The 115343-nt window shown below is 51.6% G+C and carries 74 protein-coding genes, 3 tRNA genes and 1 pseudogene (1 of these 78 running past the window's edge); 40 read left to right on the plus strand and 38 right to left on the minus strand.

What is annotated here, in order from left to right; translation table 11 throughout:
* The 14 genes from IAD09_04925 to IAD09_04990 all read right to left on the minus strand — a co-directional run.
* On the minus strand, positions 1 to 332 hold a 332-nt coding region (locus IAD09_04925), incomplete at its 3' end, for a hypothetical protein (GenBank protein HIT81564.1).
* Positions 333 to 796: 464 nt separating this feature from the next.
* Positions 797 to 910 (minus strand) — tRNA-Lys (locus IAD09_04930).
* Between the two features lie 442 nt (positions 911 to 1352).
* Complete coding sequence (locus tag IAD09_04935) at positions 1353 to 2141, minus strand: ADP-ribosylglycohydrolase family protein (GenBank protein ID HIT81565.1); 789 nt, start codon at positions 2139 to 2141, stop codon at positions 1353 to 1355.
* 365 nt (positions 2142 to 2506) lie between these two features.
* Positions 2507 to 2908, minus strand: coding sequence for a hypothetical protein (locus tag IAD09_04940; GenBank protein ID HIT81566.1), 402 nt, complete (start codon positions 2906 to 2908; stop codon positions 2507 to 2509).
* A gap of 95 nt (positions 2909 to 3003) precedes the next feature.
* A complete protein-coding gene (locus tag IAD09_04945; protein HIT81567.1) occupies positions 3004 to 3615 on the minus strand; it encodes a hypothetical protein in 612 nt (203 codons plus the stop codon).
* 124 nt (positions 3616 to 3739) lie between these two features.
* Positions 3740 to 3961 (minus strand): hypothetical protein, encoded by a 222-nt coding sequence (locus IAD09_04950; GenBank protein ID HIT81568.1) that lies wholly within the window; start codon positions 3959 to 3961, stop codon positions 3740 to 3742.
* Between the two features lie 422 nt (positions 3962 to 4383).
* The gene (locus IAD09_04955) at positions 4384 to 5238 is read right to left on the minus strand and encodes a hypothetical protein (protein ID HIT81569.1); all 855 of its coding nucleotides are present in this window, start codon (positions 5236 to 5238) and stop codon (positions 4384 to 4386) included.
* A gap of 377 nt (positions 5239 to 5615) precedes the next feature.
* A complete protein-coding gene (locus IAD09_04960; GenBank protein ID HIT81570.1) occupies positions 5616 to 6224 on the minus strand; it encodes a hypothetical protein in 609 nt (202 codons plus the stop codon).
* Positions 6225 to 6982: 758 nt separating this feature from the next.
* Entirely contained in the window at positions 6983 to 8008 is a 1026-nt protein-coding gene (locus IAD09_04965; GenBank protein ID HIT81571.1) for a DUF3871 family protein, read from the minus strand.
* A 529-nt stretch (positions 8009 to 8537) separates the two neighbouring features.
* Entirely contained in the window at positions 8538 to 10343 is a 1806-nt protein-coding gene (locus IAD09_04970) for a hypothetical protein (GenBank protein ID HIT81572.1), read from the minus strand.
* Positions 10344 to 10411: 68 nt separating this feature from the next.
* Positions 10412 to 10903, minus strand: a complete 492-nt coding sequence (locus IAD09_04975) for a hypothetical protein (protein HIT81573.1) — start codon at positions 10901 to 10903, stop codon at positions 10412 to 10414.
* A gap of 216 nt (positions 10904 to 11119) precedes the next feature.
* Positions 11120 to 12115 carry a hypothetical protein gene (locus tag IAD09_04980; protein ID HIT81574.1) on the minus strand — a complete coding sequence of 332 codons (996 nt, stop codon included), beginning with the start codon at positions 12113 to 12115 and terminating at the stop codon, positions 11120 to 11122.
* Between the two features lie 74 nt (positions 12116 to 12189).
* The gene (locus IAD09_04985) at positions 12190 to 13392 is read right to left on the minus strand and encodes a site-specific integrase (protein ID HIT81575.1); all 1203 of its coding nucleotides are present in this window, start codon (positions 13390 to 13392) and stop codon (positions 12190 to 12192) included.
* A gap of 107 nt (positions 13393 to 13499) precedes the next feature.
* Positions 13500 to 13572: transfer RNA gene (locus tag IAD09_04990), tRNA-Lys, on the minus strand.
* A 513-nt stretch (positions 13573 to 14085) separates the two neighbouring features.
* Here IAD09_04990 and IAD09_04995 point away from each other — a divergent pair.
* The 9 genes from IAD09_04995 (at position 14086) to IAD09_05035 (ending at position 29930) form a co-directional block, all read left to right on the plus strand.
* On the plus strand, positions 14086 to 16599 hold the full coding sequence (locus IAD09_04995; GenBank protein HIT81576.1) for a glycoside hydrolase family 95 protein: 2514 nt from the start codon (positions 14086 to 14088) through the stop codon (positions 16597 to 16599).
* A 13-nt stretch (positions 16600 to 16612) separates the two neighbouring features.
* Positions 16613 to 19033: a DUF4982 domain-containing protein gene (locus IAD09_05000; protein HIT81577.1), complete on the plus strand. Its 2421-nt coding sequence runs from the start codon at positions 16613 to 16615 to the stop codon at positions 19031 to 19033.
* Between the two features lie 25 nt (positions 19034 to 19058).
* On the plus strand, positions 19059 to 19826 hold the full coding sequence (locus IAD09_05005) for a lipolytic protein G-D-S-L family (protein HIT81578.1): 768 nt from the start codon (positions 19059 to 19061) through the stop codon (positions 19824 to 19826).
* 198 nt (positions 19827 to 20024) lie between these two features.
* Positions 20025 to 21014 carry a glycoside hydrolase family 43 protein gene (locus IAD09_05010; GenBank protein ID HIT81579.1) on the plus strand — a complete coding sequence of 330 codons (990 nt, stop codon included), beginning with the start codon at positions 20025 to 20027 and terminating at the stop codon, positions 21012 to 21014.
* A 48-nt stretch (positions 21015 to 21062) separates the two neighbouring features.
* Positions 21063 to 23015, plus strand: a complete 1953-nt coding sequence (locus tag IAD09_05015; protein ID HIT81580.1) for a carbohydrate binding domain-containing protein — start codon at positions 21063 to 21065, stop codon at positions 23013 to 23015.
* Between the two features lie 13 nt (positions 23016 to 23028).
* Positions 23029 to 24561 carry an alpha-N-arabinofuranosidase gene (locus IAD09_05020; GenBank protein HIT81581.1) on the plus strand — a complete coding sequence of 511 codons (1533 nt, stop codon included), beginning with the start codon at positions 23029 to 23031 and terminating at the stop codon, positions 24559 to 24561.
* Between the two features lie 254 nt (positions 24562 to 24815).
* Entirely contained in the window at positions 24816 to 26243 is a 1428-nt protein-coding gene (locus IAD09_05025; protein HIT81582.1) for a sialate O-acetylesterase, read from the plus strand.
* Between the two features lie 21 nt (positions 26244 to 26264).
* The gene (locus IAD09_05030; GenBank protein HIT81583.1) at positions 26265 to 27464 is read left to right on the plus strand and encodes a glycoside hydrolase family 88 protein; all 1200 of its coding nucleotides are present in this window, start codon (positions 26265 to 26267) and stop codon (positions 27462 to 27464) included.
* Positions 27465 to 27638: 174 nt separating this feature from the next.
* A complete protein-coding gene (locus IAD09_05035; GenBank protein ID HIT81584.1) occupies positions 27639 to 29930 on the plus strand; it encodes a T9SS type A sorting domain-containing protein in 2292 nt (763 codons plus the stop codon).
* Between the two features lie 12 nt (positions 29931 to 29942).
* Here IAD09_05035 and IAD09_05040 read toward each other — a convergent pair whose 3' ends face one another.
* Positions 29943 to 30299 (minus strand): hypothetical protein, encoded by a 357-nt coding sequence (locus tag IAD09_05040; GenBank protein ID HIT81585.1) that lies wholly within the window; start codon positions 30297 to 30299, stop codon positions 29943 to 29945.
* A gap of 93 nt (positions 30300 to 30392) precedes the next feature.
* Between IAD09_05040 and IAD09_05045 the strand changes: the two genes are divergently transcribed.
* The 21 genes from IAD09_05045 (at position 30393) to IAD09_05145 (ending at position 73984) form a co-directional block, all read left to right on the plus strand.
* On the plus strand, positions 30393 to 33275 hold the full coding sequence (locus IAD09_05045) for a T9SS type A sorting domain-containing protein (GenBank protein ID HIT81586.1): 2883 nt from the start codon (positions 30393 to 30395) through the stop codon (positions 33273 to 33275).
* 66 nt (positions 33276 to 33341) lie between these two features.
* Positions 33342 to 34139 (plus strand): rhamnogalacturonan acetylesterase, encoded by a 798-nt coding sequence (locus IAD09_05050; GenBank protein ID HIT81587.1) that lies wholly within the window; start codon positions 33342 to 33344, stop codon positions 34137 to 34139.
* Between the two features lie 172 nt (positions 34140 to 34311).
* Positions 34312 to 37197: a beta-galactosidase gene (locus IAD09_05055; GenBank protein ID HIT81588.1), complete on the plus strand. Its 2886-nt coding sequence runs from the start codon at positions 34312 to 34314 to the stop codon at positions 37195 to 37197.
* An 84-nt stretch (positions 37198 to 37281) separates the two neighbouring features.
* A complete protein-coding gene (locus tag IAD09_05060; GenBank protein ID HIT81589.1) occupies positions 37282 to 40020 on the plus strand; it encodes a glycosyl hydrolase family 2 in 2739 nt (912 codons plus the stop codon).
* 216 nt (positions 40021 to 40236) lie between these two features.
* Positions 40237 to 41718, plus strand: a complete 1482-nt coding sequence (rhaB, locus tag IAD09_05065; GenBank protein HIT81590.1) for a rhamnulokinase — start codon at positions 40237 to 40239, stop codon at positions 41716 to 41718.
* Positions 41719 to 41750: 32 nt separating this feature from the next.
* The gene (locus IAD09_05070) at positions 41751 to 43001 is read left to right on the plus strand and encodes an L-rhamnose isomerase (protein ID HIT81591.1); all 1251 of its coding nucleotides are present in this window, start codon (positions 41751 to 41753) and stop codon (positions 42999 to 43001) included.
* Between the two features lie 69 nt (positions 43002 to 43070).
* On the plus strand, positions 43071 to 44105 hold the full coding sequence (locus tag IAD09_05075; GenBank protein ID HIT81592.1) for a rhamnose/proton symporter RhaT: 1035 nt from the start codon (positions 43071 to 43073) through the stop codon (positions 44103 to 44105).
* A 31-nt stretch (positions 44106 to 44136) separates the two neighbouring features.
* Positions 44137 to 44946: a rhamnulose-1-phosphate aldolase gene (gene rhaD / locus IAD09_05080; protein ID HIT81593.1), complete on the plus strand. Its 810-nt coding sequence runs from the start codon at positions 44137 to 44139 to the stop codon at positions 44944 to 44946.
* Between the two features lie 33 nt (positions 44947 to 44979).
* Positions 44980 to 46293 (plus strand): glycoside hydrolase family 88 protein, encoded by a 1314-nt coding sequence (locus IAD09_05085; protein ID HIT81594.1) that lies wholly within the window; start codon positions 44980 to 44982, stop codon positions 46291 to 46293.
* A gap of 79 nt (positions 46294 to 46372) precedes the next feature.
* Positions 46373 to 47806, plus strand: coding sequence for a glycoside hydrolase family 28 protein (locus tag IAD09_05090; GenBank protein HIT81595.1), 1434 nt, complete (start codon positions 46373 to 46375; stop codon positions 47804 to 47806).
* Positions 47807 to 48188: 382 nt separating this feature from the next.
* Positions 48189 to 50336 carry a hypothetical protein gene (locus tag IAD09_05095; protein ID HIT81596.1) on the plus strand — a complete coding sequence of 716 codons (2148 nt, stop codon included), beginning with the start codon at positions 48189 to 48191 and terminating at the stop codon, positions 50334 to 50336.
* 60 nt (positions 50337 to 50396) lie between these two features.
* Positions 50397 to 52805, plus strand: coding sequence for a fasciclin domain-containing protein (locus IAD09_05100; protein ID HIT81597.1), 2409 nt, complete (start codon positions 50397 to 50399; stop codon positions 52803 to 52805).
* An 18-nt stretch (positions 52806 to 52823) separates the two neighbouring features.
* Complete coding sequence (locus tag IAD09_05105) at positions 52824 to 56120, plus strand: SusC/RagA family TonB-linked outer membrane protein (protein HIT81598.1); 3297 nt, start codon at positions 52824 to 52826, stop codon at positions 56118 to 56120.
* Between the two features lie 12 nt (positions 56121 to 56132).
* Positions 56133 to 57689, plus strand: a complete 1557-nt coding sequence (locus tag IAD09_05110) for a RagB/SusD family nutrient uptake outer membrane protein (protein HIT81599.1) — start codon at positions 56133 to 56135, stop codon at positions 57687 to 57689.
* 20 nt (positions 57690 to 57709) lie between these two features.
* Positions 57710 to 59359, plus strand: a complete 1650-nt coding sequence (locus IAD09_05115; GenBank protein HIT81600.1) for a fasciclin domain-containing protein — start codon at positions 57710 to 57712, stop codon at positions 59357 to 59359.
* 14 nt (positions 59360 to 59373) lie between these two features.
* Positions 59374 to 61230, plus strand: coding sequence for a fasciclin domain-containing protein (locus IAD09_05120; GenBank protein HIT81601.1), 1857 nt, complete (start codon positions 59374 to 59376; stop codon positions 61228 to 61230).
* A gap of 20 nt (positions 61231 to 61250) precedes the next feature.
* Entirely contained in the window at positions 61251 to 64382 is a 3132-nt protein-coding gene (locus IAD09_05125) for a SusC/RagA family TonB-linked outer membrane protein (GenBank protein HIT81602.1), read from the plus strand.
* Between the two features lie 21 nt (positions 64383 to 64403).
* Entirely contained in the window at positions 64404 to 66167 is a 1764-nt protein-coding gene (locus IAD09_05130) for a hypothetical protein (protein ID HIT81603.1), read from the plus strand.
* A gap of 99 nt (positions 66168 to 66266) precedes the next feature.
* A complete protein-coding gene (locus IAD09_05135) occupies positions 66267 to 69980 on the plus strand; it encodes a DUF4450 domain-containing protein (GenBank protein ID HIT81604.1) in 3714 nt (1237 codons plus the stop codon).
* Between the two features lie 170 nt (positions 69981 to 70150).
* Positions 70151 to 72994: an insulinase family protein gene (locus IAD09_05140; protein HIT81605.1), complete on the plus strand. Its 2844-nt coding sequence runs from the start codon at positions 70151 to 70153 to the stop codon at positions 72992 to 72994.
* 138 nt (positions 72995 to 73132) lie between these two features.
* Positions 73133 to 73984 (plus strand): protein phosphatase 2C domain-containing protein, encoded by an 852-nt coding sequence (locus tag IAD09_05145; protein ID HIT81606.1) that lies wholly within the window; start codon positions 73133 to 73135, stop codon positions 73982 to 73984.
* A 30-nt stretch (positions 73985 to 74014) separates the two neighbouring features.
* On the opposite strand, the gene IAD09_05150 is transcribed toward IAD09_05145, so the two are convergent.
* The 6 genes from IAD09_05150 to mce form a co-directional block, all read right to left on the minus strand.
* On the minus strand, positions 74015 to 74452 hold the full coding sequence (locus tag IAD09_05150) for a GtrA family protein (GenBank protein HIT81607.1): 438 nt from the start codon (positions 74450 to 74452) through the stop codon (positions 74015 to 74017).
* A gap of 380 nt (positions 74453 to 74832) precedes the next feature.
* The gene (locus IAD09_05155) at positions 74833 to 75993 is read right to left on the minus strand and encodes a sodium ion-translocating decarboxylase subunit beta (GenBank protein HIT81608.1); all 1161 of its coding nucleotides are present in this window, start codon (positions 75991 to 75993) and stop codon (positions 74833 to 74835) included.
* 5 nt (positions 75994 to 75998) lie between these two features.
* Positions 75999 to 76430, minus strand: a complete 432-nt coding sequence (locus IAD09_05160) for an acetyl-CoA carboxylase biotin carboxyl carrier protein subunit (protein HIT81609.1) — start codon at positions 76428 to 76430, stop codon at positions 75999 to 76001.
* A gap of 11 nt (positions 76431 to 76441) precedes the next feature.
* Positions 76442 to 77335 carry a lamin tail domain-containing protein gene (locus IAD09_05165; protein HIT81610.1) on the minus strand — a complete coding sequence of 298 codons (894 nt, stop codon included), beginning with the start codon at positions 77333 to 77335 and terminating at the stop codon, positions 76442 to 76444.
* A gap of 21 nt (positions 77336 to 77356) precedes the next feature.
* The gene (locus IAD09_05170; GenBank protein HIT81611.1) at positions 77357 to 78910 is read right to left on the minus strand and encodes an acyl-CoA carboxylase subunit beta; all 1554 of its coding nucleotides are present in this window, start codon (positions 78908 to 78910) and stop codon (positions 77357 to 77359) included.
* An 18-nt stretch (positions 78911 to 78928) separates the two neighbouring features.
* Positions 78929 to 79342 carry a methylmalonyl-CoA epimerase gene (gene mce, locus IAD09_05175; GenBank protein HIT81612.1) on the minus strand — a complete coding sequence of 138 codons (414 nt, stop codon included), beginning with the start codon at positions 79340 to 79342 and terminating at the stop codon, positions 78929 to 78931.
* Positions 79343 to 79775: 433 nt separating this feature from the next.
* On the opposite strand from mce, the gene dnaK reads away from it, so the two are divergent.
* Positions 79776 to 81686, plus strand: a complete 1911-nt coding sequence (gene dnaK / locus IAD09_05180) for a molecular chaperone DnaK (protein ID HIT81613.1) — start codon at positions 79776 to 79778, stop codon at positions 81684 to 81686.
* Between the two features lie 119 nt (positions 81687 to 81805).
* On the opposite strand, the gene IAD09_05185 is transcribed toward dnaK, so the two are convergent.
* Positions 81806 to 83389 carry an Ig-like domain-containing protein gene (locus IAD09_05185; protein ID HIT81614.1) on the minus strand — a complete coding sequence of 528 codons (1584 nt, stop codon included), beginning with the start codon at positions 83387 to 83389 and terminating at the stop codon, positions 81806 to 81808.
* A gap of 168 nt (positions 83390 to 83557) precedes the next feature.
* On the opposite strand from IAD09_05185, the gene IAD09_05190 reads away from it, so the two are divergent.
* From IAD09_05190 to IAD09_05215, 6 genes are all read left to right on the plus strand, one after another.
* Complete coding sequence (locus IAD09_05190) at positions 83558 to 84556, plus strand: 2-hydroxyacid dehydrogenase (GenBank protein HIT81615.1); 999 nt, start codon at positions 83558 to 83560, stop codon at positions 84554 to 84556.
* Between the two features lie 20 nt (positions 84557 to 84576).
* Entirely contained in the window at positions 84577 to 85869 is a 1293-nt protein-coding gene (locus tag IAD09_05195; GenBank protein ID HIT81616.1) for a Na+/H+ antiporter NhaC family protein, read from the plus strand.
* 166 nt (positions 85870 to 86035) lie between these two features.
* Complete coding sequence (locus IAD09_05200) at positions 86036 to 86515, plus strand: phosphatidylglycerophosphatase A (protein ID HIT81617.1); 480 nt, start codon at positions 86036 to 86038, stop codon at positions 86513 to 86515.
* Between the two features lies 1 nt (position 86516).
* Entirely contained in the window at positions 86517 to 86981 is a 465-nt protein-coding gene (locus IAD09_05205; protein HIT81618.1) for a GtrA family protein, read from the plus strand.
* A 15-nt stretch (positions 86982 to 86996) separates the two neighbouring features.
* Positions 86997 to 87653, plus strand: a complete 657-nt coding sequence (locus IAD09_05210) for a CDP-alcohol phosphatidyltransferase family protein (protein ID HIT81619.1) — start codon at positions 86997 to 86999, stop codon at positions 87651 to 87653.
* 15 nt (positions 87654 to 87668) lie between these two features.
* The gene (locus IAD09_05215; protein ID HIT81620.1) at positions 87669 to 88598 is read left to right on the plus strand and encodes an inositol phosphorylceramide synthase; all 930 of its coding nucleotides are present in this window, start codon (positions 87669 to 87671) and stop codon (positions 88596 to 88598) included.
* A gap of 169 nt (positions 88599 to 88767) precedes the next feature.
* Here IAD09_05215 and IAD09_05220 read toward each other — a convergent pair whose 3' ends face one another.
* The 5 genes from IAD09_05220 to IAD09_05240 form a co-directional block, all read right to left on the minus strand.
* Positions 88768 to 89154, minus strand: a complete 387-nt coding sequence (locus IAD09_05220) for a DUF2752 domain-containing protein (protein HIT81621.1) — start codon at positions 89152 to 89154, stop codon at positions 88768 to 88770.
* Positions 89147 to 89641: a CD225/dispanin family protein gene (locus IAD09_05225; GenBank protein ID HIT81622.1), complete on the minus strand. Its 495-nt coding sequence runs from the start codon at positions 89639 to 89641 to the stop codon at positions 89147 to 89149. Before IAD09_05225 ends, IAD09_05220 begins: the two co-directional genes overlap by 8 nt.
* A 104-nt stretch (positions 89642 to 89745) precedes the next feature.
* Positions 89746 to 90255 (minus strand): hypothetical protein, encoded by a 510-nt coding sequence (locus IAD09_05230; GenBank protein ID HIT81623.1) that lies wholly within the window; start codon positions 90253 to 90255, stop codon positions 89746 to 89748.
* A 182-nt stretch (positions 90256 to 90437) separates the two neighbouring features.
* Complete coding sequence (locus IAD09_05235; GenBank protein ID HIT81624.1) at positions 90438 to 91448, minus strand: GGGtGRT protein; 1011 nt, start codon at positions 91446 to 91448, stop codon at positions 90438 to 90440.
* Positions 91449 to 91466: 18 nt separating this feature from the next.
* Positions 91467 to 92168 (minus strand): hypothetical protein, encoded by a 702-nt coding sequence (locus IAD09_05240; protein ID HIT81625.1) that lies wholly within the window; start codon positions 92166 to 92168, stop codon positions 91467 to 91469.
* 316 nt (positions 92169 to 92484) lie between these two features.
* Between IAD09_05240 and IAD09_05245 the strand changes: the two genes are divergently transcribed.
* The gene (locus tag IAD09_05245; protein HIT81626.1) at positions 92485 to 94128 is read left to right on the plus strand and encodes a diphosphate--fructose-6-phosphate 1-phosphotransferase; all 1644 of its coding nucleotides are present in this window, start codon (positions 92485 to 92487) and stop codon (positions 94126 to 94128) included.
* 155 nt (positions 94129 to 94283) lie between these two features.
* On the opposite strand, the gene IAD09_05250 is transcribed toward IAD09_05245, so the two are convergent.
* The 3 genes from IAD09_05250 to IAD09_05260 form a co-directional block, all read right to left on the minus strand.
* Positions 94284 to 94931, minus strand: coding sequence for an HAD family hydrolase (locus IAD09_05250; GenBank protein ID HIT81627.1), 648 nt, complete (start codon positions 94929 to 94931; stop codon positions 94284 to 94286).
* Between the two features lie 19 nt (positions 94932 to 94950).
* Positions 94951 to 96432 carry a D-alanyl-D-alanine carboxypeptidase/D-alanyl-D-alanine-endopeptidase gene (gene dacB / locus IAD09_05255; GenBank protein HIT81628.1) on the minus strand — a complete coding sequence of 494 codons (1482 nt, stop codon included), beginning with the start codon at positions 96430 to 96432 and terminating at the stop codon, positions 94951 to 94953.
* A gap of 154 nt (positions 96433 to 96586) precedes the next feature.
* Entirely contained in the window at positions 96587 to 97207 is a 621-nt protein-coding gene (locus tag IAD09_05260; GenBank protein HIT81629.1) for a flavodoxin family protein, read from the minus strand.
* 349 nt (positions 97208 to 97556) lie between these two features.
* On the opposite strand from IAD09_05260, the gene IAD09_05265 reads away from it, so the two are divergent.
* Together IAD09_05265 and IAD09_05270 are read left to right on the plus strand one after the other, a co-directional pair.
* Positions 97557 to 98693 (plus strand): AI-2E family transporter, encoded by a 1137-nt coding sequence (locus IAD09_05265; protein ID HIT81630.1) that lies wholly within the window; start codon positions 97557 to 97559, stop codon positions 98691 to 98693.
* 103 nt (positions 98694 to 98796) lie between these two features.
* Positions 98797 to 98872, plus strand: a tRNA-Lys gene (locus IAD09_05270).
* A 76-nt stretch (positions 98873 to 98948) separates the two neighbouring features.
* Here IAD09_05270 and IAD09_05275 read toward each other — a convergent pair.
* The 8 genes and pseudogenes from IAD09_05275 to IAD09_05310 all read right to left on the minus strand — a co-directional run.
* Entirely contained in the window at positions 98949 to 99926 is a 978-nt protein-coding gene (locus IAD09_05275; protein ID HIT81631.1) for a FimB/Mfa2 family fimbrial subunit, read from the minus strand.
* 190 nt (positions 99927 to 100116) lie between these two features.
* Positions 100117 to 103884 (minus strand): DUF5123 domain-containing protein, encoded by a 3768-nt coding sequence (locus IAD09_05280; GenBank protein HIT81632.1) that lies wholly within the window; start codon positions 103882 to 103884, stop codon positions 100117 to 100119.
* Positions 103885 to 104652: 768 nt separating this feature from the next.
* Positions 104653 to 106065: pseudogene (locus IAD09_05285) on the minus strand (pectate lyase).
* Positions 106066 to 106248: 183 nt separating this feature from the next.
* Entirely contained in the window at positions 106249 to 110505 is a 4257-nt protein-coding gene (locus tag IAD09_05290) for a response regulator (protein HIT81633.1), read from the minus strand.
* Positions 110506 to 110740: 235 nt separating this feature from the next.
* Entirely contained in the window at positions 110741 to 112915 is a 2175-nt protein-coding gene (locus IAD09_05295) for a right-handed parallel beta-helix repeat-containing protein (GenBank protein HIT81634.1), read from the minus strand.
* Between the two features lie 89 nt (positions 112916 to 113004).
* The gene (locus IAD09_05300) at positions 113005 to 113373 is read right to left on the minus strand and encodes a DMT family protein (protein ID HIT81635.1); all 369 of its coding nucleotides are present in this window, start codon (positions 113371 to 113373) and stop codon (positions 113005 to 113007) included.
* Between the two features lie 28 nt (positions 113374 to 113401).
* Complete coding sequence (locus IAD09_05305; GenBank protein HIT81636.1) at positions 113402 to 114202, minus strand: tRNA 2-thiocytidine(32) synthetase TtcA; 801 nt, start codon at positions 114200 to 114202, stop codon at positions 113402 to 113404.
* Between the two features lie 170 nt (positions 114203 to 114372).
* Positions 114373 to 115343, minus strand: partial view of a TonB-dependent receptor gene (locus IAD09_05310; protein ID HIT81637.1) — the end only. Its footprint extends 1027 nt past the window's final position; 971 of the gene's 1998 nt are visible here — the last part of the coding sequence; its start codon lies beyond the right edge, outside the window — the gene reads right to left on this strand; the stop codon is at positions 114373 to 114375.

Genomic DNA, 115343 nt, shown 5'->3' on the forward strand with positions numbered 1-115343 from the left:
GAGGTGCGGTAGAATATGCCGTCGCTCGAAACGAAAGGTTCCCCGTTGAGGGTCGCCTCGGCCAGGACGAATCCGTTGTAGGGTTGCGGACGGAAGATGAGATCCACCCCTTCCGGAACGGATTCGGAGAAATTGCCCGGCAGGAGGGTGGAGTCGCCCATGATGACGCGTCCGCCCCCGTCGTTAAAGGAGACGTTGAGTCGGAAAGTTTGTTCCACAGCGGTGCTGTCGTCGGGAGCCGCGGATGAGCGAGAAGCTGCGGTCATGCTGCTTAGTGACAAAAGCAAAAACGTCACAATCAACGGTAATGGTGTAATTGCAAATGTTTTCATAATTGAATAATATTAGAGTGTTTAAATATTTGAAGACAACAATATTGAGGTTTGATGGCAGAACTTTTCTATGACGGAAACACTCTTTGAGAGTAGAGAGGGACCATTGTAAAAACATTTTTTTTCTTTCCATCCGCATCGAACGGAAATGACGTATGGTGGCTAAGATATAAAATTTATTGATACAGTAAAAGAATATCTTAAAAATTTTTAGAAATATACAGTAAAAAATTCGTAATTGAAAAACAAAAAGGCATTGTTCGGGAACTTCCTTGTTCAGTCGGTAAAAAGCGGAGCATTGTCGACCGTCTTTTCGGAGTTTTTATAGAACCAGTGAGAAAGAAATTTTCCGATGTTTTATTTCTTATACCGATACCGGAATTGTGGCAAGTGGCGTCAGTCCAAATTTTGCCATGATTATCTGAGTTACAAAAAAAGGGAAGACGAAAATCTTCCCTTTTCTGTGACCCCGGAGGGGCTCGAACCCTCGACCCAATGATTAAGAGTCATTTGCTCTTCTTCGGCATCTGAAAGCTCGCTAATGCTCACTTTTGGATGCAACCAGCTGAGCCATGGTCACTTATGAATCAGTAGAGTTGCAAAAATCACTCGCGATCTTATTGTTAATGCACTTTAGTTTACACCTCGGTTTACACAATCTGTAATTGTTAATAATTGTATTGCTTATCTCATCTAAATATCGTTGGATGGGATTTCTATTCTCGTGATGTGAAGTTAGCAAATTGGGTTGAGTTGTGCAAATAAACACAAGGAAATCAAGCGTATATGCTCATATTATTCAAGCGTTTCTGAACACTTGAAAAGCGATAGTATTCTAATAATAGAAATTATAGAATAAAGCAGCTTACTTGAAAGGTAGTACTTTTTCAGAATCCTCCCTATAAACAAACTTTCCTTGAACAAATTTCCTGTATGTTCAGGTGCAACTTATTTTAATATCTTCTCATGTATAATATTATAAACAAGCAATTGTTTTTCTTTATTTAATTGACATTTTAATTATTTACAGACATATTTTTCATGGAATTGTTTCATCATGTCGATAAATTCATTAGGAAGTCTTTCCAGTACTTCTTTTTTTATGTATGCCGGTATCTCCTTGTAAAAAGCCTCTGCTATTCCACCTGTTATTGCTCCCATTGTATCAGCATCTCCATTTAATGATATTGCTAAACGTATGGCACTTTCATAATCTGTACTTTCCAAAAACGCAATAATTGATTCTGGTACAGTTCCCTGACATGTTTCAACAAACCGATAATTTTTTCTTATCTCATTACAAGTTCTTCTAAGGTTATAGCCAAAATTCTTTTCAATATATTGCTTTATTACTTGTTTGGACTTCCCTATACGTGCCATAAAAATTGAAGTGGCTACAGCTTGTGCTCCTTTTATTCCTTCCGGATGGTTGTGTGTAACCTCTGCACTTTGTTTAGCTGCGTTTAGTGTTTCTTCTAATGTGTCAAAAGCCCATCCTACTGGACTAACCCTCATTGCAGAACCATTTCCAAAGCTGTTGTATGGTTTTGGGTCATTCTCTCGAAGCCATTCAAAAAAGGAACTTCCATATCCTACTCCAATATAGCGATTACCATAGTCCTGCATAATTCCTAATAAGCTGTCTCCTGTCAGTAGCCAATCAGCATTTGCAACGGTCATCACCGTGTCATCAGTAAAATGGGATGAATCACCGTTGAAGAGTTTGAAATCAATTGTTTTTACAGGGCAGAACTCATAATATGAACCTATTACGTCACCAGCAATTGCACCTAATAAAATATCATTCATAACTAATTCATTTTAAAATCAATATAGAGAACCTTTTTCAAAATTCCCCTATAAAACAGACTTCCTTCAAAAAATGTACTCCTTCTCAAATACTACAAGGTAAGCCTTATTTCCTCGAATACCATAAAAAGGCAACTCTATCCTATTCTCTAATTATTGTGAGAAGTAAAGAAATGAGAAAAGCGTAACGAAGGGATAAAATATTCGTTGCGTTTTATTTTTCTATTAGGGTAGCTAAGAAGAACCATGTATGTCAAACAGCACAAATGTTTAGTTTATCTTTTCATGTTGTAAGTGATAGGAATGATTTGTAGTTAGACCGTATATTACAGTGGCTTGCATTATGAATTGCGCCTATTTTATGGTTATAACTCTACAACACAATAACACCACATGACATTTAGAAACTCTACATATATCTCAAATTCTCCAGATTTTCTTTGTAATATCCTTAAGATACCTGAGTCTTTGTCTTGGTCAATAAATTTAATAACTATATGATAATCTCCATCTGAATCATAGAATGAGGTAACAAATTCTTGCAGATGATATACTTGAGCAATAGGAGAATATATAGTTGCAATATCTGTATCAAAGTTTATCGTTAGCAACATATCTGACGATTCCCATTCACTCCATCCTGACCAAGAAGATGTATAAGTATTATATGAATTTGTAGAAAATGCTACAGTTCGATAATGTAGTGTTTGGGAATAAGATGATATTCCCATAAGAAGAAATATAGCAATAAACAGTCTGGTTTTCATTTTCACAATAGTTTATATCTAGGCGATAGTACTTTTTTCAAATTCTCCCTATAAAACAGGATTCTTAGAAAAAAGTACCTTTATGCCCATAATATTTATTCAGGTCTGAATCCCTTTATCTCAATTCTTTCCTTTTGTTCTAGTTCTTTGCTCAACGTGCTAAATTCACCCTGTACTTTCTGCAGGGCAAGAAAGAAACCGTTTAACATAGATTTTAGATATACTTTATAATCAGGGATGTCATAAGCAAAATATATTGCTATTTTGCAAAATGCAATAATACTCCCTTCCTCTTTTCTTATAGTATATAAACTTGTAATGGCACAACACTCATTTGCCTTATTAATAGCATGTTTTAAACTATCTGCATTAGGATCATTTATCCCAATTTCTATCCATGGAGAACTATAAATCCAAATGAAAGGAGTGTCATTATTTGCGCTTATGGAAAAAGTTTCTCCTTGGTATGCGAAGACTATAAAATTCTCATCGTCTATCTCATATTGGCAACCTATGTCTGTTAATGTTTTCAACAAAAAATTCCTTGTCTGATACTCGTCTTTATTTTTGGCATTGTTAAAGACTTCATTTGTTTTTTCATAATCAGACTTTCCTTTCTTGCCTTTTTTGTCGGCAGCTCTCTTTTTTCTAACAATATACGTGATAGCCATTACGATAAGACATAATACTACAAGTCCAGATTCCATATCAATTGATATTTTTAGTTTGTTTTTAGTACTTAAAATTCTTCTATTTCTTCGTTATAAGTTCAGAGGACTTTTAAAATTCACTCTATAATACTGGTATTTCTTCTAAAAATGTTCCCTTGTTTTATATCCGATTTTCAATCTGTTCAAATGGAAAATCCATTTTGCCATTCTCATAAAACGAAATGCTGTCAAGAGCATTTACATAGCCACTTCCATATTCTACCATTTCCCATTTGCCAACTATCAGGTTGTCAATGGAAACAGATTGTTGCTTGTTGTCACAACTCCAAATAAGTAGCAAAGTAAGCATCGTAAAATAGAATGGTATTTGTTTCATCTGCATATCTACTTTTGAATTTTATCTGTTCTTAATTATAGTAAAACTTTTTCTTGACTGTCTATATAAATAGAAATTTGTTCAAAAAGATTTCAGCAAATATCATCCCATAGAACTGTCTGAATCATTTTCTTACCACACACAGGACAACCCTTATCCCATTTCTGCATCTTGGCTGTACAACATTTTGATAATGGAAATTCTCCGGTTTGTTCCTTTTCATAAGGGACATTAATGCTCTCCACCTTTTTACACGCAGGGCATTGAAGTTGGATATAGTTGTATTCAGAGAACAACCTACCACCCTCTGACAACCTATCTATGGTATATCCACAATCGGGACATTCGTATTTATAAAAGGTATGTGACATATTCGATATTTTGATTGATTGCAAACTCTATTTATTGAGCGATTTAGGATTAATTGGTCATTGCTTCTCTAATTCTTCCTCTATGTATAACTCTGTGTTTTCATGAATAGAAATAACTTCCATTTTTTTAGCTTCAACTTTTATAGCATTTCCACAAGTGAAGGTCAGAGTGTCAGCGTGTTCTTGAATTTTGTTAGTAGGATAAAATCTTATTAAAGCAGTTTCACTACTTCTAATAGAAAAACATTCTAATTCGTGGAATCTAAAACGAACATCTTTATTTATATATTCCATTTGTTTTGTTTTAGGTTCATATGTCTGACAATCACCCGTAATGGTAAGCTCTATTTCTTTATGAGTTTCTTCTTTAATTACAACATTAGATATTCTATATGGGTTATAAGGCATATCGCATCCGTTAATAAGAATGTCTAATCCTTTTATTGTCTTTTCTTTATTCAGTAAATATGGATATATTGAAGAGTCAATTTTGCAATTATTCCTTACTTCGTTGTGTAGATTGAGAATATATAGTTGTTTAACATAGTAATCTCTTATCTCTTCTGACTTTGTTGTTTTTATAACTTCTGTATATATATATTTCTGCTTCTCATAATCACCTGTTTGTGGCATTGCACAACATATCAAATCATAGAAATCAATTTTATCACGAATAGGCTGTGCCATTTGAAAAGCAGCTATTATATTGGCACAGCAAAAATCTTCAAACATTTTATCTTTTAAACTTCTGAAATCATCATATCCCCAATATGCAATAGGTATTGGAACTGTAAAAGGACGTGCAAGCATAAAATCCTTTCTACACTTTTCTATTGTGTTTTGCACACCACTCTCGAAAAGTGCTTTAATGATTTCTATCCTATTGTTTTTTACTAATTCATTCCAAACCATTGTAAAGTCTAAATGTTAATCATAATTATGGAAGTATTGATATATGGCACAATCAAAACAGAATCTTCACATTCACTTCAATGCACGAACTATCATCGAAAATATGATAAAAGCAATGACAACTGCAATTATGGATGCTAAACATCCTCTACCGTTGGTATCGTTATTATTCTTCTTGAACGCATTATAAGCACCATAACCAATAAAAGCCAAGATAATGAAAAACCATATCGGACTGAATGAAGAATCTCCATCACGGACAGAATAATCTCTTCCGTAATCGTCCCGACCAGCAAAAGCATTCACTATGGTTAAGAAGCAACCTAAGCAACTGACTAATAGTTTTTTAATCATATTTCAAATAAACACATTCTAATTCAACGAGAAGTATAGCAAACATTTTCTGCAAAATATCCATTCAAAATTCGTATTGTGCAAGGGATTTGTCCTGAATACCCCTCACGGCATATTTTACCATGAACTCGTTCTTCTTCAAAATAAATATGTTTATTTCCTATAAACTGGACTAGTCCTTGTAAAACTTCTCTTAATGTAATATATGGAATAGCTTTTCTAATTAAGTCGAAAACATAAGTATTTATAGTCCCTTTGGGGCTATAAACCACACCATCATTAAATCGCCCTTTTGTAAGCAATCTTCGAACATCTAAACGTAATGTTTTGTGTGTGGATAGAGATATTAGATTAATCCCTGTAATGGGTGCACAATCCTGTTCTGAAAAAACAGGTTTGTCGTAACCATATTCTGTACTGATTCCTCTACACCAAGCATAGGGTTGATTTGCAAGATAAAATCGTTCATTTATCGGTACATCTATAAAATAGTCTACATTAGCACCATATTTTTTTATGAACTCTCCCCAGGGGATATTTCCTCCTACCCCCATGAAATTAGTCAAACCTCTATTTATGTATTCATCTATCTGCGTTTGACTATAATAATAAGCAGCTTGAAGCCTTGCCATACGGAGCTTTCATCGTCCCTCATCCTCCATTGGAACGGCTAAGTTATTATATGCGAAAAGCGTGAGGACTGTATCTTGCTTATCCTCTTATCGGGCTTCTCGCATTGCCTATGGAGTGGATAAGCAACAGCCACTCACGCCATGCGAGTATATAGTTCTCCCTTTCGGGATAGTATATATCCGTAGCGTGAGCGTTGTTGCTACCCATCCTACTCCATATCCAATTTTGCGAGAATTCGATAAGAAGGACGAGTTCAATAACGCTCTTCGTTCTCTTATGTCTGACAACCTTTCGGAAGTCAGCCACAAAGTTAGCAAAAAAGCGTTGAATATCTGTATCTAAATGAAATATATTTGCTGAATCCTGCTAAATAACAGTATTTTAGATGAAAGACAAATGTGTATCATCCAACAGACCACTTTCTACTATCCTTTTACAAAGCTCATGTGAAGCCCTGTTTCTAAGGTCTGTCCCATAGTTCTCACTGCCCACCATTCTTATTATGGCAACAACTGTCCTTATTAAATTCTGCTGCAAAGTCCGGTGAAAGCACCTTGTACTTTCTGCAAATAGCGCAGGATTCCAGCCATAATCATTCAAGGCTCTTTCCAAGTCTTGTGCAGCCTTGTATTCACGTGTATTCTGTATGTCCATTTTTGTATTGTTTATTACTATATTTATAAGAGTGTCAGGAATAAAAATCGAACACTCCCCATAATGAGGAATGCCCGATTGTCAGAAGTGAATCAATAAGCACTTAGCCCAAGAACCAAGCGTATTTCGTATCTCCATGCAGTGCATTGTTGATGCCTACCGCCACTTCCGTTGCATTCACAGCCCTTTGCAGATAGGTGTCAATATAGCTGCTCTTGTTGGCTTCTGTCAGCAAGTTGTGGAAGTCAAACATGGAGATAGTGTTGCCTTTCGCTCCAAAATTCGGATTGGTGAAGTAATCACGGCAGACATTGTTAATCTGACTGTCCGTAATCAACAAACGTGGAACTGACCTTTGGTAGCCATTAGGCAGAGCCTGATATAATCTCATCCTGCCCACTATCTGCGCAAACTGTGTTTCTGTGAGATAAGACTGTGATAAGTTCTGCATCAGGTGAATCTCCCTCGCAGGGTTGAAGTTGTAGAACAGTTCAAGAACAGCCCTGTAAAGGTCATTCAGATTCATTACTTCAAGTTGAAGTTTCACTCCGTCCCCTGTAAGCACCTGATTGCTGCACACGTTTACTCTCCAACCGATAAAGACAGAGAACTTCTCCATGCCTTTGTTAGCCCTGTAAAGGTTCAGGTCAGAATAGTTCCGGACACCTCCAATGCAAAGCTCCAACTTCTGACCGTTCACCTTTTCATGAATGGTAGGAATGGTGAATGCAAAAGCCAGTCTTTGGTAGAACTGTGTCTTTTCAGATTCCAACAACTCACTTGCTTTCTTGCCAAGTGCTGACGGAACCCTGCCACGTACTATGTGCGACACACGTATTGCAGGCTCACAGATAGTTTCACCTGAAAACATGGTCTGTGCTGCTTCATGCACTGTGTGAATGAAGTCCTGATGAGAGATTGTCAACTCCTGATTCGCCCATGTAGGCACTACACATTGTGTTGTCAGTTCCTCAATGGAGATTTCAGAAGTGTTGGCTTCCAAGAAATTCACGCTGGGTCTGATGGATGGCTGTTCGCTTACTTCCTCAAAAGGAACGTACTCTGCATCCTGTGCAAACGAAGAATGATTGCTGCGTACCATTGGTACAAATGATAATGTTGCTTCCATAATTTAATTGGGATTAAGTGTTATTGATTACAAGGACAATGACTATCATTGTCACATAGTTATAGAGGTTTATAGTAGGATAGGTTATATTTTTCTCCTGTACCTATCGGATAGGTTTTACTTTTCCATTCCACTTATGGGGAGGGGAGTTTTTGGGGGTGTAGTCGCTTGTATGTAACACTTCCCGTATTTTTTTGATTGGCACAAGTTCCTGTTTAGCGTTGTATGTCGCTTTTAAGTTGTAAAGGGGCTATTGCGAATTAGAATTGAGTGGTGCTATATATGTCAGAATTTTAGCGGTCATTTATTGATAAGGTTAACTTGATAGAATCCGACTTCTGTTTAGTGAACTACCTTGATTGATATTAAAAAGAGAACAAGTATATAAATTCAAAAATCCGCAATCGTAAGTGACTGCGGATTTAAGAAATAGAGTAAAATTGAATGTCAGTAAGAGTTTCTTGTTGAGAGTACCTTTTTTTTGATTCTCCCTATAAAACAGACAATCAATGAAAAAAGTCCTTGTCTTTTATATGAGAGATTCAATTAGCCATAATGCCTTTTGTCCTTTGTGTTTGCATTCTTCGACTTGGAAGAACTCACGAATCGTCTGTGCTGTAACCGTATCTTTGGGCGATATGTCAAGCATCTTATAAAGTCTGACTAATTCAGCCTTTATATATTTCAATGTATAGCATTTCCCTACTTGAAAGGAGTTCTTCAATAGTTGGACAAACTCAACACCTGTCGTCTTTTCCCGATAGCGTTTCAGTATCATGGCTTCTTTGATTTTCTTCGGTGAGTAATTGTTAATCTCTATCACTTCCTTTCCTACCGTTTCATAGGCTTCCACTATAAAAGGGTCAAGTCTGCGAAGTTCCCTTATGTGCGTTTGAACAATGGGAGAATCCATGTCGTTTTTCAAAGATTCAAGAATCTCCACCAACTTTTTACGGCTTTCCTTTATTGATGTATTCTTGTTCTCCAATGTCAACCGTTCCTTGTCGCCTAATGGATAAAATAGCGAATCGGATATTTCCGCTCTGAAATGGCTTGTCTTTCCATAGAGTGACATGAGCAAGTCAATGTTGTTGTATGAGGACTTAACCAATGCTTCATCCATATAGTTGTCAATGGCAAAATAATCAATCTTGCCGTTTTTCAGCATTCTGTTGAACGGTAGCACGTCCAAAGCTGCCTTGAAAGCGTTTCTTGTTTCCAAAGAGGTTGCACAATCATATATCCGTTTGACCGTCATATATGCTTCTCTACTTGCTTTGAGATATTCCACTATGCCGGACTTTGTTCTAACAGGGTAACTTTCATTGGTGTTCACGATATGGTGTATGGTGGAAACTCCACCCCTAAACCGTCCGATTGCTTGTACCGCATCCGTGCAAGGGTCTATCATCGTATATTCAGCAAAGTAAGGCTCTGTCACAAAGACAACATCGGGTTTCTCGTCAAGTTCTATATCCAATGCACTGTAAAAACGGCTCGTAAAAAACATATAGAGCTTCTTGTGCTTGTTGTTCCAATTATCATAGGCACGGTTGAATCCGCTTCGTTTCAGTTTATCCACGCTCTTTGTGGAACAAAACACCACACTGTCTTCAATGATATTCAGCTTATTCATAAGTTGAAGAATCATGTCTGTGCTGTTGATGAAAAAGCAAATGCTTCTCGGTTCTTCCTGTACCTGTTGAATTTGGGGCAGGGTCACGTTCAACGCTTCAAGCACGTTGTTTGTATGGACTATGTTCATTGCTTTTGTGTAATCGTAATCAGGTCTTACTTCTACAAGTATGAAACCTTGTTTTTCAAAACGTGGGTCAGAGGGAATAATCGGGGTTGCTGACACCATAGCTTTCCCGTCAAAATGAAAGAAATCGTCTATTGGCAAAGTTATATCCTCCCGATAATCGCTGTCCTTGACAAGTTTGTGGCACTCATCCAACAACATGAAACACATCGTGTACATATCCAGTTCCAAATATTCAAAGGCTTGCTTGACCTTGTAGAAACTTTCGGGTGTACATAGTATCTTAATGAGCTTACCATTGGCAATGGTGTCTTCAAGATATGCAATCACATCATCTACCGTGACTTTCTGCATTACCCCGAAAAGGTTGTCTTTCTTGTGCTTCGGGTCTTTACATTTGCCCACAATGGGCGGTTGGTTTAATTCTATAATAATAGAATGGCGTTTAGCCTTGATTTCTGAATAAGTAGCTCCCAGTCCTGTAAGCGTCTTACAGAGAATAGTATTTGTTTCAATCGTATAAATATCAGACAAGCGTTGTCCTTGACTGATGGATAATATGCTTTTTCTCATAATGCTGTTTAATTTAAGAGAGTGGAGAGCTGTTGATTGCTCCCCAACTCTCGGTTAAGTAATAATGCTTATCTAATCAATCCTCTTTCTCGCAAATAGCTTGTGATTTCCTCGTCACGTTCCATAAAGAAAAGGACAGTTCCGTTACGGAAATTGGCTACTGCTGTGAGCTTGCCAGTCCTGTCCCGAAATTCAGGGGTAAACTGAATGTTACCTATTCCGTTTTCCACAAACAGCTTCAACATTTCTTTGCGGAACTTGTTGGCATCCCTTTCTTCGGACTTGGCTACTGCATCGGGCTTCACGTTGAAGTCCTCGGTTTCACCTTTCATCAGATAGTTCATCACCCATGCAAATGCTTCTTGGTCGATTTGATAGGCAAAGTTCTTGGTTGTCTTGCTTTCCACTCTAATTGCTTCATAGCCGTATCGGTCTATGGTGAAGTAGAGGGTCAATCTCTCATTGCGATTCATCATCGCTTTCAACTCTGTGTGAGCTGCCGTATTATCATACGACTGTTCTACTTGGGGATTTATCCCCTCAAAATTGTATTTCATCATACCAATCAATAGTATTAAATATTAAACATCGTAATCTACCCACACATTGCTATGCTGCATCTCGCTTTGTATTTCGATTACGTTGCAAAGGTCGGTATTATTCTTGGGGAACTTTGGTAAGTTATTAAAACTGTTTTTAGAGAGTTTTTTACCAAACAAAAAGGGTGTGTCAGAATAGACACACCCTCTAAAAATCATATCGAATGAAAAGGCTTGCTAATAATATCTTGATGAATCTGTATTATTGGGAGAGGTCTTATATTGCTTTGCTTTGATTATATCGTCAATCGAATCATATTGCATGAGATAATTTTTTAACGACACGCGAATTCTCTCCCCATCCATATAATCCAAAAAGCTTTCTTTTTCCTTGTACTCAATTAAATTGAGCCTGTTCAACAAGTCTGCGATAATCCTGCCTTGTTTTTTGGTTACAGATTTTTCAGTCTTGGACTTGCAGTTAGGTATATCTTGCAGCAAGTGATAAGTTCCCCACATAAATCTTATTGCGTTCACATTCATTTTAGCCCCAACAGTTTTTCCATAAATGGCATATAATTCCTGCTCGGCTTCTTTTACGCTTTTTACACCAAGATATTTTTCAAGATAACGGTCAAGTGCTTCCTGAAACCACGGTGTCTGCTCGTCTATCTTTATAGGGCTTAAATCACCAAATGATATTCTGCATTGTTTGTGGTATTTCTTGACTTTATCATTCAGACTATCGTTGTGGTGCAAGCCTATGTATAGTTTCAACATATCAGGACGGATGGCATGGATGTATTCTTGATATTCGTAATTCATATCTTCCTGTGTGGATTCCGTTGTTTCCAATTTATTTCTCATTAATAGGGCACAGGCATAGAGCAAGACTTGGTAAACTTCGTCTTTCTCTGTAATTTCAAGTTGGTTTTTCTCGCAGAAATCCTCTATGGTAAGCAAATAGGTATCTGTTGATATTCTCATAGGCAATTCTTCTTTTGCTAACGCTTCAAAATGCGCTTCTGCGTAAGCATTGACATCATAATGCCCTTTTTCATTCATGTATCTTTCTTTGTTGGAAGATTCATCTAACTTTATGCTTGCATAGTTACCAAAAAGTTCTTGTATGTACGGATTGTTTCTATCTATTCCAAACCATTTCTTTAATCGAGGTTCAAGACGTATGAATTCCTCCATTGTGAACAGTAGTCTTAAATAATCTCTTTCCATATTTTATGTTATTCATTATAGGGCAAAGTTACAAATAATCCCGCCTATCGTTCTGATAAACAGGATTATTTTTATTAAAGTAGTGATTTCATCGCTTCATCAATCTGCTCATTGTCAAAGCTGTCAAGATAGATTTGCGTCACTCTTTCAGAACTATGCCCCATTATTTCACGAATTACTGCTGTGGGAACACCTGCTTTCTTCATCACTGTTGCTTGGCTGTGCCGGGCAACGTATGTCGTAAGTGGTATAGGCAGGTTCAGTTCTTCGCCAATCTCTTTCAGCCGTTTGTTTACTTTGGCAATAACCTTATGAATGCGGTTGGACTTTTGTATCTCTGTCTTGTGAAAGGATGAGAGAATGGGAAAAAGGTATGGGCTCTCTTTGCGATGGTATTTCTTTATGAGTTCCAGTGCTTGTGGTTGCAAGGGAATCTTTATCAACTTGCCTGTTTTGTGACGTTTGTAAACGAGCTTGTCCTCTATGAGGTTTGCCGGAGTGAGGTGCGCAATATCTATAAAGTTTATCCCACCACAATAGTAGGTAAACGCAAAGATGTCTATCGGGAATCTCATATAACGGTTGGTCGACTTGTAGGCCAGAACGCGTTCCACGTCAGCTTTTGACAGAGACCGTTTCACTGTTTCTTCATGCAGTCGTGACACCTTGAATTTCTTGAATGGGTAACAATCCGGTGAAACTGCATCATCTTCCATTGCCACATTATAAATAGCTCGTAAGGTGCGAAAGCGTATGCCGATGGTGTTCTCTGCCAACCGCTTTTCCCGTAAAAACAACTCGTAACGTTTCAGCCAAGCCACATCCATTTCAGAAAAATAGAAGTCAAGACTGTGGCAAAACTCTTTGAGGGAGTTATGCAGTTGCTTGACGGATAAAGCGTAGTTCCTACGACCTGTCTTTATAAGGGAAGTGATGTGTCCATGAAAAATATCTTCCACCGTCTTACGGTTGGTACGCTTTACGCAGACTTTTTCTACAAGCGAAGTAGGGGTGAACTCTTGATAGGTTGCTTTGAGCTCAATAATTTTAGCGGAGTATTCCTTGATTTTATCCGCTATGAGCATTTCGATGTACTCACGATTGGGACAATCTGCTTTTGGCTCATTCTTAAGAAAGTCCCAATGTGCAGGATTTACGGATATGCCAAGACTGACATATTTCCGTTTTCTGTCTTTTGTCACTCTCAACATTAGAGGTGATTCATTGTTACTAAGTACTTTGGACTTGTAACAAACGGCTTTTACTGTAATTCCCACGGTTTACACGCTGGTTTACACAAATTGCGTATATTGGGGCGAAACAGGGGGTGAAAACAATAAAAAAAGAGTCGCACATTAATGTGCAACTCTCTGAAAATCAAATGTGACCCCGGAGGGGCTCGAACCCTCGACCCAATGATTAAGAGTCATTTGCTCTACCAGCTGAGCTACGGAGTCATTTGCGGGTACAAAAGTAATGCTTTTTGCCGAACCGACAAAAGTTTTTGCAGGTTTTTATTTGATGAAGTGAATTTCTTCTGTTTTGCAGGAGTGTTGCCAAGGTGGAAAATGGCTTTGGAGCTCCCTCAGCTTTCTTGTCAGGGGATTTATTCCCGACATTGACCAGAATCTCTTTTGATGAGCATGACGTCATTATCCGCTTTGACGAAGAAGTCGACGGTATGAAATTTCGAGTGGAGGTATATACCAAAATATCCGTGATTGTGTTTGGTAGGTCCTGTCTCCTGTTTTGGCGCTTATCCTTTATTCATTATACTTTATAAAAAGAGAATGTTGCACCGGCAGAAAAAATCGGGCAAGTTTTTTTTCTGAGCCCTCCTTTTATTATCTTTGAGGCGGGAAGATAGGATGCGGCTCGGCACAACTAAACTCGAAAACTTCGTTTTCTTGTTTGTTTCTGCTCTCGCCTTTCGCTATCTTTGTTCTTGTTTCGTCATATAGTCGCCGACCATGAACTACTGTTCCCCGTTTTTCCCTTCTGTCGGAAGAGGCATTTTATCCATTCCCCGATGCAGCTTTGCATGCATTGTGGCCGTCCTTGCCTGTGCCTTGCCTGCCCGGTCGCAGGAGCCGTTGAAGTTATGGTATGACAAGCCGGCCGAGGAGTGGGTCGAAGCCTTGCCGTTGGGAAATGGCCGACTTGGTGCGATGGTGTTTGGCGGGGTGAGCGATGAGCTGATTCAACTCAATGAGTCGTCGCTCTGGTCGGGACTTCCTCGCGAGACGGGCTCCCATGCCGATGCCCGTGCCTGTTTGCCGGCTGTGCGCGAGGCGGTTTTCTCGGGCGATTTGTCGAAAGCCGAGCAGTTGTGCCGCCAATTACAAGGTCCTTATAGCGAAAGCTATCTTCCTTTGGGCGATTTGCATATTTCCTATCTGATGCCGCGTTCGGTACCGACCGACTATTATCGTGAGCTCGATATTTCGCGGGCGCTTGCCGCTACCCGTTTCACCGTGGCCGGTGTCACCTATGAACGGGAACTCTTTGTCTCGGCTCCCGATAGTGTTTTGGTGATTCGTCTTTCGGCATCGCGCAAGAATGCCCTTACGCTTCGTCTCTCGTTTTCCTCGCAGTTGCGTTGCCGGGTGGAGGCTCCGGCGGCAGATGAGTTGGTCATGTACGGTTGCGCCCCGGCGCGGCTCGACCCCAACTATTATCAGGTGGCCGGCCGTGAGCCGGTTGCCTATGAAGTGGAGGGGCATACCGGAATGCGTTTCCGCACCTGCATGAAGGTGCAGTCAGCCGATGGCACGGTATCGTCCGACGCAGGGGGCATATCGGTCGACAGGGCGACCGAGGTGGTCGTTTTGCTCTCGGCCGCCACCAGCTTTAACGGCTATGACAAATACCCCGACAGCGAGGGTCGCGACGAAAAGGCTTTGGCCGAGCTCCCTTTGCGCGGAGCCTCGGCTCGCTCTTATAAATCGTTGAAAAGTCGTCATGTCGATGATTATCGCACCTATTTCGACCGCTTCTTCCTCTCTTTGGGCGAGACGGCCGATTCGTTGAAGGCTCTGCCTACCAACCGCCGACTGCTTGCCTATGCCGGGGGGACGACCGACCCCGAACTCGAAACCCTTTATTTCCAATATGGCCGCTACCTCTTGATTTCTTCTTCTCGCGAAGGAGGGCTTCCGGCCAACCTCCAAGGCATTTGGAATCCCCATCTGCAAGCCCCGTGGAGTTCGAACTACACCATCAACATCAATACCGAAATGAATTATTGGCCGGCCGAGGTCACCTCCCTCCCCGAGATGCACACCCCGCTTCTCGACTGGATTGTCTCCGACCTTTCCCGCTCGGGTGCTGTGACGGCGGCTGCATATTATGGTTGCGACGGTTGGGTGGCGCATCAGAATTCCGACATTTGGGCGTTGAGCAACGCCGTGGGCGACAAGACGGGCGACCCCAAGTGGGCCAACTGGTATATGGGCGGCAACTGGCTGTGCCGTCATCTCTATGAGCATTATGCCTTTACGCGCGACGAAAAATTCTTGCGCGAAAAAGTTTATCCCACGATGAAGGGGGCGGCTCGTTTCTGTCTCGACTGGCTGGTCGAGAGAGACGGATGTTTCCTCACGGTCCCCTCGACTTCGCCCGAGAACGATTACCGCCTGAACGGTGAAAAACATTCGGTGACAATGGGGTCGACGATGGACATGTCGATTATTTGGGACCTTTTTACCAACCTTATCGAAGTGTCGACCCGTTTGGACACTGATGCGGCGTTCCGCGACACCCTTGTGGCGGTTCGTGACCGGCTCTACCCCTTGCGCATCGGCAGCCGGGGGCAACTCCTGGAATGGCAGGAAGAGTATGAAGAGGTCGACCCGCATCACCGGCATGTCTCTCATCTCTACGGCCTTTATCCCGGACGGCAGATTTCTCCCCTGCACACGCCGCGTTATGCCGAGGCGTGCCGCCGCACGCTCGAATTGCGGGGCGATGGCGGTACCGGGTGGAGCAAGGCGTGGAAAATCAATTTCTGGGCCCGTCTGCTCGATGGCGACCATGCCTACAAGATGGTGCGCGACATCATGCGGGCGGTGGGGCCCGGCACGCCCAACAAGGGTGGTGGGACTTATCCCAACCTTTTCGATGCGCACCCGCCTTTCCAAATCGATGGGAACTTTGGCGCCACGGCCGGCCTGGCCGAGATGCTGTTGCAGAGCCACATGGGCGAAATACACCTCTTGCCGGCTTGCCCGGCCGCATGGCCGCAAGGCGAGGTGCGCGGCCTGAGAGCCCGGGGCGGATTCGATGTCTCGTTCTCCTGGCACGATGGCCGGGTGGTCAAGGGAACGCTCCGTTCGCTGGTGGGGGAGACCTGCACGTTGCGGTCGGCTCAACCCTTGTCGGTCAAAGGTGCAAAGGTCTCGGTGCGCCGCGACGGCGATTATTATCTCTATACGTTTGCCACCCGGGCCGGAGCCCGGTATGGAATTGTGCCCGAAAACAAATAAAACAACATAACCGATGAAACGAACGCTTTTTTTACCTTTCCTTTTCTTGGCGTTGGCCGTGGTTGCCCAACCCCGACAGGAAATCTATTTAGAAAAAAACTGGCGCTTTACCCGAGGCGATGTGACGGGCGCGGCCGAACCGGCTTTCGACGACAGCCGGTGGGAGAGGGTCGAAGTTCCGCACGATTGGGCCATTTACGGGCCGTTCGATAAGAATATCGACAAGCAGGTCGTGGCCATCGAGCAGAACGGGGAGACTGTCCCCACCGAAAAGACCGGTCGCACGGGAGCTTTGCCCTATATCGGCGTGGGCTGGTACCGCACCACCTTTACCGTGCCGCAAGGGCGTCGGGCCCTTTTGCTTTTCGATGGGGCGATGAGCCGACCCTGCGTGTATGTCAACGGGCAGGAGGCCGGACGGTGGGCCTATGGTTATACGCCATTCTATATCGATGTGACACCCTACCTTCGTGACGGGAATAATACCTTGGCCGTGCGGCTCGAAAATCGACCCGAGAGCTCGCGTTGGTATCCCGGAGCCGGCCTTTACCGTCCCGTAAGGTTGATTCTCACGGGCGACGTGGCTGTGCGCATGTGGGGCACGCGCGTCACCACCCCTGTCGTTACGGCCGAGAATGCTTTGGTGCAGGTCGATGCCGAGATAGAAAATACCGAAGGGCATGACCTCGACATATCGACGGTCATTTACGACGCCACGGGCAACCCGGTGGCCCGGGCCGAGGCACAGGAACTCTTTTTCGACGGTACCACGACCGCCCGGCTGACCCTGCAAAATCCCCGGTTGTGGTCGCCCGAGTCGCCCGAGCTTTATACGGCGGTGGTGTCGGTCAAAGAATATGGGGAGCTGCTCGATGAATATACGACGCGCTTCGGCGTGCGTACGATTGAATTTTCGCCCGAAAAGGGATTCCTCCTCAACGGCGTGCCACGCAAGTTCAAGGGCGTGTGCCTGCACCATGACCTCGGCCCGCTGGGGGCGGCGGTCAACAAGGCCGCGTTGCGCCGACAGTTGCTCATCATGAAGGAGATGGGTTGCGATGCCATTCGCACGGCTCATAACATACCGGCACCGTGGCAGATGGAGTTGTGCGACGAGGTGGGCCTCATGGTCATGGCCGAGTCGTTCGACGAGTGGGCCATTGCCAAGTGCAAGAACGGTTACAATCTTTTCTTTGACGAGTGGGCCGAGAAAGATTTGGTCAATCTGATACGCTGCCACCGCAACCACCCTTCCATCGTGATGTGGAGCATCGGAAACGAGGTGAACGAGCAGAGCCGTGCCGGCGGGGGCAAGGTGGCCAAGTTCTTGCAGGACATCTGTCACCGCGAAGACCCCACCCGGCCTGTCACCGTGGGAATGGACCGTCCCGACCATGCCATGAAAAATCAGTTTGCCGCCGTGCTCGACATTCCCGGCCTCAACTATCGCCTGCATCGCTATGTCGACAGTTACAAGCAGATGCCGCAGCGCATGATTTTGGGCTCGGAGACCGCCTCGACCATCAGTTCGCGCGGTGTTTACAAGTTCCCCGTCGAACCGACCAAGGGAGCCATGTATGACGATGCGCAATGCAGCTCGTACGATTTGGGTGCCTGCTCCTGGTCGAACCTGCCCGACGACGATTGGGCTTTCCAGGACGACAAGCCTTGGGTCATCGGCGAGTTTGTCTGGACGGGATTCGATTACCTGGGTGAGCCTACTCCCTATGACGATGTGTGGCCTTCGCGCAGTTCCTATTTCGGCATTTGCGACCTGGCCGGTCTGCCCAAGGACCGTTATTACCTCTACCGCAGCCGTTGGAACACCCTCTCGCCCACGCTGCATCTCCTCCCGCACTGGAACTGGGAGGGGCGCGAAGGCGAGGTTACTCCCGTATATTGCTATACCAGCTACCCGTCGGCCGAGCTGTTTGTCAATGGCAAGTCGCAGGGCCGTCGCACCAAAGACCCTTCGCAACCCTACGACCGTTACCGCTTGCGTTGGAACGAGGTGGTATATGAGCCGGGCGTGGTGAAGGTCGTCGCCTATGACGAGAAGGGAAATGCCGTGGCCGAGAAAGAGATGCGCACGGCGGGGCGTCCCCATCATTTGGTGTTGACTCCCGACCGCACCGAGTTGACGGCCAATGGCAAAGACCTGGCCTTCGTTACGGTGCAGGCCGTCGATGAGGCCGGTAATCCTTGTCCCTTGGCCGACAATGCCTTGAACTTTGAGGTTTCCGGAGCCGGGGAGTACCGTGCCGCCTGCAACGGCGATGCCACGTCGACCGAGTTGTTCCATCTCCCGACCATGAAGCTGTTCAACGGCCAGTTGGTCGTTATCGTGCGCACGCACGAGCAGCCGGGCGAAATCACCCTGACGGTTTCGGGAAAGGGCTTGGAAACCGCCAATCTGCGATTGAAAAGCAAGTAATGATCGAATTAAATCGAGATAAATCATGAAAAAACGTATTTTGTTTCTAACCTGCCTTTGCCTGTCGATGTGCTATGCCGGGGCGCAGGACCTGCATGTCGTCTTTATCGGGAACAGTATTACACAAGGTGTTCAACTCAAAGATGCCAAGACCGAGGCTCCCCCTGCACAGGCCGCCCTCTTCTTGCAAGAGCAGGTCAAGGGGACGGTTGAGTTCCGCAACTGTGGGCGAAGCGGCCGCACGACCCTCAATTTCCTGCCGGTGACCGATACCGAATTTCCCAAAGTGCTGGCGGCGGCCGACGAGCTGGCGGCCAAGAAAGGCGTGCTGTTGTTCTCGATGATGTTGGGTACCAACGACAGCGCCGTGCGCGGCCCGCTCGGGGCGCCGGTGCACCCGGTCTCTTACTATACTAATATGCAGGCCATCATCGATGCTTTGCTCGCGCGTTATCCCAAGGCGTTGGTCGTATTGCAGCGTCCCACCTGGTACAGCCCCAATACCTACAACTCGTCGACCTACCTGGCCGAGGGGCTCAAACGCCTGCAATCTTATTCGCCCATGCTCGACAAGTTGGTCGAGAACTATGCCCAAAAATGCCCCGGGCAAGTTTTCCTCGGCGACACTTTGGCCTTTGACTATTTCAAGGAACATCATTTGACGCACCTCATTCCCGAGTCGGGTCAGGCCGGGACGTTCTATCTACACCCCAACAAGACCGGAGCCAAGGAGCTGGGGCGTTTCTGGGCCGAAGCGATTTTGCGCTGCTTGCCCGACAAGATGAAGAAATAACCGCGTTGTCATTGGCCTGAAATCAGCGGAGTGAGGTCCCGTCTCTTTTCCCGGCGGAGCCTTGAAAATCGACAGAGAATCTTTTCCCTGCCGATTTTTTTCTGCCGGTCGCGGAATATAGGCGGCGAATAATTTGGATTATTACGCCTAAGTTCCTAAATTTGTGTTGCGGTGTATAGATTACACTTAATAAGTACCATGAAAAGACCCGTCATTCTTTGGAGTTTTATACTCTGTTTGTTTACCGTGAGCGGTTTTGCGCAGGCTCAGGAAGTAAGCCGGCAACCCGACTCGCTCTATCTCTTTTCCTATTTTACCAATAAAGATGCCAATCGTCACGGCATGCACTATGCGTGGAGTGCCGACGGTTATGTGTGGAACACCATAGGCGCCCCGCTGGGCTTTTTACAACCCGACACGGCGAGTGACGCCCCCCGCCTGCGTGACCCTTTCTTGTTGCAGGACAAAAAAGGTATTTGGCATTGCGTGTGGACGACCAACTGGGAGGCGCCTCACATAGGATATGCCTCTTCGCCCGACCTCATACATTGGAGCGAACCCCGCCTGTTGTATGTCATGCAGAGTGCCGGTTATGAGCCCCGTAACTGCTGGGCGCCCGAGATGCTCTATGACGAAGAGAACGACCGCTACCTCATCTTTTGGGCCAGTACCATAAAGGTCGACGGGCAGTGGCGCGTCGAGGAGGGAAAGAAATACGACAACCGCATGTATTATACCTCGACGCGCGACTTCGAGACGTTCGAGCCGGCCCGTCCGTTCCTCGACTACGGTTACAATGTCATCGACGCTACGGTGCAGCGCATCGGCGACACCTATTACATGATATACAAGGACGAACGCGAATTGCCCGAACCTCACAAATACCTGCTTGTCGCTACATCGAAGCAGGCGGCCGGTCCGTATCTCCCGCTTACCGGCAAGCCCTTTACCCCGGCTTGGGTCGAAGGCCCGACTTTTATCGAGTTGCCCGACGGCTCCTACATCTGTTACATGGACAATTACCGCAAACACTGGTATAGTGCCATGACGACCCGCGACTTCGTGCATTGGCAAGAGGCGCCGCAAAAGTTGCGCATGCCGTCGGGGGCAGCACACGGTGCCGTGCTGAAAGTGCCGACGTCGCTCGTCGATACGCTGCTCCGTTATGCGTCGCAGCAGGACAGATAGGCTCATCTTTTTCCCCTTGAAACACACTTCCTACAATTTCATACCGCGATGAAGATAAAAAAGACTTATGCCTTGCTGTTGGCGGCTGTGGCGTTCCCACTGTCGGCCCAGCGCACCCTTACGGTTTCGGTCAAGCCCGGAGCCGAGATAAATCCCGACATGTACGGCATCTTCTTTGAAGACATCAATTTCGGCGCCGATGGCGGCTTGTATGCCGAGCTGGTGAAGAACCGTTCTTTCGAGTTTGACTATCCGCTCATGGGCTGGACTCCCTTCGGCGAGGTCTCGGTAGAAACCGAAGCTCCCGCTTTTGACAGGAATCCGCATTATGTGCGACTTACCGAGAAAGGTTCCTATAAACGGGCCGGATTGCAGAATGAGGGCTTTGTCGATGGCATGAGCCTGGTGCGGGGCAAGGAGTACCGTCTCACCTTTTATGCCCGCCTGCAAAGCGAGAAACCGGTGCGGGTGAAAGTGGAGTTTGTGACCTCGGCCAACAATCCCATGACCTCGGCCAGGGTGGAGGTCGCCTCGCCCGAGTGGCAGAAATATACGCTGGTGATGAAAGCCGGCAAGAGCGATGCCCATGCCCGCCTGCGCTTGACGGTGGAAACGAAGGGTGTGCTCGACATCGACCATGTCTCGCTCTTCCCCGTCGATACCTGGAAGGGTCGCGAGAACGGCCTGCGTCGCGATTTGGTGCAGGCTCTTTATGATTTGAAGCCCGGCGTGTTCCGCTTCCCCGGCGGGTGCATTGTCGAGGGTTCCACACTCGAAAGCCGCTATCAGTGGAAAAATTCGGTGGGCCCGGTCGAAAATCGCCCGTATAACGATAACCGTTGGAATTACACCTTCCGCCATCGTCTCTATCCCGACTATTACCAAAGTTACGGATTGGGATTCTATGAATACTTCCTGCTGTGCGAAGACATCGGTGCCGAGCCGTTGCCCGTCTTGAATTGCGGCATGGGTTGCCAATATCAGTCGGGCGAGCTGGTGCCGCTTGACGAGATGGATCCCTATGTGCAGGACGCCATCGACCTCGTGGAGTTTGCCAACGGCGATACCACCACGACGTGGGGCGCGTTGCGGGCCCGCATGGGACACCCTGCGCCTTTCGGCCTGAAATATCTCGGCATCGGAAACGAGCAGTGGGGGGAGGAGTTCGTGAAAAGAGAAGCCCTGTTTGTCGAGGCTCTTCGCAAGCATTGCCCCGGGATACTCATTGTCGGCTCTTCGGGTCCATCGGCCGACGGCGAGCAGTTTGAATATCTTTGGCCCGAGATGAAACGGCTCAAAGTCGATTTTGTCGATGAGCACTATTACAAGCCGCCCGAGTGGTTCTATGCCAACGCCGGTCGCTATGATCGCTACGACCGCAAGGGGCCGAAGGTCTATGCCGGCGAGTATGCCTCGCACCACAAGTCGCGCGCCAACAATTTCGAAGCCGCCCTTTCCGAGGCGGCCTTCCTCACCGGCGTGGAGCGCAATGCCGATGTGGTGCGGCTGGCTACCTATGCCCCGTTGCTGGCCCATGTCGACGCTTGGCAGTGGCGCCCCGACATGATATGGTTCGACAACAGCCGGGTGCTGCTCACCCCCAATTATTATGTGCAGCAGCTCTATTCCCGTTATAAGGGCACGCACACGTTGCGTCTTACCGAGGAAGGGGAGGCGGTCAAGGGTGCCGACGGTCTCTATGCCAGCGCCGTGTACGATGCCGACTCTTCGCGCCTCATCGTGAAGGTGGCAAACACGGCTTCGCGTCGGCAAGAGGTCGTCCTGCAATTTGAGGGACTGAAACGGCGTCAGGCACTCTCGCCGGAGGCCCCGGTCGTCGTCATGCAGTCCGATGACAAAAATGCGGTCAATACCTTTGAAAATCCCGAAGCGGTCGTGCCGCAGCGCGCGACGGCCGTCGTCGAGGGGAATAGCTGTCGCTACACCCTCGCTCCGCAGTCGTTCCAGGTGATAATTATCCCGATAGTATCGAAACAATAGATTTGAAAATACGATGAAAAAGCTTTTTTGTTCTCTGTTTTTGGCGGTCTGCGCCTGCGGGCTTGCGGCGCAAGACCCCGTGACGGTTACGGTGCACACGACGCAAGGTACCCAAAAAATCAGCCGGCACATCTACGGCCAGTTTGCCGAGCATCTGGGAACCTGCATCTATGGAGGCTTGTGGGTCGGTGAAGATTCGGAGATACCCAACACGCAGGGGTATCGCACCGACGTGCTCGAAGCCCTCAAACGCCTTCATATTCCCAACCTCCGTTGGCCGGGCGGTTGCTTTGCCGATGAATACCATTGGATGGACGGCATCGGCCCCCGCGCCGAGCGACCCAAGATGAGCAACAACAACTGGGGCGGATTGGTCGAAGACAACAGTTTCGGTACCCATGAGTTCCTCAACCTCTGCGAAATACTGGGCTGCGAACCCTATGTGAGCCTCAATGTCGGTAGCGGCACGGTCGAGGAGATGGCCAAATGGGTCGAGTACATGACTTCCGACGGGGATACCCCCATGGCCAAGCTGCGCCGCGAGAACGGCCGGGACAAAGCCTGGAAGGTGCGTTTCATCGGCGTGGGCAACGAGAGTTGGGGTTGCGGCGGGAACATGCGTCCCGAGTATTATGCCGACCTCTATCGCCGCTACTCGACCTATTGCCGCAACTACGATGGAAACCGGCTCTTCAAGATTGCCTGCGGGGCAGGGGAGTATGACTTGAAGTGGACCGAGACGATGATGCAGCGCGTGGGTACCCGCATGAACGGGCTCTCGCTCCACTATTACACCGTGACCGGTTGGAGCGGAAAGAAAGGCTCGGCAACGGAATTTGATGAGGAGGATTATTACTGGACGATAGGTAAATGCCTCGACATCGAGAATGCCATCAAGGCGCACATCGCCATCATGGACAAATACGACCCCAAGAAGCGCGTCGGCCTCATGGTCGACGAGTGGGGCACTTGGTGGGAACCCGAGCCCGGCACGCAGCTTTACCAGCAGAACACGCTGCGCGACGCTTTTGTGGCCGCCCTTTCGCTCAACGTCTTCCATAAATATGTCGACCGCATTCGCATGACAAACATCGCGCAGATTGTCAATGTCCTGCAATCGATGATACTCACCAAGGGCGACAAGATGGTGCTCACCCCCACCTATTATGTGTATGAGATGTATCAGCCCCACCAGGATGCCACCAGCCTTCCTTTGGACATCGAGGCGCCCACCCGCCAGGTGCGCGGCGACCGCACGATACCCTTGGTGAGCGCCACGGCTTCACGCGATGAGGCGGGACGCATACACGTCTCGTTGGCCAATGTCGATGTCGACCGGGCGCGGAAAATACACATCGTCCTCGATGGAACACAAGCCGCAAAGGTCTCGGGCACGGTGCTTACGTCAAAGAAAATTACCGACCTCAACACCTTTGAAAAACCCGACAAAATCAAACTCAAACCCTTCAAGGGCGCCAAACTGTCGGGCGGCGTTGTCGAGGTGAACATGCCTGCGCATTCGATTGTCACGCTCGAAATCGAATAAGCGACCGTCGATATATCGGCCTCGTCGTGAGAAAGTTCGCCGTGCGGGGTTGGATATTTACCGGGAAATGCCTACCTTTGCCCTGTATCAAGCAGGGAGGGGTAGGCGTTTTTTTCTCCTTCCGGCTTCGCTAAAATGGAAAAATACCGATGAAAACACCTGCAATCACGTTGCTTTTCGCTGCATGCTTCGGCCTTCTTGCCTGTGTTGGGGCGCGGGCCGATGTGAAACTTCCCGCGATATTCTCCGACAATATGGTGCTGCAACAGCATGCCCAAGTGCGCATTTGGGGAAAAGCAGCTCCCGGAGAGAAAGTCACCGTCGCTCCCTCGTGGAGCCGCAAGAAACAGAAAACCGTGGCGGCCGCCGACAGTACCTGGCTTGTCGAGATAGCCACACCGGCTGCCTCTTCACAAGCCGTTTCGCTCACGGTCAAGGGGCGCAATACGATAGAGATAAAGAATGTGCTCATCGGTGAGGTGTGGCTCTGTTCGGGACAGTCCAACATGGAGTTCCCCGTAGACCGCGACACGACCAGCCGTTGGAAAAACGCCATGTCGACGGTGAAGCAGGAACTGCAAAATGCCGATTATCCCGAAATGCGCTTTTTCAGGGTCGAGCACCAGCTGTCGCCCGATGCTCCCCTCGACGATTGTGTCGGCACTTGGGAGGTGTGTACGCCCGCAACGGCGGCACGTTTCTCGGCCGTAGGTTTCGTCTTTGGACGCAAAATCCATAATGCCATACATCAGCCCGTCGGCCTCATACAGTCGACCTGGGGCGGTACCCATGCCGAGTCGTGGACCCGGAAAGAGGCCATGCAGGGCGACTATTACGAGCGTCTGCGTGCCGACCAACAGGCCATTATCGCTAATCTGCCGGCCGAGAAAGAACGGTATGCCCGCGAAATGTCGGCCTATAAGGCCGCCTTGGAGGCCAACCCCGATACTGCCCTGAAAGTCCCCGCCAAGGTGAAGAAACTCAACGACAACCTGCGCATGTCGACCCTGTGGAATGCCATGATAAACCCCATATTGCCTTACACCATCAAGGGGGTGATTTGGTATCAAGGCGAGAGTAACGACAGCCGTCCGGCCGATTATGAGATGGTATTTGCCAATCTCATTCACAGTTGGCGGGCCGAGTGGAAGCAAGGCGATTTCCCCTTCTATTTCGTGCAGATTGCCCCCTATCGCAAGCAGTCGCCCACTCTGCGTGAAGGCCAGTTGCGGGTGTGGCAGAAGGTGCCCAATACCGGCATGGCCGTCATTACCGACGCCGGCGACTCGACCAACATACACCCCCGCAACAAGGTCATTCCCGGCGAGCGGCTTGCCTTTTGGGCGTTGTCGCACGACTACGGCTTTGATGTGCCCTACATGGGACCCGTCTATAAAAGCATGAAGGTGGACGGCCCGGTGGTCGAATTGACGTTCGATTATGTCGGCTCGGGTCTCGATTCCAAAGGAGAACCCCTGCGCGGATTTGTCATTGCCGGCCGTGACGGCATCTTCTATCCCGCCCGGGCCGTCATCAAGGGCGACAAGGTCGAGGTCTCTTCGCCGCAGGTCGCCTCGCCCGTGGCCGTCCGATATGGTTGGGACAAGTTCTTCCGCGTCAACCTCTACAACCGCGAAGGCTTGCCCGCCACCCCTTTCCGCACCGATAACTGGAAATTGTAACATATCTAAAAACAGAAAACAATGAATTGGAAAACCTCTTTGGCCGCCGCTGCCTGTTTTGCTTGTACCCTGAGCCTGTCGGCGCAAAAAATGTCGGTCGAGTTTGCTGAGTCCGAAATGACCCGCTTCCCCGAAGCCTGGCAACTCGACCATGGAAAACGTCTCTATTTCGGTTACTCCCAAGGCGTGGGTTGCTGTGCCATGCTCGACATGTGGCATTATACCGGCGACCGCAAATATTACGACTATGTGGAGGAGTGGGCCGACACCCTCATCAACGACAAGGGCGAAATCCATCTCTACGAGATGGCCGATTACAATCTCGACTTTATCAATTCGGGCAAAGTGCTCTTCGACGTCTATGCCGAAACCGGTGACCCCAAATACAAAAAAGCCATGGACGTGCTGGTGCGTCAGTTGGCCCGCCAGCCCCGCACCCATGAAGGAGCTTTTTGGCATAAACTCATCTATCCCTTCCAGATATGGCTCGACGGCCTCTATATGGCATCTCCCTTCCTGGCCCGTTACGGAGCCACCTTTGACAGGCCCGAGCTCATCGATGACGCGGTGAAGCAGTTCCTCATCTGCGCCCGTCGCACCTTCGACAACCGCACGGGGCTCTATTTCCACGCCTACGACGAGAGCCGCAACCAGCGTTGGGCCGACCCCACGACCGGGCATTCGCCCAACTTCTGGGGCCGCAGCATGGGCTGGTGGTTTATGGCGCTGGTCGATGTGCTCGATTATGTTCCCGAGAATCACCCCCGTCGTGCCGACCTCATCACGATGGTCAAGGGGCTTGCCGTCACATTGCCCGGGTATCAGGACAAGGACGGGCTTTGGTATCAGGTGCTCGACCAAATCGAGCGTGAGGGCAACTTCCCCGAAGCCTCGGTGACGACACAATTCATGTATGCCTATGCCAAGGCGGTCAATAAAGGTTACATCGATGCTTCCTATATCGAAGTGGCCGAGAAAGCCTATGACGGACTGCGCAAGAAACTTCTCAAAAAGAATCCCGACAAAACATGGACCCTTACCCGATGTTGTGCCGTGGGCGGGCTTGGCGGCAGCAAGTATCGCGACGGCTCGTTCGACTACTATATCCATGAGCGTATGCGCGACAACGATGCCAAAGCCACCGGCCCGTTCATCATGGGCTGCATTCAACTCGAAAAATATCGCGCCGCACACGACTCCGGCACTTCGAAGAAACGATAAAAAAATCCTAAATTCGGGGTGATGGTGAGTGTGAAGTCAAAAGAAATAGTATTAATATCAAAATGATTATTCCGATATGGGGAAATAACTCTTTTCTTTGCTTGATAGAAAACTGTGTAGTTTTCCCAACCCTCGATTTTGGAAGATAACTCAACTACTAATACCAAAAGTATCATGAAAAAAATTACTCTTTTAGTGGCGGCAGTACTTGCTTCGGCAGGTATGTCCGCTCAGACTGTTTTGAAATGGGCCGCATACAACGACACCGACGTTGATACGGCAGCTGTTTTCCCGTGGAGTTCGACGTTTATGACATGGGTAGAAGAGACAGGAAGTATTGATGACCAGGCCAAAGGCTTTGCCGACGGAAGTGTCGCATTGTTCAATGATGAGGCGATCACTGCTTTGGAGTACTTGGAAGATTTGGCAACCACGTCGCCCAAGTTGACCGTGAGTCAACTCAGAGCAGCCATCGGTGGTATCCGTGCTGAGAACAGCGATGCCTTGACCATCAATCTGTTGCCTGCCGATGAGTCGGTAACATTTGAAGGAACCGAAGGTGCCACTTTGGTGAAAAGCAACGGCGGTGTCCTTTACACCGATGTTATCAACAATCTCCCCGGCGGAACGATTGTGAAAGAGAAGGGTCGCGTGGCTCGTTATTCCGATGCTTCGGCCGGGTCGAGACTTTTTGGACCGACGGTGACCGTCGAAGGTGAAGGTGCTATCGACTTGGGAACGAACAACAGCGATACGTATAAAAAACTGACCGCCGACCTCGTGATTCCCGAAGGTTCGACGATGAATGTCTACATGTCGCGCTATTCGATGTTTACGGCCGATTCCAGCAAGACCGTCAGCGGCGCCGGTACGCTCAACTTCTATTCGCGCGGTGACCGTGCTTTCCTCGGCGGCGGTGGCAAGGGTGAGACCGAGCCGACCTATTTTTGGGATTTCAACGGCGACATCCATGTTTACCAGGATCCTGAGTTTGCCGATAACGGCGCCGGTTTCTATGGCATTATTTTGGCTACACACTCGGCCAAAGGCAAAGGTGCCACCTCTCAATACTACGACCGTACCAGCGGCGACTCGTTGCTTTACAATGTATGGAAACGTCAAGATCCCGTTTTGGACAGTTTGGTTTATGACTGGTGCGATATCGACCTGACGATCCACGACAACGGAGGTCTTGCCGTAGGTTCTGCCGGAAACGATGCCGGTTCGAACATTACGATTTTGAAAGTGAAGAGCCTCAACGTGGAAGAAAAAGGTACCATCTTTGGTTACTACAAGGATTCTAACCCCCAGTTGGCCATTATCTTCGGCGGTGACGATGCCGACGGTCGCATCGACGGTGTTATCACCTCCATGCCCAAAGGTAAAGAAGCTCCCTATTATCCTTGGAAAGAGTGCGGTGTAGCTCTCTTCAAAGAAGGAACGGGAACCTATTACCTCACCTCCAACGAGAACCAAATCTTGCAAGGTGTAGAAGTGTGGGAAGGTAGAATGATGTTTAATAACTCGCTCGACACGGCTACCGCCACAGGTCAACACAAACTCTCGACCAACAATACGGTAACCTGCCGTCCTACCGGTACGATCGGTGGTTACGGAACCATCGGCGGCCACACCGCCCTTTACGGTACCTTGCAACCGGGTAGCGATGCCATCGGTACGCTGACTATTGATGGTACTTATGCCAAAGTGGGTTACGCCGAGAAGAAATCCGCCGCCGGTTCAGAGGTATATGAAAGAACCGCCGGTTCTGCCGCCAACCTCCTCCTTTACAACGGAGCTACGATGGAGTTCGAAATCATCAACAAAGACAAACACGATGAAGTCTTGGTTCAAAACCAGGTACGTCTCTACTCCGATACCGAAGGTGGAACGGATGCCAAAATCAACATCAAACTCTCTCCGCGTGATGAATGGTCGTTGGCTGCCGGTGATACGATGGTTCTCCTACAGGCCGACTCGCTCGTCAGCTTCGTCGACGGTGTTGACCTCACCAATTACTTCAACCTCACGACCGAAGGTTTCGATGGCGCTACTTTTGCCCTGAGATCGGTACAAATCCCCGGTGAATATTCCAGCACTTTCAATCCTGAGACCGGAACGGTTGATGTAGAACAAACAGCTGCTCCCCAATACATGCTGGTAGCCGAAGTGTTGACCGCCGGTTCGGGTAGCGCAGAGCCCGACGCCATCGAAAGCGTAGAAGCCGACAACAGCAACCTGCAAGTATATCCCAACCCCGCTGTCGATGGTAATGTAACTGTAGCCGTTGCTGACGGAGAAATGGCTCAGGTAGCCGTTTACAACTCAGCCGCCCAACTCGTGAAATCGGTAGCCGCCGCAGAATCGACCCTTACGCTCGACGTATCGGATCTCCAAGCCGGCATCTACTATGTACGCGTTACCACGGCCGACAAGGCTTACACCCAGAAACTGGTCGTAAAATAATCCGATTCAGATTCATAATTGAAAAAGGGCACCCATTGCGGTGCCCTTTTTTCTGTATCCGCCTCCTTTGAGAGGAGCGAAAAAGACTCTTCTTAACGGGTGTCCGTAAAAATCTTTTGTTTCACTTTTCTGTTGGCTATTACCTTGAATGTCTTTTTGTTGTAACACTCCTTCCTTGCGGCGGCAACTCGGGTCAATCCCGGCTTTTGACCTCAAAGAGAGTCCGATAAAATCAATAGAAATAGTTTTACTGCCAATATATGCAGTTTTCGGACGCTCAATATTTTGTTTATTTGTAACAACTATTGCCTTATAATCTACGGTTGTGCCATGAAAAATATCGCTGAAACTTTCATATTTCCATTCCACGCACGATATTTTTTGCCATTGCAGGTTATGAACAGGGCTTAAAGTCCGCTTTTATAGGTCGAGAATGTTTAAGTCTTAAATATCTATATGCACATGAAAAGAGTTTTACTATCTATCTGCATGGCTTTTGCCTTGGCGGGCGGAGCGGCAGCCGACGGGCTGGTCGCTTTCCCCGGTGCAGAAGGCTACGGCCGTTTTGCGCGTGGTGCCCGTGCCGGGTCGAATCCGACGGTTTACCATGTAACCAACCTGAATGATTCCGGCCCCGGTTCATTCCGCGATGCCATCAGTCAGCCCGACCGTGTCATCGTTTTCGATGTGTCGGGTATCATAAGAATCGATGAACGTCTTGTCTTTTCCAAGAACCTCACCATCGCCGGCCAGACGGCTCCCGGTAACGGCGTGGTCATTTACGGAAACGGTGTTTCGTTTTCAGGCGCGAGTGATATCATTGTCCGCTATTTGCGTATCCGCATGGGCGCGAGTGGAGACGGCGGGAAAGATGCTGCTGGTATTTCCAATGGCCAAAACATGATTTTTGACCACTGCTCGGTTTCTTGGGGAAAAGACGAGACTTTCTCCATCAACTCCGATGGCAAGGGCGGCGGTGTGGGAAACATCACCATACAGAATACGATAATGAGCCAGGGCTTGCAACCCCACTCGGCCGGCGGTCTTTGCCAGCCTACCAATGAGGTGGGCGGCGTGACGCTTTACCGCAATTTTTATGCCGATAATGCCACCCGCAACCACAAGGTGAAAGGGCTGAACCAGTACATCAACAATGTGGTGTATAACTGGGGCAGCGGTGGCGGTTATAACCTCGGCGGCGATTCCGAAGGCCGCATCTGGGCCGACATACAGGCCAACTACTTTATCCAGGGTCCGAACGGCAGCGGCACCGGCGTGGGTCGCGGCAATGACCTTACGGCCGTTTACCACAAGGCCAACAAAACCGATATGGACCGCAACGGTGTTGCCGACGGCCGTGATATGACCGACGACGATTTCGGCGGCATTGCTTATGCTACGTTTGAAGAGTTCCGGCAGAGTGCCGAATATCCTACCGACGGCCGGGAGCACCCCGTCATAGCTTCGATGTTCCCGACTGCCGATGAAGCCCTCCAATGGGTCATCGATAGCGTGGGAGCCTCTTTGCCCGACCGTGATGAAGTCGATGCCTATGTCATCGATGAGTTGTGCTCATTTGGAACCAAAGGCGCAACGATAGGCAGTGAAGGTGCTTTGGCGTTGAAAAATAATGTAGGGCACTTCTACAATGCCGTGAAACCGCTGGATTCGGACAATGACGGTATGCCCGATGCTTGGGAAACGGCCAACGGACTCAATCCCAATGATGCTTCCGATGCCGTGGCTTATGCAGAAAACGGTTACCTCAATATCGAGAATTACATCAACAACATACCTGTTGCCGACCGCACGTTCTTGAAATATCCGGTCGACTTGGCATTGAGTGCACTCGACACGGCACAAGTCTCCATCATCTTTGCCTGCCACGAGAAAGCCGACGGTGCCAAAATCCGCGTCGAACTGATGAAGGAGGGCGAATCGGCGTTCACGCCTGTCGATACCCTCGACGATGTGACTGTGGGGTCTTTCCAAATCGATGGCCTCTCTTCGAAATCGACCTACACGGCTCGTTTTATCACCTTCACCTCCGAAATGGAATCTCTGCCCGCCGACATTGAATTTACCACCCCGAGTGCCCCCGGTGCTCCCGATATGTCGACCGACCCCTATCCCGCCGACGGCTCTACCATCGAAGAGTATATGACCGCGACCTTGCGTTTCTCCAATGCGACATCGGGTCGTCCTTCTTATCACATTTATATCGGGACATCGCCCGATGATTTGGATTCCGTAACGACAACCAAGGCTAAGTCGTACACGATGGATTTGGAGCAGAACACCACCTATTATTGGCGTGTCGATGCCAGCAATAATTTGGGTCGCACCGAAGGCACGGTATGGAGTTTCACTTCGGGACGGGAGCCTGTCCGCACCAAGGTGGCCTACTTCGCTTTCGATGAGACCTCCGGCTCTACGGCGGTGAATGCTCCCTCCGATGAAGAAATTATTGCCAACGATGCCACCCCCTACGGCTCTTATGTCCCGGTGTGGGGTGAAGGCAAAATCGGCGGCGGTATTGCATTCTCGGCAGCCAACGCAACTGATGGCATGATTGTGCCCTCTTATGAGGCCATAGAATTTGAAAGCGCACCGTTCTCGTATGAACTTTGGTTCAAGTCGACCGCGGGCAACAGCTCACAGAGCCGTTATCTGCTCCACAAGGGCAGCCACTCGTCGGAAATCGCCGGTAACACCGGCTCATGGTTCGGCCTCGAATATAAGAACGGACGCCTCTATTTCGGCGTCGATGACGACGTGACGAAATCTCTGGCCGAAGGCTCGGCAACCTCCTATTTCGATGGCAACTGGCACCATGTAGTGGCCGTGCGCGACGTGGAGAATGCACAACTCCGCCTCTATATCGACGGCGAACTCTTCGCTTCGGGCGAAGACAAGACCGGAGCCATCTCGGGCGAAGAAGCCTTGGTTATCGGCAATGTGAACATCAATTTCGATGCGCCGTTTATCGGTTCTATCGATGAATTCACGCTTTACAACGACGCTCTCACCGAGATTGAAATCAAGGCCAAATATGAGCACGGCGTGACGGCTATCGAGGAAGTGGAACAAGAGGAGAACGCCGGGGAGTTGACCGTTTATCCCAACCCCTTCGAAGAAGCATTCTCGATTATCGTTCCTCAAAACACCATGACGGTGAAAGTCGAGATTTACAACCTCTCGGGTACGCTTGTTTACAGCCGCGACGTGGCTGCGTCGAGTGGTATCGCCGAGATAAGAGGCCTCGACCAGTTGCCGGCCGGTGCATATAGTTGTATCGTTACAACCGGCAACCAGACACATGCCACCCGCATAATGAAATATTAAAATGTCTACCGATAAAAAGGATACCTGTCGCACAGGTATCCTTTTTATGTAATTATATCATGGCTTATGAAGAAAATAGCATTCCTCTTGGGCGTTTTTGTCTTGTTGCAATCTTTTGGCGCAACCGAAGCCTATGCCCGGAAAGAGAAGAAAAATAAAAAAACGCTCGTTTATGTGATTGGTGACTCGACCGTGAAGAACGGACAGGGGAGAGGCGACCGCGGCCAATGGGGCTGGGGTAGCTTCGTGGGCGAATATTTCGATGCCGACAAGGCCGAGGTGCGCAATCGTGCCATCGGCGGCCGCAGCAGCCGCACATTCATTACCGAAGGCCGTTGGAGCGCAGTGACCGATTCGTTGGGCAAGGGCGATTACGTCCTCATACAGTTCGGGCACAACGATGGCGGCGACATCTTCACCGGGAACCGTCCCCGCGCGTCGCTCAAAGGTGTGGGCGATGAAGACACCACCGGCATCGTCGAGGCCACCGGCGTAAAAGAGACGGTGGTAACCTATGGCGCCTATTTGCGCCGTTATGTGCGTGAAGCCAAGGCCAAGGGAGCCAATCCCATTCTGTGCACGCTCATACCCCGCAATCGTTGGAAAGACGGGAAAGTGATGCGCGACAACGCCCATGCCGAGTGGGCTCGTGAGGTTGCCCGTGAAGAGAACGTCCCTTGCATCGACCTCAATACCTTGATTTCGGATATCTATGATGAGATGGGGCAGGAGGCTGTCAAGTCCTGCTTTACCGATGCCGACTGGACCCATACCTCGGAAAAGGGCGCCCGCATCAATGCCGAGGTGGTGGCTCAACAAATCGACCAGCTCAAAGGCTGCAAACTGAAAAAGTTCCTGAAATAGTCCCTCTCCACTCTCCCTCCCCCAAAAAAGAGGGGGGGAGGGCTCTTTTGCGGGAATCCGCCTCTTATCCTGCACAAGGAAGATAGGAGATTTGAGAGAAAAAAAACTATCTTTGGCATTCGATGTGTTCTCTATGAGACGCCGCCGTGAAGATTAATGAACGCTGTATATCATGAAAAGAAAACTGTTTATCAACCTATTCATTGCATTCTGCATCGCCCTCCCCTCGTGGACGAGTGCGCAGGAAACCCGTAAGATTTACCTCTCAGGTACCGGTTTCGGCCATACGGTGAAATGGGATTTCTATTGTACCGAAGGCCGCAACAGCGGGAAATGGAAAAAAATCGAAGTCCCTTCACAATGGGAATTGCAGGGCTTCGGCGAATATACCTACGGTCGTTGGTACAAGGACAAGGACCGCAACAGCGGCTTGGTGAAACGGCTGAAAAATCCCAGCAAGGAGCAGGGCATCTATCGCCACACGTTCACCCTTCCCGCTTCTGCCCGCGGACAACAGGTCTCCATCGTTTTTGATGGCGTGATGACCGATACCGAAGTCTCGGTCAACGGTCAGGTGGTCGGCCCCAAACACCAGGGCGGATTCTACCGTTTCTCCTATGACATCACCGATTTTGTCTCCTTCGGGAAAAAAAATGTCCTTGAAGTGACGGTGTGGAAGCACTCCGAAAACAGGTCGGTCAACAATGCCGAGCGCAGGGCCGACTGGTGGCTTTTCGGCGGCATTTACCGTCCCGTCTATCTCGAAATCAAACCCCTTCAACACATCGACCGCTTGGCGGTCGATGCGCGAGCCGACGGCTCTATCGACGCGCAAGTCTTCCTCTCGGGCATCGACACGGCCTGCACGCTCGACGCCACCCTCTCGTCGGTAGCCACCGGTGAGGTGCTTTACGGCAAGTTGCAAGGGCGTGTGGCCGCCGGCGACAGCCTGGTTACGCTCTCGGGCGAATGGTCGGGCGTGCAACCCTGGAATCCCGAGCAACCCCACCTTTATCTCCTCTCGGTCAATTTGCGCGGCGCCGACGGGACGGTGTTGCATCGCTATGACCAGCGCATCGGTTTCCGCACGGTCGACTTCCGGGCCAAGGACGGCCTCTACGTCAATGGGGTGAAGGTCATGCTCAAAGGCATCAACCGGCACTCTTTTTGGCCCGATGGCGGTCGCACGACCAACAAACAGATCAGCCTCGACGATGTGCGTCTCATCAAGGAGATGAACATGAACGCCATACGTTGCCACTATCCGCCCGACGAGCATTTCCTCGATGTGTGCGATTCGCTGGGCGTTTTCTTCATCGATGAGTTGGCCGGTTGGCAAAATTCCTACGATACGCAGGTGGGTTCGCGCCTGCTCCCCGAGATGGTGACACGCGATGTCAACCACCCCTGTATCATCATTTGGAGCAATGGCAACGAGGGTGGTTGGAACAAGAATCTCGACCCGCTCTTTGCCAAATATGACCCGCAGAAACGTCATGTCATTCACCCTTGGGCCGACTTCGATGAGCTCGATACCCACCACTATCCAGCTTACCTGACCGGCATCGCCCGCTTTACCTATGGCTACAAACTCTTCATGCCTACCGAGTTCATGCACGGACAGTATGACCAGGGTCACGGTGCCGGCCTCGAAGATTTCTGGAACAACTACAAGGCTCACCCCCTCTTTGTGGGCGGCTTCATGTGGGACTTCTGCGACAATGCGGTGAAACGTTCCGACATGGGGGGAATTCTCGATTCCGACGGATTCAATGCTCCCGACGGCATTCTTGGCCCTTACCGGGAGAAAGAGGGCAGCTATTATACCGTGCGCGATATTTGGGCGCCGATACAGGTCGAACGTTTCTTTGTGACCCCTTCGTTCAACGGCCGTTTCTTTGTCACCAACGAATACCTCTATACGACACTCGACTCTTGTCGCATGACCTATAAGCTCTATACCATCGCTCCGCCCTTGGCGGGAGGCAAAGGTGAGCAGACCCTTGTGGGCGAGGGAGAGGTGCAGTTGCCCTCCCTCTGTCCCGGTGAACGGGGTATCGCCACGATGACGTTGCCGGCAAACTTCTTCGATGCCGACTTGCTCGAAATCGTGGCATATCACCCCGATGGCAGCGAGATGGTGACCCGCACTTGGCCCATCGGTTATGCCGGCGATTACTGGACACGTCATCGCGACGAGGCTCCCGCTTCGGACAAGGCTGCTTGTGAGAAAAACGGCAATACGGTGAAGCTCGCTGCGGCGGGAGTGGAGGTGACCTTCGACACCACGACCGGATACATCACCCAGGTAGTGAGCAACGGTCGTCACATCTCGCTCTCCAACGGTCCTGCTCCCGTGGGCATGGTCGCTTCGGTGAAGAGTACGCAAGTCCGCCTCGATGGCGACACGGCCGTCTTTGCGGTGAAATACAACGGCAACATCGATTCGATTGTGTGGCGCATGTCGCCCGACGGATTGCTCGACATGTCGCTTCTCATGCTCAACCGTTCGCGTTTGGGAGGAGGTCTCGACGATGCCGCCACCTATGACAACATTACCAATCTGGGCATTACCTTCTCCTATCCCGAGAATGTCGTTACCGGCATGCGTTGGTTGGGCGGTGGTCCCTATCGCGTGTGGAAAAACCGTCTCCGTGGCGCCAACATGGGACTGTGGGAGAAAGCCTATAACAACACGATTACGGGCGAAAGCTACGAAAATCTCGTCTATCCCGAGTTCAAGGGCTATCATTCCAACCTCTATTGGGCGACGGTGCAGAACAAGGAAAGTGATTTCACGGTTTATGCCACCAGCGACGGGGTCTACCTGCGCATGCTTACGCCCGAGGAGCCTCACGAACGCCAGGGTACGACGCTCACCATGCCCGCTTTCCCCGCCGGCGACCTCTCTTTCTTGCTCGAAATACCGGCCATTCGCAGTTTCAAGCCCATTTCGCAGCACGGCCCGAAGAGCCAGCCCGGCTCCATTCGCATCAAATCGGGCGATGAAGGTATTTACATGGGCTTGGGCTTCGATTTCAGAAAAACCTCAAAATGATATGATACGATGAAAAAGATAAAATCATTCTCTTCCACGAAGCTCCGTTTGCTTTGCAGCGGATTGTTCTTCGGTGTCGCCGCCATGGCGGCCGCCCAGGCTCCCGCCTGGCCCGAGGTATCGACCGTGGCCAAACCCGGTGCCCGATGGTGGTGGCTGGGTAGCGCCGTCGACTCGGTCAATCTCTCAGAGAACATGGCCGACTATGCCCGCACGGGACTCGGAACCCTCGAAATAACCCCTATCTACGGAGTGAAAGACAACGAGGCCAACGACATCGATTTCCTCTCGCCCCGTTGGATGCGCATGTATGATTTCGTGTGTGAAGAAGGCAAGCGCCTTGGGTTGAACATCGACATGAACACCGGTACGGGTTGGCCCTTTGGCGGCCCCGAGGTCTCCGTCGAGGACGCTGCCACGAAAGTCATTTTCCAGCGCTATGCGCTTGCCGGCGGAACCCGTTTGCAAGAACCTGTCACCGTCAACGACAAGAAGCAGAAACCGGTGGCTTACCTCTCTCGTCTCATGGCCTTCTCGCCGAGCGGGAAGGTCGTGAACCTCACTTCTCGGGTCGATAAGGAAACCGGTGCGCTCAACTGGACCGCCCCGAAAGGGGAGGAGTGGACCTTGGTGGCCGCTTTCGTGGGCAAAACCTTCCAGAAGGTGAAACGTGCGGCTCCCGGTGGTGCCGGTTATGTCATGGACCATTTCTCGCACAAGGCCGTGGCTCACTATCTCTCTCGTTTCGACAAGGCTTTCAAGGCGGCCAAGGCTCCCGCGCCGGAGACTTTCTTCAATGACTCCTACGAGGTCTATGGCGCCGACTGGACGCCCGATTTCTTCGAGCAGTTTGCCCGCCGCCGCGGCTATAAACTCGAAAACCATCTGCTCGAATTTACCGGCGAGAACAACGACACCCGGGCTCGTCTCATAACCGATTACCGCGAGACCATCGCCGAGCTTCTCGAAGAGAACTTTACCCGGCAATGGACCGCATGGGCCCACAAGCGGGGTAGTATCACCCGCAATCAGGCGCACGGTTCGCCCGGTAACCTCATCGACCTCTATGCCACGGTCGACATTCCCGAGTGCGAGGGCTTCGGTATCACCGACTTCAAGATCAAGGGGCTGCGCCGCGACTCGGTGACCAAAGAGAACGACTCAGACTTCTCGATGCTCAAATACGCCTCTTCGGGAGCCCATATCTCGGGCAAGCCCTATGTTTCGTCCGAGACCCTTACTTGGCTCACCGAGCATTTCCGCACGTCGCTCTCGCAATGCAAACCCGACATCGACCTCATGTTCGCGGCCGGCGTCAATCACATGTTCTTCCACGGCTTGCCCTACTCGCCCCGCGATGCCGAGTGGCCCGGTTGGCTTTTCTATGCCTCCATCAACATGTCGCCCACCAACACCATCTGGCGCGATGCTCCCGGGCTTTTCACCTACATCACCCGCTGCCAGTCGTTCTTGCAGATGGGGCAGCCCGACAATGACTTCCTGGTCTATCTGCCCGTGTATGACATGTGGTATGAGCAGCAAGGCTCGAAGTTGGGATTGGCGTTCGACATACACGGCATGGCCAAGCGTGCCCCGCACTTTATCAGCGTCGTGACGCAGATTACCAATTCGGGCTATGATGTCGATTACATTTCCGACAATTTCGTCCGCACCACGGTTTGCCGCAACGGCTTGTTGCAGACGACCGGCGGAGCCTCCTATAAGGCGATTATCCTTCCGGCGGTGAAGATGATACCCGACGATGTCCTCCGTCACCTCCTGTCGTTGGCGCGTCAGGGTGCCACCCTTGTCTTTGTCGATAATTATCCGCAGGACGTTCCCGGGTACGCTTCGCTCGAAAAACGTCGCAAGTCTCTGCAATCGCTCCTGACGACCCTTCCCGATGCCGGTGGTTTTGCCAGCGAGCAGGTGCGGGATTTCGGCAAGGGTAAAATCATCACCGGAAGCGATTATGCCGAGGTGCTCCAAATGTGCGGCGTCGAACCCGAAAATATCAAGACCCTCTATGGCGCCCATTATATCCGTCGGGCGAATGACAAGGGCCATCACTACTTCATCGCTTCGCTGCAAGACCGCGACATCGAGGGTTGGGTGACACCCGCTGTTTCGGGGCGTTCGGTAGCCATCTACGACCCCGTTTCGGGACGTTCGGGCATGGCTCGCGTGCGTGAGGTCGATGGCCGCTTGCAGTATTATTTGCATCTGCGCTCGGGACAGTCGGCCATTGTCTGCGTCTATGACGACGAGACCGCCGGTGATGCCTGGTTCTATTATGACAAACAACCCCTCAGCCTTTCGCTCGACAACGATTGGTCGCTCACCTTTACCGAGAGCCAACCGGCCATTTCCGGGACTTTTGACATCGACACGCTCGGCTCTTGGACCGAATTGCCCGTGCCCGAAGCCTCAATCAACCGTGGTGCCGCGACCTATTCCATCACGTTCGACCTCCCCGAGATGCCTTGCGACGAATGGTTGCTCGAATTGGGTGATGTGCGCGAGAGTGCCCGTGTGACCATCAACGGCACGCCGGTCGACACCCTTTGGTCGGTACCGTTCTGCACTTATGTGAAGAAGTACCTCCGCCCCGGAGAGAACCGCATCGACATCGAGGTGACCAATCTCCCGGCCAACAGTATCGCCGATTACGACCGTCGCGGCATCGAGTGGCGTCGCTTCAAAGATGCCAACATCAACAATCTCGGCTACAAAAAGGGCAAGTATGGTCACTGGCAGACCATACCCAGCGGATTGCTCGGTCCCGTGCGTCTCATGCCCGTGACAGCCAAAACACAGTTCTGATGTCATGATAACCTGCCGTCTAAAAAAATAATGGCCGTATAAAATAACGGCCATTATTTTTTTAGTTCTATGATTTTTATATCTTTGTCATTCGGAATAGTTTTTCTGCCAAAATGTCTATCCAAGACACTCAACGAAAAAACTATTTTTGTATCGCTAAAAAAACAGTATGTCGGAATTGTTCGGCATATTGAAACCTATTAGAGCAAAATATACATGAAAACACGCCACTTCTTTGCTGTGGATTTAGGGGCTACCAGCGGCCGCACGATTTTGGGTACACTTTCCGATGGAAAGATGGAAATGAAAGAAGTTACCCGTTTTGCCAATCCTATTATCGAAACCGGAGGACATTGTTACTGGGATATTTACGCCCTCTATCTCGAAATTGTCAAAGGCTTGAAAAAAATGGCCCAGGAGGGCGTCGCCATCGAATCGATAGGCATCGACACCTGGGGGGTAGACTTTGTCATGGTGGGAAAAGACGGCGCATTCCTGCGCAATCCCTATTGCTATCGTGACCCTCACACCGTGGGCGCCCCCGAAGAATACTTTACCCATATCCCCCGCGAAAGAGTGTATGAGTTGACGGGAATTCAGTTTATGAACTTCAATTCCCTCTTCCAGCTCTCGACCCTGCATCGCAATCACTGCTCGGCACTTGAAGCCGCCGATAAAATACTCTTTGTCCCCGACGCACTCAGCTATATGCTCACCGGTGAGATGGTGACCGAATATACCATAGCATCGACCTCGCAGATACTCAATCCCCGCACCAAGGAGATGGAGAAGGAACTGCTCGATGTCGTAGGGGTGAAGAAAGAGCAATTCGCCCGCTTTGTTTTCCCCGGTGAGAAGATAGGAACTCTCACCCCTGAGGTGCAAAAACTCACCGGCCTGGGCGCTGTGCCCGTCATTGCCGTGGCCGGTCACGACACCGCATCGGCCGTGGCCGCTGTTCCCGCCCGCAACGAACGTTTTGCCTACCTCAGCTCGGGCACCTGGTCGTTGATGGGTATCGAAGTCAAAGATGCCATCATCAACAAGGATAGTTTCGAAAAGAATTTCACCAACGAAGGCGGTATCGAAGGAACCACCCGTTTCCTCAAAAACATTTGTGGCATGTGGTTGCTCGAACAGTGCCGTCGCGAGTGGTCGGCTGCCGGCAACGATTACAGCTATCCCGAGTTGATTGCCGCTGCCGAAGCCGCTCCGGCTTTCCGCAGCATTATCAATCCCGACGCTCCCTGTTTTGCCAATCCCGCGTCGATGATCGAGGCCATACGCAACTATTGCCGTCTCACGGGGCAACCCGAGCCGCAGAGCCATGGTGAATTGACCCGTTGCATTTTCGAGAGTCTGCCGTTGCGTTATCGACAAGTGTTCGGCTATCTCCAAGAGATGGCCCCGTTCCCCATCGAATGCCTGCATGTCATCGGTGGCGGTTCGCGCAACAACCTGCTCAACCAGAATACCTGCAACGCCGTGGGCGTTCCCGTATTGGCGGGCCCCTCCGAAGGTACGGCCATCGGCAATATCATGATTCAGGCCAAAGCCGCCGGCGACGTGAGCGACATTGCGGCCATGCGCGCCCTTATCGCCTCGTCGATAGAGCTGGGCTCGTTCACCCCCTGCGACAAAGAGGTGTGGGACGAAGCTTATGATCGTTATCTCTCGGTCTATCGCGAAGATATATAAATCAAAAAAACTGAAACCTAAAAATAAAAGACATGAAAGAAAATCTTATCCTCAATGCGTATGAGATAGCCAAGGAGCGTTACGCTGCCATGGGTATCAATACCGACGAAGTATTGGAGAAACTCCAAAAAGTACAAATCTCGCTGCACTGCTGGCAGACCGATGACGTAGTAGGCTTTGAGTCGGGTAGCGCCCTCTCCGGCGGTATCCAGACGACCGGTAACTATCCCGGTAAAGCCCGCAACATCGACGAAGTGCGTGCCGACCTCATCAAGGCCATGTCTTTGATTCCTTCGAAACACCGTGTCAACCTGCACGAGATTTATGGCGATTTCGGCGGTAAATTCGTAGACCGTGACCAATGCGAGCCCGCTCACTTCGAAAGCTGGATGCAATGGGCCGCAGAGTTGGGTATTAAGCTCGACTTCAACTCCTCTTCGTTCTCGCACCCCAAATCGGGCAACCTCACGCTCTCGAATCCCGACAAAGGTATCCGTGATTTCTGGATTGAACACACCAAACGTTGCCGTGCCATTGCCGAAGAGATGGGTAAACGCCAAGGCGACCCCTGTATCATGAATCTTTGGGTGCATGACGGCAGCAAGGACATCACGGTAAACCGTATGTACTATCGCAGCCTCTTCGAGCAGAGCCTCGACGAAATCTTCGCCGTAAAATACGACCACATGAAGACCGGTCTCGAATCGAAAGTCTTCGGTATCGGTCTGGAATACTACACCGTAGGTTCGAACGAGTTCTGCGTAGGTTATGCCACCAAGAACCAAACCCTGCTCACCATCGACACAGGACACTATCACCCCACCGAAGTGGCTGCCGACAAAGTATCGTCGATGCTGCTCTTCGTCCCCGAGCTGATTCTCCATGTCAGCCGTCCTATCCGTTGGGACTCCGACCACGTTACCATCATGGACGACTCCACGGTCGAGCTCTTCCAGGAACTCGTTCGTTGCGATGCCATGAACCGCGTGCACATCGCCCTCGACTACTTCGATGCTTCAATCAACCGCATCGGTGCTTATGTCATCGGTACCCGTGCCGCTCAGAAGTCAATTCTCCGCGCCTTGCTCGAACCGCTGGCTACGCTGCGTAAATACGAAGCCGAAGACAAAGGCTTCCAACGTCTGGCCCTCCTCGAAGAGGCCAAGGCCATGCCTTGGAACGCCGTATGGGATATGTTCTGCCTCAAAAACAACGTCCCCGTCGGCGACGAATTTATTCCCGAAGTGGAGAAATACGAAAGAGAAGTTACCTCGAAAAGATAAAAAATCACTTCACCTAAAAAGGTTTATGACGGGCTTTGTCCCGTCACAAACCTTTTAGTCGTATAAAATATGGAAATAGTATTTGGATTATTGATTATCGCCGTTGGCGCCTTCTGCCAGTCGAGTTGTTATGTGCCCATCAACCGCATCAAGGAGTGGAGTTGGGAATCGTATTGGATTGTGCAGGGTGTATTTGCCTGGTTGGTATTCCCTTTCTTGGGCGCCTTGCTGGCTGTTCCCGAAGGCCATTCGCTTTGTGAACTCTTCACGGCCGAAAATTCTGTCGACATTTGGATGACCATTCTCTTTGGTGCCCTTTGGGGGGTCGGAGGTCTCACCTTCGGTCTTTCCATGCGTTATTTGGGCGTTGCCTTGGGACAGTCGATTTCGTTGGGAACCTGTGCCGGACTGGGTACCGTGCTCGGCCCCATCATGTTGCACGTTTTCTATCCCGAAGCCGGTCACTTGGCTAAACTCACCTGGGCGGTGATTATCGGTGTTATCGTCACGCTCATAGGTATCTCCATCATCGGTGTGGCCGGAAACATGAAAGCGGCGACCCTCTCCGAAGAGGAGAAAAAGGCAGCCGTCAAGGACTTCAACTTTCCCAAAGGAATCGCCATCGCTTTGCTGGCCGGTTTCATGAGTGCTTGCTTCAACGTAGGTCTCGAATTTGGTAGCGGTCTCCATTTCGAGGAGACCGGCGATATGTTCAAGACCCTGCCGGCTACCTTGCTCGTTACGCTCGGCGGTTTCTTTACCAACGCTGTGTATTGCTTCTATCAGAACAGCAAAAACCACACATGGGGCGATTATGGAAAGACCTCGCTCTATCTCAACAATTTGCTCTATTGTGCCTTGGCCGGTGCCTTGTGGTACAGTCAGTTCTTCGGCCTGAGTCTCGGAAAAGGTTTCCTCACCGATTCGCCCGCATTGACGACGTTTGCCTTCTGCATACTCATGGCACTCAATGTCGTCTTCTCCAATGTTTGGGGCATTATCCTCAAAGAGTGGAAAGGTTGCTCGCGGAAGACCATCGCCGTTCTTGTCGTGGGTATTGTCGTGTTGATTATTTCTACCTTCATACCCGAATTGCTTAAATAATTATCTTACCGAATAAAATCAAAAACAAGCTATGAAATCTATATTGGAGGGCCGTCCCGCACTGGCCCGTGAAGTAGAGAAAGTAGCCGAAGTAGCCGGTTATCTCTGGCAAAAAGGCTGGGCCGAACGCAATGGTGGCAACATTACCATCAACATTACCGATTTGGTCGATGATGAAATCCGTAAAATGCCGGCTATCGGTCCTGTAACGCCCATCGGAACCACGCTGCCCCATATCAAGGGTTGCTATTTCTTCTGCAAGGGAACCAACAAGCGCATGCGCGACTTGGCTCGCTGGCCGATGGAAAACGGCTCGGTAATCCGCATTCTCGACGATTGCGCCAGCTACGAAATCATCGCCGACAATTTGGTAAAACCCACTTCGGAGCTTCCCGCCCACCTGTCGATGCACAACCTGCTCATCGGTCGCGGTTCGAACTACAAAGCCTCGTTGCACACCCATCCCATCGAACTCGTAGCCATGAGCCACACCCCCAAATTCCTCGAAAAAGACGTGCTCACCAACCTCTTGTGGAGCATGATTCCCGAGACCAAGGCTTTCTGCCCGCGAGGTTTGGGAATTATCCCCTACAAGATGCCGAGTTCGGTCGAGTTGGCCGAAGCCACCATCAAGGAACTCGACGACTATGATGTGGTCATGTGGGAGAAACACGGCGTGTGCGCGGTAGGCGAAGACATCATGGACGCTTTCGACCAAGTCGACGTACTCAGCAAATCGGCTCAGATTTATATCAACGCCAAGTGCATGGGATTCGAACCCGACGGAATGACTCCCGAGCAGATGAAAGAGCTGAGCGTGACCTTCAACCTGCCCAAATAAATCATTCAAAAAACAGAAAGACGATAGACATCTATGAGAAAAATGACCATTTTGGCTTTCGCCCTCTTTGCCTCGTCGGCTCTCATGGCAGCTCCTGCCAAGAAGCTCTCGGCCAAAGATGCCGCCCTTGCCATGGCCGACCGTATTGTGGCCAGCACCACCTACCAGTTTAAAAATACCGAGACGGGCGAGACCTACACTACGGTAAAAAAACAAAATCCTGCCGCACCCATCAAGGTGGGCTGCAAATACAACGATTGGCATTACACCAATGGCGTACTGCATATCGCAATGCTCGAACTCGCCGACAAACTCGGTGACAAGCGTTATGAAGAGTATGTGCTCAAAAACATGAATTTTGTCTTCAACGAAGGAAACCTCGGATTTTTCAGGAAAAAATTCGACAAGGCTCTTTCGGAGAAAGGCTGGATGGCCGTCCGCAAAATCAGTTGGCACATGATTTTCAGAGGCAAGCGTCTCGACGATAACGGTCCGATGGGAGCTTCGCTCATCGATTTGCAGAAACATCTGCCACGTCCCGACAAGGCTTTCCAAGCCTATATCGACGAGACGGCCGACCACCTCAACTATGCCGAGCCCCGTCTTATCGACGGTACCATTGCACGTCTTTGGCCCCACGAAAACACCGTTTGGGCCGATGACCTCTTCATGGCCGTGTCGTTCCTTTGCCGCATGGGCGAAGCAACCGGCAACATGAAGTATTTCGATGATGCCGCCAATCAGGTATTGCAATATCACAAATACTTGTGGTGTCCCGAGAAGCAGATTTATTACCACTGCTATCACACCGATACCGACGAGCATGGCGTGGCCCACTGGTCGCGCGCCAATGGCTGGATGCTCATGGCCCAGGCCGATTTGCTGTCGCGACTCCCCGAGAATCACCCTCAGCGGGAGGCTCTCTTGGAGAACTTCCGCCGTCAGGTGAGTGGCGTATGTCGTTATCAGGGCGCCAACGGGTTGTGGCACCAACTGCTCGACAAGACCGATTCTTATGACGAAGTCACCGGTACGGCCATGTTCACCTTTGCCATTGCCCGTGGCGTGAAGCAAGGCTGGATACACAAGGATTTCATCTATGTGGCCGAGCAGGGACTCAAAGGTATTCTCTCAAAGATGTCGGACGAGGGCGACCTCGAAGCCATCTGCGTAGGTACCGGTATCATGCCCTCCCTTACCTATTATTACAATCGTCCCACTCAAAAGAACGATCCGATGGGAGAGGGACCGGTGTTGCGTGCGTTGGTCGAAATGATGGACGCCCCCAAATACACCGAGATAAAAGCCGAACAGCAGTACGACCGTATTGTAGTCGATAAAAACTAAGTCAACTCTGAGGCCGATTATTCTTTCCTTCCCGAGAGAATAACCGGCCTCGATATTATCAAACTCTAAATTTATTTATATGAAAAAAAACTTGTTCCTACTGTGCGCTCTCTTGGCTCCGGCTTTGATTTCGGCGCAGCTCTCTTCGAAAGACGCGTGGAAACAGGCTGCCAAACTCGAAAAGTCGATTGAGAAAACTTCCTTCCCCGACCGTACTTTCAACATCACCGATTTCGGTGCAAAACCCGATACTCCCGAGGCTCCATGCCACGACGCCATCAACCTGGCCATCATCACCTGTAACCAGGCCGGCGGTGGTACCGTGGTTGTTCCTGCCGGGACTTTCTACACCGGCCCCATTACGCTCAAAAGTAATGTCAACTTCCATCTCGAAGAAGGTGCCGTCCTGAAATTCGACACCAACCCCGAACTTTACATGCCTGCCGTCCTTACCCGCTGGGAAGGTGTCGATTGCTACAACATGCACCCCCTTATCTATGCTTACGGCGAGACCAACTTGGCCATTACCGGTAAAGGCGTCATCGACGGACAAGGTTCCATGGAGACTTGGTGGCCCATGTGCGGTGCCAAGAAATATGGCTGGAAAGAGGGCATGATAGGTCAGAATTGCGGCGGTCGTGCCAAATTGCTTGCTTGGGGTGAGTCGGGTGAACCCATCTACAAACGTCAGATGACCGTTCAGGACGGAATGCGTCCCCAACTCGTGAACCTCTACCGTTGCAACCGCGTGCTGGTCGAGGGCGTGACGATGCAAAACTCACCTTTCTGGACCCTGCACCCCCTCTTCTGCAACAACCTTATCGTTCGCGGCGTGCATTTTGTCAATCGCGGTCCCAACGGTGACGGTTGCGACCCCGAGTCTTGCAACGGCGTGATTATCGAAAACTGCATCTTCGACACGGGCGACGACTGCATCGCTATCAAGAGCGGACGCAACCGTGACGGTCGTGCGTGGGGCGTTCCCAGCCAGAACATCATCGTGCGCAACTGCAAGATGTATGACGGTCACGGTGGCGTTGTCATCGGTAGCGAAATTTCTGGCGGTTACAAGAACCTCTATGTAGAGAATTGTGAAATGGACAGCCCCAACCTCGACCGCGTTATCCGCATCAAGACCAGTAATTGCCGCGGTGGTGTCATCGAGAATGTCTTTGTTCGCAACATCAAGGTCGGCGTGTGCCGCGAAGCCGTCCTGCGCATCAATCTTCAATATGAGAACCGCGAGATTTGCGACCGCAGTTTCCCGCCCACGGTGCGCAACGTCCTCTGTGAGAACATCACCTGCGAAGGCAGTAACCTCGGTGTTTACTATGTGGGTCTTGAAGGCTCTGATAATGTCTACAACATTCAAGTCGACAACTGCGAGTTCAACAACGTGAAGAAAGGCGCCTCCAATCCCGAAGATGGAATCTACATAAAGGGAGGTGTGAAAGATGTGCGTTTCAACAATCTGAAAATTAATGGTCAGACGATAAAATCGCCGACCCTTTAATCCAGATTGCAAACCTTAATCCACCTCGGAAGAGGCAACGTCCGAGGTGGATTTTTTGTTCTTGCCTGCGACAGGCTTTTTGCGCTCTCCCTCTGATTCCGTCGTGAGATAATGAGAAACTGCATTTATGCGGGGCGCCCAAAAAGTCCACATCGAGACCTTTCCAACCCTTATTACCGACCCTCTAAAAACAATTTTTGTATGAAAAAGGGCAAAACGTTGAGCTTAGAAGCGCTCTTTCCCCTCTACTTTTGCCCCGTTAAATGCGCTCTTTGGGCATTTTACATTATTTAAAAGACAAAATAATTATTAATAGGGTCATTTTGTGCAGTCTGCTCGCATGAAATAGCCCCTATCTTTGTGAGATAAATAGATGTATACCATGAAAAGAATGCTGTTTTTGTGCTTAGTCCTTTCGGTATGCCTCTCTTTCACTTCGTGCTCGGGCGGAAAGAACGAGCCGATCAATCGAAAGGAGGTCGTGCAGAGAAATCACCCCAAAATCAAGGAATTCAATGAGTTATCTTCCCTTTCGGTGGGTAACGGAGAGTTTGCTTTTACGGTCGATGCAACAGGTTTGCAGACCTTCCCCGAGTTGTATAGTGCGGGAGTTCCCTTGGGTACACAATCCCAATGGGGGTGGCACTCGTTTGCCAATCCCGAGAAATATCGTTTCGAAGAAACGCTGAAAGAATATGATTTCGGGCGGGGACACAAAGAGCTTTATGCCGTGCAGTTCAATGAGCCGGGCCGTCCTCGTGAAGCGGCCAACTGGTATCGGGTAAACCCCCATCGGTTGCACCTCGGTATCGTAGGTCTCGAACTTACCCATGAAGACGGGTCACTGGCAAAAGCCGATGAACTCTCGGAAATAAATCAGGAACTCGACCTTTGGAACGGTCAGATACGGAGCCAGTTCCAGCTCGACGGACAATCGGTTTCGGTAGTTACCGCGTGCGACAGTCTCCATGACGAGATTGGCGCACAAGTCGTTTCACCCCTGACCGCTTCGGGACGTGTGGGTGTGAAACTCAACTTCCCTTATCCTACCGGCAAACATGCCGATGATGCTTGTGACTGGACACAACCCGACAAGCACTCCACCACCATCGTCGCACAGGACGCCCACTCGGCAACCCTCAAACGCCAACTCGACGAGACGACCTACTATGTGCGTCTGGCTTGGGAAGGTGATGCCAAACTCTCGGAGAAGGAGAAACACTATTTCGTGCTCACTCCGCAATCGGGCGATACCCTTTCGTTCACCTGTCTTTTCACCTCGGCCGAGCCGACCGGTGAAAATTTGTCGTTTGATACACTCCTTGCCTCCGCTTCCCGTTATTGGAACAACTACTGGTCGCACGGAGGTATTGTCGATTTCTCGCATTGCAAAGACCCGAGAGCCAAAGAGTTGGAGCGTCGAGTCGTTCTCTCCCAGTATCTTATGGCAATTCAATGTGCCGGCTCGGTTCCTCCCCAGGAGTCGGGTCTTACCTATAATACATGGTTCGGTAAATTCCACCTCGAAATGCACTGGTGGCACGGTGCCCACTTCGCATTGTGGGGACGTCCCGAATTGCTCGAACGCAGCCTCGCTTGGTATCGCGATTCGGCTTATGACAATGCACGTGCCATTGCCGAGCGTCAAGGCTTCAAGGGCATTCGTTGGATGAAGATGACCGACCCCTCTGCAATCGAGGCTCCTTCGAAAGTGGGTTCCTTCCTCATCTGGCAACAGCCCCACTTCATCTACATGGCCGAGCTCATCTATCGTGCCAACCCTTCACAAGAAGTCATCGACCGCTATAAAGACCTCGTTGCCGAGACGGCCGAGTTCATGTATTCGTTTGCCACCTATGACGAGCTCGAAGGCCGTTTCGTGCTCAAAGGTGCCATTCCCGCGCAAGAAACGCTGCGTGCAGCCGAGACGGTCAATCCTCCCTTCGAACTTTCTTATTGGCACTATGCCATCAGTGTAGCCCAGAAGTGGCGCGAGCGTCAAGGCTTGCAACGCAACCTGCAATGGGACGAGCTGCTCGACAAGCTTTCGCCCTTGGCTCATCAAGACGGGCTCTACCTGGCTGCCGAGACAGCAACCGATACCTACAAGGACATTCGCTTCACCTCAGACCACATGGCCGTGTTGGGAGCATTGGGCATTCTGCCCAAATGTCCTCTCGTGCGTGAAGACATCATGCAGAATACCCTCGACTGGGTATGGGACAACTGGAACTGGGGCAAGACCTGGGGTTGGGACTTTGCTATGACGGCTATGGACGCCGCTCGCCTGGGCGACACCGAGAAAGCTGTCGGTGCCCTCCTTATGGACAAACGCACCAACACCTATTTGCCCAACGGTCATAACTATCAAGACGGACGCTTGCGTGTCTACCTGCCCGGTAACGGTGGTCTCCTCACTACGGTGGCCATGATGTGTGCCGGTTGGGACGGTAGCGAAGGTGAGAATCCCGGTTTCCCGAAAGATGGAAATTGGGACGTTCGCTGGGAAGGTCTGCTGCCCATGCCTTGATATTCAATCGTGTGAACAAGAGATAATTAAATTATATACGGAAAAAACATGCGAAGTATTATGAAAAAATGGACTAATCTATTAGCCTCAGCACTTCTGCTATTCTTCTTTTCCTGTAATGAAATGGACAAGTACTATGACAACGATCGTCATTCTACCTCTGTTTCAGTAGGAAATGCTTGGGATTATCTGGAAAGTAGAGGCAATTTTACCAATTTCTTGAGAGCTGCGCAACGAGCTGGCTATGAAGATTTGGTACGCGGAAAAGGTTTGGCTACGATTTTCGCCCCCGATGACGAAGCATTTGCCAAATATCTCAACCGCCACGGTTACTCTTCTGTCGAGGAGATACCTGTTGAAGAGTTGCAGAACATGGTGACTTACCACCTGCTCTATTACAGTTTCAAGTCTGATGACTTTATGGAGTATCGTCCCGAAGGTACGAATGTGGAAGACGACTGGATCGGCCTTTACTATAAGTATCGTACCCGTAGCCGCGATGCGGCCGAGATGATTTCCGACCCCTCTCGCGACGGTGCTCTTGTGAAGGTGTTCCACCAGGAAAAATATATTCCGGTGTTCACACCCAACCTCTTCAACTATTACAACAACAATGGTTCGAGCGGTTCGAGCGGTACGGCCAATTATAACTATTTCTTCTCCGAATATGGCGACAATTTGTGGCAAGGCGACTCGTGGGCTCCCGGTGCCGAACCTTATTTCAGAGTGGCCAATGCCGGTGTGAAAGAGTATGAAATTATTACCGACAACGGTTATCTCTATGTGGTAGATGATGTGGTGGAGCCCCTCAAAACCATGTACCAGACGCTTGCTGCCGATGACAAGTATTCTATTGTCACCCACATCTATGACCGTTTCAAATCGCTCAATTACGACGAAGTCCTCTCGATGAACTATAACAACCGCGACTCCGCATTTGTTTACAAGCACAATGGTCTCTCGTCCATTGCTTACGAACGTGTGGGCGTTTCGGTTATAGACGGTAATACCGAGGCCGAGTCTTATTATCTTGGTCCGTTGGCTTTGGGCTCTTATACGTTGTTTGCCCCCCAGAACGAAGCCATGCAGGCATTCTACGATAAATATTGGGCTCCCTATTACGGTGCCGATAATTGGGACTCGGTGCGTTTCACCCCGCTTTATGTGCTCATGAGCGAGTTGGAAGCCCGCCACCGTCTCCTTGGCCAGGCCGGCCCGCTGCTCCCCAGCGAAATCACGGCAGGCAACGCCGTCACCAATGCCAGCAACACGCGTGTCACCATCAGTCCCAGCGATGTTCAGGACCGCTACCTTTGCTCCAACGGTATCGTTTATGGTGTGAGCGACTTGGTTTCTGTTCCCCAATACTTCTATTATGTAACGGCTCCCGCTTTTGTGAATCCCAAGTACAACATGTTCATGTTGCTCATGGCCAAGTCGGGTGTAATCGACCTTTACACGGCAGCCAACCAGTTCCATGCATTCTATCCCACACAGGAGATGTTGGAAAACACGCAAGTCGGAGGCGAGAATCTTATCTATGAGAACACCAACCCCAACGTGTATGGTGCCGAAGATGTGATTATCTCCGACGGTGAAGGCGGTACCGTTTCGTTGAGCATGGCTCATTCGGCAAACATCGTCCGCAACCAGATTGCCGACAACATGATAGAGATACCCAATACCGACGACCGGATTTATTACCTCACCAGCGGTTCGTTCAATTACCTCTTCTCTCACGAAGACACCATCTATTCGACCACTACTTACAACACCCGGTACGGTCTGCATGGCGATATTCAACGCTCGGCCGTTACCTTCACGGAAATGCCCGGACTCGACGTGCGCAACGGACATGTCTATGCCCTCGAAGGCGGAAGCCTCGCATCGGCGTTGCTCCCCGAATCGCGCACTTTCCAATCCCTTGCCGTGATCGAAGCCCAAGTGCCTTGGGAGTTCAAGGAAACCGCCCATGGCACACGTAACTTCTACCAGTCGGGTATCCTTTCGTCTTTGAGCGATTCGACTGAAAACGTCGAAGTATTCATTGCCATGGAGGCCGAAGGCAGTGGCGATGGCGACCTGCCCCGCTACATCGTGCTTGCTCCCAACAACCAAGCTGTGCAGAGCGCTTATGACGATGGTTTCATTTCGGCCCGCGGTAGCAAGAACTTCAAAGGTTATATGCCCAACCTCTTTATCTCGGTCGAAAGAAGCCGCTTGCTCGACTATCCCATGCCCGGTGACGGTCAAGGCACGCGCACGCTCTACTCTTTCAACCCGAAAGGAGAGGGGGGCGAGTTCACCTCGGTCCAAATCTCGGATATGGGCTCGTATTTGCAAATTACCGACACCAAAGGCCGCACGGCGCGGGTAGTCAACTCCTTCCCGTATATCTATAACGATTGCGCCGTGTATATTATCGACAATTACCTCGACTTCGGTGATGGAACTTACGTTGTGGAATAATAAAATATGATATACACTATGAAAATAACACGGAAAATATACCTTTTGCTGCTCGCGTTTGTGGTATCACAGGCTATGGCGGCGCAGACGGTTTTGACCGGTAAGGTATTGGAGAAAGCTTCGGGCGAACCTCTTGCCGGTGCCAGCGTTTTTGTCCAGAACAAGGACGAACGTACTTTGGCCAGCGTGCTTGTCGATGCCAATGGCGAGTACCGTATCAGAATTCCCGATGAGCAAGACCTTGTCATCAACTTCTCGTTCATCGGTATGCAGACCTACACGGTGAAGTACACCGGACAAAAAGTCCTGAATGCTTCCTTGACCGAAGAAAGCCGCACCCTCGACGAGGTGAGCGTTTCGGCACAGCGCGTGCAACGTAACCAGATGGGTCTTACCCCGCGTGAAGAACTTGGTGCCGTGCAGCGCATGAGCATGGAAGGTCTTGAAACCGCTCCTGTGACCTCGGTGGCCGAGGCCCTGCAAGGTGCCCTCTCCAACGTCGACATCGTGACCGGTGCCGACCCCGGTTCCAACAGTACCATTCGCATTCGTGGTACCCAGACCCTCAACGGTAATGCCGACCCCCTCATCGTGGTCGACGGGGTGCCCTATCCCGTTGAAGTAGACGACGACTTCGATTTCGCTTCGGCTTCGACCGATGATTACTCCAACCTCCTCGATATCTCGCCTGCCGACATCGAATCGATCGAAGTGTTGAAAGATGCCCAGGCTACCGCCATGTGGGGTACCAAAGGTGCCAACGGTGTGCTTGTCATCAATACCAAGAAAGGTGCCAAAGGCAAGATTACCTTCTCGTTCAATACCAGCGCCGAGGTGCGCAAAGAGGCCAGCACTTATCCGCTCCTCAATGCCGCACAATATGTCTCCATGGTGCAAGACGCCCTTTGGAACTCCATCAACGACGTGGGTTACACCGAAGGTATGAACGAGTATTTGCCTCTCATCAATTCCGATGAAATCAACTTCAACCCCGCTTCGCTTGTATTCAACGAATACAACGTCGATACCAACTGGCTCGACGAGGTTTCCCGCATCGGTTACAATACCGACAACACCTTCTCCATGTCGGGTGGTGGTGACAAAGCTACCTACCGCCTCTCGCTCGGTTACCTCAAAGAGACCGGTACCACCGTCGGAACCGACCTCCAGCGTTTCTCGACCCGTTTCAACATGCACTATGCATTCTCCAAGAAGTTGGACATCACCTCCGATTTCTCTTTCACCTATAATATCCGTAATTCCAGCTGGTCTGAGAAAGTGAATAATAAAGAACCGTCTGCCCCCCGTAGCATCGCCATCACCAAGATGCCCCAAGAGAGCCCCTATGTGATGACCGAAGACGGTTCGGCTCGTACCGATACCTATTTCACTCCCTACGATGATTTCGGCATGACGTTCGAGGACAATCGCAATTACAACCCCGTAGCCATGGTGAATGAAGCGGTGAACCGCTTGGATTCTTACCAGACACGTCTCACCTTCCAGCTCCACTATGAGCTTCTCCCCGTGCTCCACTATTACGGTACCGTGGCTCTCACGGCCAATAACAAGCGCACCAAGAAATATATCCCCAACGAGGTGACCGGTGTGCCTTGGGTGAGCACCACCGACTATGCCTTGGCCAACGACTGGTATAACCGCGCTTCTGACGTGACCAGCGACCAGCTCTACCTCTATACCGAGAACCGTCTCGTGTATATGCAGACTTTCAACGAGATACACCGTATCGTTGCTTCGGGTATCCTGCAAATCGAGCAGACTGCCGAGACCGGTTATGGTGCACAGACGGCCGGTAACGCATCTTATTACCTTTCCGACCCCTCGACCGGAGGTTACATCGTCGGCCTCAGCAGCAGTGAAGCCACCCGTCGCAGCTTGTTGTCGAACTTCTCGGCACAGTATAACCTTTTCGACCGTTACATGTTCAACGCCACCTTCCAAGTCGAAGGTTCTTCGGCTCTTCCCAGCCACACCCGTTGGGGCATCTTCCCCACATTCGGTATCGGTTGGCAGTTGGGCGACGAGCCGTTCATGATGAATCAGGAGTTTATCTCTCTCTGCAAGTTGCGTCTCAGCTGGGGTCAGACCGGTAACGCCCCTTCGGGCACCTCTCCCTATGTCGGTACGTTCAGTGCCAACTCGTCGGGTTACCTCAACATGTCTTCCATCTATCCTTCGCGCGTGCAACTCGACAACATCGACTGGGAGGTTGTCGACAAGTGGAATGCCGGTATCGACCTCGGTATCCTCAACGACAAGATACTCTTCACGGTCGACCTCTATAAGAACGTCACCAACAACTTGTTGCAGAAAGGTATGAAGTTGCCTACCTCTACCGGTTTCAGCAAACTCGAATGGTTCAACTCCGGTAAGATGACCAACCGCGGTTGGGAGTTCCGCGTCGACCTCAACGACATCGTGAAGACCAAGGACTGGCGTTTCACTTTCTCGTTCAACATCTCGCAAAACGAGAACAAGGTCAACGAGTTCCCCTCGAACCTCGACATGGAAACCTACGAGTTCGACAACGGTAATTATGCCTACCTCATCATGGCCGGCAACCCCCTCGGTTCGTTCTACGGCTACCGATACAAAGGCGTTTACCAGAATGTGGAAGACACCTATGCCCGCGACCTCAATGGCAATACCATCTATGACATCGACGGCAAGCCCGTAATCATGTCCAACGGTACCCAGCAGGTTTACCCCGGCGATGCCAAGTATGAAGATATCAATGGTGACGGTGTCATTGACGTTAACGATGTCGTTTACCTCGGCAATTACAGCCCGAAACTCATCGGCGGTTTCAATTTCCGTCTCTCTTACAAGAACTGGCAACTCTCGGCCAACTTCCAGGGCCGTGTCGGTCAGAAGGTATTCAACCAGACACGCCTCAACTCCGAGCAGATGCGCGGAAACAACAACCAAAGTACCGCTACGCTGCGCCGTTGGCGTAACGAGGGTGATATTACCGATATGCCCCGTGCACTCTACGGCCGTGGTTACAACTCGCTCGGTTCTGACCGCTACATCGAAGATGCTTCGTTCTTGCGTATGAAGACTCTCACGTTGAAATATTCGTTCCCGAAAAACCTCACACGCAAAATGCACCTTTCGGCTTTTGACCTCTACGTAACCGCTTACGACCTCCTTACTTTCACCAAGTACTCCGGACAAGATCCCGAGGTGGGTGAAAAGAAAATCGACGACAGCGGTATTATCCGCCTGGCTGTCGATGGTGCGTCGACGCCCAAACCTATCCGTGTGAAATTTGGTATTAACCTCCGATTCTAACAATTTACCGATATGAAGAAGACACACATATATTTACTTGCGTCCGTTCTTACTTTCTCGGCTGTGTCGTGCGAAGACTGGATGAATGTCGACCCTGCCGGCCAACAGAACGCGACCAATTACTGGGCTAACGCCGGTGAGGTGGAAGCCGTCCTCGGTACAGCCTACCGCAACATGCGTACGGCTGTGACCAATCGCACCTATATCAATTGGGGCGAGATGCGCGGCAACGGTCTCGGCGTGCTCGAAACCAGTGCTTATGATATCCGTACGGGCGATATTCTGCCCTCGAACTCCCTTTGCAAGTGGGCCGACCTTTATAACGTTATCGGCATGGCCAACTCCGTTATCGACTATGCCCCCACTGTTGTGGAGAAAGACGCCTCTTTTACCGAAGGCGAGATGCGTTCCATTGTGGCCGAAGCACATTTCTTGCGTGCTCTCAGTTACTTGACTCTTGTGCGCACTTTCAAAGATGTGCCCTATGTCACCCACTCTTACGTGACCGATGATGCCGATTTCTGGCTTCCCAAGACCGACGGTGATTCCATTCTCCGTGCGGAGTTGGCTCTCATGCAGCCCTATCTCGAAAACGCCCGCGAATTTTTCCCCGACGAGACCGACAACAAGGGCCGTGCCACACGCTGGGCTCTCTATACCGTGATGGCCGACATGTATCTGTGGCTTAGTGCTTCGGACTATGATAGCGGCAATTCGGCCACCGACTTGCAGAATTGCATCGATTGTTGCGATGCCGTTATCAATTCGGGCCGCGTGGGTCTTATCGACGGTTCGCTCTGGTTTACCAATTTCTTCCCCGGTAACAGCAACGAGAGCATTTTCGAGCTGCAATTCTCCAATCCTCTTGCACAGACCAACTCGTTTATGTCGTGGTTTGGCGGTACCGATGAAGCCCTTACGGCCTCTTCGGGTCAGTATTACTACGTAAGCACCGTCAGTCTCTTCCGTTTTGTCTCATGGCTCACTCCCGGTGATGTGCGTGGCGATGGTGCCTCGTATGCCTCTACCACTTCGACCGTTCCCCAATCAACCGTATGGAAGTATTATGGTAGTGATACACAGAATACGGCTCGTAACGATACAGAGAACGACCAGAACTGGATTATCTATCGTTTGGCCGAAGTATATCTCATGAAGGCCGAGGCTCTTGCTTTGCAAGGTGACCTTGACGGTGCACTTGCCGCTCTTAACGAAGTACGTGAGCGTGGCGGCAGCGAAGCCCTCGAAAGAGCACAATACGGTAGCAAATATGCCGTTATCCAAGCCATCATCAACGAGCGCAGTATAGAGTTCCTTGGAGAAGCCAAGAACTGGTATGACCTCCTGCGCACCGGATTGCGTTATCAGGATCCCGAATTCGGTACGCTTTATCAGCAACTCTTCTTCGACGAGACTGTCAACGGACTCCCGTCGGTGTCGGCTGCCCTTGTTCGTTCCAAGTTGAGACGCAACATCCCTTACTCGTGGTATCTGCCTATCCATACCGATGAATTGGCTGCCAACCCCAGTTTGGTACAAAATCCGGCTTATGCTAACTTAGGTGAATAATCATAGAAATGCAATATCTTATGAAACATAAAATTTTATATTTGTGCGTAGCTGTGGCGGCGATGTTCTCGGCCTGCGGCGACGACCTCGAAGACTCGACGTTCTCGATTACCGAGGAAGTTCCTGCCGCCACCTGGTTGCAAGAGAACGGATATACCCAGTGGGTGGCCCTTCTCAACCACACCAATATGTTCAGTACCATCAACCTCAATGTGGGTGACTACACCTTGTTCGTGCCCGACAACGAGGCTGTAAACAAGTACCTCGCCGCCAACGGTTACGGTTCGGTGCAGGATATCGACCCCGCTTACGGCCAGTATCTGGTGAAATACCACACCATAGCCGGTAACCAATACAGCCAGGTCGATTTCTCCAACGACGTTTTGCCCGACACCACGGCCACCGGCGACCGCCTCTCGGTGACTTTCAATGAGAATGGCGATTACTTCGTCAACGAAGAAGCCCAAATCACTTCGTTCGACATCGCGACGACCAATGCCACCGTGTTTATCATGAACGGCGTGCTTACTCCCATTACCGAGTACATCTATGACCGTCTCGAAGACAATGCCGATTGGAGCCTCTTCAAGGAGTTGCTCGATGCTACCGGCCTCAGCCCGCTCGTGTCGTCGACTTCCGGCCGTGCTGCCTCCTACACCTGTCTCGTGGTTCCCAATAGCGTATTCGACGCTTCCGCCATCAGCAGCCTTGCGGCCTTGGCCGATACCCTCGATGCCGGGCAGAATACCGCAGCATGGAAAGAAACCGAAAACCCCATGTACCGTTATGCTGCTTATCATTTGATTTCGTCGTCACATGCTACCGGTAGCATCGTTGTTGCAGATACCGCTTCGTCGACCAGTGCCGCCACCGTGCTTGCCACCCTTGCCGAGGCTTCCTACATCGAATTCCAGGATATCGACGGCCAACTCTACATCAATTATGATACCCTCACTCAAACGGGTGCAACCTGGGGCGAAGTAACCGACCTTGTGTGCCGCAACGGTGTAATTCACGAAGTCTCGACCCCGCTTTACATCAAGGCTCCTACCAACGTGCCCACGACTACTTTCGAAGTGACCGACTTCTCGATTCTTGAAACCGAAATCTCGGAATACCGTCTCGGTTCGCTTACCGCTGAGTATGTCGAAGACCTGTCGGATTTGCGTGAAAAGTACGGCTCCGGTTTCTGCTACGACTGGACCAGCTACTTGTCGTCGAGCGGCTTCAGATGCGTCTCGTATTATGTGGGGACATCGACCGATACCGTGGGACTTTATTTCACCAACCATGATGCCCTGTTGCTCAATCTCGGACAATATGGTTACATCGATATGCAGACCCCGAGTCTTGTGGCCGACTCTACTACCTATTCGGTAGGTCTCAGCTTCTACAACACGGCAGCCTCTTCGGCTTCGGGACGTTTCACCGTTTACATCGACGATGTGGAAGTGGGCTCGCTGACCACCCAGGGCGGTACGGCTCCCGAACGTTTCAAAGATGTCTCTCCCAAACCCGAAGAATGGGTGGCCATTCCCGATGCCGATAATGGTGAGTATATTGTGGGCGAAGTGACCTTTGCCACCACCGGCCGCCATACCTTGCGCATTGAAGACAACGAAGGTTCTACGCTTTATCTCGATTATGTTCTGTTCACTCCTAAAAAATAAAAGCAATGAGAATTATGAAAAAAGCTGCATTCATTCTTTCGCTTGCCGTCTGCGCCCTTTGGGCTTGCAACGACAATTGGGATGATTACTACAAAGGATCATCTTCCACTGGGAGTGTCGATACGGCTACCACGGTGCTTGACTGCTCCCTCATAGAATTTTTCCAAACCCATGACGAGTATGCCGATTTCTATAAGCTCCTCCAAGACGTGGGAGCGATGTCATCGCTCGAAGCCGACCAGGAACTTACTGTCTGGGCTGTTGATAACCAAGGCGTGCAAACAGCCATGACCGACGGCTCGTCGCTGGTAGATTTGAACCTCGATACCACCCGTGTGTTGTATCATGTCAACTACCTCTCGTTCAACCGCAACCAGTTCAAAGACGGCGCCCGCCTCAAAACGCTCAACGGCATCTACATTCAGATTGCCGTCGACGAGCAGGGCGAGATATATGCCAACGACGCCAAAGTGGTGAAAACTTACCGCATGAACAACGGCGTGGTGCATGTCATCGACCACATGATGTCGGCCCGTATGAACCTCTATGCCTACATCGAGCAACTCTCTGACGAGTATAGCATGTATCGCGACTCGATTATCCTCAAGGCCAGTGTCGAGCAATTCTCGCCCGAGAGCTCTACGCCCATCGGTGTCGATATGACAGGTAATACCCTCTACGATTCAGTGTTCGTTGTCTACAACCCCTTGTTCGATACCGTACGGATCAATTCCGAGTTCCAGCAATTCACCTGCTTCGTCCCCAGTGATGAAGTGATCCGTGACTGCTATCGCAAGATGAACGAGACTTGTCAGGCTATCGGTCGCCAGTTGGCCGAAAATCCGCCTTATCCCGATTATCCGTATTTGGGTTCGGCCGAACTTTCTCTGGCCAATGAGTGGATAAAGAGAGCTACCATTTACAACGGAACCCTCTCGGCCGAAGAAGCCTCGCAAGACGATATCTACTCGGCTTATAACAAGCAGTGGAAAAATACCGACCGTGACGGCAATGCCGTGCAGGTCATCGATACCGAAAATCCCGTGGAACTCTCCAACGGTCGTGTTTACATGGTACAAGACCTGAAAATCCCCAACAACGTCATCATTACCCGTCTGAAACAATTCCTCTACCACTACGGCAAGATTGCTTCGGCCGACACGACCAACCTCTACTTCTGCATCCGCGGCGAAGTGCCCGACGGTTTAGGTCCCTCTCGCCAAGATGAAATTCCTTCGCTTGTGGTACAAGCCGGTTATGATTCTCCCGCATGGGCCGAACACGGACCTTATTCGCACTTCGAGGAGAATGACAAAGGTAATCCCTGTTATGTCGTTCTGCACATTGCCAAGGACGAAGAAAGCACCGAGCCTTTCACCCTTTCTTTCACCCCGATAGTTCCTACTGGAATGAGTTCTGTGGCCCAGTATTTGATTCCGGCCGGCGAATATAACCTCCACTTGGGTAACCAAGCCTCGGGTAGCGGTGTGGGTAATGTCTATTTCGCAACGGCCGAGCTCGGCGAAAACGGTTATCCCTATTTCGACCCCAACGATCCCAACTTTGCTACTGCTCCGGCAAGCAACGATTGTGACGTTGCTCTTAAAGGCAAGGGTTATGTTCGTGTCGGATCCAACATTAACTTCTCGCTCGCTTCGCCGTGGAACTACGACCGGCGCGGTGGCGGCGGTATGGCACAGTATTCGAGCGGCAACTCCCGCTGGAATGAGAATGGAGGTCTGGTAGGTCCTGTTACCGTCGAAGGAGAACCCGGTACCATGCAATCGGTCCGCATCAAGATAGAACTTACCAGCGGTACCCGCATGCGTTTCTTCCACTGGTGCCTCGTTCCTACCGAGAATAATTATTGATATCAAACACACAATACGATATGAAAAAACTTAGAAACATATTTCTGCTCCTGTTGATTGCCGCGGTGTCGCTGCCCGCAGTCGCTCAGCGCACTTACACAATCACAGGTACGGTGGTAGACCCCTATGACGGGTCTCCCATCGAAGGAGCCGTTGTTTCGGCTACTAATTTGGGACAATCGGTCACGACCGATGCCAACGGTACGTTTAAGGCCGAGCTTTCAAGCCTTAAAGGAGAATTGAATGTTTGGTATCCCGGTTATTACACCAAGGTGATTCCCGTGAACGGGCGTACCTCTTTCTCGGTTATCCTCATTCCCGAGGACAAATACGGTTACACCGATTATGTGCTCACGCCCAATGCCGTAACTCCCGGCCAGGACAAAAACACGAATACCTACTCGCGTCAAAGCAAGGACTTCACGGCTTCTACGGTCGACGTAGAGAAAACATTCGTCAATATCCCCGGTCTTTATGTCGCTGAAAAGAGCGGTATGCCCGGCGAAGGTTCTTATTTCCAAATCCGCGGTAACCGCACGGCAAATGCCACCGGCATGCCTCTTATCGTGCTCAACGGCCAGCCCTACTTCGGCAGCCTCGATGCCTCGGGTGTCGTGAACGGATATTCGACCAGTTTGTTCAGTGCGCTCAATGCGCAGGATATTGCCAGCGTTTCGGTTCTTAAAGGTGCTGATGCCGCCCAGTATGGCTCTTTGGCTGCCAACGGTGTCATCGCCATCGAGACCGAACGAGCCATCGACCTCGAGACCCAGGTGGAATTCATCGGCCAGTATGGCGTGGACCTCAACCAGTCGAAACTCCCCACACTCAATGTCAAGGACTATAAAAATTATGTATCGGCACTTGGCCTCACCGACGGGTCTTATGAAGACATGGACGATTTGCTCGTAGATTTCCCCTACCTCTCGCAAGACCCCTCGGTCTATGTCAATCCTCATCTTTATACCAACGACACCGATTGGCAGGACGAGATTTATTCGCCGGGCTTCGTTACCGACAATACCTTGAAAATCAAAGGTGGTGACGCTATTGCCAAATATGACCTTTCGGTAGGTTACAAACGTAAGGAGGGTCAGGTGAAAAATACCGACTACAACCGTTATTACGCTCGTTTGAATTCCGATATCAACCTGAGCCGTAACCTTGTCTTCACCTCTTCGCTCTCGTTGGCCTATATCAACAGCAACTTGCAGGAGCAGGGTCTTTCGCGCGAAACCAATCCGCTCCTTGCCGCCCTGCGCAAAGCTCCCATGCTTTCGCCTTATCAAATCGATGACGACGGCAAGATGCTGCCCGAATACGCTCCCGTGCGCAACGATACCGGCCTTGTGGTTACCAACAATGCCGTCTCGAACCCCCTCTCGCTCGTCGACAACGTGCGTGCCAAAAACACCATCTATGACGTGCAGGCGCTCTTCGGCCTCAATGGCAAAATCAAAGACCATTGGACTCTCGGTGTGACGGCCGGCCTTTACTATTACAAGAAAAACGAGTCGGTGTTTATCCCCGGTGTGACCGAGCAAAGCATCATGCCCTTGCAAAACGGTCTGGCCGAGAATACCTCTCGCGATGGTGAAACCGAGTTGCGTAACTTCTATTTCGCCGCCCGTGCCGGTTATGACCAGACATTCTCGGGCATGCACAACCTTAAGGGTTCGCTCGGTGTCCAGTCGGCCATCAACAGTTCCGAGTATGATTATGCACAAGGTATCAACTCGGCCAACGACTACTATTACCTGCTCGGTAATTCCAGTTCGAATGTGGGTCGTGTCGTATCGGGTTACATCGACAAGTTCAACTGGGTGAATATCAACGCCAACCTCAACTATACCTACAACCACTTGGTAGGTGTGGGTGTGACCTTGGCGTCGGACTATGCCTCGTCGTTCGGCAGCGATGCCCCGGCCATGGCGGTGTTCCCCTCGGTCAATGCCGCATTCTATGCCAAGAATGCTCCCGGCGTGCGTGACGTCGACTTCATCAACCAGTTGACCCTCCGTGCCGAGTATGTGACCACCGGTAACAGCCGTTTCTCGTCGAGCCTCAGCAAATATGCCTATTCGCAATCGTCTTTCCGTGCCCTCTCGGGTCTCGTGCGTGCCGGTATCGCCAATACCGACCTCAAATGGGAAACCGACCGTACGTTTGACGTGGGAGTCGATTTCTCCATGTGGAACAACCGCATCGACGCTTCGATCGATTACTACAATGGCAAAACCAGCGACGTGATCATGTTGCGTGGCATCTCCTCTGTATTCGGAACCAGTTCGATGTATGACAACATCGGTACGCTGAAAAACGAAGGCGTTGAAGTAGGATTCCAGTTTGCTCCCGTTTATACCAAGAACTTCCAATGGTACATCGGCGCAACTCTTGCCCATAACAAGAACCGCCTTACCTCACTTGACGGCAATGCCAGCATCATCACCGAGATGAGCGACGGCTCCGCCATCATTTCCGAAGTAGGCCAGCCTTTGTACAGTTTCTACGGTTATGAGACCGCCGGCGTATTCGCCACCGATGAAGAAGCCGCTGCCGCCAACCTCACCACTCCGGCAGGTGTTGCCTTCGGTGCCGGCGACATGCACTTTGTCGACCAGGACGGCAATGGTATCATCGACGAGAAAGACCGTGTGAACCTGGGTAGCGCCGATCCCAAAATTTTCGGTAACATCTACACCACGTTGCGGTACAAAAACTTTGAACTCTCGGTGAACTTCGGTTACAGCCAGGGCAACATGGCCTACAATGCCGTGCGCCGCATCGGCGAGAGCATGAGCGACTATGGCAACCAGCTCTCTTCGACCAACCGCCGCTGGCAAAGCAACGGTGACGTGACGACCATGCCTCGCGCCACCTATGGCGACCCGATGGAAAACAACCGCTTCTCCGACCGTTGGATTGAAGATGCCTCCTACCTCAAACTCAAAGAAATCTATGTAAGCTACAAATTCAATTTCTTGAGAGGTACCACCATCTTTGCTTCGGCCGAGAATGTTTGCACCTTTACCAAGTATCTGGGTCTCGACCCCGAAACTTATTATTCCTACGACTCATCGATGCGCGGATTCGACTATGGAAAGATTTCGCTGCCGCGTTCATTCAAAGTCGGTGTTAAGCTCGAATTCTAACCTCTAAGTGAATTTAAGATTATGAAAAATATCATCAACAAATTTACAGCTGCTATTGTCGCCTCGCTCCTTTTGGTGTCGTGTACCGACGATACCACCGACGTGCTCGACGAAAGCACATATCCCCAGACCATATCCGAGCTTTACGCCGGTTTGTGGGGCTGTGCCTCAACGGTAGCCGATGTGGCCGACCAGGCTTTGATTATCGAGGCGCTCCGCGGCAATTTGGCGCAGCCTACCTCGAATGCCGGTACCGAGTTGTGGGATATTTACGAATACCGCGACCTCAACGGCAATTCTCTTGTCGACCCTGCCGGTTATTACCGCATCATCATGAATGTCAACGATTATGTGGCTCATGTCAATGCATTCCGTCAGGAAAACCCCACCGCCCTCAACTTCGAGGAGATGTATGGCGTTTCTTTCGACATGTATATCTCCACCGCTATCCGTTACAAGGTGTGGGCCTACTTGATGCTGGGCAAAATCTACGGTGAGGCCGTCTATTTCGACGACCCCTTGAAAGAGTACCAGGATATAAAGAACTATCCGACGCTCAACTTCGAACAAATCATCGAGAAATGCATGCAGCTGATGACTACCGGCATGTACGGCGTTGACGGTATGCAGATGACCCGTTGGAGAACATTCCTTTTCCCCTCCACAACCGGTGAAGAAGAAGGTCTGATGCGTTATGACCGTTACCAGTTCACGCCCTATACCCTCTTGGCCGAGCTCTATTTGTGGAAAGCTGCGTTGTCGCCCAATCCCAATGATTACAAGCAGGCCGCCATCAACGCCATGACCGAAATCACCAACGGTGGTTACACCTCGGGCGCAGAGAACTATCTGTTGAGCTTGCGTGGTGCTTATGGCTCAAACTTCAAGAATGCCATACATACTTATTATCGTTGGGAAGATGTAACGATGGCTTCGTACAATCCTCGTGTAGGTGAGTCGAACCGCCTCGAAGATTATGCTTCGAACGTTGCTCCATACAGTTATTATGTCATGCCTACCGATGATGCCAGAGCCCGTTTCGACACCACCTACATCGCCAACAGCGACCAGCAGTACCGCGATAACCGCGGAAGTGGAAGAACCTTTTCAGAGGCAACTCCCGGGCAATATGTCCTGACAAAATGGATTAACGGTTCGTCGCAAACGTCCGAAACCATTATCGCCATTTACCGTGCGTCTAACTTGCATCTCATGCTTTGCGAAGCATTGTCGGGCGTAGCTCGTTTCACGACCGATGAAACTCAACGCCATGCCCTTATCGAGGCCGCCTTGGCCCTCATCAATGGCGGTATAGGTTCTTATTGGAACGCCTCGACCGGTGCGTATGCCGAAGATTCTTGCTTCGATATACTCTATGACATATTCGGTAAGGGCAGTACGGCATCTCCTTATTTGGCCAACCTCTACCGGGGCGGCACCCACGAAAATAGTGCGTCGCAATACATCAACCGCGGCGTGCGCGGGCGTGTCGACATGCTCTATGTGGGCGACAGCATTTTGGTGAAAGACGAGTTGACCAACGATTATCTCTATACTCCCGAACAGCAGTGCTGGAAACTCGATTCGCTCATCGCCGAAGAGAATTTCTTCGAGCTTTCGGGTGAAGGCCACGTCATGTTCACGATGCACCGCATCAAACGTTCTTATGCCGGAGCACACGATGACTTCTTCATCGATTGGATGGCCGGCGGCCGTGCCGCTGCGGCCGGTGCCTTGGCCAGTGAAGACGGTTGGTTCGTCGGGTATGACTTGAAAGGTAACTGATGCCGGTTGTCATCATCTGAGTACAGTGACCGAAGCAAGTATCTTCCTGCTTCGGTCACTTGTGTTTTTTTGAAATCCCAATAAACTTTTTTTTACATTATGCGTATATCTCGTTTATTCTTTTCGGCGCTGTTGGCTGCTGCCTGCCTTGTTCCCGCTCAGGCACAGCTCTTCACTTCTTCCGACTCGAAGCGCACCGCTCCCGGCCAAAGCCGCACGTTGCGTTATCAGCCCGACGGGGAAGATTTTGTCATCGTCAACGGCAATCGCAAGTTTACGCGGGCACTGTATGGTTCCAATACCGGCTTCCGCCTCGAAACAAGCGACGTGCCCGAGTTTGCCCTTTACATGCCCCGCATGGGCGGAAACCTCTCTCTCGGAGTTATCGTAGGCGAGAAAAGCCTGTGGCTCAACAACGCCGAGCGCATCGAGGCTCGTTACAGTGCGGGACGTCGCATCTACACCATTACCGACCCGCTTTTGGAAAATGGTTCGCTCGTGATTACGGCGTTGGCCCTGTATGAGGCCGACGGTATGATGCTCCAAGTCGAAGGCCGCAAGCTCCCGTCGGGAACCCAACTCGTCTGGCTCTATGGCGGAGCCACCAACAAACGGTTCAGCCGCGAAGGCGACATGGGAGTCGATGCACCCGATTGTTTCGACCTCAAAGCCGACTATTGCACCAATAACGTCTACCGCCTGCGTCAAGACGGATTCGATATTTGGTATGGAACCTCGCGCGAGACGATACAGGAGTTCCTGGCCGGCAAGAATCCCGAGACCGGCAAGAATCCGGTGTGTCACCTTACGGCACTTGTCCCCGACGGAGCCTCTCAGTTGGTGGGCGATGCCACGGCTCGCACCACTCCGCTGGCATTGCGGCAAGCTCCTGCTTCCGATAAATATCCCGTCGTGTCGGGAACCGTTGCCTTGGGCAAGAAACCGGCCTACATAGCGATATACAATCCCGAGACCGCACCTTCGTCATGGAGCTATGACGACTTGGCGGCATGTTACGACCGTGCCGACAAGAGCCGTGCCGAAGTCGCTTCGACGGTGAAAATAACCACCCCCGACCCCTATTTCAACACCCTTGGGCCGGCATTGAGCCTGGCCGCCGACGGTATTTGGGATTCGTCATACAAGGTGTGGATGCATGGCGCCATTGGTTGGCGCATGCCGCTCAACGGTTGGCGCGCCGCTTATACGGGCGATGCCATCGGTCGTCATGACCGCGCCCGTGAACACTTCGACGGGTATGCGGCTTCGCAAGTGACCGATGTAGAGCCGGTCTTGCCGCACCCGGCACAAGACAGTGCCCTCAACTTGGCCCGTTCGTTGAAGAAGTGGGGAACCCCCATGTATAGCAACGGTTACATCTCCCGCTATCCCAACCGCAAGAACGTCATGCACCATTATGACATGAACCTTTGCTACATCGACGAACTCCTGTGGCACTTCAACTGGACGGGCGACATGGACTATGTGCGTCGCATGTGGCCGGTGTTGACGGCTCATCTCGCTTGGGAGAAACGTAATTTCGACCCCGACGACGACGGCCTCTATGATGCCTATTGCTGTATATGGGCCAGCGACGCGCTCCAATACAACAGCGGCGGTGTCACCCATTCGTCGGCCTACAATTACCGCGCCAATAAAATGGCTGCCGAGATTGCCGAAAAGATAGGAGAGGACCCTGCTCCTTATCGCCAGGAAGCCGAGAAGATACTCCAAGCCATCAACAACAACCTGTGGCTTGCCGACAAGGGGCATTGGGCCGAGTACAAGGATTTCATGGGATTGAAGCGGGTGCACCCCGATGCTGCCATCTGGACGGTGTACCATGCCATCGACTCTGAGATTCATGACGACTTCCAGTCGTGGCAGGCCACCCGTTATGTCGATACCGAGATTCCTCATGTCCCGGTTATCGCCGAGGGTCTCGACCGGGACGATTATGCGACGATAGCCACGACAACCTGGTTGCCCTATGTGTGGTCGATCAACAATGTGGCTTTTGCCGAGGTGATGCACACCGCTTTGGCTTACTGGCAGAGCGGTCGCAGCGACGAAGCCTTCCATCTCTTCAAGAGTTCGATTCTCGACGGCATGTATCTCGGCGGCAGTCCCGGAAACTTCGGTCAGATAAGTACCTATGATGCGGCTCGCGGAGAGTGTTACCGTGACTTCGGCGACCCGGTGGGTGTCGCATCGCGGGCTCTTGTGCAAGGTCTTTTCGGAATCCTCCCCGACATGATGAACGATCGGGTCGTGTTGCGTCCCGGATTCCCCTCGGAATGGGAATCGGCTTCGTTCGAGACCTCCGATATTACCTATGACTTCAAACGAAAAGGCAACAAGGATACCTATAAAGTACAACTCCGCTTCGAGCGTCCTGCCACATTGTCTTTGCAAATAAAGGCTCGACGCGATAAAATCGCGTCGGTGAAGGTCAACGGCAAGAAAACCTCCTGGTCGCTGAAAGAGAACAGTGTGGGTGTGCCTCAAATCGAGATTGTTGCCCAACCGGCACCGTCGAATAAAATCGAAATCGTCTGGGCCGGCAAGCCCCTGTCTCAGCCCGAGTATGACACCTTGGCTGTCGTTGGCTCGCGATGGAAACTCTCCTTGCCATTGAGCGCACGGCTCATGGAGGTGCGTGATGAGCAGAAGCTCCTTTCCCAAACCCGCTGGGAGGCTCATTCCCTTTCGGCCGTTATCCGTGAGAATTTGGGCGAACGCACCCTTTTCCTCAAATTGGTTCAGGGAGATATGGCGTGGTGGCAACCGGTTCCCGTTACCGTGACACAGCCGGTGACGCTGGCTTCTTCGACGACCGAGGGATATGCCCTCTCTTTCGCCTTGGCCAACCACACCGATAAACCTCTCGCGCTGAGATGCCTTGTCAATCCCGGACGTCATGAGTATGAGCAGGTGGTCGAAATCCCTGCCCACGGCGTGTCGGCCGAGGTACTTGTCCCGGCCTCGTGCGCCGAACCGGGCAGCAACACCCTGATAGCCTACGATGCTAAAAATCAGGAGATGGCCCGTTTCAACTGCATCAACTGGGAGGTGAAAAATTCCCACACGTTGCGTTATGAGACGGTCGACCTCGACAGTAGTATGAACGCCCGGGTGACCGATATTTTCGAAAACCGCTACTTGTCGCCGCGTTCACCCTACACGACGTTGCAAGTACCGGCACAAGGTATCGGTGAGTGGTGTCACCCAAAAGCCTTTGCCGAAATCGATGACAGCGGATTGTGCCGTGTCGCCTCGGGCGATGTGCTCGATACCCCGATGGGTGTTCCTTTCCGTGTGAAACAAGACACGACGGCCCGCAATATCATCTTTACCACGCGTTGGGACAATTATCCCGACTCGGTAAGCGTGCCCCTTTCGGGAAAAGCCTCCCGGGCCTACCTGCTCATGGCCGGTTCGACCAACCACATGCAGTGCCACATGACCAACGGGCTGGTAACGGTTACTTATACCGACGGTACGACGTCGACCCTACCGCTCATCAATCCCGAGACCTGGTGCCCCATCGACCAGGACTTCTATGTCGACGGCCAGGCGTTCCGTCTCCAAGCACCGCGTCCCTACCGCGTCCTCTTGAAGAGCGGAATCATTACCCGCGATGTGGAGTCTCTCCTCAAATTCCGGGGAGCCGATGGCCGTAACATTCCCGGTGGAGCTGCCGTGATACTCGATTTGCCGCTCGATGCCACCCGCACGTTGCAAAGCCTGACGCTCTCGGCCGTGTCGACCGAAGTGGTGATAGGGCTCATGGCTGTTACGCTCGAACGATAATCGTTTTTTTAACAACTCTTATCGTGATGCACTGTTAAATTTAATGCGATATTCGTATCTTTGAGCACAAAAAGAGGGAGCATACAGAGATTTATCTCTCGTATCTTCCTCTTTTTGAGTGTTTTTTATAAACGAGATACGAAAAGACAAACCATTAAAAATAAACCGATATGATGAAGAATTTCATGAAAAAGCTCTTCTTTGCAGCTGTTCTGCTGGCTCCTGCCGTGCTCTCGGCCCAGCAACCGCTCAAAGAAACCCTTGACCCGGCTATCCGTATGGGAAAGCTCGACAATGGTCTTACTTACTATATCTGCCATAACGAACTGCCCGAGAACCGGGTTGAGTTTTACATCGCGCAGCGTGTAGGTTCTATTCTCGAAGAGGAGCACCAGCGCGGCTTGGCCCACTTCCTCGAACACATGGCCTTTAACGGTACGACCCATTTCCCCGGGAAAAATATCATCAACTATCTCGAAAACAATGGCGTGAAGTTCGGCGCCAACCTCAATGCCTATACCTCTATCGACGAGACGGTCTACAACATCTCTGATGTACCCGCACGCGAAGGGTTGGTCGATTCCTGCTTGCTCATTCTGCACGACTGGGCATCGGGAATTCTGCTCGAAGACGATGAAATCGATGCCGAACGCAAGGTCATTCACGAAGAGTGGCGCACGAGAAGTTCTGCCAATTTGCGTATGCTCGAAGCCGTATTGCCGGCCATCTACCCCGACAGCAACCGTTATGCCTATCGCATGCCCATCGGTTTGATGGAGGTGGTCGATAATTTCCCTTACCAGGCTATTCGTGACTACTATCACAAGTGGTACCGTCCCGATTTGCAAGGTATTATTGTTGTGGGAGACATCGATGTCGACAAGGTAGAGACCAAAATCAAAGAGTTGTGGAAAGATGTTCCCGCTCCGGTGAATGCCGCCAAGAGAGAATATGTGCAAGTGCCCGACAATGACCAGCCCATCGTTTCGGTCGTTTCGGACAAGGAATCTCTTACCAACACCCTGCGCATCGCCTTCAAGCAACCCGAGGGTGTCGATGCCAATAAGATGACCGTCGAAGGAGCCCGTCAAGATTTGGTCCGCTCTCTCATTTCCATGATGATCAGCACCCGTTGCAGCGAACTGGCGCAACTCGAAAACCCGCCGTTCATCTTGGCCGGCGGCTCTTTTGGTGACTATTACTATTCCCCCACCCGCAAGGCTTATACGCTCATCGCCATCTTCAAGACCGCGCAATGGCGTCAGGCTCTCGATGGGGTAGTAGGTATGGCCAAGCAGGCTTATGAACACGGATTCACCCAGTCGGAACTCGACCGTGCCGTAGCCGAGATGCAATCCTATATGAGTAAATCGTATAACGAACGTGCCACACAGAAAAACTCCGCTTTTGTCGACAAGGCGCTTGCCCACTTCTTGCAGCAAGAACCCCAATTCTCAGAAGAGTATGCCTATGAACTTTACGGAAGCCTGCTTCCCGGTATCTCCCTGCAAGATGTCGATACGACTTTCCGCAGCTTTTTCCCGTCCGATTTCAAAAATCTCTCCATCGTGCTCATGAGCGATGAAAACGAGAACAGCGTCATTCCCTCCGAAGAGGAACTCCTGAATGCTTTCTTCGAAGATTGCAAAGCAGAAACCGAGCCTTACAAGGATGAGCACGAGCAACGTGAACTCATCTCTTCAATGCCTGAGAAAGGCCGCATTGTGAAGACCAAAGAAAATAAACTCTTCGATGCGACCGAGTATGACCTCTCCAATGGGGCAAAGGTGGTTATCAAGACGACCGATTTCAAAGCCGATGAGATAAAGATGTATGCCGTCAGCCATGGTGGCACGACCCTCTTCGACATAAAAGACCGTCCCAATTATTATGTCATGAATTCTCTTGTTTCCCTGGGCGGTATGGGCGATTTCAGCACGATGGAGCTTTCCAAGCAACTCAGCGGTATTCAGGCCAGTGTCTCGGCCAACGTGTCGACCTATACCGAGACGGTTGCCGGCAGCAGTACCATAAAAGATTTTGAGACCATGTTGAAGTTGACCTATTTGCGGTTTACGACCACCCGTGTCGACAGTGCCCGTTACATTGTCTGGAAAGACCGCATGGCCAACTCTCTCAAACTTTCCGAGTCCGACCCCATGCGCCCCATCTCCGATACCGTTACCTATCTTACCTATGGCAACCACGAGCGTGCTCGTCGCTTTACGCAGGCCGATCTCGACAAAGTCGATTATCAGCGGGCTCTCGAACTCTATACCGAGCGTGTGAACAATGCCGCCGACTTCGTATTCATCTTTGTCGGCAACATCGACAAGGAGGCCGCCAAACCGCTCATCGAGCAATATATCGGGGCTCTGCCTTCGACGGGCAAACATGAAAAGGCCAACACCAAGGTGATGCCCAAACAGCGTACCGGCTATCGCGAGTCGATCTTCGACCAGCCGATGGAGACGCCCAAGACCATGGTTTACATCACCTATTCGGGAAAAGAAAAATACAACCTCAAAAATGCCATTGTCATGTCGATGTTGTCGCAGGTAATGCGTACCGTCTACACCGAGACCATTCGTGAAGAGGAGGGCGGAACCTATGGCGTTTCGACATCGGGCAGCATTACCCGCATGCCTCAAAGCGGATTCTCCTATTTGATAGGCTTCGATACCAACCCCGAGCAGGCGGCTTCGCTGGCCGACCGCACCATCGTCGAGTTGAAGAAAGTGGCCGACGAAGGCCCTTCACTCGAAATATTCGACAACATCAAGTCCTATATGCTGAAAGAGTATGAAAGCGGCATCAAGGAGAACAAATACTGGGCTACGACGCTGATCAATTATTACATGTATGACGACGATTTCTATACCGACTATCTCAAAACCTTGAACTCCGTTACGCCCAAAGACGTTCAGAAGATGGCCAAGAAGGTCGTTTCCTCGAAAAATATGATGAAGGTGATTCGCTATGGCGTTTCCCAAGAGAAAGCTGATGTGAAATAACCGTACATCACCTGCGATGAGCAAAGGGAAGCAAAATCTGTTTTTGCTTCCCTTTTTATTTCTCCCCAAAAATCCTATCTTTGGAAATCACGAAGAGTGAGCCGATATACACCGTCTTATTTTTGATAGAGTCTTGGTATGGCATTTACGGTAATAGAAAGTCGAGTCGAGGGAAAATATGGCGATGCATCTCGCTGTGAAGATGCTCTGGTCGTGACCCCCGATTTTGCGGCGGTCATCGACGGCGCGACCAGCAAGGCCCCGCTTGCCTTCGATGGCAAGACAACCGGGCGTTGGGCCGCAGAATTGCTCTCCGGCGTAGTGGCATCGTTGCCTCGCGAAGCAACCCTGTCGCAGTTTGTCGACCGGGCCAACGCCTGTCTCCTGTCGTTTTACCGTAGCCGCCAAATCCTGCAAAAGACGATTTCCGAGCCCGAGTATCGGTTGGCTGCATCGGTTGCCGTGTATAGCGATGCGCGCCGAGAGGTGTGGTCGGTGGGAGACTGTCGGGTGAGCGTTGGAGCGGAAATTTACTCGCATGAAAAATCGGTCGATGTGAGATTGGCCGGGAAACGGGCATCGGCCATCGAATGTTATCTTGCCCGTGGGGGAGAACTCGATGCCCTTCTCGTGCACGATGTGGGGCGAATGGCGATTGCCGACGATTTGCGCCGTCAACTCCGGGCGCAGAACAATCCTTCGCACGATGAGGCTTATGGCGTCATCGACGGATACCCGCCTTACGCTCCCGATGTGCGTTGCTATCAGGTCCCGGCGGTCACGTCGCTGGTCTTGGCGACCGATGGCTATCCGCTTCCGTTGCCGACGCTCTCCGAGGCCGAACGTTACCTCGACGACATCTTGCGCGAAGACCCTTTCTGCTTTCGTCGTTACAAGTCGACCAAGGGGAAGGGGGCGCAGCAATGTTCGTTCGACGACCGTGCCTATTTGCGACTCTTTGTCTCCGGGGAGCCTGCGGCTGATGTCTAATGGGGAAGAGGAAAAGGGAGAACCGTATGTTTACATCGTCTCGGCGCTTTCTTCCTCGGCCGATTTGTGCAGGTGCATACGGAAACGGTCCGACCGCAATACGGTGCGCATGAGCCAGAAGTTGATGGGAAAGATGATGGCCCAAACGGGAACAAGGGCTACTTTTTCGGGAATGCCTATGGCCACGAAAATTTTCAGCGTGACATACTGCATGAGAAAATTGATTGCCTGGCAGAGCGAGAAACGAATGCCGTTCTCAAAATCGACTCTCGTCTTGAACGTGTAGTAGTTGGTTAGGAAAAAGTTGCAGGCGAAACTCACGATAAAGCCCGTGGTGAAGGAGAGGTCGACACTGAAATCGAGATACAGCATGGCATAATATATACCATATAAGATGGCTGTAACGATGGTTCCTGTGATGCAGAAACGAACCACTTCTTTTTTTGTCCTTGGCGCACTCTCTGACATAATGTTTTGAAACATTTCGACAAAGATAGGTATAATAAACGATAAAATGACTTTCTTGTACGATAGTTTATACATATTTTTTTGCAGGTTTTGAGCCTGTCCGAAACAATTTCTGTTTTATAACTGCAACAGCCCGTTTTTTTTGAGTGCAAGAGGGCACAGGAATCCCTATTGCCGGGTGATGACTGGTTGGTCAGACCGACGGCGTTCATTTGATAATAGCCGCGGCAGAGCCTGCCTGCGGTTGCATGAAGTGTCGGCATTCACTCATTGCAGGTTCTTTGGATGGAATCTAAACCGTCCTGCTGTGGCGTGCAATTAAAAATCGGGGCTCATGCCAATCGACATGAGCCCCGATATGCAGAGCGGTGTTATGCGAATTATCCGAGGAATCCCAACAGGATACCGGCAGCAACAGCCGAACCGATAACACCTGCCACGTTCGGGCCCATGGCATGCATGAGCAGGTAATTTGACGGGTCATATTCCAGTCCCAATATCTGTGAAATACGTGCCGAGTCGGGTACGGCCGAGACACCGGCGTTTCCGATAAGCGGGTTGATTTTGTTGTCTTTCTTCAAGAATAGGTTGAAGAATTTCACAAACAACACGCCGGCAGCCGTGGCAATGATAAACGAGATGGCACCGAGAATAAATATCTTCACCGAATTTTCGGTCAGGAATTGTGAAGCTTGGGTCGATGCTCCTACTGTAACACCCAACAATATGGTGATAACGTCGATAAGCGGGCCTCGGGCTGTCTCGGCCAAACGGCGGGTAACGCCACTTTCTTTAAGCAGGTTGCCAAAGAACAACATACCCAGCAGCGGAAGACCCGAAGGCACGAGGAAGCAGGTGAGCAACAGACCCACGATGGGGAAGATGACCTTTTCGGTCTGCGATACGACGCGGGGTGAACGCATGCGGATAAGGCGCTCTTTCTTGGTGGTCAGCAAACGCATGATAGGCGGCTGTATGACGGGGACCAATGCCATGTATGAGTATGCCGAAATGGCAATTGCCCCCATCAAATTGGGTGCCAACTTTGAAGAAAGGAAGATGGCCGTGGGGCCGTCCGCGCCACCGATGATACCGATGGCCGCAGCCTGGCTCGGGTCGAATCCCATGCTCAATGCTATGGCATAGGCACCGAAGATACCGAATTGGGCGGCGGCTCCGATAAGCATCAACTTCGGGTTGGAAATCAATGCTGAAAAATCGGTCATGGCACCGATGCCGAGGAAGATAAGCGGCGGGTACCAACCTTGCACGACACCTTGATAGAGGATATTCAATACCGAACCTTCTTCGTATATGCCCAGTTGCAAGCCGGCATCTTTAAAAGGTATGTTTCCTATGAGGATACCGAATCCTATGGGTATCAGCAACATCGGCTCGAACTCTTTCGCTATGGCGAGGTAGATGAAGAAACACCCGACAAGAATCATGACGAAATTCCCCCACGAAACGTTGGCGAATCCCGTATAGGTGAGAAATTCTTGGATATTCTCCCCTAAAAAACTGATAAATTCTCCTCCCATAAGCCTTATCCGATAATGACGATTTCGGCTCCTTCAAGTATCGAATCGCCTTTATTAACTTTTATTGCTGTAACCTTGCCGTCGTGTGTGGCAGGAATCACGTTTTCCATCTTCATGGCTTCGAGGACTGCCACTTTCTGTCCGGTTTTCACGGTGTCTCCTACATTCACGCACACTTCGAGAATAACTCCCGGCAGCGGAGAACGCACGGCTCCCGACATCGTGGAAATTGCGGGCCGGGATATGACCGGCTCGCCGGCCGCCGTAAGTGGTGCCGACTGGGGACGGGTAAGCGGTTTGATTTGTTTCTTGGCCGGTTTGTCAAGTTCCACCTGATAAGGTGTGCCATTCACCTCGACCGTAGCGATGTTTTCTTCGATGCGGTTGATGTTGACGGTATAGGGGGTTCCGTTGATTTTATATTTAAACTCTTTCATAGTACTGTGTTTTATAATTTGCGTTGGGGAATCTGTCGCAACCCGTAGATTTTGGAACTCCACGGTGAATAGCTACGTTTCACTTGTTTTACGGTGAGAATGGTGTCTTCATAGTCGTGCTCGGCTTCTTGGTACTCATATATGGCCATGGATATTACGGCCAAGACGTCTCCCGATATGCCTGCCTCCTGTTTGGCTTCGGCTATTGTCGAGGCACTACCTGCTTTCACGGCACGGCGGGCGCTCATGCGGATAGCTGTCTTGCCGACCATCTTGAAGAACAGGTACAACACGATGAGGGCTATGAACACGACCATCATGGCTGTTATCGACATGGAAACACCTATGGGGTCTTTTTCTGCAAACTTGTCGACTTTTGGATTGGAATTTTCGACGTAATTTGCAGCCTCGGGCGTCGGGTGTTCCAGTATTTGGCGGTCGAGCATTCCGTCACGGGGCGAACCGAAACTTTGGTCGGCAGCCATGACGGGTACACGTATTTCGTCGATGAGGTTTTTGCCGCCGGCATCATACAATGCGATATAATTTTCTTTCGTGGGGTCGAGTACGAAATTGGTGTGGAACGTCCCGTGATGAGAAAAGCCGTCGGCCCAAATGAGGACAACCTGCCGCGGACCGATTTTTGTTTTGAGGTCACCCTTCGAAATCATGTATTTCTTCGGGTTGTTGGGGTCATTGGTAATATAACACCCAGCCATTTCGACCGTTCCTGCCGAGTTGTTGTAGATCTCAATCCAGGCACCCCGGTTGCCGAACGGGTCGACGTAGTTGCTTACATTGTTGGTAAGCACTTCGTTGATGTGCAGCGCCGAAGTCAGTTGGGCGGGAGCTATGGCAACCGAACAGCAAGCAAGCAACAATAATCCTAATTTCTTTATATTCATCTTATTCCGATTTTAGAAAGGTTATAGAGGAATGTTGCCATGCTTTTTGGCCGGGTTGACTACTTTCTTGGTCTGCAACTGAGCCAATGCGCGGCAGATGCGGAACCGGGTGTTCCGGGGCTCGATGACATCGTCGATATAGCCGTATTTTGCGGCGTTATAGGGGTTGCCGAACAGCTTGGTGTATTCGGCTTCTTTCTCGGCCAAGTAGGCTGCCGGGTCGGCTTGCTCTTTGGCTTCGCGGGCATAAAGCACGGCGACAGCTCCGCTGGCTCCCATCACGGCAATTTCGGCGGTAGGCCATGCGAAGTTCACATCTCCGCGCAACTGTTTGCAACTCATTACGATGTGAGAGCCTCCGTAAGATTTGCGCAGGGTAACGGTTACTTTGGGTACTGTTGCTTCGCCATAGGCATAGAGCAGTTTGGCGCCGTGCCAAATCACGGCATTGTACTCTTGACCCGTTCCGGGCAGGAAGCCGGGCACGTCGACCAGCGAAACAATGGGAATGTTGAAGGCATCGCAGAACCGTACAAAACGGGCTCCTTTGCGCGAAGCGTTGCAATCGAGAACTCCGGCCATCTGGCAAGGCTGGTTGGCGACAATGCCTACCGACTGCCCGTTGAAACGGGCAAACCCGACTATGAGGTTGCGGGCAAAATCGCGGTGTACTTCGAGGAACTCTCCATTATCTACAATGGAGCCGATGACTTCATACATGTCATAAGCCTTGTTGGGCGAGTCGGGAATAATTTCATTGAGGGAATCCTCGATCCTGTCGATGGGGTCGTCGCAAGGTACGATGGGAGCCTCTTCGAGATTGTTTTGCGGAATGAAACTGAGCAGGTTGCGGATAAGTTTGAGACCGTCTTCTTCGGTGTCGACGGCAAAATGGGCCACTCCAGATTTGACGGCATGTACGCTGGCACCGCCCAGTTGTTCGGCGTTCACATCTTCGCCCGTCACGGTTTTCACTACGGCGGGGCCGGTGAGGAACATGTATGATGTGCCTTTGGTCATGAGCGTAAAGTCTGTCAATGCCGGGCTGTAAACAGCGCCACCGGCGCAGGGGCCGAAGATGCCCGAAATTTGGGGTATCACACCCGATGCCAGAATGTTGCGTTGGAAAATCTCGGCAAAGCCGGCCAAGGCGTTGATGCCTTCTTGTATGCGTGCGCCTCCAGAGTCGTTGATGCCGATGCAGGGCGTACCCATCTTCATGGCGAGGTCCATGACTTTGCATATCTTCTGCGCCATGGTTTCGGAAAGGGAACCGCCGTTCACGGTGAAGTCTTGGGCAAAAACATAAACAAGGCGACCATCGATGGTTCCGCTACCGGTTACCACGCCGTCGCCCAGGTAATGTTTCTTTTCCATGCCGAAGTTGTGGCAGCGGTGGGTGACAAACATGTCGATTTCCTCAAAACTGCCTTCGTCAAGGAGCATCGCGATGCGTTCGCGAGCCGTGTATTTGCCTTTTTCGTGTTGTTTGGCGATAGCTTTTTCTCCGCCGCCCAGTCGAGCTTGCTCGCGCAAGGCAATCAGCTCTTTTACTTTTTCAAGTTGATTACTCATATTTTTTCGGTATAATGTTTATTTCTCGGGTTTTTCGCACAGCTCGGTCAGTACGCTGCATGTCGATTTGGGGTGGAGGAAGGCGATGTTGAGACCCTCTGCACCGCGGCGGGGAGCTTGGTCGATGAGTCTCACGCCTTTTTCGGCCACTTCGGCAAGCGCGTTGGCAACGCCATCGGCAACGGCAAAAGCTATGTGGTGGATTCCTTCGCCCCGTTTCTCGATGAATTTGGCAATGGTACTCTCTTCCGAGGTCGGTTCGAGGAGTTCTATTTTAGTGTTTCCTACTTTGAAGAAAGCCGTTTTCACCTTTTGGTCGGCGACCTCTTCTACGGCATAACATTTCAGCCCCAAAATGTTTTCATAATAAGGCAGAGAGTCGGCAATGCTTTTCACGGCAATGCCCAGATGTTCGATATGAGAAAGTTCCATAGTATAAAAAATTAAAGCTCCGCCCCCAGTCTCATCGACACGAAACATAAACGCGGAGTAGGTTTATATAATCTCGTGGCAAAGATAAAAAAATATATTGAACTCCATACTTTTTCTCCAAAAAAGAACGCCTGTTGCCACGACTCTTTTCCCGGGGAGGCTTTTCTCCCGAGCCAATGTCCACACATGGGGAGAACGACTGACAAATCGGCAGCATTTACTGACAAAGATTGGGCAAAAAAATGCTGTCGGCCTGCCAAAAAAATAAAAAACTGCGCATCAAGGTGCTTTGGCACGGGGTTTGACACTCCCGTAGTGTCGCGGTTCGCCGGGCGGCTTCTTCACAGGGCACTCACCGAGAACCAAGACCGGGAAGCAGGCTACCTGCTCCCGCAGAAAAAACCGATTATAAACAATAAAAACTTAGAATAAAATGGGAAAAATCATTGGAATCGACTTGGGAACAACCAACTCTTGTGTTGCCGTTATGGAAGGCAACGACCCGGTTGTCATAGCAAACAGCGAAGGCCGCAGAACAACTCCTTCGATTGTTGCATTCGTAGATGGTGGCGAACGTAAAGTGGGCGACCCCGCCAAACGTCAGGCTATCACCAACCCTACCCGCACGATTTTCTCTATCAAACGTTTCATGGGAGAAAATTACGACCAGGTACAAAACGAAATCGCCCGCGTGCCCTATAAAGTAGTGCGCAGCGATAACAATATGCCGCGTATCGACATCGACGGACGTCTCTATTCGCCCCAGGAAATCTCGGCCATGATTCTGCAAAAGATGAAAAAAACCGCCGAAGACTATTTGGGACAGGAAGTGACCGAAGCCGTCATCACGGTACCTGCCTACTTCAACTACTCGCAACGTCAGGCCACCAATGAGGCCGGTGAGATTGCCGGACTCAATGTGCGCCGTATCATCAACGAGCCTACGGCTGCCGCCTTGGCCTACGGTCTCGACAAGGCCAACAAGGATATGAAGATTGCCGTCTTCGACCTCGGTGGCGGTACGTTCGATATCTCTATCCTCGAATTGGGCGACGGTGTGTTTGAAGTGAAATCGACCAACGGTGATACTCACCTGGGTGGTGATGACTTCGACCACGTCATCATCGACTGGCTGGCCGACGAGTTCAAGGCCGAGGAAGGTGTCGACCTGCGTCAAGACCCCATGGCTCTGCAACGTCTGAAAGAGGCTGCCGAAAAAGCCAAAATCGAATTGTCGAGCTCCACGACGGCCGAAATCAACCTGCCTTATATCATGCCCGTAAACGGTGTGCCCAAACACTTGGTAAAGACGCTTACCCGTGCCAAATTTGAGCAACTCTGCGACAAGCTGATTCAGGCTACCATCGAACCGTGCCGTCAGGCATTGAAAGACGCCGGACTCTCGGCTTCGGATATCGACGAAGTCATTCTCGTCGGTGGTTCGACCCGTATCCCCGCCGTGCAGGCCGTTGTCGAGAAATTCTTCGGCAAGACACCGTCCAAAGGCGTCAACCCCGATGAGGTCGTTGCCGTAGGTGCTGCCATTCAGGGCGGTGTGCTCACGGGCGATGTAAAAGACGTGCTGCTGCTCGATGTCACCCCGCTTTCGCTGGGTATCGAAACCCTCGGCGGTGTGATGACCAAACTTATCGAGGCCAACACCACCATTCCTACCCGCAAGTCCGAAGTCTTCTCGACGGCAGTCGACAACCAGCCTTCGGTCGAGATACACGTCCTCCAAGGCGAACGTTCCATGGCCAAGGACAACAAGACCATCGGCCGTTTCCACCTCGACGGTATCCCCGCTGCTCCGCGTGGCGTGCCTCAAATCGAAGTCACCTTCGATATCGATGCCAACGGTATCCTCACCGTATCGTCGAAAGATAAGGGCACAGGCAAGGAACAAAGCATTCGCATCGAGGCTTCGAGCGGATTGAGCGACGAAGAAATCAAACGCATGAAAGCCGAAGCCAAAGCCAATGCCGAAGCCGACAAGAAGGAAAAAGAGCGTATCGACAAGATTAACCAGGCCGATTCGATGATTTTCCAAACCGAGAAACAGCTCAAAGACCTCGGCGATAAATTCCCGGCCGACAAGAAGGCTACCATCGAGACGGCTCTCAACAAACTGAAAGAGGCTCACAAGGCTCAGGACATTGCTGCCATCGACAGTGCCATGGCCGAGTTGAACAACGCCTTGCAGTCGGCCGCCCAAGACCTCTACAATGCACAAGGCCAGCAACAGGCCGGCGCCCAGAACGCAGGCAATGCACAGGCCGGAGGCAACTCGTCGAACAAAGGCGACGGCGGTGTGACCGATGTCGACTTCGAGGAGGTGAAATAAGACGAAAATACATCGCATACATTGAAAAGCGAGAGTCCCCATCGGGGCTCTCGCTTTTTTTATCGTTTGTGCTTCGGCCTTTCGGTAGGAAGGTGGGGCTTCCTGTGGCGGGCATGGTGTTACCACACCGGCTCCCAGTCGAGTATGCGGGCGGGGGTGCGGTACATCTCGATGAGGGCCGAGTCGGCCGGCCACGTCAGTTGGCGCGAACGCGGGTGGCGGCGGCTCACGTCGACGGGATTGCCGGCCTTGTCGCGGCTGTCGTATTCATAGAAGCGCACATGATGGGCCGAGCCTTCTATCTCGCCCCACCCTTCGGGTGCGATGTTTTCGAGGGTGCAGTTTATCAACACGGCTTCGGCATAGGGATATCCGTCGGGTTGCTTGTTGAGCGGCGAGCGGGCGAGGACGGAGCGCGGGTGCGAACCGATGAAGTGGCAGTCGACGAAGATGTTACCGTGGTTGGCCTCGGTGTTGCGTATCCACATGAAGGGGCCGGGGCCTTGCAGCGTACACTCCTTGAAGAAGGCGGGGCCGCGGCCCAGCACCATGTCGCCGCCGCCGTCGACAATGCAGCGTTCGAGATAGACCGAGCCGTTGACTTGCAGGGCGTCGCCCGACCCCACAACCCGCACGTTGCGCAGGTAATTGCGTGCCCCCATGAGCAGGAGCCCTTCGGCCTGACCCTGCAAGTCGGTCTGTATGGTCATGTCCTCAAACCGCATGTCGTAGCAGTTGTCGGCGGCAAAGGCGGCGCGGCGCGAGGGGAAGGTGCCCGGCCATTCGTTGGTCTTCACATTGAGGGGGTGGGGGTTGAAGGTCTCGTTGTTGGCATAATGTATGAGCACGCCGTCGCGGCTTTCGCCCCGCAGGTGCACGTTTTGCTTGTTGCGGAAATAGACCAGCTCCTCATAGTCGCCGTTGGCGATGAATACTTCCCATTTTTCGGGACTGAAATCGGGTATGAAATCCATGGCTCCCTGCACGGTGCAGAAGTCACCGCTGCCGTCGGGGCTCACCGTGAGGAGCCGTCGGCCGGCTTCGGGGGCATGGCGACGGGTCGAGAACCGCCACGTTTGCGTATCGTAGATGCCGGGAAATTCGCCCGAGGAGAGGTCGAACACCTCTTTGTCGATGGTGACGTAGTAGCTTTTGCCGTATTCGAGCAAGTTGTTGTGCGGGTAGATGGTGGCCCGATTGCCGTCGACGATGACGGGGTAGAAGCGGAATCCGTCGGAGAAGCCGCCGATGATGGTCAGCTGGTACGGCCCTGTCGTGTCGCGAACGGCCGTGCCCGATGGGGTTCCGGGGCGGGTATTGGCATTGGTGATGCGTTTCCCGTGCGAGTCATAATCATAAGGAACCGTGGTGTAGGTGGCTTTCTGTTTGCGTATCATGTCGGGCTGGGAAGGGCCGGCGGGAATTGACAAGTCGAGCGAGTCGACCCGTTGTCCCGTCTCGGCATCGAAGATGCGTATCATGCCTCGGTTGTTGAGTCGCACGGGACTCGCAAATTCGATGGTCAGATGGGTGTCGGGCGGTACTTCGGCGGTCTTGTTTCCCGGGGTGAACTGCATGGCCGGCGCCGTAGCGGTTTTTTGCGGGTGGAATTTCCCCGCTGACGTCGTTGCCTCGGCGGGTTGCGGCATGGCGCCCACCTGTCCGCAGAGCAACAAGAGTAGAGGTAAAAGAACTTTTTTCATGGTCGTTTCGTTGAGTAGGACGATAAGGTTAATGCGCAAAGATAAGAAATCTCGTGTTTTACCTTCCTGTGCTTCTTAAAAAATAAGCGACCGGAAGCGGGTGCTCGGGAGAAAAAAGTGTATCTTTACCGCCGGTATCATGCCTGTAATCCTCAAAATTGTATTGCTATGTCATTCAGAATTGCCTTTTTCGACACGAAACCTTATGATGAAGACTCTTTCAACAAAATGAACGAGCGTTTCGGTTTCGAGATTGTCTATTTCAAGGGACATCTCAACCCCAACAATGTGATGTTGACCCGGGGGTTCGATGCCGTGTGCATCTTTGTCAACGATGTGGCCGATGCCGAAGTCATCGACGCCCTGGTCGAGAACGGAGTCAAGTTGCTGGCGCTGCGTTGCGCCGGATATAACAATGTCGACTTGGCTGCTGCCGAGGGTCGCTTGCCGGTTGTCAGGGTACCGGCTTACTCTCCCTATGCCGTGGCGGAGTACACCTTGGCTCTGATGCTGGCCCTCAATCGCCGCATTCCCCGGGCTACATGGCGCACCCGCGACGGGAATTTCTCGCTGCAAGGTCTCATGGGCTTTGACATGCACGAGAAGACCATCGGCATTATCGGTACCGGTAAGATTGCCAAGGTGTTGATACAGCTGTTGAGCGGCTTTGGCATGCGCATACTGGCCTATGACCTCTATCCCGACAAAGAGTTTGCCGCAGCTTATCATGTCGAATACACCACGCTCGATGAGCTTTATCGCAATTCCGACATCATTTCCCTGCACTGCCCCCTGACCGACGCCACCCGTTACATCATCGACGATGAGGCTATTACCAAGATGAAACAAGGCGTGATGCTCATCAATACCGGTCGTGGAAAACTCATTCACACCCACGCCCTTATCAACGGGTTGAAGAGCAAGAAGGTGGGGTATGCCGGCCTCGATGTGTATGAAGAGGAGAGCGGCTATTTCTATGAGGACAAGTCCGACCGTATTATCGATGACGATGTGCTGGCACGCCTGCTTTCGTTCAACAACGTGATAGTTACCTCCCATCAGGCTTTCTTTACGCGGGAAGCTGTGCACAATATCGCCGAGACCACGTTGCAGAATGTGGCCGATTTCGAGGCGGGTCGTCCGCTCGAAAATGAGGTGAAACGTTAATACGGCTATTTTTTTTCGATATGGAGACTCTCACACCGCGACGTTCCGGCATCAGGGCGTTGGTACCGCTGTTTGTCTTTTTGGGCGTTTATCTGCTGGCTTCGATATGGGTCGACGATTTCTATGCCGTGCCCATTACGGTGGCCTTCATTGTCGCCTCGATGGTGGCGGTGGCTCTTACCGAAGGCTTGTCGTTGAGCGCTCGCATAGCCCGGTTTTCCGAAGGGGCTGCCGACAAGAACATACTCCTGATGATATGGATTTTTATCCTGGCAGGAGCCTTTGCCCAGTCGGCCAAGGCTATGGGAGCCATCGATGCAACGGTCAATCTGACGTTGTGGCTCTTGCCCGATCACTTCCTGCTGGTAGGGCTTTTTGTGGCGTCGTGTTTTATCTCCCTCTCGGTGGGAACGTCGGTGGGGACAATCGTGGCTTTGGTGCCGGTGGCTGCCGGCCTGGCCGACAAGACCGGCATCGCCATGCCTTATATCACGGCCATCGTCGTGGGGGGCGCATTCTTCGGCGATAACCTGTCGTTCATATCCGACACGACCATCGCCGCCACCCGCACGCAGATGTGTGGGATGAAAGACAAGTTCCGCGTGAATATCTTGATTGTCTTGCCCGCCGCTTTGCTGCTGGTGGTCTACTATACGATTGTCGGCTTCCGTCTCGATGTCCCGCCACCTTCGGCGCCGGTGGAGTGGTTGAAGGTTGTGCCCTATATCGTCGTCCTGCTCACGGCCTTGGCCGGAGTCCATGTGATGCTGGTGCTGACATTGGGCCTTTTTGCCACTGCGGTGATAGGTGTCTTTACCGGTGGTTATGACATCTTCGGTTGCCTGTCGGCAATGGGAGAGGGGATTACCGGTATGGGCGAACTGATTATCGTCACGTTGCTGGCCGGCGGTATGCTCGAACTGATACGCTTCAATGGCGGTATGGAATTTATCATCTCTCGACTCACGGCCCATGTCTCTTCCAAAAGATGGGCCGAGTTGAGCATTGCCGCCTTGGTCTCCCTGGCCAACCTCTGCACGGCCAACAACACCATCGCCATCATCACTACCGGCTCGATAGCTCATGACATTACCGAGCGTTATGGCCTCGATGCCCGTAAAACGGCAAGTATTCTCGACACCTTCTCCTGTGCGGTGCAGGGGCTTATTCCCTATGGAGCCCAATTGCTTATTGCCGCGGGGCTTACCCAGCTCTCGCCCTTGTCGATAATCCGCTACCTCTACTATCCGGTGTTGTTGGGGGCTTTTGCGTTGTTGGCGATCATGTTGCGCTATCCGCGCCGCTATTCGTGACACATTTTGCCGGCCGGCAGCCGGTAAAAAGACGTCGATGCCTTGAAAAGAGACTTCTCCGACACAATAACAGCCCTTTCGGATAATCGAATTGGGGGCTTACGGCTTGGCAGTGTAGAACAGAATGCGTATTTTTGCGCGAAATTTCAGTACAGCATCACTCTCTATGTCGGCACAAAAACCACCTTTTTTTCATCTCCTTGTGGCAACGGGTTTCGGCTCCGGATTTTCGCCTGTGGCTCCCGGTACGGCCGGCGCGCTGTTGGCGGTGCTGTTGTGGGTGGCGGGCTATTTCCTGTTGCCTTTTGCCCAGTTGCAGGTGCTGTTGGCCGTTTTGGTTGTCTACTTCACCGTGCAGGGTGTCTATTCGAGCGGTGTGATGGAGAAATATTGGGGCGAAGACCCTTCGCGCGTCGTCGTCGACGAGATGGTGGGCGTGTGGATTCCGTTGCTTGTCGTCCCCGACGGCGGGTGGTGGTATGTGGTGGCCGCCTTTGTCCTGTTCCGTTTTTTCGATATTGTCAAGCCGCTCGGCGTGCGCCGCATGGAGCGTCTCGGAGGCGGAATGGGCATTATGATGGACGATATTTTGGCCGGCGTTTACAGCGCGGTGTTGCTCGGCGCGGCTCGCTTTTTGATAGGATAAGATGTCGCGACGTTCGTTCATATTATTTTTCAAGGCCATGTGCTCGGCTCAGATAGCCAGCGCCGTCGATTTTGCCGTGACCTTTCTCCTGGTCAATTTTTGCGGGCTCTACTATGTCGCAGCCACTTTCCTCGGCGCATTCTCGGGAGGCGTGGTCAACTGCTGCATCAATTACAAATGGGTGTTCAGCGTCTCTTCGTCGAAACACCTCATTGCTTTGAAATATTTATTGGTATGGAGCGGAAGCATACTGCTCAATACCGCCGGCACTTATCTCCTTACCGAAGGGGTGATGCGCATGGCCTGGGTCGACCGCTTGAATGCCCTTGTCTCGGTCAACCTCTTTCTTTTGCCCAAAATCATCGTGGCGCTCCTTGTTTCGTTTTTCTGGAACTACCAGTTGCAGCGGAAGTTTGTCTACTGCGACTGCCGCTTCGACAGACTCCTGACTTCTCATAAAAGATAAAATCGAAATAGACTTATGCATTATCGCGATTATCTGCAACAACTCATCTACAAAATCATCAACCCCGTTGTGAAGGGGCTGATAAAAATGGGCGTGACGCCCAATGTCATCACCACCACCGGCCTGGTGCTCAATATCGTCGCGGCGGCTCTCTTTATTTATGCCGGCTATTTGGCTCGTGAAGAATCGTTCTTCTATGTGGGGCTGGGCGGCGGCGTTGTGCTTTTTGCCGGCCTTTTCGACATGCTCGACGGCCGTGTGGCCCGCATGGGCAATAAGGTTTCCCGCTTTGGTGCCTTCTACGACTCGGTGCTCGACCGGTATAGCGAGCTCTTCACCCTTTTCGGCCTTTTCTTTTTCCTTGTCCTGCAAGGATATGTGGCTTGGGCCATTGTTGCCTTTGTCGCGCTCATCGGCTCGATCATGGTGAGCTATGTGAGGGCACGGGCCGAAGGGTTGGGCTTGGAGTGCAAAGTGGGACTCATGCAGCGTCCCGAACGGGTGGTACTCACCAGCCTGGGCGCGCTTTTTTGTGGCATATTCGGCGACTGCACGGCATTCGACCCGATACTCATTCTCGCACTGCCCTTGGCTCTTATCGCCCTCTTGGCCAATGTCACGGCTTTTGTGCGGGTGGCCCATTGTTATCGCTTGTTCAATGAAGGAAAATAATCGGTTACGCGTCCCATGACAACCTCTTTTCACCGTCGGAAGGATTCGCTCACGGCTGTGGCCGTCTTGCTCCTTTTTCTGCTCATGACCGCTCTGTTTATCGGCCTGCGGCCCGAACATGTGGCGATGGCGGTGCTCCTCGGCGTCCTGTTTTTTGCCTCGCCCTACACCCGCAAGCTGCTCATGACCCTTCTGCCGTTTGTTATATTTGCCGTCTCGTATGACTGGATGCGGGTGTGGCCCAATTACAAGGTCAACGACATCGATGTGGCCGGCCTTTATACGGCCGAGAAAACCCTTTTCGGCATCGATGTCGATGGCGTGCGAATGACCCTTTGCGAGTTTTTCAACGAGCACCATGCCGTTGTGGCCGATTTCTTTGCCGGCCTGTTCTATCTCTGTTGGGTGCCGGTGCCGGTACTTTTTGCCCTCTTCCTTTTTCTCCGGGGGCGTCGGGCGTTGGCCTTGCGGTTTTCTGTCGTCTTTTTGCTGGTCAATCTCATCGGATTTGCCGGATATTATATACACCCTGCGGCTCCGCCCTGGTATGTCATGGAGTATGGCTTTGAACCGGTTCTCGGTACGCCCGGGAATGTGGCCGGGCTGGGCCGCTTCGACGCCTTGGTGGGCATGGAGATTTTTGCCCCCATGTATGGCCGCAATGCCAATGTCTTTGCGGCATTGCCTTCGTTGCACTCGGCCTATGTGCTCGTCGCTTTTGTCTACGCCATCATGGGACGTTGCAAGAAGTGGCTCATTGCCCTTTTTGGTGTCATCACGGTGGGAATCTGGTTCACGGCCGTCTATTCGGGCCATCATTATCTCATCGACGTGCTGCTGGGCATACTCTGTGCCTTGGTGGGTATCTTGCTTTTCGAACAGGTCTTGATGCGCTGGCCGGCCTTCCGCCGTTTCATGGAGCGGTACACCGCCTATGTGTCGTGAGCGGCAGCGTGAAAGCGGCATGCTTCTCAGAGAGGAAGAAAAATATCTATCGGAAACAGAGATTTTCTGTTGTTCCGAAACGGTATAAACCTCCAATCGGCGACCACATCGGCCGCCGATTGGAGGTTTTCTTTATTTGTAAGATGGGGTATTTTCGGGCGTCCAGTCGTCAGACCCCCACGACAAGGTTGCGCCCCACTCCCCAGAGAATGACGGCTGCGAGATAGCTCCATACATAGACGGGCTTGTGCACGCGCAGATAGAATTTGGGAAATCGCGTGCGGTAGGCTTCGGCGAAAAGGAGCAACGCGATATAGGGAATCGAGAGTAGCAGCAAGGCGTTGTAACGCAGGGCGTCGGCAAGGTGCAGATGCAGCAGGCTGTGCAAAGCCCGTTGGCTGCCGCAGCCGGGACATTCCCACCCGGTGAGCGTGAGAAACGGACAGCGGGGAAACACCCGGCATTCGCTTGGGTCGAGCGTGTAAAAAATAAAACACATCACAAGGACGAGAAGCGTCCATGCGATGTGTTTCTTTTTTATTCTGGCTTTATACATCGATATATGACATGTCAGAGGTGTCGGTCGTGTATATGACGAGGAATACGACGAGAACATACAGGATAATGCCGATGAGACCGGTTATGAATCCTATTTTTACCCATTTCCCAGCCTCTTTGCTTGCCGCTACGGCTTCATCATATTGCCCTATGTTCAGCAAGGAGCTCACTTTGCTGGCATAGACAATGCCGACGATGCCGAAAGGCAGGCAGCAGAGTACCGTTATGAGGATAGACTCAACCAGCCAGGTGCGCGGTGCGATTTTTAACGTAGACGATTCGGCTTGGCGGCGGTTGTCGTCCATGGCCGGTGCGGGAGGAGGCGTGCCGAACAAGAAATTCAATTCGCCCACTTGTTCGGCCGGCAGCCATTCGGGCATGCCTTGTCGCCAAACTTTCGTTTGCGGCGTAACGGGCATCTCTTTCAACTTTTCGAGACTGAACGGCCCTTCGGTTTTTCCGTCGATTAAAATGTAAAATTCCATAGTGTAGGGATATATGGGGTAATCAATAGCGTCATTTGGGTAGGCAGGAGGCATCGGCGTCTTTCGACCGATGGATTCCCACCGCGCAAGAGGCAATCGAGCCGTCAGTTGATGGAGCCCGTGCAGTGCAGTTGGGCAGTGGCCGAGCCGGTGATGGAGCTGTAAACAAACCGCGTGCCGGTCATCACGAATTTATTGCCTTCGGTGAAGGTGAGGGTTGTCGTGTATTGGAACGAGCGCACGCCGCTCGATAACCTTTGTGCCACGGAAAAACTCAATCGGGCGGTGTTTTCACTGGTTTTGGCGTAGGTGTAGGTTCCCCAATCGGGTGACCAGCTGCTGAGGCAGTCGGTCTCGTTCAAGATGGTGAGTTGGGCGTCCAACTCGGCATACTCTTTGCCTCCGCTGGTGTAGCTTCCGTTCCATTTGATGAGGGTTCCGCTCGGGAGATATTCCGGTACGCCGCCTTTGTTTGAGCCCGAAGAGTTTTCACCTGTATTTCCCCAAGCACTCATTTGGTCGCCCAAGTCGCCCTCTTTGGCGCAGGAAGAGAGTGTGCATACACAGCCTATGATGCTTGCAAATAGAACTAAAAACAGACGTTTGGTTTTCATGACAGATTTGTTTGGTGTGATTTCGTTTTTCCGGTTATGACACAAAAGTAATAATGATTGTGATTCATTTACTCAGATTCTTCTTTTTTTTAAGTATCCAGACGAATTTCTTGTCAAGTGCATAAAAAAAGCCCCCTGATGAGGTTTTCTCAGGGGGCTTGAAGGCGGATAATTTTTCTATGTTACTTGTTGAGGGCGGTGGCTACGTCGACGGCGCAGGCTACGGTGCAACCTACCATGGGGTTGTTGCCGATACCGAGGAAGCCCATCATCTCGACGTGTGCGGGTACCGACGAAGAACCGGCGAACTGGGCGTCGCTGTGCATGCGGCCCATCGTGTCGGTCATACCGTATGAGGCGGGGCCGGCGGCCATGTTGTCGGGGTGGAGGGTACGGCCCGTTCCGCCGCCCGATGCTACCGAGAAGTATTTTTTGCCTCTTTCGATGCACTCTTTCTTGTAAGTGCCGGCTACGGGGTGTTGGAAGCGGGTGGGGTTGGTCGAGTTACCCGTGATGGATACATCTACGCCTTCGTGCCACATGATGGCCACGCCTTCGCGCACGTCGTCGGCGCCGTAGCATTTTACTTTGGCGCGGGGACCGTCGGAGTAGGCGATTTCGCGAACGACTTTCAGCTCGCCGGTGTAGTAGTCAAACTGGGTCTGAACATAGGTGAACCCGTTGATGCGCGAGATGATTTGGGCGGCGTCTTTTCCGAGACCGTTCAAGATGCAGCGCAGGGGCTCTTTGCGCACTTTGTCGGCTTTGGCGGCGATTTTGATGGCGCCTTCGGCGGCAGCGAACGATTCGTGGCCGGCGAGGAAGGCGAAGCATTTGGTCTCTTCGCGCAGCAGACGGGCGGCGAGGTTACCGTGGCCGAGACCTACTTTGCGGTCGTCGGCTACCGAGCCGGGAATGCAGAAGGCTTGCAGGCCGATACCGATGGCTTCGGCAGCTTCGGCGGCGTTTTTGCAGCCTTTTTTCAGGGCGATGGCGCAACCTACGACGTAGGCCCACTTGGCGTTTTCGAAGCAGATGGGTTGGGTCTCTTCGCAGGTTTTGTAGGGGTCAAGACCATATTGGTCGCAGATGGCGTTTGCCTCTTCGATGTCTTTGATGCCGTTTTCGTTGAGAGCAGCGATGATTTGTTTGATACGGCGTTCTTGGCTCTCGAATTTTACTTCTCTTATCATAGTGTCTTGTCCTCCTTGTTATTCTTTTCGTGGGTCAATGTATTTTACTGCACCGGCCTCTTTCGAGAAGCGACCGTAGGTACCGGTTACTTTTTTCAAGGCTTCGTTGGCGTCGGTACCTTTCTTGATTTCGTCCATGAATTTGCCCAGGTGCACAAATTCATAACCGCATATTTCGTCGTTCTTGTCGAGGGCGAGCGTTTTGATGTAACCTTCGGCCATTTCGAGGTAGCGGGGACCTTTGGCGAGGGTGCCGTAGAGGGTACCCGTCTGGCTGCGGAGACCTTTGCCCAGGTCTTCGAGGCCGGCGCCTATCATGAGGCCGCCTTCGGAGAAGGCCGATTGCGAACGGCCGTAAACGATTTGCAAGAACAGTTCGCGCATGGCGGTGTTGATGGCGTCGCATACGAGGTCGGTGTTAAGGGCTTCGAGAATGGTCTTGCCGGGGAGAATTTCCGATGCCATGGCGGCCGAGTGGGTCATGCCCGAGCAACCGATGGTCTCGACGAGGGCTTCTTGTATGACACCGTCTTTTACGTTAAGCGTCAGTTTGCAAGCGCCTTGTTGGGGAGCGCACCAGCCCACACCGTGGGTCAGACCCGAGATATCGATGATTTCTTTGGCTTTCACCCATTTTCCTTCTTCGGGAATAGGTGCGGGACCGTGGTTGGGGCCCTTTTTTACAACACACATGTGTTCTACTTCCTGTGAATAGATCATAATGCTCTGGTTTTTAATTGGATAATATAATGTGTCTTGAATTCTTCAATTATGGGTGCAAAACTTTGTGCCCGGCGATGTTGTTATTCTTTGCGAGGCTCTCCGCCCATAGGGGTTGAGCCCGTTATGACCGAGCCGAAATTGGGACAAAGGTATGTTTTTTTTCCCAATCAGGCAATATCCCCAAAAGGGGAAAACGGGTGTCGTTCGATTTTTTTTCTAAAATGGGAGGGATTATTTGGCAATCCGTAAAAAAAAACGCATATTTGTAAGACTTATTTAAAAATACACGTTAACTCATCAAAATCGAATATCTATGAAAAAGAGTGCATTGCAGGTAGCTCGTGCCGCATATCAGCCCAAGTTGCCCAAGTCTTTGAAGGGGGCGGTGCGCATCAAGGAGGGGGCTCCGACACAATCGGTTGCCGACCAAGACGAGATTGCCGCCCTTTTCCCCAATACCTATGGTATGCCTGTTCTGGCTTTTGAGCCGAGCAGTGAAGAACAATCTTATCCTGCGCTGAATGTCGGCGTGATTCTCTCGGGTGGCCAGGCTCCCGGCGGGCACAATGTCATTGCCGGTCTTTTCGACGGCATCAAGAAGATGAACAAGGGTTCGCGTCTCTTCGGATTCCTGCTTGGCCCGGCCGGTCTCATCGACCACAAGTATATCGAGCTCACCGATGAAATTATCGACGAATATCGCAATACGGGCGGTTTCGACATCATCGGTTCGGGACGTACCAAACTCGAAAAGAAAGAGCAGTTCGACAAAGGTCTTCAAATTCTCAAAGACCTCAATATCTCGGCGTTGGTCATTATCGGTGGTGACGACTCCAACACCAATGCCTGCGTGTTGGCCGAGTATTACAAGCAAATCGGTGCCGGGGTGCAGGTGATCGGCTGCCCCAAGACCATCGACGGTGACTTGAAAAACGAGATGATTGAGAGCTCGTTTGGTTTTGATACCGCTTGCAAGGTCTATTCCGAGGTGATTGGCAACATACAGCGCGACTGCAACTCGGCCAAGAAATACTGGCACTTTATCAAACTCATGGGACGTTCGGCTTCGCACATCGCTTTGGAGTGTGCATTGCAGACCCAACCCAACATCTGCCTTATCTCCGAGGAGGTCGAGGCCAAGCAGCAGACTCTCGACGACATTGTCAATTACATCGCCAATGCGGTTGCCGTGCGGGCATCCGAAGGCAATAACTTCGGAACCGTGCTCATTCCCGAAGGACTCATCGAGTTTATACCGGCCATGAAGAAACTCATTGCCGAATTGAACGATTTCCTGGCCAATCATGGCCACGAATATGCCATGGTGCGGAAATCGGAGCAAATCAATTACATCATTCAACATCTTTCGCCCGAGAATGCCGCCATCTATTCCTCGTTGCCCGAGACCGTGGCCCGTCAGCTTACGCTCGACCGCGACCCGCACGGCAATGTGCAAGTGTCGCTCATCGAGACCGAAAAACTGCTCGCCGAAATGGTGGGACGCCGCTTGGCCGAGATGAAGGCCGAAGGTTCGTATGTGGGCAAATTTGCCGCTCAGACACACTTCTTCGGTTACGAAGGCCGTTGTGCCGCACCTTCGAATTTCGATGCCGACTATTGTTATTCGCTCGGTTACACGGCCGCCATGCTTATCGGTGCCGGGAAGACCGGTTACATGTCGTCGGTGCGCAATACGACACGTCCCGCCGAAGAGTGGGTTGCCGGTGGTGTGCCCGTGACGATGATGATGAACATGGAGCGCCGCAACGGTGAGTTGAAACCCGTGATACAAAAGGCATTGGTGAAACTCGACGGAGCACCTTTCAAGTATTTCGTTTCGCAACGCAAGCAGTGGGAGCGCGAGACCTGCTATGTCTATCCCGGTCCTATCCAGTATTTCGGCCCTGCCGAAGTGTGCGACCAGCCCACCGAGACATTGCGTCTTGAACATCAGTAAGATTCTATTGTCGGGGCGTCAGAATGCTGTCGCCCCGACATTTTCTTATAAAGAGAAAGCGAAGGCTTCCGACCTGTTGTCGGAAGCCTTCGCTTTTCATCTTGGGAGCGTGACGCAGAGATGCTTTCCCGTGTTCCGTGGTACTAACTCTCCCGTCAGGCCAGCACAATTTCGCGTAGCTGGGCAAAATCGTCGATGAGGAAGTCGGCTCCGGCGGCTTGGAGTTGGCTGCGGCTGTGGTTGCCGAAAGTCACGCCGCAGGTTTTGCAGCCGGCCGAGCGTCCCATCTCGATGTCGAAGGTCGTGTCGCCCACGACCAAAGCCTCTTCGGGTCGGGTGCCGGTGAGTGACAGCGCCCGCAAGGCCATGTCGGGTGCCGGTTTTTTATGGTCTACGTCGTCGTCGCATACGATAGCTCTGACCAAAGCATGAAGGTCAAAGTCTCGCATCATCTGCAACAGAACCCTCCGACTCTTCCCGGAGGCAATCGTCAAGATCGTGCCATCGGCGTGCATTCTCATCAGCGTCTCTTTGACACGAGGGAAAAGCCGGGTGGTATTGGGGCTTATCTCGTCGAAGATTTCGCGGTAAATATCGACGGCCTTGTCGAGAATGTCTCCTTGGGGGATAAGGGCTCCTTCTGCAAGAACCGTACGCAGGGGAAGCCCGATGCGTGAAATGATTTCTTCTTGGAGTACGGCCGGGAGTTGCAGCCGGTGTAGCGTGGCCTGTGTCGTGGCGACGATGCAGGTCTGCGTGTCGGCCAGCGTGCCATCAAAGTCGAGAATAACGGTCTTTATCATAAGATCAGTCAATAGAGGTTTATTGGCGGTTGTCGAGTGTCGTGAACACCCGGGTGAGCATGTCGGCTATCTCTTTTTGCACCGAGGCCCGGGCGCCGGAGAAGTGATTGACCATCACGACTACGGCGTAGGAGCGTTTACCCGTGTAATACCCTGCATAACATTGCACGCCGGTCATGCTTCCGCTTTTGAGATGCAGCGTCGGAGCCAGGGGCGAACCGGCCATGAACCGTTTGAGGGTGCCTTCGCCCGGTTGCGGCAGGAGCTCGGGAAGGAGGTCTCCTCCTTGTCCCGAGCGGGCTACATGAGCCAGCAACTGCCCCATCATGAGCGGCGTGATGCGGTTGAGCGGCGAAAGACCTGAGCCGTCATAGAGGGTTGCGTCGTCAATGGAAAATCCGGCTTCGCGCCAAATTGTTTTCATCTCTTCGATACTTCCCGCGAGAGTGGCTGTGGGTGCAACGGCCAGTTCGACCTGTCGCAGAAGGGCTTCGGCATAGAGGTTGTCGCTTTGGGTGAGCGTGTGCCGCAGCATCTCGGCCAGTGTGGGGGAGGTGTGCAGGAACAGGAGATGCCCGTCGGTTTCGTAGTCCGGGAGCGTGAGCCCCGATTCGTGGAGCCGTCGGGCCGTGGTCGCTTCATCGTGAACTTTTATGCCGGCCTTGCGCAGGGCGTCGGTCAGTTGTGAAGCCAGGAAATGTGGCGGGTCGGGGAGGTCTCCTTTGATGGTGAATTGCTCTCGATGGGCCGGCAGCGAGCCGAACACGCGCCGGGTGTATTCATAAGGGCCTCCGTAGATGTAGGCGCTGTCGCGTCCCGAGCGGTTGGTCGACAGATAGGGGTAATAGAAGCGCAAGCCCTCCACTTCGGGCGTGATGCCGAGCAAGGTGGGACGGCTGTCGGGCTCGCCGGTGCTGAAAGTGGCGGCGAAGCGGTTGTCGGCATAGTTGATGCCGTAACACCCGGCCGCATAGTAGTTCCCCACGTCTTCCCACAGCCATTTGCTCACGACCGGGTTGTCGGGTATAGCTCCGTCGTCGGCGACGATGCCGCCCGAGATGGCGGTTATGCCGGCCGCTTTTACCGCGGCTACGACCTCTTGTATGAAACGGTCGGGCGGTGTGTCGGCATATTGAGAACCCAGCGACGGGTCACCGCACCCCTGTATGTAGAGATTGCCATGCAGCCGGCCGCGCTTTGAGACGGCTCCGTCGTAGAAAACCCGGGTTGTCAGTTGCCAATCGGGGCGACGGCACATCAGCAGGGTCGCGGCCGTGATGAGTTTCTGGGTCGATGCCGGGACGAAGAACTGTTCGGCTTGATAGGCCGCTACGGTCTTCCCCGACTCAATGTCGATGACGCATATCCCCGACGAGGCGTTTGTGCCTCCGATGGGGAAAAGGGGTATGACGTCTTGGGCTGCTGTCGGTTGCCCCATTGTCAGGAATAAAGCAGCAGCCAAAAAGACGGGCACCCATCGGTGTGGTTTATATGCTCCCATGTCGGCAAATAGATAATCTGTTCGAACTCATGATTGGGGATATTTTATTCCCCCGGTTTGTTGGCAAGGGCGGAAATTTGTCCCTTGATTTCCCGGTATGACCGAGTGGCGATAATGTCGTAAAAGTGAATATCGTCAAATACCAAAGAAGAATTTACCGTATGAACGAGGTTCTCAGGCGAGGTTCATATACAGGTTTTTCTATGCCTTGGTTTTTCCCGGCTTCGATGCATCGGAGCAACCAAGCCATGTTTTGTCCCAACACGCGCATGGTCTGTAATCCTTCTTCGTCTTTCTTTACGTCCTCGGGTTTGGAGCCGTGGACCGAGTTCCAATATTGAGAAGCGACAATAGGCATGTTGTTGAGTGTGAAATATTGATTGAGTTGCTCGAAGGTGGCTGATGCTCCGCCTCGTCGGCAGGAGACGACCGAAGCACCCAATTTCCCGGCCCAACGAGTGCCGGTTGCGTAGAATAAACGGTTTAAGAAAGAGACAAGTTGTCCCGATGGGGCACTGAAATAGACCGGCGTGCCGATGATGATTCCGTCAAATTCGTCCAATCGTTTTTGAATTTCCTGCACCTGGTCATCTCGGAAACAATGTCCTGTTTTCAGGCAACTGCCGCAAGCAATGCAACCGGCAATGGGGTTGTGTCCCAGATAGAGCATTTCCGTTTCTATGCCATTGGCTTGTAAGGTTGTTTCTGCTTCGTGCAATGCTGTATAGGTACACCCGTTTGCGTGCGGACTTCCGTTAATGAGTAAGACTTTCATGATTTTATGGTGATTGGTTGATGTATGATAACCGTTTCCTTTCTGACAAAGGTAATATTTTTTGTCGGCCCAGAAAAGAATGCTATCAAAATTCGACGCATCGTCTCCAACGTCCCAACTTGATATTGGGATAGACCGGGAGGCTCTTTTTCATGCGGTTGTTTATGGTCGTTTTATTCCCGATGGAGTGGGGTTGGAGAGGGGCGAAACCTTTCAGGTCGGGACGTAATCTGTCGATTTTATTAGATTATTCCCGTGAATTTGCTTACATTTGTCATGACGTATGATGGCTTTCGGTCGGGAGGCTTTTTCCTACGGTGACGCAATTTATAAAATATCGGAAACAGTTATGAAATCAATACGACAACCCTATACCTTCGACCGGGTGATACGCATCTTGTTTACGGCGGTAGCCATAGTTGCCGTTTTTTATTTGATACGTTTGCTCAAAAGCGCATTGCTTCCCTTCCTGATAGCCTGGCTCATGGCCTACCTTGTCAATCCGTTTGTTGAATTCATTCAATATCGTTGCCGGGTGAAGATACGCATCATTGCCATTTTCCTGGCACTAATCATCTTGGGTGGGGTGATCGCCTTGTTTGTGTGGTTGATAACACCCGGAATTGTTGAAGAGGCTTCGAAAATGCGGACATTGATTCATGACTATCTCACGCGGGGGTCATCAATAACCCCGTTTATACCGGAGAGTTGGCATCATTATTTGCAGGAACGCATCAATTTTACCCGCATTGCCGAAGCTATGGATCCACAAGATTGGCGTATGTTGATAGAAAAAACGGCTACACAGTTGTGGGCGTTGCTCACCGGTTCGGTCAATCAGATTATCAACATCATCAGTTGGCTCATCATCTTTCTCTATTTTATTTTTATCTTGCTCGATTACGACAAAATCATTTCCGGTTTCAAGGCGTTGATACCCAATCGGTATCGAACAAAGACACTTGAAATTTTCAACGACGTGAAGGAGAGCATGAATCGCTATTTCCGCGGACAGGCTTGTGTCGCATTCCTGGTGGGAATTTTGTTCAGTATCGGCTTCTCGATAGTAGGGTTGCCGTTGGCCATTTTGCTGGGGCTCTTTATAGGGTTGCTCAATATGGTTCCTTATTTGCAGGTCGTCGGTTTTTTGCCGACGCTGCTGTTGTGCATGTTGAAGTCGGTCGAGCCCGGACAAAGCTTTTGGTGGCTTGTCTTTGCCTGTGTCATTGTCTTTGTTGTCGTGCAGCTCATAGAAGATATGATTCTCGTGCCGCGCATCATGGGGCATGTCATGGGGCTCAACCCGGCCATAATCCTGTTGTCCCTTTCGATATGGGGCACGTTGCTGGGCTTGATAGGCATGATTATCGCCCTGCCGCTGACGACGCTTTTGCAGTCTTACTACGAACGCTATATCTTGCGCGAAGATACCAAAGAAGATGTCCCGATAGAAAATTCTGAAAATGAGAAAAATAATGATGCGTAATATTTTTTAACACATAAAAAGTAGACTTAAAATTTGGCGTGAAGTAAAATAAGTCTTACCTTTGCCACGCATTTGAGAAAAACACCATGTTTTTCGATGCGATGATTCGCTAGCTCAGCTGGTAGAGCACAACACTTTTAATGTTGGGGTCCTGGGTTCGAGCCCCAGGCGGATCACCAAAAAGAGAGTTACTGCAACAGTAACTCTCTTTTTTTGTCCCCGAATATACCCTTCAACCCGGGGCGATAAAGAACATCAGTAAGCGATGGGGAACTCGATGGTTTCTGAGTCTTCTTCCCACTCTTCGATGGTGAAGTGTCCCGATGTTTCGCCCACGATGATGTCGCCCATGACGATATTCAGGGTAAGGCGGGTATTGGCGGATAGGGTACTTCCGAGGTTTTGAGACAGTTTGTGCAGGCTGCCGTCTTGCATCGTGATGCGCAACTCAAAGAGTGGATTGGCGGCCGAGGGGAAGAGCATGACCGTGGCATTGCTCATCGTTTTGCCATCGTCGGAGCGTACCAGCCCGAATTTGACCGTCTTGGTCTTGTTCTCGGCTTGGGCCGTGTAGTAATTCATTTTTTCGGCGATGCTGCCGATGCGGACTTCCATCGACGCGATGTTGGGGCTGAACGTGCTGCTGTCGTTCATGGTTACCGATACTTTGACTCCGGCCACGACACGCGTGAGGGCCACACTCAGGTCTTCATAGGTAATGTCGGCTTCCTTTACGGCGTGGACGATGTCGTAAACCGGTGCGTAAGTGCTGTCATTGTTGGCGCGGAGTTGCAGATAGAGCGAGGACATGTCGCTGCCGATGCTTACCCCCGGCGTGATGATGGCGGGGTGGCTGTATTCGGGTTCGTCATATACCGGTGTACCCCAATAGACCATGTTGTATTCTCCTTCCGGGAGCGATAGTTGCCGGTAATACTGGTCGAGAATTTCTCCGTTTTCAAGTGGATAGAAGCCGTTGAACGAACTGAGTTTCTTGTTGATATAGTTCCCGAAGTAAAACGATGTGTTTCCGATGCAGGGAAATATTTCGAGAATGCCGGTCATGTCTATCTGGTTCCCTTCGGGGTCATCGACATACACGGCAACCCGGGGCGTGACAAGAGGGGCTGTTGCCGTCGGGGTATTGTCGGTGTTGATTTTTTTGTCATCGTCTTTTGAGCAGGAGATTGCCAGTAATAACAAGGGAAGTATTCCCCACATGCATTTTTTCATAATCGTACGTTTAAAGAGTTTCTTAGACTTGTTTCCTATTGTAACAAGAATGGTGGGGTAAAGTTCCCGTAGTCATTGTTTTGTTATCGAAATTTGTGTCGGTGTCGCTTCTTGTTTTTTGACTGGGAAAACAAAAACGGTACCTTCTTGATAGAAGGTACCGTTTGAGAATCACAAAGGCAGGGCAGGGTTATTTGACAATGACTTTTTGTCCGTTGACCAGATAAAAGCCTGCGGGTAAAGAGGTGATGAAGTGAACGCCCGGTTGGTATGTGCCTTCTTTGACCTGTTGGCCTGAGACATTGTGGATCGACACAGGAAGAGGGCTCTGTACCAAAATTTCGATATAGCCGTTACCGCCTATGGCAACCATGTCGGGACGATGGTTGTCGTCTGCCAGGGTATTGCTGCCCGATGTGCCATCTTGGGCGGTGCTCGATGGGCCGAGACTGCCATACTCGTTCACGGCTTTTACGGTAAAACTGTCGCTTTTTGCCGAAGCATCGACCACACTTTGGCATTGGGTGGTGATGTCGACAACCGAGTCGTTTTGCAGCACGAGGTAGCAGATGGCATAGTCGCAGGCTTCCCAAGACAAGATGTCTTTGTTTTTACGGACATTTTCGGGGGCAGCGATGGGTTCGAAGAACTGACGCGGATTCCAGTTGTCGGCACCCGGTATGATGTTGTCGTAGTTCATGCGGGCAGCCTCTTCGGCCGAGATGGTGGCGCGGCAGCTGCCGGTAATGGTTTCGCCGTTTTCGGTGTAGCTGTATTGTGTGCGTCGGTTACTCAGGTCGATGGGGTTGCCGTCGGCGTCCATGCTGTTGTATTCGGCAAAGAGAGCAGGAATGGTGCCCATGTTGTTCCAACCGATGGCACTGGGTATGCGTTTCATGGTCGTGTTGAGATATATGGCGATGGGGCTGTTGTGCCACGGGCGGCCCAACGCGTCCTTGTTGTCGACCACACCGTCGATGGTGCAACTCTCGAAGACGTAGCCATATCGGGTGCCCTCTTTATGGGCCGGAGCTACGATGACGCTACCCGTCGACCGCAGGTTATATAGTTCGCAGGTTTCAAAGAGACAGTCTCCTCCTCCGTAGATGTAGTCGACTGCACCTTCGATGTAACACTCTTTTGCATAGAGTCGGTCGCTTACTTGGTTGGTCGAGGTCTGCCAAGTATCCTGGAACGAGCGGAAGTTGCAATGATAGAAGGCGTGGCGGTCGTTGCGGGTATACATGGCCAAGGCCATGGGTCCGTTCTGCTGTTCATATCCCCAAGTATTGATATAGGAGATATTCTCACTGTAAAAGTCGCTGCTCGAAACCTTCACTACCGTGCCGTCGTCTTTTGCCGGATAGTAGGCGGCATTGTTGGCCGAGAAGTCCCAGCCGGCATCTCCTTCGGCGGCACAATTTATTTTGTATTGAATGATGGTGCGGTCGCGGTCCTGACCGATGAGGTGGATAAAGGGTTTGTTACCGGGTATGCGCACCAGTCCGTCGTAGACGCCATTCTTGATGAAAATCAGATAGGGCTTGCTTCTGTTTTCCGGTGCTGCATCGATGGCCGCCTGCACGCTGGTGTAGTCACCTGTCCCGTCGGCGGCAACCACAGCGTCGAAAGTCTTGGCGGCAGGTCGCGGCCGTTCCATGGTGGTAAATTGCAAGGTGACGCCTGCAAACCGGTTGCCGCTCAGGTCGGTGATGGCACCTTCGGGAATGACCACATTATAGGTGGTTCCGTAGGTAAGTCCCGAATAGGCATAGCTGGCCGTCTTGCTGCCGAATACCGGGGTAAGAACCTCGCCGTTGAGAGTTACTTCGCCGTCTCCGGCCTGTACTTTCTCATCGAATGTGAGCACGATGTTGCCGTTGGCCGAGGCCGTGTTTGAGTTTTGAGCCGGAGTGGTCGACAGAAGTTGTGGTGCCGTAAAGTCATCGACGTGCATCTCGTCGGCATATACAAAGACGTCGGCCAAGTAGAATCCCTCGGTGTCACTGCCCGATGACGAGCCAAGCAACTCGGTGGTCGCATCACCTATCCAGCGAACATAAATGCTCTTTTTTGAGTTTTCAGAAAGCGTGTCGGGCAACATGGCGTCGAAAGCAATCCACTCGCTGCTTATTCCTGCGAATGTCGTGTCGGCCAAGTCGGTGAAATGAGTGCCGTCGATGGAGTATTGCATCTTCTGTTTTTTGTGCACGCAGTTGTTGTCGGCGGCAATGTAGCTGTGTATCTTGATGTTTTCATATCCCGCGGCAGAGAACTTCGCGACTATATAGCGGGGGTTGTCCATATCCGAGAAGTTCGTGTAACGGCGGGCACAAAAGAATGTCTTCCCGCCGAATGTCCTTTCCGAGCCGCCCCAGTTGGTGGAGGAGCCATCTCCGTTGAATAGCGACATAATCCCTTGGTTGTCGCTCTTGAAATAGTAGTCGCCTGGCCGTTCGTTCCGAGCCGGGTTCTTTTCTGTGTCGAAGTCCCAACCTACAATAAAGGGAACGACATCGTAATGAAGGGTCAATTCACGGTCTTGGTCCATGACGACGGTTTGTTTGTTTTCGCCGGTTCCGTCGCCCCAATACAAGAAAGTGGTTACCGAGTTGGGAACAACCGTGACGGTTACCTCTTCGCCACTTTCATAGCGGTTGTTCTCTTTTTGAGGCGAGAGCATGTATTCTCCCCAAGGGGCTCCTTCACCTTCTTTTCCGATGTTCAGGGTATAGAGGGTTTGCAAAGCAAATGTGGCGGATATTTCGACATCTTCATCAAGGGTGAACGTGTAGGGGTTGTCGGTAGAGAGGATATTCCCTTCGACATCTTTCCAAGCCTCGAAACGGTAACCATAGTTATGGGTTGCCGATATGGTTACATTGGTTCCTTTTTCATAATTACCCGATAATGGTGAGGTGGTTCCTCCCTCTTGTGGCAGGCTGTTGGTGGTCAATGTGACCGCCTGCGAGAAAGTTTTCAGCCAACGCGGGTCGCCTATGACGCCCCCTTCGGTCGAGGCTGAGGCGAGAGGCGAGGTCGATACAATCGTGAAATCTCCGTTTTCAGGGTCGGGAAATATTTGGCTGATGTCTAAAGATTCGAGAGTCAGGTCTTCTATCTCCGAACTTACGGCATTCGACACCGAGTATCCGCCGTAGTTGTCGATGAGGTTGTTTTGGGCGGTGAGGCTTCCCCCTTTGGCGGCAATGACAAGGGGTTTTTGCCCGGCTACACCGGCTGTCGAGATGATGTTGTTGCGGAAGGTGTAGGTCGATTCGTTGCTGTACTTGGCATCTATCTTGCACAGTGCATACGACGAGCTTTTAGACCATTTGTATACGGTGTTGTTTTCAAAAATGAATGTCAGGACGATGTCCGATGTCGTGTTCTTGGGCCCGAAAAAGCTCTCGCCCGACGTATAGTTTTTGAGGGTACAGTTTTTTACCGATACCGATTTTACGCCATGCTGGGGGTAGAGGAAACAGTATCCGTTGGCCCCGCAATCGCTGATGATGCAGTTGGTAAATTCGATGGCGTCGATGGTCTTTCCGGCATTGTTGGTGCGAAGGAAGCAGCGTCCGATGTCGGATATGGAGCAGTTGCGCACGGTGATTGTCTTTACGTTGCCGTATGACATGTCGATGAAGTAATTTTCTCCGGTGGCAATCTCCAATCCGTCGAGAATGATGCCGCCATCGGTATCGCTTTCGTTACCGGTGAAAGTACCGGTAAAAACGACCTCGGCACCCGGAGCCGCTTTCAACGTGAGGGTCTTTCCGTTGGGAAAAGTGAGCCGACCGCTGTATGTGCCACTTTCGAGCAGTAAGATGTCCTGGTCGGCGGCTTGGTTAAATTCCGATGTCAATGTATTGACATCGACGGACGTCTCCTTGGCATGGCCTGTCAAGCCCGGTAAGAGAAGGAGTGTTGTAAGGAAAAAATGTCGTATTTTCATGGGTATGAGAAGGTTTTGTGATTATCGAATGATTTGTTTTTCTCCGTTGATGATATTGAACCCTTTTTGCGGAGTTGAGAGGGGCTGTCCCAAGATATTGTATATGAGTTTTTTCTCCGTAGTAGGGCGTTCGGAATATTTTGTTTCGTCGATGCCTGCCGTGTAGCCGATGTGTCCGCCAATTTTGATGTCGGCCAGTCCCAATTCTTTGGTGGGGCTCAGTTGGTAGACATAGACAACAAGGCGGCAATTTCCGGTCGAGGTCGGTATGACGAGCCCGTTTAAGTCGATTTTGGTCGTTGACAACGATTCATCTTCCTTGTCCGAACCGGCATGGATTCCGGTTCCCAATATGACTTCTTCTCCATCGCTGCTCAGCCAGGCCAATTCGAGATATCCGCCACTGGTGCCGTAACGCACGGCCGTAATCTCTATTTCGGTGGGGCGGAAAGTGACGCCCTCTTCGAGGTCGATGTCGAAGTATATGGCACTTGTCGAGGTGGGTGTCTTATATTCGATGGTGGGTTGGAATGTCGTGAATGTTTTCCCGAAAGTCTGCCGGGTGCTGTATTGTCTCATTTCCGATGCGGTGGAGTATTCGCTCCGTGCGACGATGCCGTTTTTCGTTGTCGTGGCTGCTTCACCCTCTTTGCCGCTATTCATGCTCCATGACACCGTAATGTCGGTCGAGAGGCCACCCGGAACATACGGTTCGCCCGGTTTGCCTACCACCTCGGCATCTTGGTATTGAGCCTCGGTGATGTCGGCCACGAGACTGTTGAGGTAGACTTCGAGCATGGTGTAGCCTTCGTCGTTGCGGGTGTTGCGGTCTTCGGCATTTTCGGGGTCGAGACTGTTTCTGATTTCCCAGTTGTCGGGCATGCCATCGTTGTCGCTGTCGGCCAGCGGCGTTTGGCTTTTCAGTTCGGGCCAGGGCGACCAGTCACTGCCCGCATCGGCCGGCATCAAGTCTTCGAGTTTGTCGATAATACCCCCTTTATTGGCCGATTCTCCTTTGTATGTGGCTGTTCCGGTGCGGCATTCGGTTGTGAGTCGGGTGTCGATGGCGTCGCGGCGATGGGAGCAGCCGGCATAGTTGAGCACCGGCAGGAAACACCCCTCGGCGGTATGTTGGTGCAATAGTGGGGTTTCTCCCAGTTCTGAATCCGATTTGAGGTCGGCTTTTGAGGGTTTGCCTCCGATGAGCGAGGAGGTGTTGATGACGACACCGTCCCAGTTGTCGCTATTGATATTGCTATAAGCCGAGTTGTAGTTTCCGGTGATGTAGTATTTCCCCCAAATGGCTGTGGTTCCGTCGGTACTGGTGGCGTCGTCGATGCCTATGAATCGGTTTTTCGAACTTGTCGTGGTGGCCGGTCCGGGCTTGTAATAGTTGTTTATCATGTTTACGGTCATGCCTTCACCACCGTAGCAACCATTTCCGCTCCAATTATAGATGACGTTGTTGCGCATGTCGGTCATGTGGTCGGAGGGTGTACCGAGGTTTCCCGTGCCGAGGCGCGGGGTGCGGCTGTCGTGGTGTATGAGCAGGTTGTGCAGATAGGAAGCCCCGATACCGCCCCAAATGGCGCCGTATCCGTGCGGTCCTTTGGAGTGCAGGCTCATGCGCAGGCTCTCGGAGATGATGCACCATTGCATCGTGAAATTGTAGTTGGCGTAGAATGAGGCGCACTCATCGGTACACCACGAGATGGAACAGTGGTCGACGATGACATTGTTGCAGAAACGTCCGCCGAAAGCATCGGCTCCGTCGGCCTCTTCGGCCGATAATGACCAGTCGCCCATGCGGAATCGCATATATCTGACGATAATGTTGCTGCCCGATATCGACACGGGATATCCGGCCAGGCAGATGCCGTCGCCCGGAGCGCTTTGCCCGGCGATGGTGAGGTTGCTCCCCGAGATGTTGAGGCTGCTGTTGAGTTGTATCGTTCCCGATACCTTGAAGAGTATCGTGGCTTTGGAGAGCCGGGTTACTCCATAACGCAAGGTGCCCGGGGTGTCGGTGTCTTCGAGAGATGTTACATAGTAGACTGTTCCTCCACGTCCTCCCGAGGTGTAACGTCCGTAACCGTCGGCTCCCGGGAAGGCAGGAACTTGTGCATGGATAATTGCCGTCCACAGGAGGAGAAGGCATAAGATAATGTACTGCTTTTTCATATTCATGGTATTTGTTTGAGATATTAGTCTGTGGGGCCGGGTGAGCTTGTTGCCGTGGAAATTACGACATGGCTAATTTCGGGTAAAAACAAATGCCGCACTTGCAATAATTGGTTTATTGCTTGTATAATTTATTCAAAAGCGCGAAGAGTGAAGATTCATGGAGACAAATATGTCTCCCGCTTAGTCATTTTTTCCACCTTTGTATTCCGTCGGAGATTGACCTGTCTTCTCTTTGAATACGCGGCTGAAATATTGGGGGGAGGAGAAGCCGCAGCGGTACGCGATTTCTGAGACGCGCAAGTTCCCTTTCTGTAAAAAATCAATGGCTTTCTTTATGCGGATTTCCTGCACAAGGTCAATGGGAGAACTTCCGGTAAGTGATTTTATTTTCCGATAAAATACCGTGCGGCTTATGTGTTGGGTATCGGCCAGGTCTTCGATTTTGAAATCGCTGTTTTGGATATTGTTTTCAATCTCTTGAATGATGTCCCGTATGAAGGCGTCGTCGAAGCGGGTGAGTTGGCAGGTCGCTTGATGGTGTGCCTTTTCGTCGGTCTGATGCAGGTACCACGTTTTTAATCCGCGTCTTTTTTGCAGCAGATTGTGCACGCGAGCTTTCAGGTATGATGGACTGAATGGTTTGGTGATGTAGTCGTCGGCGCCATACTCTAATCCTTTTATGCGGTCTTCGACCGATGTCTTGGCCGAGAGCAAGATAAACATCGTGTGGGAGATGTCGTTGTTTTGTTTTACGGCATTGAGAAATTCGATGCCGTCCATGACGGGCATCATAATGTCGCTGATGATGAGGCTCGGTTGGTCAGATAGTGTTTTGTCGAGACCTTCTTTTCCGTTGGAAGCCGTAATGATGTTGTAGTCGTCTTGTAAGACGTATTTGATGAAATGCCGTAGTTCGTCGTTGTCTTCAACAATAAGTATCGACTCGTCGCCGCCCTCCCTTTTCCCGGTTATATCTTCTTCACGGGGCAGGTCGGCCCGCTCTTCGGTGACAATGTCGGAGAGTCGGACGCTCGGATAGCTCGATGCCGATATGGGTAGGGTGACACGGAATGAGCTGCCTCTTCCCAAGGAACTTTCGACTTGAATTTCCCCATGCAGAATCTGTATAAGTTCTTGTACCAAAGATAATCCGATGCCGGAGGAAAGAATGTTGCCGGGGTTGCCCAATGTCTCGAATCGGTTGAATATTTTGCCTATTTTTTCGGGGGCGATGCCTTGCCCTTCGTCATGTACGGTGATAAAAAGTCTGTTGTCGGCTGTTTGGAGCGACACGCCAATGTGTTTTCCTTCCGGTGTGTATTTGAATGCGTTGGAGAGCAGATTGAACAGTATTTTTTCGACCTTGTCGGCATCGGTGTACCCGAAAATCGGAGACTCGCTCACCGTGAACGTGTAGTCGATGTGTCTCTTTCGAGCCAGATATTCAAACGATTCGTAGGTGTGCCGCGATAGTTCGCACAAGTCGACGCGAGTGATGTGCAATTCCATTTTGCCGTTTTGTGCCTTTCTGAAATCGAGAATCTGGTTGATGAGTTGTAACATGCGGTGCACGTTGCGTTGGGCGATGCGGAGGTTGTTGCGGGTATCGGCCGGCAGGTTGTCTTGCCGCAAGGTCGTTTCGAGTGGAGCCGCAATCAAGGTGAGAGGGGTGCGCAGCTCGTGCGAGATGTCGGTAAAGAATTTCAATTTAAGTTGGGTTACCTGTTGCTCGATGGTGATGCTGCGGCGCAGATTGGCTATATAAATGAATATGCCCGAGATAAGCAGCGCCAGCAGTATACCGGCACAAACATACAACAGTATGGCCCATGGCGTTTCCTTGAATGTGGGGGTGACCGAGAGGTGCAGGGTGCGGTTGTTGTTGCACCAGACGCCGTCTCCATTTGTCGAACGGATTTCCAGGTCCCATTCTCCTGCCGGAAGGCCGGCGAAACTTACGGTGCGGTTGTCGGATAGGTTGTTCCATGTGTCGCTTCGCTCTTTTATCCGGTAGGCATATTGTATGGCTGCGGAGGCCGTGTAGTCGAGAGCGGCAAACGTGAGCGAAATGTTCCGTTCCCGCGGCGACAACGTGAGTGTATCGCCGATGATGGGTTTGATGATGTCGTGCCCGTCTGTGCCTGGAATCTGCATTTGTGTAAAGACGAGGGGTGGCACGATGTCGCTTTTCCCTATTTTGCCGAGGTCGAGACATAATGTTCCATAGGCGGTTCCCACATAGAGTCTGCCCTGCTTGTCGATGACAGGCGGTACTTCGCTGATGGTCAGAGGGGAGAGGTTGAAGCGGTCGTATGTCTCGATGCCGTGAGTTTGCGGGTCGTAGCGACAGATTCCGTTTTGGAATGTAATCCACAGAATGCTGTCGCCGGCTTCGGTTATGGCGTATGTGAGGTCGGAAGGCAGCCCGTTTCTTTTGTTGAAGTGTTCAAACTCGATACTGTCCGAGAGCAGGTTGTCGGAGACGATGCGGCTGATGCCTCCGCTGTACGGAACGACGTAGAGGTCGCCGCAGGCCCGTTGGTACACATGCATGACATCGTTGTTGCTGAGGCTCGATGCCTGGTTCTGTCGGCTTCGGTTGAGATGGAATGTCAGTCCTTCGGGATTTGCGAAGCGACTGTCGAAAGTGAGTAATCCTCCGGTTGTGGCTACCAGTATCACATCGCTGTCGGTGGGACAGATGTGCCGTATTTTGACGGCTTCCGGTGGAAAGGTTTTCAGTTTGTTTCCTCCGTGCAGGAAACGGAGGGGTTGCGTGGTGGAGTTTTCCACGAGATTGAGTCCCCCGCCATAGGTGCCTATCCATATTCGTCCCCGCTTGTCGGTGCGTATGTCGTAGACCGAATTGTTGCTTAGACTGTATGGCTCTTTGTCGTTGTGCCGGTAATGCCGTATCCGGTATCTTCCCCCGTTCAGCGGGGTGGCAATGAACAAGCCGTCGTCTTTGCATCCAATCCATATTCTTTGCAAGGAGTCTTCAAAAAGCGTGTAGGCATTGGAGCCGAAGACGGCGTGGCGATTGGGTACGATTTCACCTTGTCGGGTAAGGTTCCCGATATACCGGTTCGAAGTATCGTATAATGAGATGGTGCCTTGTTTGGTGGCACACCATAGCCGTCCTTCGTGGTCGATGAGAAGACCTCGCACCAAACCCTCTATTCCATACTCTTTCTCGCCGAGAAGCGTGTAACGGCGCGGCGTGAATGTCAGACAGTCGAAACCTTCTGCGGCGCACAGCCATAGATTTTTGTGGTTGTCGACGAGATATTCGTAGCCTGCTGCCTGATATGAGGCTTTCTGGCCGTTGCGTGTCAGCCAAGCAGGTTTCAGTGTATTCGTTCCCGGGTCGTAGTAGGAAAAAGCTCCATAATAAGGTTGTATCCAGATGCCGCCGAAAGCATCTTCGTGTATGAAGCGGATTCTTTTTTGTGACTCATGCGCGTAGCTTACGGGGCGAGCCTGTTTGTCCGACGGGTCGATGCGCCATATCTTCTCAAAGCCGTCGAAGAACCATATTGCCCCGTCCTGCGATTGATGGAGGCGGTTGATGCGCCACGATGTTTCGTCTGGTGCGCCTATCGAAGCAAATCGGCCATCTTTCTCCCGTAGAAGCAACAGCCGCGGAGTGGCGATGCACAATGTCCCTTCTTGCAATGCATAGAGCCCATCAATGTATCGGAATGATGCCGGCAGGCGGCATTCTTGTAATTTGTTCCCTGCGGTATATGAGAAAAGTCTTCCGTCGGCGGAGGCTAAGAATGCGGTGCTGTCTACAAGGCAAAAGTGGCGGAATGTCTCTTGGCTTTCGAACGGTTGGTTGTATATGTATGTTCCGCTTCGGGTGAGTATCCATTCCTGCCCTTCTGCGTCTTCGGCAATGGTGTAAATGTCGTTGGGCAATGTCTCTATGTTTTCACATGTCTCTGAGGCCGCATTTCCTGTCAATCGTTTTTCGTCGACGCGATATAGTTTCCCATTGGGGGTAACCACCCATGTGACGCCTTTCTTCAAAGGGAAAATGCGGGGGGATTTTCCTGAAATGAAATCGCCTTGCTCCGACAGGGGGTTGAGAAATTGCTCGGTATCGCTGTCGAACAGGTAGGTGTGGCCGCCGAACGTCTGACACCAAATGTGCGAACCGAACCCTTTCTCGATATGGGTGATGCGGTTGTAGCTCAACCGCACTCTGTCGGTGGGATAGGATTTGTAGTTTTTGAAGCTGTATCCGTCGAATCGTTCCAGTCCGTTCCATGTGGCCAGCCATATATATCCCTTGTCGTCTTGCAAGATGCTTTGTATGGTATTTTGCGACAATCCATCTTCGAGAGAGTAATGCCTGACATTGAGAAGGCTTTCTCCCCGGACGGTTGTCAGCGTGAAGATGGCAAGAAGAAGGATGAGTTTTCGGAACGACATTTCACGGTATGGTTTTTCAGGCGGCAAGAGGTACTCGATTGGTTAATCTTTACAAAGATAGGAAAAGAGGAAAAAGAAAAGCAAGTCTGTTTTAAAGATTCTTGATAAATGGTCTTGAAACTTGCAAGAAAAAATGCAAATGTCCGGGAGCAAATGATCCCGGTGCCGTTGTTTCTTTCAAAAAAAGCAGGCGGTTGCTCTCTCGGGGAGCAAGCCGCCTGCTTTTCGGTGCGGACTATTTATATAAGAACTTTTGCCCTTTTGTGATGTAGATGTTGCCCGGTTGCATGTGGGTAACGCGACGTCCCTGCAAATCGTAAATCGCATCGTTGCGGAGGTCGGCTTTCACTTCGTCGATGCCACTGCTCGTCGTGGAGGTGAGCGTGATGTAGAAGAGGAAGTTCTGGTCGGCCTTGGTCAGTGTGTGGGTTCCGGCCGGGAGGGTCTGGGTGATGATGCTGCCCGAGGTGGCCGATACTTTCACGCCATCGATTTTGATGTTGGGCGACGACCCGTCGTTGAAGACGAGGGTGAGTGTCATCTCTTCGGTGGTGGTGAAGGAGACTTGGGTCGATGATTCCATCTTCAAGCACTCGGTGTAGGTGGTGCCGTTGACCGTGGCAGAACCTTTGGAGTTGGAGTAGTTGCAGGAGGTGAAGGTATAGAAACCGTTCGACGGGGTCATGCCGGTGAAGTGACAGTCATATCCGTCGGAAGGGATTATCGGCGTATCGCCGCCCTCTTCTTCGCCATCGCCACCTTCTCCGCCACCGCTGCCTTGGTCGCCGCTATCGGTGAAGAGCCCCACGAGGCTGGTTTGGTATCCGGTCACGGCGGCTTTCAGGGCGCTGTTCACGTCGTAACTCTTGTCGTCTACGGCGTTGTTGAAGGTCCATTGCAGGTCACCGTGTTGCATGCGCCCGGCACCGTACTGGCCCGACAGGAGGGCGGGAATGTCTTCGGCGGCATCGGGCGTGTAGGTGTAGATGCGCGAGGGGTCGGTATCGAAGTTGTTGTAGGAGGTGCCGCCCAGTTTCGTTTTTACGGCAGCCGGTACCTGTTCGTCGCGCGTCGTGGCGCCGTAGGCGTCGAATTCGACGTTGTTCTCTTGGTAGGTGACGAAGCGGAAACTCGACGATTTCTCGGCAAAGACATTTCCGTAGGCTTTTATGATGCCGCCGGTCTCGCCGCTGAATGTGCCCGCGCCCGAGACAATGTCGGTGCCCTGCATCGAAATCATCATGGGCTTGCTGGTGTTGCGGAAGTAGTTGTTCTCGACAAATACGCTCGATGCCATGGTGGAGCCTACGCCGTACTTGGCGCAACCGTCGTAGTAGTTGTTGTAGACGTGGCAGGAGTAGGAGCGTATGCGCGGGTGGCGGCTGTCGCTGTGGTCATACCAGTTGTGGTGGTAGGTAATATACATTTGGTCGTTTTCGCCACTTAGTCCCAACAGGTTGCACTTGCCGTTGTCCCAAAAGTGGTTGTAGGAGAAGGTGACATAGTTTGACTTCTTGCAGTCGAGGGCGCCATCACCTTTCACTTGGTCGGCGTCGCTACCGGCGTGGCCGTAGAAGAAGTCGCAGTTATGCACCCAGATGTAGCTGTTGTCTTGTTGCAGACCGATGTTGTCGCCCTCGTCGCTGTCGCAGTTGATGGTGGCGAGGTTGCTGATTTCGATGGAAGAGGAGTTTTTGATGCGTATGCCCCACCCGTCGAGCGTGGCGTCATTGCCCACCCCTTCGATGGTGATGCCCGGGCAGGCCGTTTTGTTGCTCAGGTCGATGACGATGTCGCCCTTGTCGGTCACGGCCGGGTCGGTAATCTGCCCGATGACCCGTATCAGAAGCGGACGCGACTCGTATCCTTTCTTATACCCGTAGAGTATCTCCTGCAAGCCGGTGCAGGTGGTTACGGCCCCTTTCGAGCTGGTGGTTACGTCCAGGGTAAGGGTGTTTTTGTTGTTTTCGGTGAGGTACAGCACCACGGTACCGGCTTTCAGGCTGGCGTCGGCGTTGTAGGCTCCGGGTGTTTTCCCGTTGAAGAAGGCATAACCCGTGCGGTCATGGGCTCTCACTTCGCAAGAGGAAGATTCGGCGGCCAGAGTTTCCATCTCGGTTCCGTCGCTGTCGACAGGCACGACCTTGAATCGGTAAGTTCCTGCGGGTATGCCCATGGCATCGGCACGGCCATACTCTCCATAGTTGCGCACCAACTGGTCGTCGATTTTCTGGTAGTCGTTCTCTCCGTTTTGGTAATAAACGTGGTAAGAGGCAGCATCATCGACCAGAGAGAAGGTTACATAACCCGACTCATACCACCCTCCGGCGTCCTGTATGGTGGTCTGTGCCGGGGAGAAGGTGGCAACAGACAGCAGTAGTGCCGGCAAGAGAAGTTTGGTGTTCATCATAGCATTTTGATTTTTAATGGATTGTGGAAGGAAAAGTCCGCCCAAGGTAATGATTAAAAATCAAAAATGCAAGTGGTGAGGCAAAATAATTATTTCATAAAGACGAAATAGACGGCGAGAACGAGGCACACGGCGGCGGCGAGGTGATTCCATTGCAGCGACTCGTTGTGAAAGGCCAGGCTCGAAAAGACGGCAAAAACCGTGAGGGTGATAACCTCTTGTATCACTTTGAGTTGTACCAATGTGAAGGGGCCTCCGTTTTCCTGGAATCCGATGCGGTTGGCCGGTACTTGGAAGCAGTATTCCAACAGGGCGATGCCCCACGAGAGCAGTATCACACCGAAGAGCGGCCAGTTCGATATGAGTTTCATCTCTTGCAGTTTGAGGTGGCCATACCAGGCAAACGTCATGAATATGTTCGACACGACGAGCAGCAGTACAGAGTAAATTCCTTGCATGGTTTAAGGGGTATTATAAAATGGGTATTCAAAGATTTTCGGGAAAGAGGTCGGGGGCGTTTCCTGCCTCTTTGCGGGCGCGGTACGGTCGGGGCAGATACGCCTCTTGTATGTGGCTCATGCTGTTCCACAAGTGGCCGCGCAGTTGCGGGCTGATGGCTTGCAGTTGTTGCAGAATGCCGCGTATCTCGCGACGGTGGGAGGCGTGCTCGTAGGGGCAGTTTTTTTCTTGCCGGGGGTACCCTCCCGTGCGGCTCAGTTCCGAGAGGTCGTTTTCGGCGATGAGGCAGAGCGGGCGGATTATCGTCATGTCGAATTTCTCCATCTGCAAGCGGGGCGGCATGGTGGCGAAGGAGCCTTGGAAAGCCATGTTCATGAGCAGCGTCTCGAAGAGGTCGTCTTGGTGATGGCCGAGGGCGATTTTGGAGCACCCTCTTTCCCGGGCGATGTCGAAGAGCGCCTTGCGCCGGTACCACGAGCAGAGGAAGCAGGGGGCCTTGCGCCGGTCGCTCGACGGGTCGAAGGCGGTCTCCCGTTCGACATATTCGATGCCGAACCGTGCACAATGTTCGCGCAAAGCCGCCGTGTCGCTGTGGTAACCGATGTTGCTCATGCGTATGTGGGCGGCCGTGAGGGTGAACCGCGGGGCGAAGATGCGGGAGCGTCGTCCCAGCAGTTCGACCAGCGCCAGCGAGTCTTTCCCCCCCGAGAGGCCGATGAGCAGGTGGTCGCCCTCGTCGATGAGGCCGTAGTCTTCGATGGCCTTTTTTACGAGGCGGTCGAGGCGTTGTAGCAGTTGGTTTCGTTCGGTCGATGAGGGGAGGGACATGGCTCTCGGTTTTGCGGCTGCAAAAGTACGCATTTTTTCATATCGTTGTCGGCTTGCCGACTCTTTTTTGTGCGGCGGCGATTGCTCTGCCACAGTATCATGGCTCAAAAAAAACGGGGAGCGAACGTGCAAGCTCCGTTCGCTCCCCGGCGTGTGCCTTGCGCCGCGGTTCAATAGGTGACGACGATGCCTCCGCTGAACCACCCTTCGGGCATCTTCAAGCCGCCGAAGTCGCAATAACGGGTGGCGGTGATGTTGTTGCCGTCGAGGTAGACGCGCAGGTGGTGCCGCTGCCAGGAGAGGCGGGCGTCGAGCAGGGCATAGGTGTCGTATCCGACCCGTTGCCCGGCCGCGTCGATGTAGTTGCCGTTGCGGTCATAGAGTCCCCCCGTGAGGGTGAGGGTCATGTACCGCAGGAAATGCACGCTCACCGTGGCCATGGCTTTGTGACGCATGTAGTCGAGGGCATATTTCGAGATGTAGTCGCCACTCTGTTTGTCGGTGGTCATGTAGGCATAGGAGAGGGTGGCTTGTCGCAGGAATCCCCGCCCATAGTATCCGCCCGTCCATTCGACGCCTAAGGTGCGGAGGCGGGTCAGCTGCAACGATTCCCATTCGCTGTCGGCGCTCTTCTGCACCCAGTCGATGATGTCACGCCCGTCGCGGAAATATACCTCGGCCGAGGTTCTCCACCGCCCCCTTTCGTAGGAGCCGCGCACCCGGTATGTCGTTGCCCTTTCGGGTTTGAGGTAGGGGTTGCCGATATATCCGGTTGTCGTGTAGTAGAGGTCGGTAAACGAAGGCAACCGCATCGATTGCACGGCGGCTACGCCGATGTGCAGGCCGTCGACGGGCCGGTATCCGCCCGAGAGGCTCCATACCGGGGTCGCTTCTCCGGGGGAGAACACGCAACCGGCCGACCCTTCGATGTCGAAACGCCTCCATTGTTTGACGTGTCGCACGCGCACATCTCCGCTGTTCTGCTTTTCCCCTTTGGTGTAGAGGACGTCGCTTTCCCCTTTGACCCTGCGGGGGTTGGCGAGGGGCTCGCCGAGTACCGAGCTCAAAAGATGGTCATAACGATAATCGGCATACAGCGATGTCTTTCCCCACAGCCACGAGTAGTCGGCCCGGAGAGCCA

This window comes from Candidatus Caccoplasma merdavium, from assembly GCA_018715595.1.
Taxonomy (GTDB): Bacteria; Bacteroidota; Bacteroidia; order Bacteroidales; family UBA11471; genus Caccoplasma; species Caccoplasma merdavium.

Excerpts from the sequence above, each read along its gene's own strand:
- IAD09_04935 (HIT81565.1), bottom strand. The coding sequence starts at position 2,141 with ATGAATGATATTTTATTAGGTGCAATTGCTGGTGACGTAATAGGTTCA.
- IAD09_04940 (HIT81566.1), bottom strand. The coding sequence starts at position 2,908 with ATGAAAACCAGACTGTTTATTGCTATATTTCTTCTTATGGGAATATCA.
- IAD09_04945 (HIT81567.1), bottom strand. The coding sequence starts at position 3,615 with ATGGAATCTGGACTTGTAGTATTATGTCTTATCGTAATGGCTATCACG.
- IAD09_04950 (HIT81568.1), bottom strand. The coding sequence starts at position 3,961 with ATGCAGATGAAACAAATACCATTCTATTTTACGATGCTTACTTTGCTA.
- IAD09_04955 (HIT81569.1), bottom strand. The coding sequence starts at position 5,238 with ATGGTTTGGAATGAATTAGTAAAAAACAATAGGATAGAAATCATTAAA.
- IAD09_04960 (HIT81570.1), bottom strand. The coding sequence starts at position 6,224 with ATGGCAAGGCTTCAAGCTGCTTATTATTATAGTCAAACGCAGATAGAT.
- IAD09_04965 (HIT81571.1), bottom strand. The coding sequence starts at position 8,008 with ATGGAAGCAACATTATCATTTGTACCAATGGTACGCAGCAATCATTCT.
- IAD09_04970 (HIT81572.1), bottom strand. The coding sequence starts at position 10,343 with ATGAGAAAAAGCATATTATCCATCAGTCAAGGACAACGCTTGTCTGAT.
- IAD09_04975 (HIT81573.1), bottom strand. The coding sequence starts at position 10,903 with ATGATGAAATACAATTTTGAGGGGATAAATCCCCAAGTAGAACAGTCG.
- IAD09_04980 (HIT81574.1), bottom strand. The coding sequence starts at position 12,115 with ATGGAAAGAGATTATTTAAGACTACTGTTCACAATGGAGGAATTCATA.
- IAD09_04995 (HIT81576.1), top strand. The coding sequence starts at position 14,086 with ATGAACTACTGTTCCCCGTTTTTCCCTTCTGTCGGAAGAGGCATTTTA.
- IAD09_05000 (HIT81577.1), top strand. The coding sequence starts at position 16,613 with ATGAAACGAACGCTTTTTTTACCTTTCCTTTTCTTGGCGTTGGCCGTG.
- IAD09_05005 (HIT81578.1), top strand. The coding sequence starts at position 19,059 with ATGAAAAAACGTATTTTGTTTCTAACCTGCCTTTGCCTGTCGATGTGC.
- IAD09_05010 (HIT81579.1), top strand. The coding sequence starts at position 20,025 with ATGAAAAGACCCGTCATTCTTTGGAGTTTTATACTCTGTTTGTTTACC.
- IAD09_05015 (HIT81580.1), top strand. The coding sequence starts at position 21,063 with ATGAAGATAAAAAAGACTTATGCCTTGCTGTTGGCGGCTGTGGCGTTC.
- IAD09_05020 (HIT81581.1), top strand. The coding sequence starts at position 23,029 with ATGAAAAAGCTTTTTTGTTCTCTGTTTTTGGCGGTCTGCGCCTGCGGG.
- IAD09_05025 (HIT81582.1), top strand. The coding sequence starts at position 24,816 with ATGGTGCTGCAACAGCATGCCCAAGTGCGCATTTGGGGAAAAGCAGCT.
- IAD09_05030 (HIT81583.1), top strand. The coding sequence starts at position 26,265 with ATGAATTGGAAAACCTCTTTGGCCGCCGCTGCCTGTTTTGCTTGTACC.
- IAD09_05035 (HIT81584.1), top strand. The coding sequence starts at position 27,639 with ATGAAAAAAATTACTCTTTTAGTGGCGGCAGTACTTGCTTCGGCAGGT.
- IAD09_05045 (HIT81586.1), top strand. The coding sequence starts at position 30,393 with ATGAAAAGAGTTTTACTATCTATCTGCATGGCTTTTGCCTTGGCGGGC.
- IAD09_05050 (HIT81587.1), top strand. The coding sequence starts at position 33,342 with ATGAAGAAAATAGCATTCCTCTTGGGCGTTTTTGTCTTGTTGCAATCT.
- IAD09_05055 (HIT81588.1), top strand. The coding sequence starts at position 34,312 with ATGAAAAGAAAACTGTTTATCAACCTATTCATTGCATTCTGCATCGCC.
- IAD09_05060 (HIT81589.1), top strand. The coding sequence starts at position 37,282 with ATGGCGGCCGCCCAGGCTCCCGCCTGGCCCGAGGTATCGACCGTGGCC.
- rhaB (HIT81590.1), top strand. The coding sequence starts at position 40,237 with ATGAAAACACGCCACTTCTTTGCTGTGGATTTAGGGGCTACCAGCGGC.
- IAD09_05070 (HIT81591.1), top strand. The coding sequence starts at position 41,751 with ATGAAAGAAAATCTTATCCTCAATGCGTATGAGATAGCCAAGGAGCGT.
- IAD09_05075 (HIT81592.1), top strand. The coding sequence starts at position 43,071 with ATGGAAATAGTATTTGGATTATTGATTATCGCCGTTGGCGCCTTCTGC.
- rhaD (HIT81593.1), top strand. The coding sequence starts at position 44,137 with ATGAAATCTATATTGGAGGGCCGTCCCGCACTGGCCCGTGAAGTAGAG.
- IAD09_05085 (HIT81594.1), top strand. The coding sequence starts at position 44,980 with ATGAGAAAAATGACCATTTTGGCTTTCGCCCTCTTTGCCTCGTCGGCT.
- IAD09_05090 (HIT81595.1), top strand. The coding sequence starts at position 46,373 with ATGAAAAAAAACTTGTTCCTACTGTGCGCTCTCTTGGCTCCGGCTTTG.
- IAD09_05095 (HIT81596.1), top strand. The coding sequence starts at position 48,189 with ATGAAAAGAATGCTGTTTTTGTGCTTAGTCCTTTCGGTATGCCTCTCT.
- IAD09_05100 (HIT81597.1), top strand. The coding sequence starts at position 50,397 with ATGAAAAAATGGACTAATCTATTAGCCTCAGCACTTCTGCTATTCTTC.
- IAD09_05105 (HIT81598.1), top strand. The coding sequence starts at position 52,824 with ATGAAAATAACACGGAAAATATACCTTTTGCTGCTCGCGTTTGTGGTA.
- IAD09_05110 (HIT81599.1), top strand. The coding sequence starts at position 56,133 with ATGAAGAAGACACACATATATTTACTTGCGTCCGTTCTTACTTTCTCG.
- IAD09_05115 (HIT81600.1), top strand. The coding sequence starts at position 57,710 with ATGAAACATAAAATTTTATATTTGTGCGTAGCTGTGGCGGCGATGTTC.
- IAD09_05120 (HIT81601.1), top strand. The coding sequence starts at position 59,374 with ATGAAAAAAGCTGCATTCATTCTTTCGCTTGCCGTCTGCGCCCTTTGG.
- IAD09_05125 (HIT81602.1), top strand. The coding sequence starts at position 61,251 with ATGAAAAAACTTAGAAACATATTTCTGCTCCTGTTGATTGCCGCGGTG.
- IAD09_05130 (HIT81603.1), top strand. The coding sequence starts at position 64,404 with ATGAAAAATATCATCAACAAATTTACAGCTGCTATTGTCGCCTCGCTC.
- IAD09_05135 (HIT81604.1), top strand. The coding sequence starts at position 66,267 with ATGCGTATATCTCGTTTATTCTTTTCGGCGCTGTTGGCTGCTGCCTGC.
- IAD09_05140 (HIT81605.1), top strand. The coding sequence starts at position 70,151 with ATGATGAAGAATTTCATGAAAAAGCTCTTCTTTGCAGCTGTTCTGCTG.
- IAD09_05145 (HIT81606.1), top strand. The coding sequence starts at position 73,133 with ATGGCATTTACGGTAATAGAAAGTCGAGTCGAGGGAAAATATGGCGAT.
- IAD09_05150 (HIT81607.1), bottom strand. The coding sequence starts at position 74,452 with ATGTCAGAGAGTGCGCCAAGGACAAAAAAAGAAGTGGTTCGTTTCTGC.
- IAD09_05155 (HIT81608.1), bottom strand. The coding sequence starts at position 75,993 with ATGGGAGGAGAATTTATCAGTTTTTTAGGGGAGAATATCCAAGAATTT.
- IAD09_05160 (HIT81609.1), bottom strand. The coding sequence starts at position 76,430 with ATGAAAGAGTTTAAATATAAAATCAACGGAACCCCCTATACCGTCAAC.
- IAD09_05165 (HIT81610.1), bottom strand. The coding sequence starts at position 77,335 with ATGAATATAAAGAAATTAGGATTATTGTTGCTTGCTTGCTGTTCGGTT.
- IAD09_05170 (HIT81611.1), bottom strand. The coding sequence starts at position 78,910 with ATGAGTAATCAACTTGAAAAAGTAAAAGAGCTGATTGCCTTGCGCGAG.
- mce (HIT81612.1), bottom strand. The coding sequence starts at position 79,342 with ATGGAACTTTCTCATATCGAACATCTGGGCATTGCCGTGAAAAGCATT.
- dnaK (HIT81613.1), top strand. The coding sequence starts at position 79,776 with ATGGGAAAAATCATTGGAATCGACTTGGGAACAACCAACTCTTGTGTT.
- IAD09_05185 (HIT81614.1), bottom strand. The coding sequence starts at position 83,389 with ATGAAAAAAGTTCTTTTACCTCTACTCTTGTTGCTCTGCGGACAGGTG.
- IAD09_05190 (HIT81615.1), top strand. The coding sequence starts at position 83,558 with ATGTCATTCAGAATTGCCTTTTTCGACACGAAACCTTATGATGAAGAC.
- IAD09_05195 (HIT81616.1), top strand. The coding sequence starts at position 84,577 with ATGGAGACTCTCACACCGCGACGTTCCGGCATCAGGGCGTTGGTACCG.
- IAD09_05200 (HIT81617.1), top strand. The coding sequence starts at position 86,036 with ATGTCGGCACAAAAACCACCTTTTTTTCATCTCCTTGTGGCAACGGGT.
- IAD09_05205 (HIT81618.1), top strand. The coding sequence starts at position 86,517 with ATGTCGCGACGTTCGTTCATATTATTTTTCAAGGCCATGTGCTCGGCT.
- IAD09_05210 (HIT81619.1), top strand. The coding sequence starts at position 86,997 with ATGCATTATCGCGATTATCTGCAACAACTCATCTACAAAATCATCAAC.
- IAD09_05215 (HIT81620.1), top strand. The coding sequence starts at position 87,669 with ATGACAACCTCTTTTCACCGTCGGAAGGATTCGCTCACGGCTGTGGCC.
- IAD09_05220 (HIT81621.1), bottom strand. The coding sequence starts at position 89,154 with ATGTATAAAGCCAGAATAAAAAAGAAACACATCGCATGGACGCTTCTC.
- IAD09_05225 (HIT81622.1), bottom strand. The coding sequence starts at position 89,641 with ATGGAATTTTACATTTTAATCGACGGAAAAACCGAAGGGCCGTTCAGT.
- IAD09_05230 (HIT81623.1), bottom strand. The coding sequence starts at position 90,255 with ATGAAAACCAAACGTCTGTTTTTAGTTCTATTTGCAAGCATCATAGGC.
- IAD09_05235 (HIT81624.1), bottom strand. The coding sequence starts at position 91,448 with ATGATAAGAGAAGTAAAATTCGAGAGCCAAGAACGCCGTATCAAACAA.
- IAD09_05240 (HIT81625.1), bottom strand. The coding sequence starts at position 92,168 with ATGATCTATTCACAGGAAGTAGAACACATGTGTGTTGTAAAAAAGGGC.
- IAD09_05245 (HIT81626.1), top strand. The coding sequence starts at position 92,485 with ATGAAAAAGAGTGCATTGCAGGTAGCTCGTGCCGCATATCAGCCCAAG.
- IAD09_05250 (HIT81627.1), bottom strand. The coding sequence starts at position 94,931 with ATGATAAAGACCGTTATTCTCGACTTTGATGGCACGCTGGCCGACACG.
- dacB (HIT81628.1), bottom strand. The coding sequence starts at position 96,432 with ATGGGAGCATATAAACCACACCGATGGGTGCCCGTCTTTTTGGCTGCT.
- IAD09_05260 (HIT81629.1), bottom strand. The coding sequence starts at position 97,207 with ATGAAAGTCTTACTCATTAACGGAAGTCCGCACGCAAACGGGTGTACC.
- IAD09_05265 (HIT81630.1), top strand. The coding sequence starts at position 97,557 with ATGAAATCAATACGACAACCCTATACCTTCGACCGGGTGATACGCATC.
- IAD09_05275 (HIT81631.1), bottom strand. The coding sequence starts at position 99,926 with ATGAAAAAATGCATGTGGGGAATACTTCCCTTGTTATTACTGGCAATC.
- IAD09_05280 (HIT81632.1), bottom strand. The coding sequence starts at position 103,884 with ATGAAAATACGACATTTTTTCCTTACAACACTCCTTCTCTTACCGGGC.
- IAD09_05290 (HIT81633.1), bottom strand. The coding sequence starts at position 110,505 with ATGTCGTTCCGAAAACTCATCCTTCTTCTTGCCATCTTCACGCTGACA.
- IAD09_05295 (HIT81634.1), bottom strand. The coding sequence starts at position 112,915 with ATGATGAACACCAAACTTCTCTTGCCGGCACTACTGCTGTCTGTTGCC.
- IAD09_05300 (HIT81635.1), bottom strand. The coding sequence starts at position 113,373 with ATGCAAGGAATTTACTCTGTACTGCTGCTCGTCGTGTCGAACATATTC.
- IAD09_05305 (HIT81636.1), bottom strand. The coding sequence starts at position 114,202 with ATGTCCCTCCCCTCATCGACCGAACGAAACCAACTGCTACAACGCCTC.